Raw genomic sequence first — 114,064 nt, 5'->3', positions numbered from 1 at the left:
GACGGGGCGCTTGATGCATCGCGGCCCGGATTGGAATGGCTCATCGCCATCTGGCGCATTTCTGCCCAGTGAAGCAGTTCAAGTTTGCCGTTCATGTCTTCGACAAGGGCCGTGCAGCTTTCGACCCAGTCACCGTCGTTGCAATACAGAACATCCCCGATCATGCGTTTTTCAGCATGATGGATATGCCCGCATACCACGCCGTCGACCTTGCGTTTGGCAGCTTCGTGGGCAACAGCATTTTCAAAATTGCAGATGAACTGAACCGCGTTCTTGACCCGGTTCTTCAGATAGGCCGACAGTGACCAGTACCCATATCCGAGACGGCGGCGGATGCCGTTGTAATAGCGGTTCAGAACAATGGCGAGGTTGTAGGCCGTGTCCCCAAGATAGGCGAGCCATCTTGCATATTTGACAACACCGTCAAATTCGTCGCCATGAATGACCAGCAAACGTTTGCCGTCGGCCGTTTCATGGATATCGTTCATTTTGACATCGACATGCCCGAAGGTCATATCAACAAATTCGCGGGCAAATTCATCATGGTTTCCGGGGACAAAGATGACTTTGGCGCCATTTTTTGCCTTATCCATGATTGTCGTGATAACAGCGTGATGACTTTCCGGCCAATACCAGCTTTTCTTAAGCCGCCAGCCATCAATAATGTCACCGACCAGATAGTAGGTGTCTGCTGTTACTTCATTGAGGAAATCCAAAAGAAGATCTGCCTGACATCCACGTGTCCCCAGATGGACGTCTGAAATCCAGACCGTGCGGTAATGCGGTTGCAGCGTCATCGCTGTCATTGCCGCCCCTCCGTATCCTGCCAAAAGGATGGCTGGAACCCGGCATTTGAAGGTGCCGAATACTGTCCTCAACCAGTATCGGTTTAGAATAAAAAACGTGACAACATAACCCGTTCACAGAAATTTCGTCGTTCTGTAAAGCAACTGTTACATATTTTCTTTCATATGGTGTTTCGTATGTATGATTTATTTCGGTTTTATTTCGGAAGTATGTTCTGAATGGCTCATGCCGATGTAACTGTGATCTTTAATCCGCGTGCGGGCGGCAATAAACAGCGATTCCTGTCGAATATTTTGCAGCACGCGGGGATCAAGGTTGAATTGTTACAGACCACCCATCCGGGCCATGCACGCGAGCTGGCCCGCAAGGTGCGCGCCCATCAGCGGCTGTTTGTTGCGGGTGGCGACGGATCACTGAACGAAGCACTTAACGGCTTGCTTGACGCCCAGATCGAGGGACATGAAGTCCCGCCACTTGGGGTGATCCCGCTGGGGACCGCAAATGTTCTGGCCGTCGAGGTTGGTCTGGAGCGCAAGGCAAAGGCGATTGCCGACTATATCAACAATCCCGGTCAGGTCTGGATACGTCCGGGGCTGGTCAATGGACGGGCGTTCTTCCTGATGGTTGGCATGGGGGCAGACGCCGATACGGTTGCCAATGTATCGCTTAAGCTCAAACGCCTGATCGGCAAGGGGGCCTATGTCCTTGAAGGTCTGCGCAACATCATCTTTCCACATCACCGGGATTTTGAAGTCAATATCGGGCGGGAAAACTATCGCGTGGCCGGCGTGGTTGTTACCCATGCCCAACATTATGGTGGCGAGTTCATTATTTCCCCATCCGCCAAGCTGACCGATAACGGTTTTGACGTGGTGCTGATGCCTGGCAACGGTATTGGTGCGCTGTCGCGATACGGGCTGGCACTTACACTTAACCGGTTACACGAACAAAGTGATGTTTCGGTTGTGCGTACAGAACGGGTCACCATCACCAGTCATTGTGGGCCAGCGCCAATGCAAATTGATGGTGAAAGTGCCGGAAAGCTTCCTTGTGAAATCAGTTTGTCGCCTTATCCGGTGCGTCTGATGGTGCCGCAAGCCTATGCACGCGCTGCTGGTGGTATGGTCGATTCAGGCAATCAGCCCCTTCAACTGACCAAGGCTTAAGCCAACAAAGCGGGGACACAGAATTGACGCATCCCGGCCATTGATCGCCGGGATGCTTTTTTATTTGTTGTTCAGATCACCTTGCCGTTGTCAGGGGGTGACCAGGGCCAGACATTCCTCGAAATTGCCGAGGAACGTGTTGGCGTCATCAAGGTCAAAGGTGATTGGTGGCTTTATCTTGATGACATTGTCCATCGGGCCGTCGGTCGAAATCAGGATGTTGCGATCCTTCATCATATTGGCAATCTGCCCGGCCTTTTCGGTTGCCGGTTCCTTTGTTTCAAGGTTGTGTACCAGTTCGATCCCGATGAACAGACCGGCACCGCGAACTTCGCCGATCAACGGATTTCTTGCCGCAATTTCGCGCAATCTTGCCATCATATGATCGCCGACAATGCGTGCATTCGCCTGAAGACGTTCATCACGGATAACATGCAAAACTTCACGCCCGATGGCACATGACACCGGATTGCCGCCAAAGGTGTTGAAATATTCCATGCCGTTGTAAAACGCATTTGCGACCTCGCGGGTGGTAATCACCGCACCAAGCGGATGGCCATTGCCAATCGGTTTGCCCAGCGTGACGATATCGGGCACCACGTCTTGCAGTTCAAAGCCCCACATGTGGCTTCCGACGCGACCAAAACCGACCTGGACTTCATCGGCAATGCACAGACCGCCGGATGCACGAACGGCCGCGTAGATGTGTTTGAGATAACCGTCAGGCAAGAAGATCTGCCCGCCACATCCAAGAACAGATTCCGCGATGAAAGCAGCAGGCGGGCGGCCTTCGGCCTCAAACGCGCGAAGCTGATCAATCGCCAGATCGGCGTATTTCCTGCCGCATTCGGGATCATCGGAACGGATCGGTCCGCGGAACCCGTCGGGCATCGGACAGATTTTGACATGATCCGGGCATCCCTTGCCGCCCTTGCGATTGAACTTATAGGGGCTGAGATCAATGAGCGACGTCAGGTTACCGTGATAGGCATGATCAACAATCAGCATTTCGCGGCGACCGCTATAGGCCTGTGCAAGACGGAGGGCCAGATCATTGGCTTCACTGCCCGAATTGACAAAGAAACAGACCGAAAGCGGATCGGGGAAGGTTGCGACCAGTTCGTTTGCATAATTGACGATATTGTCATGCAGATAACGGGTGTTGGTATTGAGTTCGGCAGCCTGTCTGGCAGCAGCAGCGACCACACGCGGATGCGAATGGCCGATATGGCAGACGTTATTGACCATATCGAGGTATTTTTCCCCGGTATCGGTATAAAGATACTGGCCTGCACCACGGACCATCTTGAGTGGTTTTTTGTATGAAATACTAAGGTTCGGGCCAAGATGACGACTGCGTTCGGCGGTGATTTTTGCCGGTGCCCGTTCCACGATATCCTGGCAATCAATCGCCATGCCGAGCATCAGGTTCGGGTTGGGGCAGATGCTGCTCCAGACATTGGCCTCACTCGCGGCGGCGACCCCGCAGATATCTGCCCCCATACCGACCAGATCGACCATGATCTGGAAATGCAAATGTGGTGCCCAGTTTCCATTTTCCGGATAGGGCCCGACATAACCGACCAGTTCGCCTTTGCGCACGGTTTTGCCAACCGGACTGACGGGCAGTGACGTCCGGCTGAGATGGCCGTATTTGGTATAGAAAGTCAGCCCGCACGATGTCTTGTGTTCAAGAATGATGATCGGGCCATAGTCAAAATCGCGCGCGTTGTCGTTTGAAACGACAACCACACCGTCAAGCGGCGCAAAAAGCGGTGTCTGATCGGGAACAAACAGGTCAATGCCAAGATGCAGGCTGCGCCACTCGCCCCTGGTTGCGGTCTCGAAGAATGGCCCCTGATAGACTTTGCGGTTTTCAAGGTACTTGCCAACGCCCACCTCGGCATTGGCGGCATCCATCGCGGCAAAGATGGCATCGGTAACAATGTTGGCAGGGCGGAGTTTGCCGTCCGGATCGAGGGACAGTCCGTTCAGATCAACTATATGCAGGTTCGACGCATCCATGGATTGCGGGATAACCGGACCGATCTGATCGGCATTGACCGTCAACCAGTTCACCACCTTGCGTGATCCGGGGCAGGGTTCCCAGCCACAGGCATCGCGGAAGCGGTAATGGGCGATGGCCGGATTGAGTTTTGCCATCCTGGCCAGAAGGTCGTTCACACCGGCCTGACTGATCAGAAGATAGTCGTTGTCGGGTTCCTTGGCATATTGCTGGGCCGCCATGCAGGCACTTTGGGCCAAACGGCAGGCAATCAGATCATAAAGAATGGCGACTTCATCCTCGCCAAGCGGGTTTACCCGGTGATAGGCAGTGATAATGTCAACAGCACAGGCGAGCGGATCTGGCTGATCCATCATCGCATAGGCAAGTGCGACCGCCAGATTGCAAATGCGATGGGTTTCGATGAAGTCCCCGAAATCAATCAGGCCATTGATGGTCAGGTTTCCATCGACCAGCAGATTATAGTCATTGGCATCATTGTGAATGACCTGACGCGGTGTTTTGGCAAGTTTTTCGGCGATGCCGTGATCGAAGCGGTCGAGAATGTCTGTCACACATGCACGCACATCGTCATCGCCAATCAGATCAGAAAATTCGCGATGTTTTGATGTCTGGGCGATATCCCAAAGGAAATCGCGATGGGCTGCCGGATGATCGAATTCTTTCATGCAGGCATCCAGACGGCCAAGCAGGGTTCCGATCTGGGCAAAATCAAGGTCGTGGGATTCCCGTGCCTTGGCCCAGACAGTGCCGTCAATCCAGTTTAATGTCCTTATGAGACGCTGGTTGCCATCGTCATCGGTGATTGCGGTGGTGGTGCTACCTGCTTTGGATAGAAGTAATTGCGGCACCGGAAATCCGCCGATCCGGGCGATGTGATCAAGAACCTGATCCTGAGCCGCAAGCCAGTCCTGATCCGTGTTGGGGGCATAAATCTTGAAGATGAACTGTGTGCCGTCTTCGCAGGTCATATGAAAATTCAAATCCCGCTCGCCGGGCAGGCGAATGGCCGTGGCGGCAAGGTTGAAATGCTGAGCGAACAGGACACAGGCTTCTTGTACGGAATAGATGTGAAAATCAGGACGTGACATGATCTGGCATTCTCGCATTGTGGCGTTGGTTGTTGATGCCAGTCTAGTTTTGTCATTTGGCCAATACTTTCGCCATTATGGCCAAAATATTGTTTTAATGGCTAACTATGTTAAGTTTGGTTCCGTTCAACGCCGGGGGCCAAATGCGTCATCTTGATGATACCGACCAGAAGATATTGCAGGTTCTGCGGGCCAATGGCCGCGAAAGTCTTAAGGGGATTGCTGCCAAGACCGGTCTGGCGCGGTCCACAATCCGGTATCGGCTTGAAAAGCTTGAGTCGGAACGGGTGATTTCCGGCTATGAAGTCAAAATCAATCCCGGTTCGGAAGCCGGGTTGTCGGCATTTCTGTTTGTGCGTTTAAAACATACGCCGGCACATGAAGTTATACGCCATTTGTCCGGGTATTCCGAAGTTCGCGGGTGTTTCTCGCTGGCGGGGGATCCGGACCTGATTGTGGATGTCAGGGTCGATAATAGCGAACGGCTCAACGCGCTTCGTGATGCGCTGGCGTTGTTGCCAGCCTGTGCAGAGGTCAAGACATCAATTGTCCTTAAACAGGAAATCTGAACGGGCCAAGCCGACAGAGTTCATTCCAGGTATCTGTAAGGACAGGGAGTCGTAGCGCTTCAACAGGTTTATTCTACCTTTCCTTGTAATTTCCTCACTGCCACCAAACCTTTACTGTAATTGGTAATATTATAATTCCAATATGTGCGTAATGAACTCCCTATATGGGGATGAACGCAACGTTCAAGTGCAGATACCCTGATGTGCAAAGCGATCATGGTGTCCTGCCATGAACTCGGAGGGTATGATGGTGTCGCGAGTTTCTTCCGCATCGAATGGATCGTTTTTTGCGAATTTGGGTGTCAAAACCAAGATTCTTTCCGGCTTTTCAGCCGTCCTGATCATTCTGGTCTCGGCATTGGCCTTTGCCTATTACAGCTTTACCCGGGTTGCACATGATGTTGATGAATACGCCCTGCGCGTAGAAGAGGCAGGTCTTGTCGCCCAGATTGAAACCAGATTCCTGCGTTTTAAAAGTCATGCCCAGGAATTTGCCAATACAGCCAGGGCACAGGATGCAGAACAGGTTTTCCTGATCGCAGACGAAATTCGTCCGATCCTTGATCAGGCGTTGCAACGCTTTGATTCCGAAGAACATCGTGCGCGCATTTCCAACATCTCAACCGCGCTTGATCGCTATATGCATGACTTTGAAAAGGTCCGTGATCTCAGCGATGAATATCATGAGATGATTGTCGAACGTCTTGAGCCCGACGGGATCAAGGTCGTTTCGGATATTAATGCCCTGATTGCGCGGGCCGAAAACAACCAGAATATCGATACCCTGAAAAAAGCGGTGGCGGCGCGCGAGCATGCCCTGCTGGCGCGGCTTTATGCGAATATTCTGATTGGTCGACAGGATGACAGTTTTGGCGAAAAAGCAGCCAGTGAATTCGGATTACTCAAGACCGGCCTGCTGGAACTTGATCAGACCGTCCCGGATGCTGAAGACAAAAAGACCCTGTCCGAAGTCATGACACTGTTTGATGATTACCGCGAAGCCTTTGACAAGATCCGTTCCAACGAACTGATCATTATGGACACCGTTAACGGTGACATGGAGCAGGCATCCAATATTCTTCTGTCCGAAACAGCCGACCTGATGACGGAATTTACAACAAGCGAGCATACGATTTTTGAACGGGTCATTCATGAAATCGAACTGGCTGAAATTGAAATTCTGATCGCGTCTCTGGTGGGGATGGGGCTGGGAATTGCGATTGCGATGTTGATCGGGGATCGTCTTTCGAAACCGATTGTTGCGATCACGGCGCTCATGCGCAAACTGGCGGATCACGATCTGAGTGTGAATATCCCGTGGCAGGGACGTCGCGATGAAATCGGGCAAATGGCCGGTGCCGTACAGGTGTTCAAGGAAAACGCCATCCGTAATGACGAACTTGAAGCCAAGGCCATCGAAGACGAAAAGCGCGCCAAGGAAGCCCAGCGTCTTTTCATGAACCAGACGGCTGATACCTTTAATGCTGATGTCGGGCAGATCATTGAAACGGTTGCCGCAGCTGCTGTTGAGTTGCAGGCGACCGCAGACAGCATGTCGCGTCTGGCAAGTTCGGCCTCGGAACAGACCGTGGCCGTTGCGTCGGCAACCGAACAGGCAAGCGGTAATGTGCATTCGGTGGCGTCGGCGACCGAGGAGCTCAACACTTCGATCGAAGAGATCAACCGTCAGGTTGTTCATTCATCCGAAGTCGCCCGCAATGCGGTTGGCGAGGTCACGAAAACCAAGGCTGATCTCAAAGAACTGGTCGATGCGTCCGAGAATATTTCAAATGTGTTGAAACTGATTTCCGACATTGCGGATCAGACCAACATGCTTGCGCTTAATGCGACCATCGAGGCCGCGCGTGCGGGTGATGCCGGTCGCGGATTTGCCGTTGTCGCCAACGAGGTCAAAAACCTTTCGGACCAGACCGCAAAGGCGACCGAGGAAATCACCCGTTATGTCGCAAACCTTCAGACGCGCACCGGAAGTGCGGTCAGTCAGGTCGATGCGGTTGGCAAAACAGTCACGGACATGGAAGCCATTATCGCAACCATCTCCTCTGCTATTGAGGAACAGACTGCCGCGACGCGCGAAATCGCCTTTAACGTTGAACAGGCGGCAACGGGCACGACCGTTGTGAGTTCCAACATCGCAACCGTAAGCTCGGCCGTGAACGAGGCCGGAACGGCATCCGGTGATGTGTTGCGTGCGGTCGGCATGCTTTCGGAAAACTTCACGACGCTTAAGGGCGCAACGGATCATTTCGTCAGCACCATCAGGACTGCGTGATATCGGTTGCCCGCCGGGTATGTAAAATCGGCCATATGAAATGAAAGACGCCCGGTTTGATTTGAACCGGGCGTCTTTTAATTCGTCTGATGAGGCTATTGCGGTTACTGGCCGGCCAGCGTCAAGCCATCAATACGCAATGTCGGCGCGTTGGTACCATATTTGAAGGTCAGGTCATTGGCCGGAACGGCGGTCCTGAACATATCCTTGAGGTTCCCGGCGACAGTGATTTCCGATACCGGATAGGCAAGTTCGCCATTCTCGATCCAGAAGCCCGATGCGCCACGCGAATAATCGCCGGTGACACCGTTGATGCTGCTTCCGATCATGTCGGTGATATAGAGGCCCGACTTGATGTCCTTGATCATGTCCTCGGGCGAAATGGTGCCAGCTTCCATGTAAAGGTTCGTGGTCGAGGGACTGGGCAGGCTTCCCGCACCACGCGATGCATGACCGGTCGATTTCAGGCCCAACTGACGGGCCGAACGCAGATCCATGATCCAGGTTTTCAGAACGCCATTTTCAATCAGATACCGTTTCTGGTTGGCGACACCTTCGGCGTCAAACGGCTTTGACCGCAAGCCGCGCACCCGGTGCGGGTCATCAACGATGTTGATATGCGGGGCAAAGATTTCCTTGTCCATGGCGTCAAGCAGGAAGCTGGTACCGCGCGCAATGCCCGAACCGTTGATTGCACCGGACAGGTGCCCGACGATGGAGGACGAAACACGCGGGTCATAAATGACCGGGACCTGTGTGCTTTTGACTTTGCGCGGGTTCAGTCGACGCAAGGTTTTTTGAGCAGCTTTAAGGCCGATATCGGCCGGATCGCGCAAGTCGGTCGAAAAGACCGCGCTGTCATAATCATAATCGCGTTCCATCGCCGTGCCGGTTCCTGCCAGAACCGAAACCGAAATATGGCTTCCTGACCCGGCATAGGAATTGGCAAAGCCATTGGTCGCAGCAAGGGTGATCTGATGACGTCCCCAACCAGCGTCGGCACCTTCGGAATTGGTGATGCCTTCGACCGAACGTGCGGCTTCTTCACAGGCGGTAGCCCATTCGATCAGTTTTGCCTGATCGACTTCGCCCGGTTCACACAGTTCAAGGGCTTCTACATTAAAGGTCTCGGCAAGTTCGGACGGATCGGCAATCCCGCAATAGGGATCTTCGGGCGCGTTTTTCGCCATTGCTACAGCACGTTCGACAAGTTCGGCAAGTGCCGCATCACTTGTATCGGATGACGAGACAACAGCCTGTTGCTTGCCGATCAGAACGCGCAGGCCAAGATCGGCCCCTTCGGAGCGTTCAAGCTTTTCCATTTTGCCAAGACGCTGGGCAACTGAAAGCGACGTTCCTTCGACATAGACGGCATCTGCGTCATCGGCACCGGCTTTCTTGGCGCTTTTGAGCAGATCATTGATGCGATCAAGTGTCATGTCGGTCTTGGGCATGGAAGCTCCCTTATATCGGAATGTATCTATGGGCTAGTTATAGGGGGCAGGGACGCATTCGCAAAGAGCAGAAACAAAAAGAACGTGTCGCGTCTGTGCATCCTGACACCTCTGTTCAGAGGTGGCTTGAAACCGGCCACCGGGCAAGGGTGCGGTGGCTCTGTTTTCCGGGATTTATCTGCTATAGTGCGGAAAACAGATGATAATTGGCGGGTATGATCGCCAGACAAACGGGATCGGACACTGATGCGTAATATTTTGGTTGGCCTGATTGCAGGTGGCTTGTTCGTCGGGTTTGGTAATCCGTCATTCGCCGATGATCAGGATCAGACAAACGGGCCTGATGAAAACGGTGTCTGGGAACTCAATGCCGATGGCAAGGCGGATCCGGTATCAACAGCTCAGCTTTACGCCGAGATGCGCTTTCAGGGCGGGCAATATGCACGTAACTATCGTCATCAGATGCTGACAGGTGATTTTACCTGTGACGATGTGGTCGACCGGATTGCAGGATGGGTTGATCTTGATAGCCCCGAAGGTCCGAAATTTGCCATGCTGTTTGTGACCAACCATGGTGGCAAGGCGCAAAGCGAAATCCATTACCTGCCGTTTGAACAATCCGAACAGTTTGCGCTTTGTATCCATGATGAAACTGCCCCGCCCGTCATGAGCTGGCAGGAAAACAGCACAGAATTTATGGAAGAAGTCATCGGATCGAAAGACAGCTGCAACTTCGCCATCCGGGTTGACGATTTCATGTGCGATGCGCCGCAATTCTTCTATTCGGAGAAGCCCGCCGATAATGGCGATCACTGGTTCTTTTTCCGAAATTGAGGCGAATGAGAAAAGTTGATAGAACGTGCGCATGAAAGGTCGGTCAATGGCAGGCGTGAACGCAGCGGCACTTCGTAAGGCGACCAATATCAGCATTGATGTGGAATTGCTGGCAGAAGCCAAAAGCCTTGGAATTAATATCTCGCGGACGGCAGAGCAGGGGCTGCGTGAGGCGGTTGCCAAGAAGCGGGCCGAACAGTGGCGCGCGCAAAACAAGGCTGCACTTGAAGCCAGTAATGCCTTTGTTGAAGAACAGGGTATTCCGCTTTCCGCACATCGGAAATTCTGATGGCAAAGGGCGATATCTATCGGTTTGAGGCGGGATATGTCGTTGATGTGCAGTCTGATCTTTTATCAGACCTGAAAACCCGCGTCATTGTCCCTCTGCGGCTCAAATCCGAATATGCAATCCCGGCGGAACGGTTAAATCCGGTTATCAGGATTGAGAGCAATGAGTGGGTTTTACTGAAGCAATTTATTGCAACGGTCAGTCTCGCAGAGTTTGGCGAAAAGGTTGGTGAGTTTGAAGACAGCTTCGCCCTCACCAACGCATTGGATATGGTGTTTCACGGGATCTAGCGATTAGTCCCGCCAGATTTTCTTGCCCGATCCGGGAAGGCCATAGCGTTCCCATTTCTGATCCACCCGGTCGATAATCTCGTCATCCATATAGATTTTTTCACCCCATTCCCGGTTGGTTTCGCCCGGGAACTTGTTGGTGGCATCAAGGCCGAGCTTGCCGCCAAGGCCGCTGACCGGGGATGCGAAATCAAGATAATCAATCGGGGTGTCGGTCACCGTGGTGATATCACGTACCGGATCCATCCGGGTCGAGATTGCCCACATGACGTCTTTCCAGTCGCGCACATCAATGTCGTCATCCACGACAATGACGAACTTGGTGTACATGAACTGACGCAGGAATGACCAAACACCCATCATCACGCGCTTGGCGTGACCGGCATAGGCCTTTTTCATCGATACAACAGCAATGCGATAGCTGCATCCTTCGGGCGGCAGCCAAAAATCAACGATTTCGGGGAATTGCTGTTGCAGAAGCGGCACGAACACGTCGTTGAGTGCCTCGCCCAGAACTGACGGTTCATCTGGCGGACGACCGGTAAAGGTCGACAGATAGATCGGGTCCTTGCGCATGGTTATGGCGGTGATGGTAAAGACCGGGAAATCCTCGACCGAGTTATAATAACCGGTGTGATCGCCATAGGGGCCTTCGGGTGCATATTCGTCGAGCGAGACATAGCCTTCAAGCACGATTTCGGCCGTTGCCGGAACCTTGAGCGGGACGGTCTTGCAGTCAACCAGTTCGACCTTTTCGCCGCGCAGAAGACCGGCGAACTGATATTCCGAAAGGGTATCGGGAACCGGGGTCACAGCGGCAAGGATGGTGCCCGGATCAGCACCGAGAACAATCGCGGCTGGAAGTGGATCACGCTTTTCCTTTTTCCAGCGCGCATGATGCTGCGCCCCGCCGCGATGTTTCAGCCAGCGCATGATCGCCTTGTTCTTGCCAAGCACCTGCATGCGATAGATGCCAAGGTTAAAGACATCGCGCTTGTCACCACCTTTTTCCCCGGCGGTGGGGCCTTGGGTCACCACCAGCGGCCAGGTAATCAGCGGGGCGGGTTCGCCTGGCCAGCAGGACTGCACCGGAATTTTCGACAGATCAATGTCATCACCCTGAAGAACGACTTCCTGACACGGCGCCTTTGAAACCGTTTTGGGTTTCATCGCCATGACGGTCTTGGCGAGCGGCAGCATCGAAAATGCTTCGCGGATGCTTGCGGGTGGTTCGGGCTGTTTGAGGAAGGCCAGCGTTTCACCGACTTCGCGCAGTTCTTCGGGTTTGCGGTTCATGCCTGCCGCCACCCGGTCAACCGTGCCAAACAGATTGACCAGAACCGGCATGTCATATTTTTTGCCGTCATCTCCGACGACATTTTCAAACAGAACCGCCGGGCCACCTTCGGCAAGAAGACGGGTCTGGATTTCCGTCATTTCAAGATTGGGGGATACCGGTTCGGTGACACGGACAAGACGGCCGGTCTTTTCGAGCGCATCCATGAAGTCACGAAGGGATTGATAGGGCATGGCACCTGTCATCTGCAAAGCTTTGAAACCTGATTGTCTTCATACGCGTGGACGCGGGCTTGGACAACCTTGCTGTTGTCAAATACGCTATTTGTAAGTGGGCCGATCGCTTCCTACATGAAACCGGGATGCTGCGTTGCATAATTTTGCGGTTTTGGTTGACGCATCATTTGGTTATACATGGGCTAGAATTGAGTCGCGTGGCCCACAACGCGCGGCATGGCAACTCACCAAAAGCATGAAGGACGCACAGATGGCCAAATATTGGGTTATCGGGGGCACCTATCAGGATACCGGTTTCGACAAGCCGATTGGCGAAGAAACCAAAGTTGGTCCGTTTGGCAGCTTCGAAGACGCAGAACAGGAATGGTCCAAAATGGCATGGCAGTCGGTGGATGACGCGAATTCGCGTTACCGCATCGAACGCCTTGAGGAATACTGGGTCGTTGGCGGTGAATATGAAAGCACCGACTTCGAAAAGCCGGTTGGCGGTTCCGAAGAGCGCCATGGTCCGTTTGCCACCTTTGGCGATGCTGAAAAAGCATGGTCGAAACTGGCCTGGCAGCATGTTGATGACTGCAACTTCCGTTACCGTGTCGTTGAAGGCTAAGCCGGATCGACCGAACCATGTTTTCGATTTCTGACGCGCGGGTTGTTACAGACCCCGTATTACGCGAACAGATCGAACGGCATCCACGCGCGCAGGAACTCCTGCGCGCGTTTTTGTATCCCTATGCCGCACCCGATCATGACTTTCTGTTTGAGGGCGGGATAACCCGGCCTCTGACAGGAAACGAGGTCAGTGCGCAGATAGCCGGTCGCATACCCGTTCTGGCCGTCGGGTCAAACAGGGCGCCGGTGCAACTGGCGCGGAAATTCACCCACCAAAATCTTTCAGATGTCATTCCGGTAACGCTTGGCTGGATGAAACATCACGATATTGTCTATTCGACTCATATCACCGGTTACGGTGCCATTCCGGCAACTTTGGCCCCGTCACCGGGGACGTGTGTCCGTATTGCGGTTACCTGGCTTACCCCGGCGCAACTGAGCCACATGCATCTGACCGAGTCAGTTCCAGCCCATTATCAGTATCTGCAACTTCATGGTCGGGATATTGATCTTGATTGCGGATCAGGCCCTGAACATGTCGGTATATATCAGTCATCATCAGGGTATCTTTTCGGCGATGGTCGTGTTTTTGCCCTGTCGTCAATTCGTGCGACAGGTCGACGGTATCGGGCATCTAGCCAATGGGAAATGATGGAACATGCTGCGCAGTGTGCAGGCCAGGTTTTGCGCGCTGAATTCGTGCTCAGACTGATAGATGATCCCCGGTTCAGAACAGACATTCGCGACCGCTTTATCCCAAAACAGTCTTCACTCTGTAATCCTCACTAGTCTACCCCTATATATACTTCAGAAGCATGTTTTGACATTTGGAATTGTGTCAAAGTTGGGGATAACATCATAGAAATCAGATGCTTAAGTGAAACGTACAAAGCCGTCATCAGAACGGTGTATTCAACCGATAGATTTGAGAACGATCAGTTGGATTGAATCTTCGCACGGTATTGGAATTGCGAAGCGGTACCAGATTTTGGGTGAGATTGTTGGGAGAATTTCGGTGTTGTGTTGCGCGAGCGTGTTTTCACAGCTCGTGACCTAGGGAGACTGCATACATGTTCGGTTCGGGTTCGGGTGACAGCCATATTGTAAAGGCGATCAAACAATCGCAGGGTACGATCGAGTTTTCGCTTGATGGTCAAATAATCGATGCAAATCAGAACTTTCTGACATTGATGGGATATGAGCTTTCGGAAGTGCGTGGCAAACATCACAGCATGTTTGTTGATCCGGAATTCGCCCGAAGTGCCGAATATGCGCAATTTTGGGAACGGCTTAAAGGCGGTGAATCCTTTACAGCCGAGTTTCAGCGGTTTGGCAAAGGCGGCAAGGAAGTCTGGATTCAGGCGACCTACAATTCCGTGCTGGGGGGCAACGGCAAGCCCTATAAGGTTTTCAAAATCGCGAGTGACATTACTGAACGCAAGCTTAAGGCAGCCGACTATGCCGGACAAATTGCCGCGATCAGCAAATCACAGGCGGTTATCGAATTTGATCTGAATGGCAACATTCTTGATGCGAACGAGAACTTTCTGTCCACGATGGGCTATCAGCTTTCGGAAATTCAGGGCAAGCATCACCGGATATTTGTCGATAAGGACTACGCCGACAGTCAGGAATACCGCGATTTCTGGAAGCAGCTTGCGACAGGAAAGCACCTTGCAGCCGAATATCAGCGCTATGGCAAAGGTGGCAAGGAAGTCTGGATTCAGGCCAGCTACAATCCGATCCTTGATATGGCAGGGCGGCCTTTCAAGGTCGTCAAATACGCGACCGACATCACTGCCCAAAAGCTTCAGGCTGCGAATTTTGCCGGTCAGATAGAGGCAATCCATAAATCACAGGCTGTGATTTCATTTGAAATGGACGGAACCATTCGCAATGCGAACGCCAATTTCCTGGCTGCGATGGGATATAGCTTTGATGAAGTTATTGGCAAACATCACAGCATGTTCATTGATCCCGCAGAGGCGCAAAGTTCCGAATATAAGGAATTCTGGGATTCTCTTCGCCGGGGCGAACACAAGGTCGCCGAATTCCGCCGACTGGGCAAGGGCGGTCGCGAAGTCTGGATTCAGGCAAGCTACAACCCGGTTGTCGACATGAATGGCCGTCCGATCAAGGTGGTGAAATATGCCACGGATATTACCAAGCAAATTCTTGCCCGTCGCAAAGCCAAGCAACTGGCCGAAGGATCAAGCACCAGTGCCGAGGCCGTCGCCAGCGCATCCGAGGAAATGTTAGCCGCCATTCAGGAAATCAGTGAAAGCATGCATCGCTCGCAAATTGCGATGAACGATATTGTTGCAAAAACCGAAGAAGCCAACGAGGTTCGCGCCGATCTTGAAACAACGTCTGAATCAATGGCCGGTGTTGTGCAAATCATTCGTGACCTTGCCGAGCAGGTGAACCTTCTTGCACTCAATGCAACAATCGAGGCCGCGCGTGCCGGTGAAGCAGGCAAGGGCTTTGCGGTGGTTGCTGGCGAGGTGAAAAACCTTGCCAACCAGACAGCCAAGGCAACCGACGAAATCGAAACGCAGATCGAAGCAATGATGGACATTACCAAGCGGGTGGTGGCATCCACTGCGGGTATTTCAACATCTGCGGAATCAGTGAGTGGCTATGTCGATTCAATTGCATCCGCAGTTGAGGAACAGACAAGCGTCACACAGGATATTTCGAAAAACATTCAGTTTGTCTTTAACGGCATTTCCGAACTGAATGACTGCGTAAAAAGCATCGCAAGCTGATCACGCTTTAAGCCATATTTTCCCGGTCTGGCAGGAGCTGCCAGATCCGGGTGAATTTTGTATCAGTATCCTCGACCGCAACATCGACGGGCACGTCATAGGTTTCGAGTTCGTCGATATTATGGGTCGGGGCATAGGTTCGGCCCGGATCGGCAAGGATAACACGGGTGCCAAGGCGCGCTTCTGCCATCAGCCATTGCAGAACGGCATTGGCCATGTCCTGCTGATAACAGACGTCACCGGCAAAAATCACGTCCCAGCGCTTTTCTGGCGCACTGGTGCCCACGAAGTTCTCGGTCGTGGTCGGGAAGTCGACCCCGTTGCGCTTTGCATTGAGCCGGGTCGCGGTAATCGCGACCGGATCAATATCATTTGCCAGTATCTCGGCGGCCTCGGCCATCACACAGGCAATGGCCTGCATCCCGCCACCGCAGGCAAAATCCAGCACCCGTTTGCCGCGCACCAGTTCCGGGTGATCAAGGATATAGCGCGTGATTGCCTGACCGCCGGGCCATGCAAAAGCCCAGTAGGGGGGCGGAATATCAAGCACACCAAGAATATCCTCGGTGGCTTGCCAAAGCGGGGTGATATGGGTCGCCAGATACATCTCGATTTCCGGCGCCAGCGGCACGCGTGCCGGTACAGTAAAAGTCTCGATCAGATCGGCAAATTGCGGATCGTCGACTTCCGGAACCAGGGCGTCAGCAAAGATGTTTTCGGTCATGAATTGGCTACTTTGACGGTGATCATGTGCGGGAAGTACCGGCTTTGCTGCAATTGAGCAAGGTCGATTATCAAGCGGCCTCTGTTTCGGTCTTGCCAAGATACAAGATCACATCGCGCGATTTGGCTTTGGGGATATCCGGGCCGATAAACAGCTGATTGCCACGCACCATCGCCAGAATGGTCGGGGATTCGTCATGCAGGTCAGTGAATGCATCCCAGCCAAATTCATCGGTCAGTCTGGTTTGACGAACGGAAACCCCGTTACGATAGTCACGGCGGATATCGTCCGTGGTCAGGGGATTGGAAAACAACTGTAATCCGCCAAGCGTCTGGCTGGCTTTGTGGCGACTGCGATCATCCGGGCCGCGATGCAGTCCGGTCTGAAAGACCGAGCGTCGCCCGAATTCGGGGGCGAAATCGGTGCAGACCAGTGTGTTATAGGCATCATTGTCGGTTGCCGCGATCAGTTTACCCAATCCGGTCGTGTCAAGGTGATGCTCGAATACTTCAGACAGGACTTCTCCGTAAAATGTCGTCAATCCGGCCTCGCGGGCCGGGCGCAGTGCATGCCAGCGGGAATCGGTAATAACAACCGGGATTTCAAGTTCATGCAGCCGGGTTGCCAGATCAATCGTCCATTGATGGGCACCAACAATCAGGACACCGGGCGGACCTTTAAGGGCAAGGTCGAGGTGACGGGCAAGCGGCCGGATCGAAAAACCATGCAGAAGAACCGTGGAAAAGACCATTGCAAAGGCAAGCGGGATCAGGAGTTTGCCATCTTCATGTCCCAGATGGACAAGTTCGCGTCCAAACAGGCCTGAAACCGCGACGGCAACAATCCCGCGCGGCGCAATCCAGCTCACCAGCAAACGTTCGCGCCATGCAATCTTTGAAAAGCTGAGCGCACCCAGAATTGAAACCGGGCGCACAATGAACAGCATGGCAAGGACAAACAACCCGTGGCCCCAGGTCAGTTCCTCGATCATTGACCATTTCAGGATGGCGGTCAGAATGATGAAGACACTTGAAACCAGTATGACGGTCAGGGTTTCCTTGAAACGGCGAATTTCGTCAATCGCCATCAGATGGGCATTGCCGATAACAAGACCTAGAACAGTCACGGCAAGAAGCCCGGTTTCATCCTGAACGAAATTTGCCCCGGCAAATGACGTCAGCAACACGCCAAGAACCAGCGGGGCCTTGAGAAATTCGGGTATCCAGCCACGACGAAATACCTGCACGGTCATAAAACCGGCAGCAAGACCGATAACGATTGCAATCAGGATGGTAAAGGCCAGATGGCCAATGACACCGCCCAGTCCGTTGCCCCGTTCAACCGCGACAATCACCTCATAGGCCAAGACGGCAAACAGGGCGCCAATCGGGTCATTGACGATGCCTTCCCATTTCAAAAGCGTGCCGGGATGTTTTGATAACCGGGCGTGACGTAACAGGGGGGCTATGACAGTCGGGCCGGTAACAATCATGATCCCGCCAAACAGGGCTGCCACCGGCCAGCTCAGCCCGGCAAGATAATGGGCCGCTGTCGCACCAAGCAGCCATGCCAGAAGGGGAGCAAATGTTGTCAGACGTAAAATGCCGCTGACGCTTTGGCGCAATTCCCGGAAATCAAGCGCAAGCCCGCCTTCAAACAAAATGACGGCCACTGCAATCGAAATCAAAGGCGGCAAAAGCGGGCCAAAATCCGTTACCGGGTCAAGCAACCCGGTTCCCGGGCCCAGAACAAGGCCCAATACGGATAACACGACAATGGCGGGTATCCCGGCCCGCCAGGCGAACCATTGGGCACCAACCCCGGCAAGGATCAGACCGGCGATCATCAAGGCAAGCATTGCGGCCATAAATGTGCCCTTGTAATTGTCGTGATATCAGACAGATGGTGTGCGTATTCAAAAAACACAGCCCCGATCTGAAACTTGTCAGGCAAGCGCGATCAGATGCGACATGACAATGGCGCCAAGCACCAGCAATCCATAATCCCGGTTCGATTTAAAACGTCGCAGGCAATTGGCCGCGTCGTCAAGCTTGACGGTTGCGACTTGCCAGCCCAGATGAATGCCTGCAAGACCGAGTAACACGAAATAGGACCAGTGCAAATCGGCCAGCATGCCCGAAATGCCAAGCAGCAATGTGGTCAGGGTATAAAAGCCCATTGTCCATTTCGGGGTTGCGTCCCCCAGACGCAGGGCAAGGGATTTCAACCCGATCTTGGCATCATCATCCTTGTCCTGATGGGCATAGATGGTGTCATAGCCAAGCGTCCAGAAGAAGCCCGCCGCATACATGGCAATTGCCGCTGGTGCGACTGTTCCGGTGACGGCCGCCCATCCGACAAGCGCGCCCCAGTTAAAGGCAAGTCCAAGGACCGATTGCGGCCAATAGGTGAACCGCTTCATGAACGGATAAACAACAATGATCGGGATCGAACAGATACCGACAACGATCGCCTCAATCCGGAACTGCACCAGAATGGCCAGACCCAGAAGCATCATGCAGCCAAGGAACAGCAATGCCTGCCATACCTTGACCTGACCGCTGGGCAAGGGACGGGTGATGGTGCGTTCGACCTTGCCATCGAAATTACGATCGGCAAGGTCATTGATCACACATCCGGCCCCGCGCATGATCAGTGCCCCAACGCCAAACAGGGCCATCATGATGACGATTTGCTTGGCGGTAATACCGTCTGTAATGCCACCGGCCATCGCAGTTGACCACCAGCAAGGCAAAAGCAGCAACCATGTGCCAATAGGTCGATCAAGACGCAGTAGCTTCAAATACGGGCGAACGGGTTCAGGCACGTAACGGTCAATCCAGCCATCTGCCGGCATGTCGTTTTTGGTACTCTGTATTGGTTGGTTGACCTGTGTCATAATTGGCCTATCTAACAAAAAACTTTTTCAAGTCGCCGTAGAACGGCTTTGGGGACCTACATGACCGCAGATGCCACCCGCGCCCGTCAGCGCCTTTTCGTCCATGATCCTATCACGGCCGGTTGCGAGATCGAACTTGCTCCTGAACAGTCTCATTACCTTGAACATGTGATGCGTCTCAAGCCCGGAACGCCAGTTAAAGTTTTTAACGGGCGCGATGGCGAGTGGCTAGGCACGATCAGCGAGCTTCGCAAAAAGAAGGGGCGCATCACCGCCGGGACGCAATTGCGCGAACAGGGCACCGAGGCCGGACCGACTCTTGTTTTCGCGCCGATCAAAAAACAGCGCCTTGATTTCCTGATTGAAAAGGCGGTCGAACTTGGTGTTGGAAAACTTCAACCGGTCATTACCCAGCACGGTATCACCGACAAGGTGCGGCTGGATCGTTTGCAGGCACAGGTCATCGAGGCCGCCGAACAGTGCGAGCGCCTGACTGTGCCTGAAATTGCCGAGCCGGTACGTCTTCTCGACTGGGTCGCAAATGGTGCCGAAGATCACCATTTGCTGTTCTGTGACGAGACGGGATCGGGGTCACCAATTGGTGAAGTGTTAAGTCAGCTATTGGCAAAGGGCGCTGGCTCGGTTATCGACAATATCAATGTTGTTAACCATGCACTCGTGATTGGACCCGAAGGCGGCTTTAGCGCCGACGAACTTGAACGTATCCGCAAACAGCCTTTTGCAACGCCTGTCAGTCTCGGCCCACGTATCCTTCGGGCGGAGACAGCGGCAATTGCTGCATTGACGGTATTTCAGGATCGCATCGGCGATTGGTCACACCGACCAGTTGCGAGAGATTAGGGGAAGCCCTTTATGACTGTCAGCGCCTCCACTGGTGACAGCCCGGTTATTGAAAGCCGGCGTCAGCTTGTCGAATGGTTCGAGTCCGGTTCCAAACCGAAAAGTGACTGGGCCATCGGCACCGAACACGAAAAATTCGCCTTCACCCGCGATGACCTTCGCCCGATCCCCTATGAAGGGGAACGGGGTGTTAAAACCCTTTTGAATGCCCTTGCCGAACGCTATGACTGGGAGCCGATCATCGAGAACGGCAATGTCATCGCACTGACCAAGGACAAATGTTCTGTATCGCTTGAACCGGGCGGTCAGATCGAACTGTCGGGTGCCCCGCTTAAAAACATTCACCAGACCTGTGGTGAAGTGCATACCCATCTTCATGAACTGCGCGAAATTTGCGGTGATCTTGGCATTGATATGCTTGGTGTCGGTCATCAGCCGAAATGGGCGCGTGAAGACATTCCGTGGATGCCCAAGGGGCGTTACGGGATCATGCGCGAATATATGCCCAAGGTTGGCAATCTTGGCCTTGATATGATGCTTCGGACCTCGACCATCCAGGTCAATCTGGATTTCAGTTCCGAGGCCGACATGGTCAAGAAATTCAGGACCTCGCTTGCGCTTCAGCCGGTTGCGACTGCATTGTTTGCGGCATCACCGTTTGTTGACGGCAAGCCAAGCGGTTTCCTGTCATCACGGTCAAACGTCTGGACCGATACCGATCCGGATCGGTGCGGTATGTTGCCGTTCGTGTTCGAGGACAGTTTCGGCTTTGAACGCTATGTCGACTATATGCTTGATGTGCCGATGTATTTTGTTTATCGCGATGGCAAATACATCAATGCTGCGGGCAAGTCGTTCCGTGACTTCATGGATGGCAAGCTCGATGTGCTTCCGGGGGAACGCCCGACCATGAATGACTGGTCGGACCATATGACAACCGCCTTCCCCGAAGTGCGTCTTAAGAAGTTCCTTGAAATGCGCGGGGCTGACGGTGGTCCGTGGAAGCGCATCTGTGCGTTGCCGGCCCTTTGGGTCGGGTTGCTATATGATGATGCGGCCCTTGATGCAGCATGGGATCTGGTCAAGGATCTGTCGGTTGAGGAACGCGAAGCCCTTCGCAATGATGTTCCGCGTACGGCACTGGCCACCAAATTCAAGAATGGCACCGTTCAGGATCTGGCGAAGGACGTCCTTGCTGTTTCCAAACAGGGCCTTCATGCACGTGGTCGCATGGATGGCTATGGCGATGACGAAACCCATTTCCTCGAAAGCCTTGAAGATGTGGCGGAAAGTGGTCGTACGCTTGCCGAAGAGTTCCTTGATAAATATGAAACCGAATGGAACGGTTCGGTCGATCCGGTCTTTAAGGAATATGCCTATTAAGGCGTTACAGATATCGGCAATAAGGGCAGTGGTAACACTGCCCTTATTTGTTTGTGCATTCGAATGAAAGAAGGTTCCTGAATATGAGCGTTAAGGCCAATCATTGCGAAACCATGTCCGAGGTTCGTGCCAATGTGGACCGGATTGACCGGCTGCTTGTGGCGCTGATGGCTGAAAGGCTTAATTACATAGAACAGGCAGCACGCATCAAACCGTCACGCGATGCAGTCCGTGACGAGGACCGCATCGAGGACGTGATCACCAAGGTCAAAGCCCAATGCGAAATTGACGGCTTTGACAAGGATATGGCTGAACGGATGTGGCGGGCGATGATGGAAGATTTCATCGCCCACGAGTTCGTCAAATGGGACGGATTGCGTCAACCGGCCTGACGGGATGATTGTGCAGCCTGACCAAGCCGGGCTTGGGCGGCAAACCAGTGATGGACAGCATCGACCTGATCAGGCTGCATCCCGAGACCAAGCTTGGTTCTGCGCCACAGAACATCTTCTGCGTCACAGGCCCATTCATTGGCAATCAGGTAGTGCAGTTCAGCTTCATACAGGTTTGGGGCAACCTCTTGGCCCAATTGAGCCATTGACGTGGCGTGACCCAAAATTGTTCGGGTTGCCGTGCCATAGCAACGCGCCAGACGATCCAGCAATGCCGGCGTTACCCAGTCAAACCGGGTCTTGAGATCCGCAACAAAGCGATCGTAATCGCCGTCCGGCATATCGCCGCCCGGAAGTATGGCATTTGCCGTCCAGTCCGGTGATTTGTTGCCTAGAACGGGGCAAAGTTTCTGCATGGCATGTTCGGCAAGCCTGCGATAGGTCGTGATCTTGCCACCATAGATCGACAGGATCGCCGGGGCATTACCGGCAGAGCCGGTATCAAGATCAAACACGTAATCACGGGTCACTGCCGATGCATTGGCATTCTTGTCGTCATAAAGTGGACGAACACCGGAATAATCCCAAACCACGTCATCCCGACCAAGCGGCTTTGCCAGATAGCCATTGACCAGTTCGAGCAGGTAATCAATTTCCTGATCACTGATTTTGACTTCGGACGGATCGCCTTTATAGGGAACGTCCGTGGTGCCGATCAGGCTGTAATCACGCTGATAGGGAATGGCAAAGGCAATGCGCCCGTCGTCATTCTGGAAAATATAGCAGTGATCATGGTCATGGATGCGCGGCACGATGATGTGGCTGCCCTTGACCAGTCGAAGACCGGCGGCCTTGTCGCCAAGTCCGGCATTCTCGACCATCCGGGTGACCCATGGTCCGGCCGCATTGACAACCGCACGCGCCTTGACGGTGCGCGATGATCCGGCTGCGTCAATCAGTTCAGCGTCCCAGTAATCAATCTGGCGGACCAGATTGGCACACCGGGTCCGCGTGCAGATTTCAGCACCCCGTGTCTTGGCATCCTGCGCGTTCAAAACCACCAGACGGGCATCATCGACCCAGCAATCCGAATAGGAAAAGGCGCGTTTGAATTGTGCCTTTAACGGATTGCCTTCCGGTGTGCCCGCAAGGCTGAGCGCCTTTGACCCCGGCAGGCGTTTGCGTTTGGCCAGATGGTCATACAAAAACAGACCGGCACGCAGCATCCATTGCGGACGCAGGCCCTTGTGATGGGGCAGGACAAATGTCAGGGGCCAGATGATGTGTGGGGCTGCGGCAAGAAGAACTTCACGTTCCTGCAGGGCTTCACGCACCAGCCGGAATTCGTAATGTTCAAGATAGCGAAGGCCGCCATGGATCAGCTTGGTCGAAGAGGAAGAGGTGGCCGAGGCAAGGTCGCGCTGTTCGACCAGAAGAACAGAAAGTCCGCGACCGGCGGCATCACGGGCAATACCTGCGCCATTGATGCCGCCGCCTACGACCAGAAGGTCGTATGTCTTGTCCACGTCAGATCACCTTTTTACGCAGGTAAGCTGAGATGGCTTCGCCGATAATGACCAGGCCGATGATCGCCAGAAGGATGGTGGCAACCGTCTGCCAGGCAAAGGTATCAATCGCACCCTGAAGGATGATGCCGATACCGCCCGCACCGACCAGACCCAGAACCGTACTTTCGCGCAGATTGATATCCCAGCGCAAAATGGAAACGGCAAAGAAGGTCGGCATGACTTGCGGGATAACCCCGTAGACCAGAATCTTGAAACGCGATGCGCCAACAGATTCCAGTGCCTCGATCGGGGCACGGTCGATTTCCTCGATTGCCTCGCCCAGCAATTTGCCAAGGAAGCCAATCGAGCGGAAAATGATTGCCAGAATACCGGCAAGCACACCGGGTCCGAACACGGCCACAAAAAGCAATGCCCAGATGATGGTGTTCACCGAGCGCGATGACACCAGAATGAACCGGCCAAGCCACAGGGTAAAGCGGTTGGGCGTGGTGTTCTGGGCAGCGATCAGGGCAATTGGCAAGGACAGGAACACAGCAAAGAATGTCGCAATCGTTGCGATATTGACGGTTTCAAGCAGCGTCCAGGCAATGTCTTTCCAGCCTTCAAGTGACGGCGGGAACATACGGCCAAACAGATCACCCATCTGTTGCGGCGCATCCCAAAGCCACGGCCAGATGACGTTGATGGTCGAAAGTGACCAAACAACGGCAACTGCGACCAGTGCCATCAGGCCGTAACGACGCCAGCGTTCCTTGGAGGTATAGCGAGACCATTCGCGATGGGCGATTGCGTCCGGTCCGGTCGGTTGAGTGGTGGCTACCATAGGTTCCTCCTGATCCGGCCGCTGATGGCCTCACTGACAAGGATCACACCGATGATGCAAAGGGTGATGGCCAGTGCAAAGTCATAGTCGTAGCGCCCGAAGGCGTTCAGAAGCGTCGAGCCGATGCCGCCTGCACCCACAATGCCGACAATCGCCGACGCACGCAGGTTGCTATCAAGCTGATAGATCGAAAGACCGATCTGACGGGGCATGATTTGCGGAATGACGGCATAAAGCAGGGTGACAAAGGTCGGTGCGCCAGCCGCACGGACGGCTTCGACCTGACCCCAGTCGATTTCCTCGATTCGTTCGGCCAGCATTTTGGCAACGAAACCGATGGAATAGATCGTCAGGGTCAGAATGCCTGCCAGCGGACCAAAACCGACTGCTTTGACAAACAGGATGGCAACGATGACCGGGTGGAAGGAACGCGCCACAATGATGAAGCCGCGCCCGATGGTGTAAAGCCATTTGGGGGCGATGTTTGATGCGGATGCAAAGGCAATCGGAATGCTCAGTGCCAACCCGAGAAGGGTTGATACAATCGCGATCTTGATGCTTTCCATAAAGCCGTCAAACAGCAGCTCGCCGCGAATGAAACTTGGCGGGAAGGCGCCTTTGAAAATACGGATGGCGCGCGGAACGCCGTCCTGAATGCGTTCCCAGTCAAATGGAAGGCTGGTGACAGCCCACCATACATAGCCGACCACAGCAATCAGAAGACCCCAGCGCAACACGGGGTTGGCAATAAAGGGTGGCTTCTTCCATGTGCGGCCCGTTGTTTGAACGGTGCTGCTCATCTTGCTGCTACCTCGCGCAAATGCGTACTGCTTTCGGCGCCACCACGTTCTTCGGCGGGGACACCTGCATAAATTTCGTCCATGGCGTCATTGTTCAGATCGGTCGGTTCGCCATCGAAAATGATGCGACCAAACCGCATGCCGACGATGCGCTGGGTATATTCCTTGGCTTCATTCACGTTGTGAATATTGATCAGAACCGGCAGGTGCAACTCGGATGCGAGCGCGCGCAGCAGTTCCATGATCTGGCGCGATGTTTTCGGATCAAGTGACGCGGTCGGTTCATCGGCCAGCAGAATTTCCGGCTCCTGCATCAGGGCGCGCACAACGCCAACACGCTGGCGCTCGCCACCGGACAATTCATCGGCACGCTTGTTTGCGTAATGGGCAATACCAACGCGCTCCATCAGGTGGAAGGCGCGGTCGATATCTTCTTGCGGGTAATTGCGGGTCACAGCACGCCATGCCGGAAGATAACCGAGGCGGCCGGACTGAACGTTTTCCATGACCGTCAGGCGGTCAATCAGGTTGAAGCCCTGAAACACCATGCCGATACGGCGGCGCGCCAGACGCAGCGCCTTGCCTTCAAGCTTGGTCAGTTCAGTGCCATTAAGCTCGATAGAGCCCGATGACGGTTCAACAAGACGGTTGATACAGCGCAGAAGGGTACTTTTACCTGCTCCCGATGCGCCGATGATCGAAACAACACTTTCGCCAGGCACTTCAAGGTTCAGGTTCTTCAACACTGCCTTTTCTTCGCCATAGCGTTTTACAAGTTCTTTGATACGCAGCATTGCGTTACCCCGGTTTGAATGGGAGACGACACAGGGCCACGGCAAGCCGGGCCCTGTGATATCGACGTCGTTTGAGAAATGCGGATTACTTCAGGTTATCCGGGGTGTATTTGACACCGTTGGCAGCCTGGATTTCGCGAATGACTGCCCAGTCATTCTGGTAGGTGATCGGGATGAATTTCGAAACACCTTTGAATTCTTCACCAAGGGCGGTGCCCTTCATGTCGAAGGTAAAGAAGGCTTCCTTGATCTTTTCGACCAGTTCCGGCTTCAGGTTATAGGCATAGTTGAACGAAGTGGTCGGGAAGCGCTTGCTTTCGTAGATGATCTTCACTTCTTTCGGGTCGTAAAGATCGCGCTGGGCCATACGTTCGACAACTTCGGAGGCAACCGGAGCTGCATCATAGTCGCCGGCAACAACGCCAAGGATCGACTGGTCATGCGATCCGGAATAGACAACTTCGTAATCCTGTTCCGGAACGACGCCCTGACCCGGGAGAAGGGCACGCGGTGCAAGGTTGCCCGAATTCGAAGTCGGCGAGGTGTGCGCGACACGCTTGCCTTTCAGATCGGCCAGTTCGTTGATGCCACTGTCAACGCGGGTATAAAGCTGAAGCGTGTAACCGAAACGGCCGTCATCCCCACCCATCAGGGCAAACGGAACCGCACCGGCAAGGTTAACTGCAAACGGCGTCGGACCGGTCGAGAAACCTGCAACATGCAGACGACCCGAACGCATGGCTTCGACTTCGGCCGAGTTCGACTGAACGGCAAAGAAGTGAACGTCCTTGCCGGTTACTTTTTCAAGATGCTCAAGGAACGGCTCCCAGATGTCGGCATAAACAGCCGGGTCTTCGACCGGGGTATATGCAAAGACAAGAGTGTCCGGATCGACAAGCTGATCAGCAGCCGGTGCATCGGCCACCAGATCGCCATCCATGTCGCAATAAAGCTGGTCAAGATCGCCACGCGCGATGCAATCGTCAGCAGCAGCTGCCGGGGCAGCGGTGAAACCAAGCATACCAACCGCAGCAAGCAGTGTGGTGAGCTTCAGGCTATCAATTTTTTTCGGATATGAAAACACGGCTACTGAACCTTTCTTCCCTGTGAACGCTGGCTTTCAGCCATTTATGATGTGGTTTTGTTGGTTTTATTGTTGCTTTTATCAACATTATGAATTCGAAAAAGTTGAGAAATCAACATAAAACTGTAACAAAAGATTTCAGGAGAGGTTGATAGAATAGATAAATCATCATGGAAATAGCCAATCTTCAGGGGGATATGGCTTTGCGTTTGGGAAAAAAAGCAAGACAACAACGCATTCTGCATGAACTACAGGTTCATCCGCATGTGAGAGTTGCCACATTGGCAGAGCGATTCGATGTGGCAACGGAAACAATCCGCCGTGATCTTGACGCCATGAGCGAGGAAGGCCTGATCAAGCGTGAGTTTGGCGGGGCATCAGCGCGACCGATGGGCCATCAGCCCGATCTGGCGGAACGGCAATTATCTGCGGTGGCCGGGTTCGAACGCATCGGTATGCTGGCGGCTGATATGGTGCGATCCGGGGATGTTGCGATGATTGATGCCGGATCAACAGTGGCACAGATCGCGCCGTTTCTTGCCGCACGGCGCAGTGCGCTGCCACGTACCTTCCTGACCAACTGTTATGCGGTTGTGCATGGCATGGCTGATCTGGCGGATTATGATGACGTTCTGATGTGTCCGGGCCAGTTTGATCGTCGCGAAAATGCGGTTTATGGCAGTGACACGGTCGACTATCTGCGACGCTTCCACGCCAATATTGCCTTTATCGGTGCATCCGGTGTTTCGCGTCAGGGGTTTAGCGACGTGAACCGCCGGGCGGTTGCCGTTAAACGCGCGATGATGGAACGATCCGATGAAACATGGCTGATGGTTGATCACACCAAATTTGATCAGCGTTATCTTGAAAATGTCGCCCCGCTTGAGGACCTGACAGGGATCATCACTGATCGCCCGCCAACCCCGGAAATCACATCACAGCTCGAACGTGCCGGGATCAGGTTGCTGGCCTGGCAAGAGCGGTCGGAAAAAGTCGGCTAGGGCACCAAGGATTTGAATGCAAACAAATATTATTTGCATTTGCCTTCGTTCTTGATCCGACCCATATTTCCGGTCAACAGTTTGTAACCTGAACCAAGCAGCTGTTGCACCGGGTTTCCCGCCCCGGTCAGTTTGACGTCTGACACGGAGGATATCTATCGTGACCAATCAAGTGACCACCCGTACCGAACAAGACACCATGGGCACCGTCGAGGTTCCCGCCGACCGGTACTGGGGCGCACAAACCCAGCGTTCAAAGCAGAATTTCAAAATCGGTGGTGAACGGATGCCCGATGCGCTGATCAGGGCGTTCGGGATTCAGAAACTGGCCGCGGCGCGCGCAAATGCCGCTCTTGGCAATCTTGACGCCGACCTGGCCGATGCCATTGAGGCCGCGGCATGCGAAGTTGCCGATGGCAAGCTGCTTGATCATTTTCCACTGGTTGTCTGGCAGACCGGATCGGGCACCCAGACCAATATGAATGCCAACGAAGTCATCGCCAATCGGGCGTGCGAAATCCTGGGGAAACCGATGGGGATGCGTGATCCGGTTCATCCCAATGATCATGTCAATCGTGGACAGTCGTCCAATGACAGCTTCCCGGCAGCCATGCATATCGCCGCAGTGGTTGAGGTTGAAAAGTCCCTGAAACCGGCACTTGTCCATTTGCGCCGCGCGCTTGAGGTCAAGGTCAATGCCTTTGCCGATATCGTCAAAATTGGCCGTACCCATATGCAGGATGCGGTGCCTTTGACACTTGGTCAGGAATTTTCGGGCTATGCCGCGCAGATTGCCATTGGTCTTGAACGTATTGATGATGCGCTTAAACGTCTGCGCAAGCTGGCCCAGGGCGGTACCGCACTTGGCACCGGGCTGAACGCGCCCAAGGGATTTGACGTCGAATTCGCCAGACAGGTTTCCGAAATCACCGGAATTGCCTTTGCCACGGCAGAAAACAAGTTCGAGGCCCTTGCTGCCCATGATGCCTGCGTTGAAATGTCGGGCGTGATGAATGTGCTTGCAGCATCGCTGATGAAGATTGGCAATGATATTCGCCTGCTTGGTTCAGGGCCGCGTTGTGGTTTGGGCGAACTGGTCCTTCCGGCCAACGAACCCGGATCATCAATCATGCCGGGCAAGGTCAATCCGACACAGGCCGAAGCATTGACGATGGTGTGCGCGCAGGTCATGGGCAATCATGTTGCCGTGACGGTTGGCGGATCAAACGGACATCTGGACCTGAATGTATTCAAGCCGGTGATTATCTATAACCTGCTGCAATCTATTCGCCTGATTGCCGATGCGTCAGTCAGCTTTGCCGATAACTGTGTTGCCGGGCTCGAGGCCGATCAGGAAAAGATCGACCATTATGTCGAACAAAGTCTGATGCTGGTGACGGCTTTGGCACCGCATATTGGCTATGACAATGCCGCCGCTGTTGCGAAAAAAGCCCACAAGGATCGCAGCAGCCTGAAAGAAGCCTGCATTGCGCTGGGCTTCCTTGATGGTGTGAAATTCGACGAACTGGTTAAGGCACGCGACATGATCTGATGCGGCCTGACTGATGACCTGACGCCACCAATGGCCGGACAGACATTTCCCCGGTCACAGGTGAGCGTTTGTCGGGGCAGGCTGTCAGGGGCATCTTTGATCAATGTCATTGCGGGTAAGGATGAATTGGGGCATATCAGCCAGATGTTCTCAACCAAACGCCATAACCGCCAGTGTTGCGGTATATCTGTCAGCCGCGTCCTTCAGACTTGGCTGATGGCGTTTGTGATCCTGCTTGCAGGTATCACCCAGTCCGGCCTGATCCCGGCCCTGATCACTGGCCATGCCACCGGAATTTCGCAGGCCAATGCCGCGGATGCTGTTCCGGGTGGCAACGTTGTTCTGATCTGTACGCCAAATGGCATCGAGCCCGTCAATCTGGCGGATAAGGACGGGGATCAACACACCCGACCAGACAATCCGCCCCCAATGGCCGGTCATGCGTTTTGTTCGCTTTGTGCGACCCATCACGGGGCGGTTGTTGCCATTGAACTACCCGATATGGTGCCGGTTCCGGTTGTCCATCATCTGCGCTTTGCTGTGGCAAATGGCAAGGCGGATGGTCGCGAAGTTCTGCGTGTACATCATTCACGTGCACCGCCAGTCGCTATCTGATTTCCAAAACGAACTCTTGATGAAATCAGACCTGCCACGCGCAGGCAAAAGACGGATGAAACTCCATGAAAAAATTCTTTGCTGTCATTGCGACTTTGGCGTCGCTGTTTGTTGTTAGCAATGCCTTTGCGGCCGATATTGAAGTCAAGGATGCCTGGGCAAAGGCTTCTCTTGGTCAGGTGCGCAATGGTGCTGCGTTCTTTGTCGTTGTGAATAACGGCGATGCGGACCGGATTGTTGGCGTGCGCAGCGATCTTGCAGCCAAGACCGAACTCCACACCCACATCATGGACAACAATGTCATGAAAATGCGTCAGGTCGAAGGCGGTGTTGATGTTCCGATGCATGGCGAAGTCATGTTCAAGCCGGGCAGCTATCACGTCATGATGATGGGGCTGAAAAAGCCGCTCGAAGAAGGCGAGATGGTTCAGGTGATACTTGAATTTGAGAAGGCTGGCGATGTTCCGGTTATGATCAATGTCATGGATGCAATGGCCAAGGGCCCGGCGGGCATGGGGGCGATGAACCATGGTAATATGGATCATGGCGGAATGAACCGTAACGCAAACTGATTGCAGTTATGGCGTCGGTTTGATGGCCGATTTTCAGGGGGAAGGTTTGCGCCTTTCCCCTTTTTTCGTCATGATGGGGAAATAGTCGCCGTTGGTCAGAGGGAGCCCGCAATGTCAGAAAACATCACCATCGACGATCTGATTGCCAAGCTGGGGCTGCAACCCCATCCCGAAGGCGGATATTACGCCGAGACGTTCCGCGCCTTTGAAACATGCAATCCCGGTAACCGCTATCTTGGTGTACGCAGTACCGGAACGGCGATCTATTACCTGCTGACACCCGATACCTTTTCGGGGATGCATATTCTGACCAGTGACGAAATTTTCCATCATTATCTGGGCGATGCTGTCGAACAGCTTCAGCTGTTCGAGGACGGAACGCACAAGTGTGTCGAAATCGGCAAGGACCTTCTGGCCGGGCAGAAACCGCAAATGGTCGTGCCCAAAAATGTCTGGCAGGGCGCGCGTCTCAAGTCCGGCGGAAAGTTTGCCTTGCTGGGATGTACGGTCGCACCGGGATTTGATTTTGCCGACTTCTCTATGGGCAAACGTGCAACCCTGAGCGCGAAATGGCCCGCAGCATCCGATATGATTGCAGCATTGACGCGCGACTGATTTTAAGGCGAAATCGCTCTGTCACCAATCCGGGACGGGGCCAGTTCGGGCGCTGTTCCGAAATACAGGATATGCCCCATGCAGTTCGATACCTGGCTTTTATTTGCCGGGGCGGCAATCGCGTTGTCGATGGTTCCCGGCCCCAATAACCTTCTTGCGATGTTTAATGGTGCCCGCTACGGCGTCGTGTCGGCGGCGGTCGGTGGTGTCGGGCGTATCATGGCCTTTGCGCTGATGATCGTGATTGCCGCAACAGGGCTTGGCGTTATTCTGGCGGCCAGTGAAACGGCCTTTCTGATCATTAAATGGGTCGGGGCGGTCTATCTGGTTTGGCTTGGTGTCAAAAGCTGGCTTGCCAAGGTGCATGATGTTGACGCCGATACTGTTACCGGTTCGGGGCAGGTCGTGCTTATGGCCTATCCCGGTGCCTTTACTCTGGCACGCACAGAATTTCTGACGGCGATTGGCAATCCCAAGGCGATTTTGATTTTTACCGCCTTCTTCCCGCAATTTCTTGACCCTGCACAGGCCTATGGTGCGCAATTCACGGTCATGGGCTTGACGTTCCTTGCGATGGAAAGTTCGGTCTTGCTTGTTTATGGACTTCTGGGGGGACAGGTCAAAGGCCTGATCCGGTCGGCGCGTCATATGCGGATGCTTAATCGTGTATCGGGTGCGCTTCTGGTCGGGGCGGGGGTGCTATTGGCCTTTACCGAGCGGACCCGTTCATCGGCCTGACTTCCATTTGATGGAAAGACATTCCGAAATGCGCAGGGGCGCGCTGGTTAAAGCGCGCCCCCTTGCTCCCTTGTCTACCCGGACATCCGGGTGATCGCCTGTTCTCAGGCGATTTCCTCGACCCGGTGGCACGCCACTTCGCGGCCCTCGAAATTGCGCAGTTCCGGGCGAACCTTTGCGCATTCCTCGGTCGCAAACGGGCAGCGTTTATGGAACGCACAGCCCGATGGCGGGTTGATCGGTGAAGGCAATTCGCCGGTAAGCGGTTCTGCCTTTACACGATGTGCCGGATCGATCTTTGGTGCCGATGCCAGAAGCGCCCTTGTATAGGGATGCAACGGCTTGGCAAAAATCTCTTCGGTCGGTCCTTTTTCAGCGACGCGACCGAGATACATCACCATGACGTCATCTGCAATATGTCTGACGACAGAAAGATCGTGCGAGATGAAGACATAGGCGACATTCATCTCTTCCTGAAGATCCATCATCAGGTTGAGAACCTGCGCCTGGACCGACACATCAAGGGCAGAAACCGGTTCATCGGCAACGATGACTTTCGGTTCCAGAATAAGAGCACGCGCAATGGCGATACGCTGACGCTGCCCGCCCGAGAACATATGCGGATAGCGCTGGAAGAATTCCGGGCGCAGACCAACCTTGGCCATGGTTTCGCGAACACGTTCCTCGCGTTCCTTGCGACCAAGGTGATCCATGTTCAGCAACACCGGTTCGGCCAGAATCTGACCGACCTTCTTGCGCGGGTTAAGCGACCCGTAAGGGTTCTGGAAAATCATCTGAACTGTGCGGCGGAAAATTTTGGCATCCTTGTCAGAAAGGTTGCCGACCGCATGGCCATTAATCTTCAGCGCGCCCGCACTGGGTTTTTCAATCAGGGTCAGCTGACGACCAAGGGTCGATTTGCCGCAACCTGACTCGCCAACGACTGCCAGCGTCTTTTTGGCTTCAAGCGTGAAGGACACACCATCAAGCGCCTTGACCGTCGCGCCGGGTTTGCCGAAACCGCGATTAACATCATAGTGACGGACGAGGTCATCGGATTCCAGAAGCGGAACACCGGGTTTGGTATCCAGAAAACTCATTATACAGTCTCCCCGGTGGCCAGATCGGCAGTTAGGCCGGTCGGCTGGCCCTGATCATTAAGCGGATAGAAGCAGCGTACATCGCGTCCGTTGAAGTCAGTGACTTCCGGACGTGCGCTTATGCAGCTTTCATTGGCGTAGCGGCATCGCGGTGCCAGAAGACATCCCGTCGGGCGGTCATACTGGCCCGGAACCACGCCGGGGATAGTGCGCAGGCGATCATGGCCCTCGGAACGTTCCGGCAATGCTTCAAGCAGCGCCTGCGTATACGGATGACGCGGGGCGGCAAAGATGCTGTCGGCAGGACCGCTTTCAAACAGCTGGCCCGCATACATGACTTGAATGCGGTTGGCGGCCTCGGACACCAGTGCAAGGTCATGGGTAATCAACAAAAGCCCCATATCGCTGTCTTCCTGCAGTTTCAGCAGAAGATCAATGATCTGGGCTTGAATGGTGACATCAAGGGCCGTGGTCGGTTCATCGGCGATCAGAAGACGCGGCTTGCAGGCGATCGCCATCGCAATGACGATACGCTGGCTCATGCCACCCGAAAGCTGATGTGGATAGGCGGTCATACGTGACTTCGGATCGGGGATGCCGACCTGATTAAGAAGTTCGAGCGTACGTTCACGACGCTGCTTCTTGGTGCCGCCTTCATGGACCTTAAGGGCTTCCATGATCTGGGCTTCGACCGTGAAGCAGGGGTTAAGCGCAGACATCGGATCCTGGAAGATCATGGCGATGTCTTTGCCGGTGATTTCGCGACGACGTTTCGCAGGCATCCCCAACAGGTCCTGACCGTCAAAGGTCAGGGCGTCTGCTGTGACACGACCGGGAAAATCGATCAGGCCCATAACGGCAAGCGATGATACCGATTTACCGGAACCCGATTCACCGACGATGCCAAGAACTTCGCCGCGATCAACTGAATAGCTTACTGAATCAACAGCACGAAACGGCTTGTCTTCGGAGCCGAACTCGACTGTCAGGTTTTTTACTTCGAGAAGAGCCATGACTTACCGTTTCATCTTGGGATCAAGGGCATCGCGCAGACCATCACCCATCAGGTTGAAGGCAAGCACGGTGACAAGGATGCAAAGGCCGGGGAAGGTGATGACCCACCATGCCGAACCCACGAATTCACGGGCTTCGGACAGCATGGTACCCCATTCCGGCAGCGGCGGCTGTGCGCCAAGGCCAAGGAAGCCAAGGGCAGCAGCGTCAAGGATCGCACTCGAAATACCCAGTGTGCCCTGAACAATCAGCGGTGCCATGCAGTTCGGAAGAATGTTCACGAACATCTGGCGGACATGTCCGGCACCGGCAATCTGCGATGCAATGACATATTCCTTGTTCAGTTCGGACACCACCGATGCGCGGGTCAGACGCACATAATGCGGTAACTGGACAATCGCGATGGCGAGCATCGCATTTTCAAGTCCCGGGCCGAGGATCGCAACAATGGCAAGCGCCATGATCAGGCTGGGCAGGGCCAGCATGATATCCATCAGGCGCATGATAGCGACTTCGACCCAACCGCGGAAATATCCCGCAACCATGCCAAGAACGATACCGGAAATCATCGACAGGATGACAACAAACACGCCGATAGAAACCGACAGCTGCGCACCGTGGATCAGACGCGACAGGATATCGCGGCCCACCGCATCGGTGCCAAGGATGTAACGCGGATCGGCACCTTCCATCCAGACCGGTGGTTTAAGAAATGCGGTACGGTCCTGTGCAATCGGATCAAACGGCGCAATCCATTGTGCGGTCAGCGCAAGGAACAGAATGATCGCAATGACGATCAGGCCAGCCAATGCACCGCGGTTCTTTTTGAAGTAGTCCCAGGTCTCGCGTAGCGGGCTGGGCGGTGCGCCCATCGGTTCAACAGCGGCTTCCGCCAGAGTGTTCACCGGGGCTGCGGACGGGGTATTATTCTCGCTCATCTTTCGCAGTCCCCTTAGCGTTTATGACGGATACGAGGGTTTACTACCCCGTACAGAAGGTCGACGATCAGGTTCACGGCCATGACAAGGAAGGCAATCATCAGAATGCCACCCTGAATGGTCGGATAGTCGCGACGGTTCATGGCTTCGATGATCCATTTGCCAATCCCCGGCCAGGAAAAGATCGTCTCGGTCAGGATCGCACCGGCCAGCAAAACACCGACCTGAAGGCCGATGACCGTGATCACCGGGATCAGGGCGTTGCGAAGTGCGTGGACCATGATCACGCGGATCGGGGCAAGCCCCTTGGCACGGGCAACACGGATATATTCCTCGCCGAGAACTTCAAGCATTGAGGATCTGGTCATGCGCGCGATCACGGCCATTGGAATGGTGCCAAGCGCAATGGTTGGCAGGATCATGTGGCGCAGGGCGCTGATGAATGCGCCTTTCTCGTCGCTGAGAAGCGTGTCGATCAACATGAAGCCGGTGGTCGGCTCGATGTAATACATGACTGAAAGACGTCCGGAAACCGGCGTCCAGCCCAGCGTTGTCGAGAAGAACATGATCAGAAGCAGCGCCCACCAGAAAATCGGCATCGAATATCCGGTCAGGGAAATAGACATGGTCAGATGGTCGATCCACTTTCCACGATTGATGGCAGCAAGGACACCGAACGGTACGCCAAGGCAAACGGCAAACAATATACCCGTCAGGCCAAGCTCGACTGTTGCCGGGAAGAGGACAAGAAATTCATCCAGAACAGGTTTTTTGGTGACAAAAGATTTGCCAAGATCGCCCTGGAATACACCCATCAGGTAATCGAAATACTGGACGATAATAGGCTGGTCAAAGCCGTATTGTGCCTGAAGTTCTGCGTATCGTGCTGCGTCAACACCACGTTCTCCGGCCAACATCAATATTGGGTCGCCGGGAATGAGGCGGATCAGGAAGAATACCAGAAGGGTGACACCGAAGAAGGTCGGGATGATGTCTCCCAAACGGCGAAACAGGAATCCTAGCATGCCATCGGGCCTTTTTGTGCATCCACGCGCGGTCAGGATACGGGTGGACGTCTCTCTCTATTGCGGAATTGCAAAGAGGCCCGGAAGACCGGGCCTCTTCGACAAGGTTTTAGGTGGTCTTATTCTTTGATGTCGACGCCATAGAAGATGTGACCGCCAAACGGATCAATCTTGTAGTCGACAACTTCGTTACGAACCGGTTCGAAAACGATCGAGTGTGCGATGGTTGCCCACGGTGCTTCACGCTTGAAGACCAGCTGAGCTTCTTCGTACAGACGGGTACGCTCAAGAACGTCCGAGGTGGTTTTAGCCTGCTGAATCAGCTGTTCGAATTCGTCGTTGCAGAAACGAGCGCGGTTCGAACCGCCAACACCGTCACAGCCAAGCAGAACTGCAAGGAAGTTATCGGGGTCGCCGTTATCACCGGTCCAACCGAGCATGAAGGTACCCTGTTCACCTTTTTTGGTGCGATCAAGGTATTCGCCCCACTCGTAGGACACGATTTCAGCCTGAACACCGATTTTTGCCCAGTCAGCCTGAATCAGCTCGGCCATACGGCGTGCGTTCGGGTTGTACGGGCGCTGAACCGGCATGGCCCAGATATCGGTCTTGAAGCCTTCCGGGAAACCGGCTTCTGCCAGCATGGCTTTCGCCGCTTCCGGATCATAAGGATCATCAACGGTGTCGTTGTTGTAAGACCAGATGGTCGGCGGAATCGGGTTTTTGGCAGCAGCGCCCGCACCCTGATATACACCTTCGATGATGGCGTCTTTGTTGATCGCCATGTTCAGTGCTTTACGCACTTTCACATTGGTGAACGGCTCTTTCTCGGTGTTGTAACCAAGGTAACCGACGTTCAGACCTTCCTGGCTCAGCAGGTTGATGGAAGCATCTGCATCCATTTCGGTCAGGTCAGCCGGGTTCGGGTACGGCATGACATGGCATTCACCGGCTTTCAGCTTCTGATAACGAACAGTGCTGTCCGGGGTGATGGCAAAGATCAGGTTGTCGATTGCGGCTTTGCCTTCCCAATATTCCGGGAATGCTTTGTAACGGATAACCGCATCTTTCTGATACTGAACCAGCTGGAACGGACCGGTGCCGACCGGGTTAAGGTCAACCAGTTCCGGAGTGCCGGCTTCCATCATCTTGTCAGCATATTCAGCCGACAGAACAGATGCGAAGTCCATTGCCATGTTGGCGATGAACGGAGCTTCCGGACGGTTCAGAACGAATTTTACGGTGTAGTCGTCAACCTTGACGATGTCCTTGATCAGGTCCGGCATGGACATGCCGTTGAAGTACTCGTACGAGCCGCCTGAAACACCGTGATACGGATGGTTTTTATCAAACTGACGCATGAAGGTGAAGATCACGTCATCAGCATTGAAATCGCGGGTCGGGGCGAAGTCTTTGGTGGTGTGGAACTTCACGCCTTTGCGCAGGTTGAAGGTATATTCCTGACCATCAGCCGAAACGTCCCAGCTGGTCGCAAGACCCGGAACGATGGTGGTGGTGCCGCGCTTGAACTGTACCAGACGGTTGAAAACCTGACGCGAGGACGCATCGAACGTGGTACCTGCGGTGTAAAGCGACGGGTTGAAGCCTTCGGGGCTACCTTCCGAGCAATATACCAGAGTTTTTGCCGAAGCGGCGGTCGGAGCAGCAAGTGCAGTGGCAGCAAGCAGGCCTGCACCAATCGCCACTTTGACGAAATTCGCTTTCATTAAATGCCTCCCTCAAGGCTGGTCCGAACAAGTGACTGCTGCCTACATGATCTTGAACAGGTCATGTTTGACAACGCCATATTGGAACGGACGGGGTTTACCCGATCCAACAGATATTATGTTGGCAATCGACGAGGGAAAATAATCAGGGTTTCTAGGTATCGTCAACGTTTGCTGCGTGGTTATACGTAGAAAGCCCTTGGTCGTTGAATGATGAATTTATGTCAAGTGTTTGTTATTTTTATGAAATTCACTCCCCCATTTGCGTATAGGAGCTGTGCATTTTTTTCGGGGCTCGGACGTAATTAAGGAATATCACTTCATTCGGATGTGCATTTGAACGATTCATAATCCGTTGAAATTTAATGATTCGTTCGATTTGATACCTTGTCCGAGCCCCGGTTTCCTATCTCAGGGTAGTATGAAGTTCAGAGATTTGCGCGATATCGGTGTTCCATGCCGCAACGAACCGATAAACATCTGCACCAAGTGACGGCCATGCATGGAACATCAGTCCCGCATCGCGCAGCTTTGCAGCAAGCTCTGCGGGCAGTTTTACAAACAGCTCGTTGCCGTCTTTTGGATGGGCCAGGGTCGCGCCGCGTCCGATCAGAAGATCGGCAAGGGCGGACGCTGCCTGATTGGCATGTGCTGCATTCTTGAGCCAGACGTCATTTTTGACATAGGCCAGAAGCTGTGTGGCCAGATAGCGATGTTTGGAATGCAGATGGCCACTGCGTTTGCGCGCCTGTTCGATCCGGCCTTTCAGGCTGGTATCAAACAGAACAATGGCATCGACCGCCATCGCGCCGTTCTTGGTCGCGCCAAAGCTGATGGCATCAACGCCTGCTTTCCAGGTGATGTCGGCCGGATGGCAATCAAGATGAGCAACTGCATTGGCAAAGCGTGCACCATCCATAAAAAGACGCAGATCATGTTTCTTGCAGATGTCACCAATGGCGGTCACTTCCGCCGGGCTATATACGGTGCCCAGTTCCGTTGCCTGCGTGATCGCGACACATTCCGGGGCAACCGAATGGACCCCGCGATTGACCTGACCGGAAATAAAGGCATCAAGTGCCGTTGCTTCAAGTTTGGCCGTTGGCCCATCCATCGGAAGAAGCTTTGCCCCGCCGGTGAAAAAGGCAACACCGGTGCTTTCGTCTTCATTGATGTGGGCTTCGTGGTGACAGACAACGCCGCCATATGGTGTGACAAGGGCTGACAGGCTGATGCAGTTTGCCGCAGTCCCGGTTGCAACGGGAATAACCGCAACCTCCTTGTCAAACAGATCGGAAAATGTGCGATCAAGCTGCTGGCTGATTTCGTCGCTACCATAAGCCGGTGCATTGCTGCTGGCTTCAAGCGTCAATGCTTCGAGAACTTCCGGGCAAAACGGGGACACATTGTCGGAGGCAAAGTTCATATTCTATCTCGCAATATCTTGGTGGCATTCAGCGTTTGCAAAGCTGAGAATGATTTAACGTGGTTATCCCATGCAAATGCCGATGATGGCAAATCTGCGATGTCATCCAATCGACTGTGGCAGCGATTTGATCAGTTCAATCGGGCTGTTCCAGGCACACACAAAACGGTATGCGTCCGGGCCGATGGAAGCCCATGGGCGAAACACGATCCCCGCATCCCGCAGGCGTTGCGCCAGATCGTCATTCATATGAATGAAAAGTTCGTTGCCTTGCGGCGGGAACGCGGCTGTGGCGCCCATATTCTCAAGACTTTTCTGCAAGGCTTTGGCGGCCTCATTGGCGTGGCGCGCATTACGTAACCAAAGATCATCTTGGACATAGGCCAGAAGCTGGGCAGCAAGATAGCGGTGCTTTGAAAACAGATGACCGCCGCGCTTGCGGCTTTTTTCCGTGTGACGCCGCAACTTCGGATCAAACAGGATGATGGCATCAACGGCCAGGGCTCCGTTTTTGGTCGCCCCGAAGCTTAAAACATCGACACCCGCTTTCCAGGTGATATCAGCCGGATGACAGTCAAGGGCTGCAACCGCATTGGCAAAACGTGCGCCATCCATAAAAAGGCGCATGCCGTGTTTCTGGCAGACATTACCAATCGCCTGAACTTCCGCAACGTCATAGACGGTCCCGAACTCGGTGCTTTGGGTTATGGCAACGCATTCGGGGTCTACTGAGTGCATGCCATTTGAAATATGTGACCCCAGACAGCGATCAAGCGTATCTGCCTCTATCTTGGCAGATGGCCCGTCAATGCCAAGCAGTTTGGCACCACTGCCATAGAAAGCCACACCGGTTGATTCCGTCATATTGATGTGGGCGTGATGATGACAAACAACGCCGCCAAACGGTGACACCAGCCCCGAAAGCCCGACCAGATTTGCAGCCGTTCCTGTCGCCACCGGTATAACGCAAACGTCGGTTCCGAACAGGGCTGAGAAGGCCGCATCAAGTTGTCGGCTTTTGTCATCCGCGCCATAGGGAAGGGCGGCACTTTCGCTTTCCGCAGCGATAGCATTGAGAATTTCGGGGCAGATGGGCGAAACATTGTCAGATGAAAAGTTCATCGGGAACCTCGGTGACGCAATGGGGCGATTGGCAGTTCGACAAAAAGGCAGACTTCAGACGTCTAAAATCATCAGATAGCAGAGTGTTGGGATAAAGCTGATTTGGCAAGTATCGCTATTTGCTTGTCGCGATAAACACACCATCCCACTCGACCGGTGGCGGGGTTTCCCGGAATGTCACGATACGATCGGAATACATGTCATAAAGGGCTGCCAGTGCACCGACACCACGCGATGCCTGACGACACTGGTCAAGCAGTTCCTCTGCCTTGTCCCATTGTTGCGTACGATAGGCGTCCAGCATTGACTTGTGCAATATCTGACAGTTCCTGAATTCTTCTGTCTGGCAAAGTTTGGCACCGCCAAGCAGGGCAAAGATATGCACAGCTTCGCTTTTGCCTTTCACCGCAATCAGATCGAGTTCCAGTGTGGCAAAATCATTCTCGACACGTTTGGCAACATCTTCACCCAGAACGATGTCAACGCCGTAATTTTTCGACTGCCCTTCAAGACGGGAGGCCAGATTGACCGCATCGCCCAGAACAGAATAATCGAACCGCTGATCCGATCCCATATTGCCAACAAGGCAGTCACCGCAATTGATCCCGATGCCAATGTTAAGCGGCAGGAACTTTTCATTGTCACGCTTGGCTTCGCCCAGACGTTCGGCATTGAGGTGATCAAGCGCCTCACGCATGGCAAGTGCGCTATCACACGCATGATGGGCATGGTTTTCAACATCAAGTGGTGCATTCCAGAAGGCCATGATGCAATCGCCCATATATTTGTCGATTGTGCCTTCCCGATCGAGAATGCATTTGGTCAGTGGTGTCAGAAGCCGGTTGATCAGGCGCGTCAAACCCTGCGGGTTGGATTTGAACCCCTCGGAAATCGAGGTGAAACCGCGGACATCACAAAACATCAAGGTCATGTCTCGGGTTTCACCACCAAGCTTCAATTGTTCCGGGTGGCGTGACAATTGATTGACCAATGCCGGGGACAGATAGTTCCCGAAGGCAGAGCGGACCTGCCGCCGTTCGCCTTCGGTGCGTACAAAGCCGATGGAGCTGGTCGCCAGATAAACAGCCAGCAAGCTGACCAGCGGATAGACCGGATCAATCAACAGCAATTTGGCATCATATGCCCACCATGAAAATCCGGCGGCACCAAAGGCCAGTGTTCCGCCGATCACCGCAGGCCAGACGGCACCAAGTCGTGGAACGGCAAGAACAAAAAACAGGCCGATCAGCAAAAGAACAAAGCTTTCCGTTTCTGCGGCCCAATATGGGCGGGTCAGGAAATGGCCCAGCAACATCTGTTCAAGCATCTCTGCATGCACTTCTACCCCCGGCAAAACCCGATCAAGCGGTGTGGACCGCAAGTCAAGCAATCCTGCCGCACTGGTGCCGATCAGGACAATCGTGTCGCGAAGGCTTTCCGGTGGCAGAGTGTCATTCAAGACATCAAGCGCCGAGATATAACGCTGTTTCTCACGGCCGGTGAAATGAACCCACATATATCCGGCATGATCGGTGGGAATGGTAATGGCACCGACCCTGATGGCCTCGATACCCTCTGACCGGGTCCAGCGTGAACTGCCACTTGCCCCGGACATCCGCACATTCATGGTTTTCGGGGCATCCTGAAGAACGCGAAGCATTTCCATCGATAACGTCGGATAAACAGGCATGCCAATCACGGGCAGGTCGTAATCCAGTGCCGCCAGTAGCGGAACCCTGCGCACCACACCATCCTGTTCCGGTGACACATTCACCAGCGCATTGCCACTTGCCGCATTTTCTATGATATCGAGGTTTTTGGCCGCACCGGGCAGCACAGCAATAAAGTCGGAAAGTTTTCTTCCTGCTTCACCCGATGTACTGAAATTGCCGATTTGCCTTGGCGGGGTTTCCAGTTTCTTGTTGCTCAGCTGGATTGCCGTAACGACTTGTCCTGTACCCTGAATGAACTGGGCAAACAGTTTGTCATGATCTGGCAGTTTATCGGCAAGGGCGGTTATTTCGTCGCTTTCCGTGCCCTTGGGCCAGTCCTTCACCACGCGGGCCGGGGATGTTCTGTCGGGCTCGGCAAATACCACGTCAAACCCGACAACCCGCGCGCCGGCCGAACGCAAACGATAAACCAGCCCGGCCAGACGGGTACGTGGCCATGGCCACTGCCCCAGTTCTTCCAGACTTTTTTCATCAATGTCGATGATACGAACACCAACATCTTCATATTGGCGCGGCGCGATGCGCTGATAGGTGTCAAACACGCTCAGGCGCATCTTGTCCACAAATGGAACATCCTGCCACCGCAAAAAGATGCAGATCAGCAGGATGCCCAAAGGAAGCAAATAATGCAGTATGCGCAGCAGGCTGTTCTTGGTCAGACGCATGGTGCAAACAACTGCCCGTCAATCATCAATTCAACGTCGCGGAACCAGATGCACCGGCGCTGACTGCAGTTGTTGTAAGCTTGAAATCAACATTCTTCGCATCTGTAAAGGTTGCTGTGGCGTTGCATCCACCACTTGTGCAATTGCCGCCGCTATCAGGCGTAAAGTCGCTGCCGGAAAATTTTACTTCGCCGGTTGAACTGGAGAAGTCGACTGTGTTTGTCTTCATCTCGCCCTCTGACACAGCGGTTAGAAATGCACCGCCATCCTGAATATTCTGGAACGTGATCGACAATTGTCTCGTCGCGAAATTCACAGCAGTGACAAAGTTATAAGACAGGCTGCCGCTGCTTACAGCGATGGTCCCCGACGTAAAGGTGCCGGTTGATATCTGACGCATCCCGTCATAGGTGAAAGCGCTGCTTCCGCTGTTGCTGCTACTGCTATTGTTTGTGCTATCGACATTGCCGAGAATTGAAGTGATTTCACTTTGTGATTTAGATGCACTCGTGGCACCGACTTGTGCCAGGGCAACTTCAATGGTACCGGCCATTGCAGCACCGGTTTGCGCATTGGCCTGTTGCGCCTGTCCGGGCGTCACACTTGCCTGTTGGGATACACTTGGTGCGGTTTGGCGCGACCCTGAACCGGAAGTTCCATCCTGATTGTCGTTGTTTGAAGCGGTCCGGACAAGATTGGTTGAGAAATCAAAGGTTGCGGCTTCTGCGGGGAAGCGTGCGGGCTCTGTAACAACATTGGTGCCAACAAAGACACCGAAATTCTCGCCGGTAATGTTTTCGCTATTGCCGTTCATATCGGTTACGGCAAACGCGCCGGGGCGCGATGTGGTGTCATTGCGTTCAAGACCCGGCCCCTGGTTAACCGCCATAAACACCATCTGGTTGGCGTCATCCGGGTTTAAGGTATCAAACGAACCGGGGATGATTTCATTGGCCTGCTCGGTCGAGACTGATCGGATCAGCCCGATGGTGCCGCGAATACCGATTGATCCAACCGGAAGATTGATATCCATGCTTGCCGGGTTGTTGAGCGGTATCTTGCCCGTTACGAAACGCATGACACCGCGGGCCATGTCTGCGACGATGCGACCATCACCGGTTGCCGGATCGTAGACAAACTCGTCAATGGCGACGTCACTGTTCGGTCCGATGGTAAAGACTGTTTCGTCCAGTAAGAGGACTTGCATGCCCGAATTCGGCGACGTGATGATCCGGTCCCCAAGATAAACGGGCATCCCGCTTTCAACCAGAACACCGATTTCGCCCGTCACTTTGTTAAGCGTGACATCACCGGTTACGGCGGCGGATACGCCTGCCATCTCGACGGTGATTTCAGCTTTTGCCGGTGCGCCAAGCAGAATGGTCAGCGCCATTGGCATGCCGATGGCTACATTTCGTGCAAGGTGCGTAAATTTTCTCTGCAAACGGGCGGTCATTACGTTGTTCTGCATCACTAGAACTCCCATCGCCGGGTCAGGTAAAACTGTGCCCTGGCATTGTGATATTCATAGTTGGGAATGTTCGATTTGGTATTCAGATATTCGCCTGTGATCGACCAGTTAACCGGTGCGAGCAGGTCATAGATCTGATTTGCCGTTTTGCTATCCCCAAACAAGTCCGATGGCAGTATTTGTGAAAGTGGCGCGCCATAGGTCAATCTTGTCCGTGCACTGCGATCCATCCGGTGTTGTGGCGAATTGCCGGTCACCAGAAAGTCAGGATCACGATAACGGTCGATCCCATAACGGAAACTTCCACTTATGTAACTTCCCCCGCCAAACAGATAAGCATGGATCAACTCGCCGCTCAAGCTGTCATAGCTGTAATAATTGCGTGCCGCCTCTTTTTTGCCCGCAAAAAGATTAAAGGTGGTGCGGTTATTCGGCGTCCATGTGTAATTCGATCCCAGTCTGGTGCCATAGCGCTGACCGGAATGTAAACGCAGTGCGCTTGATTCACTGGTATTCTGATAGCGTTCATCGGCATAGCTGACATCACCGTTCAGGTTAAAGAACGGACGCGGGTTCCAGTCCAGACGCAGCCGCCCGGAACGTGACGTGAGGTATTTTTCCTTGCTAAGGGACTGCACGGTCTGGTTCAGCGTCGGTGTAAGCATCCAGTAACCACCGCGAATGCGGCTTCCGACATCGACCGAGAACGACCCAAGGTCAAGAGAGTCAAGCTGCACCTGATCACTGGCATAGCCCGTCACGGCGGCAAAGATTTCGTGACCTTCCTGATAACCAAGATCATAGCTGACGTCATAGCGAAGGGCGCCGACATAGGCGATGTCGTTCCTCGGTTTGTCAGCTGATGCCGTGATGTTGGTCAATGTGCCGGTGACCAGTTGCTGCTTGTCATTGGGGGCGGCGTTCCGGTTGCTGTCGACTTGGGACCCCAGAGTCAGTGTCACGGATTGATGCAACCGTGCGCGCCGCCGTTCGATGGCATTGATATATTTATCAATGTCAGCCGCGACCTCGGGCGAGACATCCATCTGGCGCAACCGGTCAAACTGCGTGCGCGCTTCATCAAGGCTATCAAGGCGATAAAGCACAATGGCGTAATAAAGCCGCACCGGTGCCAGTTCGGGATCAAGAACCAGAATGCGCTCAAGTGTGGCTGATGCGCCGCGTACCTCACCGCGGGCGAGCTGCGCCTTGGCCCAGCGGAAATTCAGAATAATGTCGTCGGGATTGGCAAGGATATCGGCATAGGTAATATCCCCGCCATCATCGGTGCGAAGCAAAAGGTTTGCACGTTCGGTGACGTCACGCAGTCTGTCAAAATCGTCGGAAAGTTGACGTGCTTCATCGGTTCGCACATCGACGCTCTGTTGTGCGTTGGCACCACCAGTCGCCCCCATCACCAGTGCAACGAGTACAGCTGAAACTGCCGTACCCTGCCGCCATCGGCTTGTATTCAAGTTTTCCCCCAAACTTTCTCGGATTTTCGCGGCATCAGTTTCGGTTCTGCACCGTCAGACCAGATGACTTGGCCGAGCTGCGGACCGCCAAAATCGGCATAATCTTCTTTTGACAGATTATGAACTATGGTGATCCGATGTAAGCCATTCGGGTGAAGGGTAGGGATAGTGTAGGTCGTATAGTTTTTATATACGTAAAGATCTCAGGGGTGCTGTGATCAGCACCCCGGAGATCTTTTAAGATGTGAGAACAAAACTATACTGCAGTGCCGCCGACGGTCAGACCATCAATGCGCAAGGTCGGTTGTCCGACACCGACCGGGACCCCCTGGCCATCCTTGCCACAGGTACCAATCCCGTTATCAAGTTCCATGTCATTGCCGATCATGGAAACCTTGGTCAGGCTGTCCGGACCATTGCCAATCAGGGTCGCGCCCTTGACCGGGGCACCGACTTTACCGTTTTCAATCAGATAGGCCTCGGATGCCGAGAAGACGAATTTACCCGACGTGATATCGACCTGCCCGCCGCCGAAATTAACCGCATAAATGCCGTTCTTGACCGAGGCTAGAACCTCTTCTGGTTCCTTGTCGCCCCCCAGCATATAGGTATTGGTCATGCGCGGCATCGGGGCATGGGCATAGGATTGGCGACGACCATTGCCGGTCGATTTGACACCGGTCAGGCGGGCATTGAGGCGATCCTGCATAAAGCCCTTAAGGATACCGTCTTCGATCAGAACGGTTTGCTGGGTCGGCGTTCCTTCATCATCAATCGAAAGCGAGCCACGGCGATCATGAATGGTGCCGTCATCAACAACCGTGACGCCCGGTGATGCGATGCGCTGTCCCAGAAGGCCGGCAAAGGCCGAAGTGCCCTTGCGGTTAAAGTCACCTTCAAGGCCATGGCCAATCGCTTCATGCAGCAAAATACCCGGCCAGCCCGGTCCAAGCACCACGGTCATTTCACCGGCCGGTGCGGCAACGGAATCAAGATTGACGATGGCCTGACGCAGGGACTCATCAACGGCCTTTTTCCAGGTTTTTTCGTCAAAGAAACCATCATATCCGATACGACCGCCTTCTCCGTGTGATCCGGTTTCCATACGGTCACCCTGTTTGACGACAACCGATACGTTAAACCTTACCAGCGGTCGGATATCGCCAATGCGCTGACCACCGGCACGCCAGATCTGGACAGCCTGCCAGTTACCGGAAATCGATGCCGATACCTGCACAACGCGCGGATCACGCGACCGGGCATAGGCATCAATCTGTGCCAGAAGATCAACCTTGGCTTCAAAGGTGGCTTCGCCCAGCGGGTTCACATCGGAATAAAGCGAGATATTGGTGCCGATTGATCCAAGATCGACCTTGCCCGAACGTCCGGACCCAACCGCCTTGACGGTTTCGGCGGCACGTGCAACCGCATCATTGGACAGTTCGTTGGAATGCGAAAAGGCGGTGGCTTCATCGGCAACAGCGCGAAGACCAAAACCCTGTGCTGTGTCAAAATTCGCACTGCGCAGACGCCCATCATCCCAGACCAGACTTTCGGACTGGCGATATTCAAGGAACAGTTCCCCGTCTTCTGCCGCGCCAAGCGCGTCATTGACCTGCGTTTCAAGCCGCTCGCGATCAAGATCACCTTTGGCGAAAAACAGATTATCAGTGGTGCGCAGATCGGTCATGGAACCTCCTTGAGGGCCGGAATTGTTCGGCCAGAGAAAATGATTTTCCCCAAAAGATAAAAGCACTTGTGACAGTATTTTCCCTGACGTTTTTGGGACTTTCTGTCACATTGAACTTTCGTCTATACAGGTACTGTCAGCGTTCGGTCAGAAACCGCCACTGAACGCTTTATATAGACCGCAATGGCCAATTATGAAAGCCCGTGGCAATGTTTGTCGAACATCCCCAGCGTGTCGCCCTTCATAACGAAATTCATGCCCGCCCGTTTGGCGGTGTCAGCAGCCCGACGCGATGTTCCTGCATTGCTTTTCACGCAGGCGAAGAGCTTGATGAAGACGTCCGGGACCATTTCATGACGTTCTGCAAGCGCTTCAGTCTGACGCCGCCCGCACCGGATCAGAAATATTACGAAGCTGCCTGTGACGGCTTTTCCGTCATTTGGGAACGTCACGCGGAATTCACGGTCTACGTGTTCAAGCGCATGGAGCCGTTCGATAACCCGTTCGAAGACCCGGTCATTAATCTGGTACCCCAGGACTGGCTGTCGGAAACGCCGGGCCAGTTGATGGTCGGACTTCATATCGTGGTTGAGAAAACAGACAGGACCGAAGAAGAGATTTCACGTCTGTTTGATCATAATGGCCTGACCGGAAGTCGGGTTCTGGGCGGTACGGCGCAAATCTGGACCGATTTTCGTCTGCATGGGGATGGCTTTGGTCGCATGCTGGTCAAGGATCTGGGCATGGAGCAGCTGCAGGCCGGGCGTCTGGTGCAGCGTCTCAAGGAAATTGAAGTTTATCGCATGATGGCGCTTCTTGCTTTTCCGATGGCCCATTGCGCAACGCCCAAGGTGTCCGAGATCGATACGCGCCTGTCGGAAATTACCGCTGAAATGGCCAGCAAGACCCAAACCAATGACGAGGAAACCTTGTCAAAGTTGACGGATCTTGCAGCCCAGACCGAAGAAATGGCCGCGTCGCTGAATTATCGTTTCAGTGCTGCGCGTGCCTATTACCGGATCGTACAGGCCCGCCTGAACGAGCTTCGTGAAGAACGTATCGAGGGTGTCCAGACCATTACCGAATTCATGGAACGTCGCCTGGCTCCGGCCATGCGCACCTGCCAGAATATCGGGGATCGGCTGGAAGTGCTGTCAAAACGTGTGGCGCGCGCCAATAACCTTTTGCGTACGCGCGTTGATATCCTGCTTGAGGCACAAAACCGCGATCTTCTGGCCAGCATGGATCGCCGTGTGAAATTGCAACTGCGTCTGCAACAAACTGTTGAAGGTCTGTCTGTTGCCGCGATTACCTATTATGCCGTCGGGCTTTTGGGGTATTTGTTCAAGGCGATCAAGGATACCGGTGTTCCGATCAATGACCGTGTGGCAACCGGGATTGCTGTGCCGGTTGTCCTTGCGATGATCTGGTTTGCCACCCATCGGGTGAAAAAGGCACTGCATCAGGCCGATAGTTAAGTTGAAGATTTTGGAATTAAAAAAGGGCAGCACCTGTCTGCCCTTTTTTGTTTTTGGGAAACGCGACCTTAAGCGACGTCGCGCAGCTTGTACGCGGCATAGGTTGCTGTTCCGACCAGTACCACCGCACCCGCCTGATGGGCAACGCCAAGCGGTAGCCAGATGACGCTGAGCAGGGTCGAGATGCCAAGGGCGACCTGAAGGCAGGCGGCGGCCAGAACAAGGTGCGTGGCAAAGCGCTGATCAGAAGTCAGGTTCCATTTTCCAGCCCTCCACCAGAACACGATCACCATCACAAAGGTCAGTTTCGCCAGCCAGCGATGATCCCACTGCACCGTCATGTGGTCTTCAAACGGGGCCAGCCAGGCCGGATCAAACACGAACAGGCCATCGGGGATAAGCTGCCCATCCATCAGCGGGAAGGTGTTAAAGGCATAACCGGCATCAAGCCCGGCAACAAAGCCGCCTGAAAGGGCCGTAAAGACGATCAGTCCCAAAAGCTGCCAACTGCGTTTGGAGGCATTTGTACCAATGGCGCGCGGTGCAAGCTGTTGCAGGCCGACCCATAAAAGAGCGATGAAAATCACCAGCGCCAGTCCGAAATGCGCGGTCAGGCGATACTGGCTGACATCGGGACGATCCACCAGACCGCTCATCACCATATACCAGCCCATCAGGCCCTGAAGACCGCCCAGAATGAAAAGGCCCCAAAGCTTCCACTTGGTGGCGCCATCAATCGACTTTTTGGCAAGGAACCAGACGAACGGGATAAAGAACACAACCCCGATCAACCGACCCCAAAGGCGATGGATGAATTCCAGCCAGAAGATCGATTTGAAATCTTCGACCGACATCCAGGCATTGATTTTCTGGAATTCCGGATATTGGCTGTATTGCTGATAAAGGGCGGTCCAGTCGGCTTCATTCAGTGGCGGGATGATGCCGGTAAACGGACGCCATTCAACGATTGAAAGTCCCGATTCTGTCAGGCGCGTCAGGCCGCCAATCACCACCATGATAAAGACCATTGCCGCACAGCCAAACAGCCAGATGGCGACATTGCGATGGGCAACGGGGGATATGGCCGGGTGATCGGTCAGGGCGGGGGCGGCACTGCTTGGCATCGGGACGCTCTCTTGATCGTTAGTCTGATCGGCATGGTTATGCCGGATTTTGGCCCAATATAAGGGCATTTTTGAAAAATTGCAGGAAAAGCTTTACGCGGGATACCCGGTCTTTGGATCAGATAATTCGCTTCAAATAAAACACTATTAATTGTGTTGTATAATTATAAAACACATAAAAAATGTATTGAATATTTTAATTTTCACACCCATAGTCATGGACAACAAACAGAAACTTCTTTTTAGAGGATCGACGATGTTTCCCATCAATCTGGACCTGACGCGACTTTCGGTCGCCTTGGTCGGGAACGGTCAGGCAACCCTGAACCGTTTGCGCCAGTTTGACGGTGATGGGGCAAAATACGTCACCGTTTACTCGGAAAGCCCGATACCCGAACTGGTCGATCAGGCCGGTGATCGCCTGCATCGCTATTTGCCGAATTCGGCAGATGTGAATGCGGCATCCATCATGTTCATTGTCGACCTTGGCGAAGAAAGGGCCGCCGAACTTGCCGCCATTGCCAAGGCGGTCGGCACCATCGCCAATGTCGAGGATGTTAAGGAATACTGTGATTTTTTTTCACCAGCGCGTGTTCAGCGCGGTGATCTGATGATCACGGTTTCGACCAATGGTCACAGTCCGCGTCTGGCCGGTCGTATCCGTCGGGCCATTGAAAACTGGCTTGTACCGACCTGGGACAGGCGGTTGCGTGAACTGTCTGATCAGAGAGAGAAATGGAAAGCAAGCGGCGCAGATATGCAGACCTTGCTTCAAAAGACCGACGAATATATCGATCGGCGGAGATGGTTGCCATGAATGTAATGCGTGAAGAAGATATTGTTTCGGGCGGCTCAATGTCGGTCGAGGAAGCAACTGATCGCGCTCGGCGCCTGCTGGACAAATATGGTCACTTGCAGGGCGTATCGCTGATCGAGCCGATGGTGCATGAGGAATTCAAGGGCCGAGTGACCATGACCTCGTCGTTTGGGACCGAGGCGGCGGCTTTGCTGGCACTGGTTGCCGAAGTCGATCGCAACTTGCCGGTCATTTTCCTTGATACCCGCAAGCTGTTTGGCGAAACCCACAAATATCGTGAACAGCTTGTTGATCAGCTGGGCCTGACCAACATCAGGATCATGCGCCCGGACGAGGAAAAGCTGAAAGCCGAAGACCCCAACGGCATGCTGTTTGCCTCGGACACCGCCAAATGCTGCTATTTGCGCAAGGTCGAGCCGCTTCAGCGTGCGCTTGAGGGCTATGACGCCTGGCTGACCGGTCGCAAAAGGTTCCATGGCGGTGAACGTGATGCGCTTCCGGTGGTTGAACCAGCCGGTTCGCGGATCAAGATCAACCCGCTTGCCGGTTACAAGCGCGAAGATATCGACGATATCTTTGAACATCGTGCGTTGCCGCGCCATCCGCTTCAGGCCGAGGGATTTCTGTCGATTGGCTGCATGCCGTGCACGGACCGTGTTGATCCGAATTCAAGCGATGTCCGTGCCGGTCGCTGGGCCGGTCAGGACAAGACCGAATGCGGTATTCACTACATCATCTAAGCGTATTGATGCCTTAACGAAAAACCCGGCCAGATGGCCGGGTTTTTTGATTAGATCGTGATGCCCTGAAGCTTTCGGAACAGGGTCACGGCATAGCGGTCCGTCATGCCCGAGATGTAATCCATCACCCGCATCAGGCGGCTGTAAAGATCGGGTGCCTCGGACAGTTTCCCGGCCAGAAGCTTGTCAATCCGGTCGGCCTGCGGCGGCAGGCGCTTGCCGTGATTTTTATGTTCATCAAGGTCAATGGCCGCACGCACAAAACTGTCGAGCAAACCGTTAATCACCTCGAACCCGGCCATCTCGATTGGCAGGACATGGGGGGCGTTATAAATCTTTTCGACCGCCAGTTTCTTGCAGGCCTTGGCATGCGGACCAAGCGGCGTGTTGGCCAGCAAATCACCTTCAAGCGTTCCGGATAAAAGCGCATCTTCATTGGCGATAAAGGCATCAACAGCGGCTTTCACCAGATTGCCAATCGCCTTGCCGCGCAGGAAGCCGATCCGGTCATTTTCCGATTTTTCGGCATACCATTCCTCGGAACGCAGGTCCTGCCAGCGTTGTTCGGCATCGCCGTCGTATTTTTCCGGGTGTCGGGCAATCGGGGCCAGTGCACGTTCGACTTCTTCAAAGCTCACACAGCCCAGTTCCCAGCCATCTTCAAGATCGACCACGGAATAGCAAATATCGTCGGCCGCCTCGACAAGATAGACCAGCGGATGACGCCGCCATGCCCCATCAAACCCGTCAAGCGGTGACAGCCCGCAAACCCGCGCAATGGCGAAGGCAATATCGCGTTCCGCCTGATAATAGCCGGGTTTTTTAAGGCCGGTATATTCGCGGCGCCGACTATCGGGGACCGAGGTACTGCGCGGATATTTGATAAAGCTGCCCAGCGTCCCGTAAGTCAGGTTAAGTCCGCCATCAAAGCGTTTCATTTCAAGCTGGCTGATGATGCGCAAGCCTTGCGCGTTGCCTTCGAAGTGACGCAGGTCTTCAAGTTCAGGCCCGGATAGTCGCGAGGTCAGCTCATCCTTCGCAAGGCGGGATGTTGTGAACCATTCATTGATGGCATCTTCGCCGGAATGGCCGAATGGCGGGTTGCCGATGTCATGGGCAAGGCAGGCTGCCTGAACCATATAGCCGATATCGGCCACGGTTGTTCCGGACCCTTCGGGAAGATTGGCAACGATATGCGCACCGGCCATCAGGCCAAGCGACTGCCCGACCGATCCGACTTCGATCGTGTGGGTCAGGCGGGTATGAACGTGGTCATTTTCCGAAAGCGGATGCACCTGTGTCTTGTTCTGAAGACGGCGGAACGAGGATGAAAAGATCACCCGGTCAACGTCGATCTGAAACGGGCTTCTGCCATCGGGGGTGGGATAGGGGGCGCCTTCGGGAAGACGAATCTTGCCATCCCGAAATTCCAGTCGATGTGAAGAAAGAAGGGTTTCCCAGCGCATTTTATCGCCAGACCCCTGCGCAGACGACGCCAATGTCATGGCGGTGCTACCCCTGTCCGTGTCATGTGTTCCAACTTGGCAATGACTTTAACGGCCCGGGGAGTCCGGTGCAATCGGGCAAAGTGACTTCTTGCCGATTGCACCGCCAATTCTGCCTGATCGGGCTATGGCTTAGCCAAAGAACCAGCTTCGCGGATCGTCAATCGGACGACCATTGAGCGCACGCAAAAGCCCGACAACATTACGCCCGATAAACCAGGCCGTGGTGTAAAGCCCCATCAACCCGACAACAGCCCAGCCCAAAAGCGGGATCCAGCCAATCACAAAGGTAAAGAAGCCCAGAATGATGGCGTAAAGGATGCTGATCCAGAATGTCCGGATCACGAATGTATAATGGCTGTTGGTCCAGTGATTGTCTTCTTCGCGCGCGATATAGGACACGATCAGCGCAATAAGCCCGGTGGCAAAGGCCGTAAACAGGGTTGCAATCATCAGCCCGTAACAGACAAGGGCCGTGTTCCCGCCGCGCTCGTCAACATAGCGCGGCGCATTGTCAAAAGACGCATCCTGACCGTGGATATGGTCGTTCATAGACGTATTCCTACAAAAGTTATCGCAATCCCCATCGCGTCTTTTCCATCATATAGCGTGAAAGTTTAAAAATGCTATGTCGGGTTGATGAAACTGTTGCCGGTTTTGGAACCTCACGGGCCTTCACATGAAATTTACGACGGCTTTGCTTGGTTTTGCCTCGACTTTGGGAATTATCGCCCTACATTTGGCGCCATGATGTCAATTGACCGAAAATAGGGATTTCCGCATGTCGGACTATGATTTTGATCTGTTTGTGATCGGTGCCGGGTCGGGCGGTGTTCGTGCCGCACGCGTGGCATCGGGATATGGCGCAAAGGTCGCCATCGCCGAAGAAAGCCAGGTCGGTGGCACCTGCGTCATCCGTGGCTGTGTGCCCAAAAAGCTTCTGGTCTATGGTGCGCACTTTGCCGAAGACTTCGAAGATGCGTCCGCTTATGGCTGGACCCTTCCGGGGGAGCCTACCTTTAGCTGGAAGACGCTGATCGCCAACAAGGATGCCGAAATTGATCGCCTGAACGGCATTTATAAACGGCTTCTGGCGGGCTCGAATGTCGAGCTGTTCGAACATCGCGCGACCTTCAAGGATGCCCATACCCTGATCGTTGGTGATCGTGAAGTTACCGCCGAGCGCATCCTGATTGCCGTGGGTGGTCATCCGACCAAGCCCGATCTTCCGGGGGGTGAACACGCCATCACCTCGAACGAGGCATTCTATCTTGAAGAATTGCCCAAGCGTGTTGTTGTTGTCGGTGGTGGTTATATCGCGGTCGAGTTCGCCGGTATCTTTGCCGGTTTGGGATCACAGGTGACCCAGCTTTATCGCAGCGAACAGATCCTGCGCGGCTTTGACAACGATATCCGCAACCATCTGGCCGAGGAAATCGTCAAAAAGGGCATCGATTTGCGGGTGAACACCAATGTCACGGCGATTGAAAAGCAGGCTGATGGCAGCCTGTCACTGACCTTGACCGATGGTTCGACGCTTGAAGCCGATCAGGTGATGTTTGCCACCGGTCGTGCGCCCAACACGGCGGGTCTTGGCCTTGAAAATGCCGGTGTCGAGGCTGACGAACGCGGTGCCGTCAAAATCAATCAGGGCCTTCAGACCACCACGGAAAACATCTATGCCGTTGGCGACGTGACTGACCGCGTGCAACTGACCCCGGTTGCGATCAAGGAAGGCATGGCCTTTGCCGATAGTGTCTATGGCGGCAAACCCTGGCATATGACCTATCAGGCGATCCCGACCGCCGTGTTCAGCCAGCCGCCTGTTGGCACTGTTGGCCTGTCCGAGGAAGAAGCGCGCGCAAAGGGCGGCGAGGTCGTGATTTTCAAATCCACCTTCAAACCGATGCGCCACACGCTTTCGGGCCGTGATGAAAAAACGCTGATGAAGCTGATTGTCGATAAGACCACCGACGTTGTGCTTGGGGCCCATATGGTCGGCCCCGATGCAGCCGAAATCATTCAGGGTATTGGTATCGCAGTCCGCATGGGCGCAACCAAGGCCCAGTTTGACCAGACCGTTGCGGTTCATCCGTCCGCGGCTGAGGAATTCGTCACCATGCGGTTCCCGGTCGAATAATCGGTAACTTTAACGCAGTTCATTAAAGGCGGCATCCCGGCAAGATGCCGCCTTTCTTGTCATCGGAAGGTTTGTCGTGTCAAAACGGCAACGGCGCGTTATCGACCACTTCCTTCATGACAAAGAATGTCCGGGTCTGGCGAACGCCGGGCAGGGCGATCAGTTGGTCGCCGTGCAGGTGATTGAAATCGGCCATATCGCGGACCCGAATTTTCAGGAAATAGTCGAAGTCGCCCGCCACCAGATGACAATCAAGGATGAACGGCATTTTGCGACAATTGGCTTCAAACTCGGCAAAGCTTTCCGGGGTGGAGCGATCAAGGACCACACCCACAATCACCAAGGCCCCCCGGTCGACCTTTTCCGGTGCGATCTGGGCGCGGATGTTTTTGACATAGCCTTCTTCAAACAGCTTTTGCGTTCGACGGTGGCAGGTTGCCGCACTGACATTGACTTGTTTGGCAATTTCGGCGTTGCCCATGCGGCCATCGCTCTGGAGCAGGCGCAAAATCTTGTAGTCGATCTTGTCTGGCTCAAAAGACATGAAAGAACCTTCCGTTATTTTCGCAATTTATGGAATGAAGTTCATTTTCAATAAATCTTGACGACGGGTGCTTCAAATATCAATCCAAACTTCGAGAGCACATTCCATCCACATGGCGCTAGCCTGATTGCGGTCTTCAATCCGTTGTCAGGGAGTGCCCGATGAATCTGAAAAAATTTGAAAAATACCCGCTAACCTTTGGTCCGACCCCGATTGAGTCGCTGCCGCGTTTATCCGAGCATCTTGGCGGGGATGTCGACCTTTATGCCAAACGCGAGGATTGCAATTCCGGTCTGGCATTTGGCGGCAACAAAGTCCGCAAGATGGAATATATCATCCCCGATGCGCTGAAATCCGGGGCGGATACACTTGTGACCATTGGCGGGGTGCAATCCAACCATACCCGCCAGGTTGCAGCCATTGCCGCCAAGATCGGAATGAAATGCCGGTTGGTGCAGGAAAGCTGGGTGCCGTTCAATGACGCGGTCTATGACCGGGTCGGAAACATATTGATGAGCCGTGTGATGGGCGCACAGATCGAACTGGTCGATGAAGGATTTGATATCGGCATTCGCGAAAGCTGGGAGGCCGCCCTTGAAGATGTAAAAGCCAAGGGTGGCGTGCCCTATGCCATTCCGGCCGGTGCATCGGTGCATAAATATGGCGGACTGGGCTTTGTCGGCTTTGCCGAGGAAGTCCGTGCCCAGGAAGCCGAACTTGGTTTCAAGTTTGACTATGTCGTTGTTTGTACCGTGACCGGATCAACCCATGCCGGAATGGTGGTCGGATTTGCCGCCGACGGTCGTGCGGACAAGGTTGTGGGTATTGATGCCTCCGCCACCCCCGATCAGACCCGTGCGCAGGTTCTGGATATCGCGCAGAAGACCGCCGATCTGGTCGAGCTTGAAGGCGGAATATCGGACAGGGACATCACATTGATCGAGGATTACGCCTATCCGCTGTACGGTGTGCCATCCGATGAAACAAACGAAGCCATCCGTCTTTGTGGCCGTCTGGAAGGCATGATGACGGACCCGGTATATGAAGGAAAATCGATGCAGGGCATGATCGATCTGGTGCGCAAAGGTTACTTCCCCAAGGGATCAAAGGTTCTATATGCCCATCTTGGTGGTGTTCCGGCGATCAACGCCTATAGCTATCTTTATCGCAACGGATAAGCAGTTTCGATTGTCACGGATTCCTGATGTCGCAATTGAAAGAAAAACAAAAGGCGGAGCCGTCTGGCTCCGCCTTTTGTCGTGTGGTGATAAATGTGATCAGCGTCCGGTGATACCGGGGAACATGATCAGGATTCCGACCGCGAGTATCTGAAGACAGATAAAGGGCAGAAGAGCCTTGAAAATATCGCCAAGCGTGATGTCCGGCGGCGCCACGGATTTAAGATAGAACGCCGCGGGGCCAAACGGAGGTGACAGGAAGCTGACCTGCATGTTCATGGCAAACAGCACCCCGAACCATACCGGATCAAAGCCAAGCTGTTTCACGATCGGTACAAAGATCGGCATGGTCAGAAGCGCGATGCCGACCCAATCGAGAAACATTCCCAGAATGAACAGGATCAACATCATGAACAGGATAATGGTGATCGGGTCATCGGAAATCCCGGTGATCAGTCCCGACACGAAATTGATCCCGCCCATCAGGTTAAACACACCAACAAGGGCTGATGCGCCAATCCCGATCCAGACAATCATGCCACAGGTCGAAAGGGTTTGAACCGCTGCTGCCTTCAACATGGCAATCGAGAATTCACCACGTACGACGGTTGAGGCAATCACACCGGCAACACCAACTGCGGACGCTTCTGTGACGGATGCAATCCCGCCGTAAATGGACCCCAGCACACAAAATACGACCATGATCGGAAGGAAGAGCCCTTTGAGCAGCCGCATTTTTTCGGCATGCGGGATCTTTTCGGTCTGGGGTGGCGGGGCGATATTTTTGCCCGTGTAGGACCGGAACAGGACATAGGCGACATAGAAGCCTGCCAGCATGAAGCCCGGAATAAAGGCTGATGTAAACAGATCACCGATCGATACGTTTGCGGTCAGACCGTAAATGATCAGAACGATGGATGGGGGCACCATGGTGCCCAGCGATCCGCCAGCACAAACCACACCAATTGCAAGGTTCTTGTCATAGCCCTGTCGCAGCATCTGGGGCAGCGCGATCAGGCCAAGCAGAACAATTTCGCCGCCGATAATGCCGCTCATGGCAGCCAGAATGACAGCAACGAAAATCGTCTGAACTGCAACACCGCCGCGCAAACGTCCGCCGAACAGGCGCATGGCGTCAAACAGGTCTCTTGCGACCCCTGATCGGTCCAGGATGGCAGCCATCAGGACGAACATCGGGACCGAGACAAAGACAAAGGATGAAACGAATGAATAAACCCGGCTGGTAATCAGTGGCACTGCCATCGGACCGAACCAGCCAAGGGTGAAGATCAGGGCAATCAAAAGTGTGACAAAGGCCAGCGGCATGCCGGTTATCAGGAAACCGAGCAGCAGGACGAACATGGCAAGCGTGCCGTATTCGATGCCCAGAGACTGTAAATCAAACATTTAAAGTTATCCTGTCGCGCCGGTCACATTCAGAAAATAATGGTCCGGCTGTCGGTGCATCAAAATGAAAGGGGCATCTATTTGGTCTGATCCGACCCGGTGACCGGCGTATTACGCATATAGTTGATGGCTTGCCAGAAGAACTGGACCATCAGAAGGATCAGGGTCAGAAGCAGGAATACTTTCAACAGGCCGGGATAAGGCGCGTTGAATGCGCTTCCGGTTGTTTCCAGATGAATGTCACCGGACGGCGTAATGGTGGCACGCTTGACCATGAGCCAGGCGGCCCATGCAAAAAAGCCCGACGCGATCATGCAGACAACCGAGATGCCGACATCAAGCGCTTTGCGCAGCTTTGGTCCGGCAAAGTCATAAAGCATCACGACACGGATATGTTTGTCGCGTGACGCGCAATAAAGCCCGCCAAAAACAAACCCGACAGCAGACAAAAACGTTGTTGTTTCATGCGCCCAAAGGGTCGGATCGTTAAACACATGACGCATGAAGATTTCAAAAATCAAAACCCCCATCGCCAGCAAAAATCCGAATGCAAAAATCGGACTTAACTTGTTTACGATGTGACCAAGTCGGCCTGAAACGGCGGGAACGTCATCGGTTGCCGCATCCTGATCAATCGCAGGAGGGATATCTTCATGAGGTGGATCTATGGGACTGGTAGCCATAGTCAGCAATCCTTGCAATGCGGAGAATACAATCCGGCACAGGGAGGTTTGCTTCCCGCTATCGTCTCTTATAACGGGGGCAGCCGGATTGTATTCAGGTGGTTACCGGCAGTGATGTTTGGGCATCACTGCCGGTGATCCATTTATGTCACCTGACTTAGATCATACCTTGTGCGGTAAGATATTTGACAAGGGTATCATAAACCCGCTGTGCGTTTTCGGAACGTGCAGCAACCTTTTCCCACTGGCTGGTGGCAATCTGGCGGAACTTGGCGCGTTCTTCAGCCGACCAGTTATGAATGGTGACGCCGCCATCTGAACGGGCCTTCGCAACTGCTTCCATGTCTTTCATGGCAAGACGTGCGTCCATGTCATGAGCAAGATCACGGACAGACATTTCCAGAATGGCCTTGATGTCGTCAGGCATGGAATCCCATTTTGCCTTGTTGATCGAAACTTCGAGCATCGGCATGGAATGGAAGCCCGGATAGACCGGATGTTTTGCAACATCATGCAGACCCATGGCCTGGTTGGTCGAGAACACGGTGGCGTCCGCTGCTTCGATCACTTTTTTATCAAGCGAGGTGAACACTTCAGACTGCGGAATGTTGACCGGGGCGGCACCGGCAGCGGCAAAGACCTGCTGTACCATGCCTTCCGGGGCACGCATTTTCAGGCCCTTGAGGTCTGCAACACCATCAAGCGGAACCGCAGAAACAAAGGCTTCGAGGCCCGGGGTCACTGCACCGATGAAATGAAGGCCATATGGCTCGACAAGGCTGTTCATCAGCTCTTTGCCGCCACCATATTCAACAAAGCGCAGCATTTCCGACGGGGCAGACCATGCGCCGACCGGGTTGGCAATCAGACCGAATGCAGGATCCTTACCGGTGAAATAGCTGGTATCGGTGATATGGCCGTCAATAATTCCGGCGCTGATCGCATCCTGAGTTTCGGCATGTTCGACGATCGAGTTGACTGGCAGCATTTCGATGACAACACGGCCACCTGTCATGTCGCTGACGCGCTTTGCCCATTCCTGTTCAAGAACGAAGTTTGGAACGCCAGCGGCGTCGCTGGACTGGAACTTAAGGCTGTAATCCTGTGCGTTGGCGGCCATCGGTGCCGCAGCAATCAGGCTGGCAATAAATGTTGCTCCTACGAGCGATTTCAGTGTCTTGGTCATCTGTCTTCTCCCTGGCATACCGGTTTTCCGGAGGTGTTTTCTTTGACAATGGAAGAACTGCCGTTTTCGCAGTTTGGCAGTTTGGAAATAACTGTCGAAACGACAGCGTCGATCGGGGCATCGACTAAGACAGTCACACAGTTCTCATCCGGCCCCGGCGGTTCGAGATCTGCAAGCTGACTGTCCAAGAGAGCGGAAGGCATGAAATGTCCGACGCGACGTTCCAGTCGTGTTTTGATCACGTCACGTGTGCCGTCCAGAAATACAAATGTTACCGGCTGCAAGTTCCGGCTCAGAACTTCGCGGTAACTGCGTTTAAGTGCCGAGCAGGCAATGAAGATAGTGCGTGATGCGCCAGCCTGTTCGTTTTGTTTTGCGGTCGCCCGTGCAGCGCTGCTAACCGCTTCAAGCCAGGGCCAGCGCATTTCGTCATTCAATGGCTGGCCGCGCCGCATATGTTCGACATTATTTGACGGATGATGGTCGTCTGCATCCAGCCACAGGTTATTGGTTTCCTCCGCAACACGGCGGGCGATTTCGGTCTTTCCCGAACCTGAAACTCCCATAACCACGACATACTGTGTCTGTCGATACACCAAGATATTTCCACCCGACTATTGTTATCAGGGCGGTCCTTTGATCGTGGTTTCGCCCTGTGATTTATAATGTTAGCGCTAACATAATGTTAGCGCTAACATTGAGTCAACAGCCTAATTTACAAGGCACTTGTCGATATCGAAAAGACGTAATAAATCTAATGCTATGAGAAAACGCAAAGGGGCCGGGCGGCCAACGATTGCTGATGTGGCCGACAAGGCGGGCGTCAGTACGATTACAGTTTCACGTGCATTGCGCGATCCATCAAAGGTGTCTGACTACCTGCGCCGGAAGATTAATAACGCCGTGAACAAGCTCAATTATGTGCCGCACAGCCATGCGAGTGCACTGGCATCGACTCGCTCCAACATTGTTGGCGTCATTGTCCCATCTCTGACCAACAACGTGTTTGCCGATACCCTGCGCGCCATATACGACGAACTTGAACAGGGCCCGTTTCAGGTCCAGTTGGGGAACTCGCGTTATGTGGCCGCCGATGAAGAACGCCTGATCCGGACTTTCCTCGGGCAGGGGCCTTCTGCGATGATTGTTGCAGGCAAGGATCAGACGGATGCCGCACGTGAACTTTTGCAGAATGCCGGATGTCCGGTGGTTCAGGTCATGGATATCGGTGATGATCCCATTGATATGATGGTGGGATTTTCGCATTTCGAAGGTGGTCGGGCAGCCGGTCGGCATCTGGTGCAAATGGGATACAAGCGTATCGGCTTCCTTGGGGCACGTATGGATCCCAGATCCCACAGTCGTCTCGAAGGGTTCAAGGATGCCCTTCAGTCGGGTGGCCTCTATGACCCTGATCTGATCATGACAACGACGGTGTCTTCCAGCGTATCGCTTGGTGCGGAGCTCATAGAACAATTGATTGCGCGTCGTTCCGATCTTGATGCCGTGTTCTGCAACAACGATGACATGGCGCTTGGCGCGCTGTTTGGCTGCCAGAAAGCTGGAATTTGTGTGCCGGACGACATGGGCATTATCGGTTTTAACGATCTGGAAATGATGGCGGCAAGTCATCCTTCGCTGACCTCGATCCACACCGATCGATACGCAATTGGCAAGCGCGCCGTCGAGATGATCAAGGCCGAACTGGATGGTGAAGCAACGGACCAAAAGATCGTTGATCTTGGTTTCGAGCTTCAGCAGCGCGAAAGCACATCACGCAATAAATAGGCGTTATTCTTCCGGCGGTAGCGGAAATTTCCCGGCAAGTTCAGCAAGCGTTTCGCGCGGGCCTGCAATTTTGATTCTGGTGCCCGTGGTATCGAACTGGCGATCTAGGATGGTAATACCATCCTGTGCGCAGGCTTGCTCCAATGTTCCGGCATCTGAAAATCCGGCAAAAATCTCAGCTTCGCCTTGCGGGATATATTCAATAATCTCGGCAACATCGCAGGCGGCATTCGCCGCCCCGCTATAGGCGCGCACCAACCCGCCCGTACCCAGCTTGGTGCCCCCGAAATAGCGTGTCACAATTACGGCCACATTGATCAGATCCCGCCCCTGAAGAACCTTAAGACACGGGATGCCAGATGTGCCGGATGGTTCGCCGTCATCCTTGCCATGTTCGATCAGTTGACCTTCGTCATTGAGATAGCGATAGGCATTGACGTGATGATTAGCCTTGGGGTGAAGGGCGCGCAATTCATTAATCCGCTTTGCCAGATCATCATAAAAGACGAGTTCTGCAAGAAAACGGGATTTCTTTTCTTCGGTTTCGGCAAAGGCGGGACGGGCGATGGTTTTCATGGACGGGTTGATATCAAACTCCGCCCCTGATCACCAGTCTTCAGCATGAAGGGATCAGGGCGAAGATTAGTTGTCGGCACTTAACGGGTGGCCGGGATCAGCAGGACACCCTCGGCAAACTGGGTTTTGATCATTGCGCGCCATACCGTATTCAGGTCAATGCCGAGTTCCTTGCTGGCTATGCTGAAATCCGGCTCCTGTGGTGATGGCGTGTTCCAGTCCATTGCCTGTGTATCAACGAAATCGAAAACCACATTCATCCGTGATCCGGATTCTTGCAGTATTGAGGCAACTGGCACGTAAAAGGCGTGTTCGTTCGGTTGCCCGATGAACTGTTTGATCTTGCGATGTCCAACCACCATGAAGAACAGCTTACCATCAAGGTTGAAACCCTTCATCATCGCCAGCATGTTTGAGGTCGATTCTGTCCGCTCTTGCGCGCGATGGACGAATTTCCAGTTGCTGTTGCCGATATAACGACCGTCAAGGGCGCTCGCACATGCCATCTCGAAAACGTCGTTTTCCCTTGTTGCACCGGCCAATGCCTTGGCCGACATGATGTTGCGATTTTCATCGCAGAACGTCAGCGTACTAAGGTGCATGATCCGCAAATTGGACGTGAAATTCTCAAAGGATTGCTTGTTCTGAGCATCTGCCGGATGCGGGGCAACAAGGAACAGGCAAAAACAAAGGGCGGCAAATGCCTTGGTCAGCGGGCGGATCATCGTTCCGGTTTCCATAAGGTCGTGATTTATAATAACTATCTCACGCATTTATAGGCGACGGAGTTTCGTCTGAATACAACTTTTCGGTGTTTTTCCTTGGGCCGCTTAGGTCGTGACAAACTTCCCGATCAGGATAACCCCGAAGATAATCAGCATGATCAGGACAACCTTGCGGAAGGTTTCTGCATCCAGGCGGTTGCGCACCGCTGCGCCAAGCTTGGTGCCGATATAGACCGGGACCAGTCCGGCAAGGGAAATCCAGACCGTTTCAAGTGTCATCATCCCCATGCGCCACAGACCAAACGCCATGACGATGCTTGAAAGACTGAACGAGATATTGATGGCCTGGATAAAGCGTTTGGGATCAAGCCGCATCGAAAGCAGAAAGGGCAGAACCGGCATCACCTGTGATCCGGTAATGCCATTGACCAGTCCGGTCGAAAAACCCGAAATCGGTGCCAGACGACGGGCAACCTTGTCCGAGATCGGTTTGCCATGGCGAAACAGCGTGATTGCCCCGTAATTCATCAAAACCAGCCCCAGAACCGCACCTGCAAGAATGCTGTCGACCATTTCAAGAACGGCAAGTCCAATCAGAAGGCCCGGAATGGTGGCCAGAAACATCGGCCAGAACCGGTTGACGGTTTCGCGAAAATGCCCCGCTTGCGCCATGACGATCGAGTTACTGACAAGGGACGGAATGATCACAAGCGGCATGCCGGCCTTAAGCCCCAAACCAAGGGCAAGGATCGGCAGGGCCGATGTTGAAAACCCGAGACCCGTAGCGCCCTTTACAAAGGCCGCAACAAAATAGGCGCAGGCAATAACGACAATTGTTTCAATGGTCATGGGGATCCGCAGACAGGTGGTGACGCGCGCGCAGTTTGCCCGCATTTGGCGAATTGCGCAAATGGTCTGACAATTGCGAAGAACCGGATTCGCCCCCACTTGTCTGGTATGATGATTTGGTAATCACCTGACTGCCTTTCATAATTAAGTGGTTATGAGTGGAATTTTGCGTGATTTTTGGGTGGCTTGGCAAAAAATTGCGGGTTTTTATCGTCCTTAAGTCTAGAAGGGGTGGAAATGCGTGTGCAAAACCCGTATCAAGTTTGACCCGGTTCAAGGACCGGGGCACAGGGCGGAAATCTGCCGGAAAACTGGATTTGTGTTATAATGGCGGCATGATGATGAACATGCCGGATTGAGAGGAAGCAAATGAGCAAGAGCTGGAGCATTGATAGCTGGCGCAACCTGCCGATCAAGCAGGTGCCGACTTATCCTGATGCACAGGCCCTCGAGGCCGTAGAGCAAGAGCTCGGCAGCTATCCTCCTTTGGTATTTGCTGGCGAGGCGCGCGCGCTTAAAGAGAAGCTTGGTGAAGTCGCAGAAGGCAATGCCTTCCTGCTGCAGGGCGGTGACTGTGCCGAAAGCTTCAAGGAATTTCACCCGAACAACATTCGCGACACCTTCAAGGTGATGCTGCAGATGGCAGTTGTCCTGACCTTTGGGGCATCCTGCCCGGTGGTCAAGGTCGGTCGCATGGCGGGCCAGTTTGCCAAGCCGCGTTCGGCTGATACCGAAACCATCAATGGTGTTGAACTGCCAAGCTATCGCGGTGACGTGGTCAATGGCATCGAATTCACCGAAGAAGCCCGTATTCCGGACCCGCAGCGTCAGATCCGCGCCTATAACCAGTCGGCGGCGACGCTCAACCTGCTGCGTGCCTTTGCCCAGGGCGGTTTTGCCGATCTGACCAAAATCCATCGCTGGAACCTGTCATTTGTTGATGGCAGCCCGGCAGGCGAGCGCTACAGCAAGCTGACCACGCAGATCGACGAGGCTGTTGCCTTCATGCAGGCCTGCGGCATCACGGCTGACAGTGCTCCGCAGCTGCGTGAAACCGATTTCTACACCTCGCACGAAGCCCTTCTTCTGGGCTATGAACAGGCCCTGACCCGTCAGGACAGCCTGACGGGCGAATATTATGATTGCTCGGCGCATATGCTGTGGATCGGGGATCGTACCCGTAACCTTGACGGTGCCCATGTTGAATTCATGCGCGGGGTCAAAAACCCGATCGGCATGAAATGTGGCCCGACCATGGATGAAGATGATCTGATCCGTCTGATCGACCGTCTGAACCCGCAGAACGAAGCCGGTCGTCTGACCCTGATTGCGCGTATGGGCGCTGACAAGGTCTTTGATAACCTGCCGCGTCTGGTCAAACGCGTTAAGGCCGAAGGCCGCAAGGTCGTCTGGTCCTGCGATCCGATGCATGGCAACACGGTCAAGGCAACCAACGGCTATAAAACCCGTCCGTTTGACTCGATCCTGTCCGAGGTTAAAAACTTCTTTGACGTTCACAAGGCCGAAGGCACCCATGCCGGTGGCGTTCATTTCGAAATGACCGGAACCGACGTAACCGAATGCATCGGTGGTGCACGCGAAGTGACCGAAGATGCGCTTTCGGATCGTTACCACACCCATTGTGACCCGCGCCTGAATGGCGGACAGGCTCTTGAGCTTGCCTTCCTGATCGCCGAGATGATCAAGAAAGAACGTGACACTGTTCGCGCAGAACAGCTGGCGGCTTCTGCCTGATTATCCTCTCGGGATTGGAAGGCTGCATTCTTGCAAACAAGGCGTCCGGGAAACCGGGCGCCTTGTTTTATTTCGGCGGAAAGCAGATCGACTGTTGAGAGGTAAAAACGTTACGGAGTGCGCGGAATATCAGAATTTCCTTACCTTGAAGGCTGCTTTGGGATGTTTTGTCTCGCAATCAAGGCGCACTGATGTAAAAAAAACCTCTACCAAAGGGGATGAAATATTCTTAAGTATAAACAATTACAGGGCATTCCTGCACAGGAATAGAATTCAAGAGGTCGCAACGCGTATGGTGGATGAAGCTGATTTCACCGAATGGCAGAAGAAAGTAGAGGGAACCAACATTTCCTCGACCACGCTATTGGCGACTGACTATCTCAACCATTTCAACGAGATCGTGATGCTTCTCGAAATGGTGCCCGACATGCCCGACATGATCGAGGACTGTAAGGAATGGGCCCCGAAAAGCTATCAGGACCATTTTCGTGACAGCGCATTTTCCGATCGTGAACTGGCGATTGAGGCCTATGACCATGTGCCGGCCCGATTCCGTCAACCGTTTGAAGAAACGATCAATCACCTTAATACGATTGTCCGCCACGCCATCACCCAGCTTGAAATGATCATTGCCGAGGGTAATGAGGAGCTCTTGCGTGAAACAGCCCATGCGATCACGGTATCGCTGCAAAAGTTCATGGATGTGGCCAGCGGGATCATCCATGGATCGGCCAAAACCATGAGTCAGGATGAAATCGACGCGGCACTTGCTCTGTAACGGGCGAAGCGGTCGGATTTTTACGTGAAAAATACTTGTGGAATGCAGCATTGCCCATTCCGCAATTGACAGCGCGTAAGGCGGCTCCTATTCCAACATCATGACAAAGAATCTTGCCATTGCGATTGCCCAACTGAACCCGATTGTCGGTGACGTCGCCGGAAACCGGGACAAGGTTGTGGCTGCCTGGGAAACTGCGGCCGACAGGGGCGCGGACATTGTCCTTTATTCCGAACTGGTCCTGTCGGGCTATCCGCCAGAAGATCTGGTGATGAAGCCCGCCTTCATGCGCCATCTGCATGAAGCAGTGACCAGCATTTGCGAAGAGACGGCCAAACGTGCTGATGGTCCGGCATTATTGCTGACCACGCCGTGGGAAATTGATGGCCTGCGCCATAACGCGGTGCTTCTGATTGATCAGGGCAAGATCGTTGATGTGCGCGCCAAGCAGGATTTGCCCAACTATGGCGTGTTTGATGAAAAGCGCGTCTTTAGTGCCGGACCGATGCCGGAACCGATTTCATTCCGCGGAGTGAAACTTGGTGTGCCGATCTGTGAAGATGTCTGGACGCCAAATGTTGTTACCCATCTTTCCCGCGCTGGCGCCGAGATTTTCCTTGTTCCCAACGGTTCACCGTTTGAGGCCGACAAGGGCGGGCTGCGTCGCAATCTGATCGAAGATCGCGTGTCTGAATCCAGGACCCCGATGATTTATTGCAACGAGGTTGGCGGTCAGGACGAGTTGGTCTTTGATGGCGGGTCGTTTGGGCTCAATGGTGACGGATCGCTTGCGGTGGCACTTCCGGCCTTTGCTGAAGATGTGGTTGTCACGAACTGGACCAAGGGTGACAACGGCAAGTGGCGCTGTGCCGATGACGCGCCCAAGGCCGAATACCCGACGGGTCTTGATGCGATTTATCAGGCCCTTGTTCTGGGCCTGCGCGACTATGTGAACAAGAACCATTTCCCCGGTGTCGTGATCGGCATGTCTGGCGGGATTGATAGTGCGCTTTCGGCTGCTGTGGCGGTGGATGCATTGGGGGCGGATCGTGTGCGTCTGGTGATGATGCCATCGCCCTATACGTCACGCGAAAGTCTTGAAGATGCCGAGATTTGCGCAGGCATGCTCAAAACCGGGATCGAAAGCATCAATATCGGTCCGGCAATGGCCGCGTTTGAACAGATGCTGGCGCCTACCTTTGAAGGTCGTGATGCCGATATTACCGAAGAAAACATTCAGGCCCGTTCACGCGGGATCATCCTGATGGGGATTTCAAACAAGTTTGGCCACATGGTGCTGACCACCGGCAACAAGTCGGAAATGTCGGTCGGCTATGCAACGCTTTATGGCGACATGTGTGGTGGCTATTCGGTTCTGAAAGACCTTTACAAGACGACCGTGTTTGCATTGTGCCACTGGCGCAATGAACACAAACCTTCTGGCGCGATGGGCCCCAATGGCATGGTGATCCCGGAACGGATCATTACCAAACCGCCATCGGCCGAGCTCCGCCCGGATCAAAAAGACGAAGATAGTCTGCCGCCTTATGACGTCCTTGATGATATTCTTCATCAGATGATTGAAGGTGAGCGGTCTGTTCGCGATATCGTGGATAGTGGTCACGACGAGGCAACAGTGCGCCGGGTTTGGCGTTTGCTGGATCGGGCCGAATACAAACGCCGTCAGGCGCCCCCGGGGGTCAAGATCACCCCGCGTGCCTTTGGCCGTGACCGTCGCTATCCGATTACCAATGGTTTCACGAACCTTGTTACGTGATTGAAAAGTTTGAAATGACAAAACCTGTACTGCGATTTGCCCCCAGCCCGACCGGGCTTCTTCACGTCGGTAACGCCCGTGTGGCACTGATGAACTGGCTCTATGCCCGGAAATCAGGTGGGAAATTCATCCTGCGCTTTGACGATACCGACCCGGAACGCTCGAAAGACGAATATGTCGATGCCATCCGCGAAGATCTTGAATGGCTTGGCCTTGACTGGGACCGTGAAGAGCGCCAGTCGCTCCGTCAGGACAAATATGACGCCGCCATTGCGGACCTTAAAAAGCGTGAATTGCTGTATCCGTGCTACGAGACCGAAGGTGAACTGAACTGGAAACGCAAGGCGGCCCGCCAGCGTCACCAGCCCTTCATCTATGACCGCAAGGCATTGACCCTTTCAGATGACGAAATCGCCGCACTTGAGGCCGAAGGCCGCAAACCGCACTGGCGCTTCCTTTTGACCGATGGTCTGGTCGAGTGGGATGATCTGACACGCGGCCTATGCTCGTTTGATACGGAACATGTATCGGACCCGGTTCTGATCCGTGAAGACGGCTCGCTGCTTTATATGTTGGGCTCGGTGGTTGATGACCTTGAAATGGGGGTGACCCATATCATCCGCGGCGAGGACCATGTGACCAACACCGTGTCACAGATTTTGCTGTATCTGGCGATGGGCGGTAAGCCCGGTGCGCTTGAATTTGCCCATATGCCGCTTTTGGCGGGACCGGGTGGCTCGCAGCTTTCCAAACGTCTGGGCAGCCTTTCGCTGCGCGAGTTGCGCAATGACGGGTTCGAGGTCGAAGCACTGGTTGGTCTGCTGACCGGTCTTGGTGCGTCGGATAAAATCGAACCGGCAAGCCTGGCCCAGGTTCTTGAGAAATTCGACCTGGATCATTATGGCCGTTCAACGCCGAAATTCGATCCGGCCGAGCTGGCAAGCCTGAATGAAAAAGTCATTCATGACATGTCATTTGAAACCGCCCGACCGAAACTGGTTGCTGCGGGTATGGCTGATGCCAATGAAATGTTCTGGAATGCGGTGCGTGGTAATTGCTGGCGCGTCGCCGAGGCGCTGGAATGGTGGGATGTCATCCATCAGACCGTGATCCCGGAAATCGATGCCGAGGATGTCGATTTCGTCAAACAGGCTGCAGAAATGCTGCCCGAAGGTGAACTTGATGCCACCAGCTGGAAATCCTGGACCACCGCATTGAAAGATGCGACCGGTCGCAAGGGCAAACAGCTTTTCATGCCGCTTCGCAAGGCGCTGACAGCCCGCGAACATGGCCCGGAAATGTCGGCAATGCTGGTTCTGATCGGGTCTGAAAAGGCGCGTGCGCGGTTGTGTGGGAAGGCGGTCTAAGCATCTGCTTTGATCGCCGGAAACTTGCCTGCACTTAACCGCAAACACAGCCAAACGGACAAAATGATAATGAACAAGACCCTTCGCATTTATGACACGCTCACCCGCGAAAAGCAGGTGTTTGAGCCGATCGATCCGGAACATGTCCGCCTTTATGTCTGCGGACCGACCGTTTATGACTATGCCCATGTCGGCAATGCGCGGCCTGTTGTGGTGTTTGATACGCTGGTGCGTGTTCTTCGCCACATCTATCCCAAAGTCACCTATGTCCGGAACGTCACCGACGTTGACGACAAGATCAATGCGCGAGCCAAGGAAAGCGGCGAGCCGATTTCCGAAATCACCAAGCGCACGCACAAGGCATATCTGGATGACATGGGTGCGCTCAATGCCGCCAAACCCGATATCGAGCCGCGCGCGACCGAACATATCGCCGAGATGATTGCGATGTGCGAAAGCCTGATCGCGCAGGGCTTTGCCTATGCCGCCGAAGGCCACGTTCTGTTTTCGGTCAGCAAGTTCGACGAATATGGCAAGCTGTCGCGTCGTGACCGCAAGGAAATGATCGCCGGTGCGCGCGTTGAAGTCGCCCCTTATAAACAGGACCCGGCGGACTTTGTTCTTTGGAAACCGTCAGATGACGATATCCCCGGCTGGGACAGCCCGTGGGGCCGTGGTCGTCCGGGCTGGCATATTGAATGCTCGGCCATGTCGACCCGTTATCTTGGCGAGAATTTCGACATTCATGGCGGTGGTTCGGATCTGGTGTTCCCGCATCATGAAAACGAACTGGCGCAAAGCTGCTGCGCGAACAAGGGGTCGAGCTACGCCAAATACTGGATGCATAACGGCCATCTGATGGTCGAAGGTGAAAAGATGTCCAAGTCGCTTGGCAACTTTGTCACCGTGCATGAGCTTTTGGAAAAATGGCCGGGCGAAGCGATCCGTTTGGCGATGATGGGAACGCATTACCATCAGCCGATCAACTGGACGGAAGAAAACCTGCGTCAGGCCAAAGAGGCGCTTGACCGGTTCTATACAGCCCTTCGTCAGAGTTCCGACGTGACCCCGGAAAATATGCCGGTGCCGCGCGCGGTACTTGAAGCACTGTGTGATGACCTGAACACGCCGCTTGCGATTTCTGAGTTCCATAACCTTGTGACCAAATTCAACAAGGCGGAAAAGAAATTCGAGCGTGCCGAGGCCAAAGGTGAAATCCTTGCTGCGGCCAAGCTTCTGGGCATTCTTGAAGCTGACCCCGAAGCCTGGTTTACCGGATCAGCCGATGAAGATGAGGCTGCCGAGATTGATGGCCTGATTGCCCAGCGCGCAGAAGCCAAGAAGAACAAGGATTTCGCAACCGCCGATAAGATCCGTGACGATCTTCTGGCGCGCGGCATCATCCTTGAAGACTTCAAGGAAGGTACTAGCTGGAAACGCGTTTAAGGCTTAATCCGCCTGTGAAATGATAAAAGGCCGCAGTTTTACTGCGGCCTTTTGCGTTGGCGGGGGGGGCAAAGTCAGGCGGCCGCGTCAAGTTCGGTAAACAGTTCCTTTGCCGCGTTCAGGCCATTGATCGCGGCGGGAAGCCCGCCATAAACCGCCATCTGCCAGATCGCCTCGATGATTTCGGTGCGCGATGCGCCTGCGGAAAGTGTATGGCGAATATTGACCTTAAGCTGTGGGGCGGTTTGCCCGCCCAATACGGTCAGGGCGGCAATCGTGCAGAGCTGCCGGGTTTTCAGATCAAGTCCCGGGCGAGCGTAATGACGGCCATAGGCCCATTCCACCAGTGTTTCGGCAAAATCAGGCACAAGTTCGTCATAGGCCTCGGCCAGTTGTCCTTCGAGCGGCGGGTTGAGCTTGGCCACTATGTCGCGACCGGCATCAAGGGCGGAGGTTTTGTCTGTCATTTCGGGGCTCCGTGAAGGGGGCGAACCATCGTGTCATAACCGGCGATTTTGGCATCGAGAACTTCAAGCGTTTCGGTCAGGCTGGCAACGCGAATGGCCAGTTCATCGCGATAGGTCTGAAGCAGGTTGCGGCGGGCCTCGATTGTGCTGTCTCCCTCGGCCCGGAGGCGGGCATATAAAACCCGGTCACGGATCGGCATGCCGAGATCCTTGAGCCGACCCAGAAATTCAAGCCAGCGCAAGACATCATCATCATAGGAACGTCGCCCACCCGGATCACGATGTGAGAGGGGTAGCAGGCCGATCTTTTCGTAATACCGCAGGGTGTGGACAGAAAAACCGCTTTTCTCTGCCACTTCGCCAATCATCATGACGGTCACCTTTGTGTTGAGGTCATTCAATCCTGAACAAGGCTAGGTGCTGGAGTGCATTCTAGGTCAAGCATTATTCTTTGACCGATTTTCATGAGGGGTGGGAAAACTGTGATCGGGTGCATATACCAAAGGTTGCGCATGGGCAGATTTCTGCCCAATTCATGTTGGATCATCAGTTCAAACGGGTTGGATGCAACAGCAAGGCAGTGTCTTCCATGTCTGAAATCGACCGTCGGAATTTTATCAAGGGTGCGGGTGCGCTTGGACTTGCAGGCATGTCTGCATCAATCGGGCAGACTGTCCCGAGGCTGGCGCGTGCGGCGTCGTCGGCAACGGTGCCCGACGTCATCCGTAAAACCGTTGCATCGACGGGTGAAAAAATACCTGCCGTCGGTCTGGGAAGCTGGATCACGTTCAATGTCGGCAATGACATGGTGTTGCGGGATCAGTGTGCGAGCGTGGTTTCGGCGTTTTTCAATGCAGGTGGCCGGATGATTGACAGTTCGCCGATGTATGGATCGGCTCAGGAAGTCATAGGGTATTGCCTTGATAAACTTGGGGCGCATGACCGGGTTTTTTCGACCGACAAGGTTTGGACGTCGGGGGATGGTGCCGGGCAGATCGCCGAGACGGCAGAACGCTGGCATACAAGGAATTTTGATCTTTTGCAGGTGCATAATCTGGTCGGGATCAATGAAAATCTGCCGCTTTTGTTCCGGATGAAGGATGAAGGCCGGTTGCGATATGTCGGTATTACGACCTCGCACGGGCGTCGTACCGATGACATGATTGCTTTGATGAAAAACGAGCGGCTTGATTTTGTTCAGGTGACCTATAATCCGGTAGACCGCAAGGTCGAGGAATATTTGCTGCCACTGGCCTATGATCGCGGGATTGCCGTGATTGTAAACCGGCCGTTCCGTGGTGGCAGCCTGACCCAGCAGCTGGAAGGCGAACCCTTGCCGGAATTTGCCGCCGACCTCAAAGCGGAAAGCTGGGCGCAGCTGATCTTGAAATATCTGATTGCTCATCCGTCGGTGACCTGTCCGATCCCGGCGACAACCAATCCGGCCCATGCTGCCGAAAACATGCGTGCAGCGACCGGCGTACTTCCCGATGACAAGATGCGCGAACAGATTGCCGCTGTCATTGGCGTTCTGGTTTAGGAAACGGATGTGGGGGTGGTGTCATGAGTGAATGGTGGGATTACGGACTGGCGGATTTTCTGCTGTTTTCTCCGCGGGTCTATTACCGGCTGTTTGAAACCATGAATAGTGTGTGGTGGATTGCCGTTCTTGCGGCCTTTGTTGCGGGCCTTGTTGCCGCCGGATTGGCCATGCGTCACGGGCATCGCGGCAACCGGGTGATCCTTGTGTTGCTGTCGCTGATCTGGGGTTGGGCCGGTTATGGCTTTCTTTGGCAATATTACCAGCCGATCAATTGGGCGGTGGCCTATATCCTGCCAGGCTTTGTGATCGAGGCGGTGCTACTTGCGGTTTTTGCCGCCCGTCCCCTGCCTTTGCGGTTTGGCTGGCGCGGTGATCTGACGTCCTGTGTCGGGGCCGGGTTGCTGGTGGTGGCCTTTGTGATCTATCCCTTCGTCGGTCTGATCGAGGGACGTGATTTGATACAGGCAGAGCTGTTTGGCAGTGCAGCCGATCCGACCGCACTTGGCACTTTGGGATTTGTGTTGATGGCGCGGGGCACATGGCGCTGGTTATTGTTGCCCGTGCCACTGATCTGGTGTGTGTTTGCCAGTGCGACCCTTTGGGTGATGGATCAGCAGGTGGCCTATGTGATGTTTGTTGCGGTTTGGCTGACCATCTTTTCAGGATGGCTTGATCTTAAGAACGGGGTGACAACCCGCCGCCTGACCGAGGCGGAGCGTGCCACCCCCGCATCGCTTAGCGATTAACCAGAAGCCGCAATCCGACGACCGCAAAGAACACACCAAGCACCCCGTTGATCCAGTTCGCAGCGCGCCGATAAATCGAGATCGCAGGTGCCGTCGAAAAGGCGGTGGCATAAAGCAGATGTACGCTGGTCGACAGGATGCCGCATCCGATCACGATGGCGGCACCGACCCAAAGCGGCGCCCCTTGATGAAAGCCGATCGAAATGATCGCAATCCAGGTCAGGATCGCTTTGGGATTGGTCAGATGCAGGGCAAGGCCACGAAAATAATAACCGCGTCCTGAAATCTGGCGCGACGGTGCGGTTTCCGCCTGATCTGTGGGGGCAGGTGCCTTGCGAAAGGCCGTCCGAAAGGCCCGATAGGACATCCACAACAGATATAATCCGCCAAAGATACGAATGGCCGTCATGGCATCGGCATAGGCGGCAAGGACGGCGGACAACCCGGTCAGGGTCAGAAGCCCGATGGAAAAGGATCCGGTTCCGATGCCAAGGGCAAAGCGTTGACCGGCATGGCGTCCCTGATCAAGCGACACGCCCATCAATCCCAAAAGAGCAGGGCCGGGGCTGATCAGACCGACAAGAAGTGCGGTATAGGACAATAAGATTCCCGGCAGATATTGCCCGAATTCAGCAAAGGATGGCATGGGGCGATTTCCTTTTTTGGTGGCGCGTAACTGTAAGTCGACAGGTGTCCGATGTCGAGCAACCAAAAAAGAACCCCTGCCAAAGACAGGGGTCGAGGTGGTTTGCAGTCGTTCCAGCCCCAAGTGGGGGAGTTAGAGGCATTGGAACAACAGGGAGTTATTTTTTCTGCAGCTTGGCCTGTTCGAGAGACCAGTATTCCATGTCAAACAGATCGGCCTCATTGATCGGCTGGAATGTGCCGACTTCTTCCGCTGCATTGATGATGCGGGCCGTCTGTTCGCCAAGGTCACCGGCAATGCGTGCGGCCTTGTCATTGGCACCAAGGCCGATCAGACCGGCACCCTTGATGAGAACCATGCGCGGCCAGGCATCCAGCATGACTTTCGGTTCGCTGGCATTCGGGGCATTACGTTCAAAATAGGCCGTATACCGGGTTTTGAAATCCGCCAGTGCTGCTGCGATGTCATCGGTATTTGCGTTGGCCGCAATGATCAGCGGAAACGGCTTGATACGGATGACGTGATCCGGGGTTGCCGTGCCACGCAATGCTATGGTTTCAAGTGCATCGTTTTCGAGATACCGACGGATCGACGGTGTGCTGCGGAAATCAAGGGCAAGTCCGCCAGCAAACGGTGAATTATCCGCGCGAAGGACGGTTTCAAGATTGGCTGCAAGTGCCGGGTCAATTTCCCGGTCCGAGCTTTCCGGGCCGGGAAGTGCAATGCCCTTGGCAGTCAGATAGTTTTCGGCATCGGTGACGAAATCAATCATGCGGTCATAGGACTGTTTGGCCGTATCACCAAAGGTGAAAAGCCCGTGGTTTTTAAGCCACAATCCTTCGCAATCGGGGAACTGGTCAAACAGATCGGCACCGGCAATCGACAGATCATAGCCCGGCATGACATAGGGAAGGAATGCCAGACGATCCCCGTAAATTTCCCGCATGATTTCTTCGGAATGGTCCTGGTTGGCGAGCGCGAGGACGGCCGTGGAATGGGTATGGTCGACGAAATCAAACGGAAGATAGGCATGCAGCAATGCTTCGACCGACGGGTTCGGGGCGGACGAGTCAAGCAGGTTGCTGCGCAACAGCGCAACCATTTCCGGGTCAGACAGCTTTTTGCCTTTGCGTGCGGCATGAAGCGGGGCGAGCTTCACCGCAGGCAGGCCTGGGGCCTCAATGGTTTCAAGATCCCAGCCACTGCCTTTGACATGCATGATGGCTTCGCCGTCCGCACCGGTGACTTTGACCGAGGTATTGCCACCGCCATGCAGGACCAGATCGGCGACCTGACCGATGATGCGCGAGGTGTAAACACGCAGACCAAGTGCTTCGGGCTGACCGGCTGCGCGTGCCTCGTTGGCATAACGGGCCGCGTCATTATCGTTCCAGAGATTCTCCATCGGGCAATATCCGTAATTCTATCAAAAAATTTCTAAACAAATCCGGGTACGGCAAACCCCCAGGATTGCCGTACCCGTGGTACCAAAGATCAGAAATCGAAGTTGTCGATATTGTCTTTGGTGAAGACGGTGCGGTTCGGCAGCAGGATGATGCCGTTACCGTCGGCTTCGTAGTCATAGCCCTGAACACTGTTCGGGGAGACTTCGACGGTACCAACACCCGGAATGTCGAGCTTGTCGCCAACATTCATCGGGCCGTTATCAAGAACATGGTTGGCAACAAAGACCGAAATCTTGCCCTGTTCGGTAACGTCCCAAAGACCGAAACGCTCAACAGTGCCGCGTTTGACATAGGGGCGCATGACATTCGGGGTCGAGAAACCGACAATGGTAACCTTGCCAGCGCGATCAAGGTTTTCAGCAGCCTGTGCAGAAGCCGGAAGAGCATTGGCATCCGGTGCGATGATGGCATCAAGATCCGGATAGGCTTTCAGGATGCTTTCGGCAGTCTGAAGGGATTTCTGGGCATCGTTATAACCGTACTGGGTGGTAACGATTTCCCATTCCGGATGTTCGGCTGCGATCTTTGCCTTGGCGGCGTTGGCCCATGCATTCTGATCGGTCACGGTCGGGCTTGAATAGAAGAAAGCGACTTTTGCCTTTTCCTTTTTGATGCCGTCATTTGCCATATCGACAAGAAGACCGCCAAGCTGTTCCGGGGTACCCTGGTTGATGTAGTAGCTGCGGCATTCCGGTTTCACGTCGCTGTCCCAGGTCATGACCAGAACGTCGCGCTTCATGGCGCGCTGCAAGGCCGGGCACAGGCCATCGGGGGAAACCGACGACAGAATGATCGAATTGTAACCCTGGTTCACGAAGTTGTTCACGAACTGGACCTGACCGGAAACGCTTGGTTCGGTCGGGCCGTCATAGGTGACATCGATGCCCAGTTCCTTACCGGCTGTGGTCGCGCCATTGCCGCCACTGGTAAAGAAGCCAACGCCGACAAGTTTCGGAATGAAGGCGATCTGGTTTTCGGCAAAAGCCGGTGCTGCTGCCAGAAGCGAGCCGGCAAAGGCTGCTGCGGTCATCAGTTTAAGCGTTCTTCCTGACATTTCTTTCCTCCTTATGATGCTGCGCGTTTTCGGTTCGTCGCCGTTATTCGCGCAGCGACAAAATCGGCCAGCACGGCGCTTCCATGGCGCAATGCGACCGCAACCACCAGCAACGCACCGGAGAGCGCGCTGGAAATCTGACTGGGGACACCGCTCATTTGCAGGCCTTGCTGCAAATAACCGATGACAAGGGTGGCAAGCAGGGTGCCGATGATCGACCCCTGGCCACCATAGATTGACGCACCACCAAGGACTGCTGCGGTAATTGCGGGCAACAGCGTTGCGGTGCCAAGGTCCACACGTGCCGATCCGAAATAGGATGACAGAACAAGGCCCGCGACCCCGGCAAAGACGCCGGTCATGACATAGGTGATGGTCTGAATGGTTTTGATCGGAAGGCCGCTATAGCGGGCGGCATGTTCGCTTAGTCCGCACATAAAGACCGAGCGGCCAAAGCGCGAATAATGCAGAACTACAAACAGGATGGCGGCTTCGATCAGCAGAACAAGGAACGGTGCCGGAAGCCCGCCCAGTTCAAAATAGGCAAAGGATGTAAAGGCATCGGGGAAATTGCCAATCCCCTCATAACCGCTGGCACCGACCACGCCCGAAAGCACGGTCGCAGCCCCGCCAAACAGATACAAACTGCCAAGGGTGACGACAAGCGGCTGAATGCGTGAGACATGAATGACCGTGGCATTGAAAAGGCCTGCCATGGCACCGGCGGCCAGGGATGCCAGCATCGATACCGGCAGAGGCATGCCAAAAAAGTTTGCGATGCCAAAGACAATGGCGCAAAGGCCAACCGCAGACGCAAAGGATACATCGATCCCGCCAGCGATAATGACAATGGTCAGTGGCAGGGCGACGATCCCGATCTGGGCAAAGTCACTGGTGCTGTAAAGCAGGTTCGAAAGATTAAGGAAGCGCGGATTGATCATGCCAAAGATCGCAAATTCGGCGACCAGCATGGCCAGAAGGGCCGTTTCCCAACGCAGAAGATAACGTTTCATTATTTGCCAGCCTCCTGAATGCGGGTTTTAGGCAGGACATCCGAACCCGGTGCAGCAGATTGATCGGAGTGATTGTGATGATGGACCGCATAGCGTTTGGCGCGGATGGCGCGATCAACAGCCATGCGAACACGGCCATCAAGCAGCAGCACCAGAAGCAACACGGCACCGGCAATGAAATCGTTCCAGAAGGCCGGGATTTTAAGGAACACCAGCGCACTGTCGATCGAGGTCAGGAAAATGACGCCAACGAAGATGCCCGGAACTGTTCCGCTTCCGCCCAAAAGGCTGACGCCACCCAGAACGTTTGCTGCAATCGCCTTGAGCTCAAGCCCGTTGCCAGCCTGATTGGGGATGAAGCCGATCTGCGCGGCAAAGATCATGCCCGCAACGGATGCCAACACACCGGCGGCAACAAAGGCTGCGATCTGAACAAGCTTGACCGGAATGCCAAGGTGACGGGCCGCTTCGCGGTTATCGCCCACGGCATAGAAATAGCGTCCAAAACGGGTTTGGCGAACAAACAGCCCGACCACGATCAGGGAAGCAATGACAATGACGGTCAGAACCGAGAATCCGACGGAGCCATTATCGGCCAAGGCCTTAAGCGACAGGGGAAGTTCCTCGATCCAGTTGCCGCCGGTCATGATCAGCATGACGCCGCGGAACAGGCCAAGTGTGCCAAGGGTCGCGATGATTGATGGCACATTGAGCATGGTGACAAGCAGGCCATTGATCAGCCCGGCAATGGCACCGGTCAAAAGGCAGGCGGCAATGGCAAGCCCAAGACTGTGCCCGTCATTAAGCATCATGCCAAGGACGACGGCGCTCAGCCCGAGAACAGAACCGCTTGAAACATCGATGTTGCGGGTCAGGATCACCAGCATGGTGCCCAGTGCAACCGACATCAGAACAAGGCTGTTGGACATGACAACCGATGCGGTCGACAGCGACAGATAACCCGGTGCCGCAGCCCCGATCAGAAGAAAGGCAAGAATGGTGACCGCGCACAGGGTCGCCACGCGATTGCGTGCGAAGAAATCAAGCATCGGTGTGGCTCCCGGACTCGAAGGCAAGATGGGCGATGGCATCAACCGTTACGGCGTCGTGTTCAAGTGCGCCGCATTGAAGGCCATGCGCCATGACGACAACCCGGTCGGCAAGTTGTTCGATCTCGTCAAAGTCAGACGAAATCAGAACAACGCCTAATCCCTTGGCAGCCAGTTCACGAATAAGACGGTAAATGTCGTTGCGGGCGGCAACGTCAACACCACGGGTAGGTTCATCAAGGATCAAAACCCGTGGGTCAGCGGCCAGACATTTCGCCAGCAGGACCTTTTGCTGGTTCCCGCCGGAAAGACGACCGGCCTGTTGTCCTTCGCCCTCGCATTTGATGCCAAGGCTTTGACGGAATGCGTCAAAGGCAGATGTCTCGTCCTTGCGTTTCGGGAAGAAACCCAGACGATGCATGGTGTAGCCAGACATGTTCCATGCAAGGGATGCCTCAAGGAACAGTCCGTTTTGCTGACGGTCCTCGGGCAGATAGACCAGACCGGCATCGACACAGTCACGCGGCGAACGTTTGGTCAGCGGGGTGCCCAGAAGATTGAGGTTGCCGCCGCGTGCCGGACGCAAACCAAACAGGGTTTCTGCAAGCTCAGACCGACCGGCACCGACAACACCGGCAAGGCCGACAATCTCGCCCGCCCGAACATTAAACGAAATGTCGCGGAAACCTTCGCCACTGAAGCGGTCAATTTCCAGAACCACATCGCGTGTGCCGAAATCAATATCGTTGGCCGCACGTGCAACCGGTTGGGCCGATTGCACGGTTTTGGTCATGGCTTCGACGATCTGATTGTCGTCATATTCGCTAAGCGGGCCGGATAGAACAATTGCACCATCGCGCAAAACGCTGATCACGCTGCAAATTTCGCGAATCTCGCGGAGCTTGTGCGAGATAAAGAAGATGCCAACACCCTGTGCTCTGAGCTGACGGACGCGGTCAAACAGGGCGTTTGCCTCGTGCGGGGTCAGGGCCGATGTCGGTTCATCAAGAATAAGGACACTGGCCTTGCGAATCAGGCCGCGCATGATTTCGACAATCTGGCGGTCGGCAATTTCAAGTGTTGCGGCCTGCGCATCAAGATCAAGCGAAACCGCAAGATCGCGCAGCAGGGCTTCTGCCTCGGCGCGCAGGGCGCGCGGTTTGGCCTTGAGACCAAGACAGATATTTTCCAGCACGGACTGGTTAGGAAGGATGTGAGCTTCCTGCGGGACAAGATAGAGACCAAGCGCCTGTGCGGCAGATGGAGATGCCTTGCCCAGAAGCTGTTCATTGATTTCGACCGTTCCCTGGTCAGCATCAACCAGACCGGCGATGGTTTTCATCAAGGTGGATTTACCCGCGCCGTTCCCGCCCAGAAGAGCGTGAACCTGCCCGGCTAGCAGTTCGATATTGATCCCCTTGAGAACCGGTGTTCCGCCATAGGATTTCCATATGTCGGCAACACGGACTGCGATCCGGGATGTTGTATTCTGTTCCATCCCTAGGAGCCTGTTCATTTGTTTTTATGAAAAACATTTGATCACATGATTCCAAATTCGTCAACAAGCATGATTTTTTGATGATTTCGCTGATATCCAAGGATATTGAGCGAAAATGTGCTGCGATGCGGAAAGTTTTTATGCAATTCCATGTCGTGCGCACAGCTGTTGACGTGATCATTTGTTTCATGAATAATCAAATGAACATCAAAACAGAATTTCAGGGACTGGAAATATGGCGTCGGACGGAAGCGACTGGAGTTATGCGGATGCGGAGGAGGAAACTCTAACCCGTATTGCGTGGTACTACTATAACGATGGCATGACCCAGGGCGAAATCGGCGACAAGCTTGGTCTTTCGCGTATCAAGGTTTCCCGTCTGCTCGAAAGCGGTCGACGAACCGGCATCATTCAGGTGCGGATCAATTCCCGGTATCAGGGCTGTCTTGAACATGAACAGCGTCTTTTGGATGCCTGGGGCCTTCGCGAAGTACGTGTTGTGCCGAATCTGGAAAACGGTGATCTGAACGAGCGTCTTGGTCAGGCGGCTGCGCAGTTTCTGATGCAGCGTCTGGGGAACGACGATCTTCTTGCTGTGGGTTGGGGGGCGACGGTCAGTCACACCATTCAGCGCATCGGGCATATGGCCAATGAACGCAATGTATCGCTGGTCAGTTTGACCGGCGGGGTTGCGACCTATGTTGACGGGATGCGCACCGCGAACTGGGGCAGCAGTGTCCATCTGTTACCGGCACCGCTTGTGGTTTCCGAGGATTCGGTCGCCCGGGCCCTGATGGGTGAGCCGGGCATTTCCAACGTTCTCGAGATGGCGATGAATGCTGCCTATCAGCTTGTCGGTATCGGCGAATTGAATAACGAGTCGACCGTGGTCCGCAGTGGCTATGTCACCCCGGCCGAGGTCGAGCCGCTGCGCCGCAAGGGTGCGGTGGGCGACATCCTGTGTCAGTTCTTTGATGATAATGGCGATGTGCTTGATCTGTCGCTGCATCAGCGTGTGATCGGGGCACGTCTTGAATCCCTGAATAAATCAAAGAACGTCATCGCTGCGGCGGGTGGCGATGGCAAGGTGCGCGCGATCCGTGCCGCCCTTAAAGGAAAATATGTCGACATCCTGATAACGGATGAAAAAACGGCAGAAAAATTGTTGGAGGAAGTCTAGGCAATGTCAGCAGGAGATTACCTGCTTGCGGTCGATGCCGGAACAGGCAGCGGTCGGGCAGTTGTGTTTAATCGCGATGGTCATCAGCTTGGCGCATGCCAGCGTGAGTGGTGGCATAAGGAAGACCCGCGTTTCCCCGGTTCAATGGATTTTGATGTTGAGGGCAACTGGAAACTGATTTGCGACTGCATTGCCGGTGCGCTGTCCGAAGCCGGTGTTTCAGGTGACGAAATTGCCGCCGTCAGTGCGACTTCCATGCGCGAGGCGATTGTTGCCTTTGATGCGGATGGCAAGGAAATCTGGGCGTGTGCCAATGTTGACGGTCGTGCCGTTGATCAGGTGCGCGAGCTTAAGGAAAGCTTCCCGGGTGTCGAGGAAGACCTTTACGGCAAGACCGGGCAGACCTTTGCGCTGGGCGCCTTGCCACGGCTTCTCTGGATCCGTCAGCAGATGCCAGACATCTATGAAAAGATTGATCGCATTGCGATGCTCTCGGACTGGGTGGTTGCCCGTCTTTCGGGGGTAATCGCATCTGATCCGTCCAATGCCGGGACTACCGGTATTTTCGGATTGAAGGAACGCAACTGGTTGCCCGAGGCCATGCGTGCGGTTGGTCTGCGTGATGATATCTTCCCGCAAGCATGTGAAACCGGAACGGCTGTTGGTCATGTCACTGCAAAGGCCGCCGCAGAAACCGGCTTGTCGACCAAAACCGCCGTTGTTGTCGGGGGTGGTGATTGCCAGTTGGGTACGGCTGGTCTTGGTGTCACCGGGATCGGGGATTGCGCGGTTCTGGGCGGAACGTTCTGGCAGCAGATCGTCAATGTCGATCAGAACCTGACCGACCCGTCGATGAATTTGCGCATCAATCCGCACGTGATCACCGGCCTTAATCAGGCCGAGGCGATCAGCTTCTTTGTCGGGGCTGTGATGCGCTGGTTCCGTGATGCCTTCGGGCAAGCAGAACTTGCGCAGGTCGATGATCCCGGCAAGGCCTATACCCTGCTGGAAAACCAGTCAAAGAATGTGCCGCTTGGCGCGCACGGGGTTATTCCGATTTTCTCCGATGTGATGCGCTATGGCAGCTGGTATCACGCCGCCCCGTCTTTCCTTAATCTCAGCATTGATCCGGAAAAATCCGGTAAGGCCGTCTTGTTCCGTGCCTTGCAGGAAAATGCCTGCATCGTGGCCGCGCGGAACCTGGAAGCGATCTTTGCGCTTAGTGGTAAACGTCCGGAGCAGATCGTGTTCGCTGCAGGTGCGGCAAAAAGCCCGCACTGGTCGCAAATGCTGGCCGATGTGACCGGTATTCCGGTTGCAACACCGGTGATCAAGGAAGCAACCGCACTTGGTTGTGCCGCAGCCGCGGCTGTTGGTGGCGGTTTGCATCATGATCTTGCCGCTCTTGGGCGTGAATGGGTGCGGTGGGAGAATACGTTCGAGCCCAACGACAAGGTCAAAGCCGATTACGACGCATTGGGTGAACGCTGGGCGCAGGCCTATGCCGCGCAGCGCCAATTGGTCGATCAGGGGGTTACGACCTCCATGTGGAAAGCGCCGGGCATCTGACCTGGCAAGAAAATTGATCGAAGTGAATTAATCAAAAAGGATAAATCATGCTCGTACAAATGGTGCATATTGAAGTCAAACCGGGACATGTCGATGAATTCATCGAGGCATTCCGGATCAACTATGAAGGAACGCGCAAAAACGAAGAGGGCAACCTGCGTTTTGATGTGCTGCGCGACCCGGAAAATGAACATAAGTTCATGATTTACGAAGTTTTCAGTTCCGAAGATGCTTTTCAGGCGCATCGCCAGACCGAACATTACAAGGAATGTGTGCGTCGCATCGACCCGATCATCACCGGCCCGCGCACGAAAACCTATTTCAACGCGGAAATGGCCGATTACCTTTCCTGAGGTAATCAGTCCGTCTTTCGGGCGGTCTGTCAGCGTCCGAAGATATAACAAAGCCCCGGTATAATGCCGGGGCTTTGCTTTATATTATATCTATAGATCCGGTTTGACCGGGTTGATCAGGCTTCGCTTTCGGCCTCGGCCAGAATTTCGTCACCCTGTCGGGCGATCTCGGAGAGGGCCTGTTCAAAGACCTCTGGTGGATGGCCGCCGGAAATGGCGAATTTGCCGTTAATGACATAGGTCGGAACCGAGCTGATGCCTGCTTCGCCGAATTCGTCTTCCTCGGCGCGGACTTCCCTGGCGAATTCATCGCTGGCAAGAATTTCCGCCGCACGTTCCGGCGACAGTCCGACGTCCTCGACCGCACGTGTGAGAACACCGTGATCAGACATATTGTCCCCACCCTGGAAATAGGCCGCAAACAGATTAAGCTTAAGCGCGGTTTGCTGGCCGTATGCGCCTTCCTTGCCAGCCCAATAGAGCAGGCGGTGGGCATCAAAGGTGTTGTAGATGCGGCTGTCCGAGCTGAAATGGATCGGGAAACCGACATTTTCGGCCATCATGGTAATGCGTGCGCGATTGTCCGCACTCTGGTCAGCAGTAAGACCGTATTTTTCCTTGAGGTGCTCGGCGAGGTCCTGACCTTCTGGCGGCATGTCACGGTTCAGTTCGAACGGATGCCAGCGCAGTTTAACATCGATCTCGCCATCAAGACGGCTGATGGCATCTTCAAGGTTCTTATACCCGATAATGCACCAGGGGCAGACAACGTCCGAAACGATGTCGATCTGCATGGGAATGGCGTTCGTCATTGGTAAGCCTTGCGTTATGTAATTCGATACTGCCCATCACATAATAGGTATGGGGCCAAACGCAAGAACAGATCGCAAAGCTTTATGCGAAAGAGGCTGGTGCACATCTTTACGAATGCCGGGCACAAGGCATCGGAAGGTCATATCGGAAATCGGAATGCGGAAAACGGGAGCCGGGTTTCAGCTTGGTCCATCTGTCGGACTGCGCCGGGCATTGTCGACCATATATTCTGCGAATGTTTCAAGGATCGGGCAAGACCAGTCAGCACGCATACGTTCGCCGTCACGTTCCCATTCGCCGTACCAGCGTTCGTCGATGTCGCGGAAAATGGTGTAATGGGCGAACCTGTCTGATGCCGTCCAGCAATTCTTGCCTGTGCGTTGCCAGGTCAGACCGGCAAGCATCATTATATCAACGCTGGAGGTGGCTTCATATGCCATCGTCGATGTCCCTAGACCGCGGAGGGTGTGCTTCAAACTGCGGCGCAGTATCCGCAGGCTTTACAATGTATGGTAGAGTTAAGCATTGAAAGGTGGGGGTTACAACCATTCAAGGGGACAGGTGAGCTATTCTTAAGGTGGGTGCAGGGTGGGATAGGGTGGAAAACGTCCCGAGCAGCCTGATTTGCGTAATGCTGTTGCGCTGAGGGGTGTTTTGCGGCAATTTGCCAGACCCGTTTACCGGAAAGAGCCGATCCGTAAGGGAAAGCAAGGCCACCCGGAAAGAGAATTCGATCAGTTGGAATGAATATGTCAGACAAGCGCGTCTATCTCTATGACAGTACCTTGCGCGACGGGCAGCAGACCCAGGGCGTGGATTTTTCGGCCGCGGACAAGACCGCGATTGCCAAGGCACTGGACGAATTGTCGATTGACTATATTGAAGGTGGTTGGCCGGGGGCAAATCCGACCGATGATGCATTCTTTGCCAATCCGCCCAAGCTTAAGAATTCCAAACTGACCGCTTTTGGCATGACGCGTCGTGCCGGCCGTTCGGCATCAAATGATCCGGGGCTGGCAAGCCTCGCGCAGAATGCGCCGATCGTTTGTATGGTGGGCAAAAGCTGGGACTTTCAGGTCACCGAGGCACTGGGGATCGAGCTTGATGAAAATCTGGCGATGATTTCGGAATCCATTGCCCATCTGAAATCACAAGTTTCCGAAGTCATGTTCGATGCCGAGCATTTCTTTGATGGCTATAAAGCCAACCGGGACTACGCGCTTTCGGCGATCAAGTCGGCCTATGAAGCCGGTGCGCGCTGGGTGGTTTTGTGTGACACCAATGGTGGCACGCTGCCGGACGAGATTTTTGACATCGTGACCGATGTTTGCTCAGTCATTCCGGGCGGCAACGTTGGCATTCATTGCCATAATGATACGGAAAACGCGGTCGCGAACTCGCTTGCGGCGGTGCGTGCGGGGGCGCGACAGGTGCAGGGCACGCTGAATGGTCTGGGCGAGCGTTGCGGCAATGCCAACCTGATTTCGATCATTCCGACCCTGATGCTCAAGATGGGATATGATGTTGGTATCTCGCATGAACAACTGACCCATTTGCGCCGGATTTCGCATGTTCTTGACGAGCGCCTGAACCGCGAACCGTTGCGTCAGGCAGCCTATGTCGGTGACAGTGCCTTTGCGCATAAGGGCGGGCTTCATGTATCTGCTGTGGAAAAGAACCCGGCTTGTTACGAGCATGTCGAACCGGAACTGGTCGGGAACCAGCGCCATATCCTTGTGTCCGATCAGGCGGGGCGTTCGAATATTCTGGCCCGTTTCCGTGAAATCGGTGTCGAGGTCGATCCAAAATCCGAAGCGATTGGCAAGCTGGTTGAAACCGTCAAGCAGCGCGAGTTTGACGGTTATGCCTATGACGGGGCCGAAGCCAGCTTTGAACTTCTGGCCCGCAAGGCGATGGGCGAGCTTGATCGTTATTTCCGTGTGACATCGTTCCGCGTGATTGACGAACGTCGCTGGGTTGATGAGCAGGACGAGCAGGTCATCACCATGTCCGAAGCCACCGTCAAGGTCGTGGTCGGCGAAGACCAGTTCATGTCGGTCGCCGAAGGTAACGGTCCGGTCAACGCCCTTGATGCCGCCTTGCGCAAGGTTCTGGTAACGGTGCCGGAATATCGCGAAGCGGTCGAGCAGATCGAACTGATCGATTATAAGGTCCGCATCATAACCCGTGGCGATGGCACGCGCGCGGTGACCCGCGTCATGATCGAAAGCCGCGACAAGGATGGCAATAGCTGGTCGACGGTTGGTGTTTCGACCAACATTATCGAGGCGTCCTATAACGCGCTTCGCGATTCCATTACCTATAAGCTGTTCAAATCCAGCGTACGCAGCCAGCACGGCTAAACCCGACGCCTTTGAACGCTGCATCATGCGACCGGGCAGTCTCTGCCCGGTCGTTTGTATTTGGGGCGGGGGATGGATGCCGTGGAGCAATGTGATCGCAACTTGCCGTCATCGAGACTGGCGCGAATGGTTGGCTTTTGCTAAGTAAGCGCCAATATTGACGGAAATATCCGTCACCAACCCGCATTTGACGACCGGAGATCTGACCCGATGAGCGACGCCGTAGGGAGTGCCAAACCCGAAACTGGGGGCATTGCCAATCCGCCCGTAATCATTCTGATTGAACCGCAGCTTGGCGACAATATCGGCAAGGCTGCGCGGGCGATGTTGAACTGTGGTCTGGTCGATCTGCGTCTGGTGCGACCGCGCGATGGCTGGCCCAATGAACGGGCGACGGCCAATGCATCGGGTGCCGATATCGTGATTGATAACACCCGGGTGTTCGAGCGCGAGGAAGATGCCCTTGCCGATCTCAACCGCGTTTATGTGACCACGGCCCGCACCCGTGATGCGATCAAACCGGTCTTTACCCCCAAGGGTCTGGCACCGGAAATGCGCACCGTGATCGGGCGTGGTGAAAAGGTTGGTGTGATGTTCGGTCCGGAACGGACCGGTGTGCGCAATGAACATATTGCGATGGGCGATGCGGTTGTGACCGTGCCGCTTAATCCCGGTTTCACGTCGCTTAATCTGGCGCAGGCGGTTCTGCTGATCGGGTATGAATGGTGGCAGGCTGGCGTCGATGTGCCCGATTATCAGATGATGATGAACGATACCTTCCCGGCGACCAAGGATGATATGGAACGCCTGTTTGTTCATCTTGAGACCGAGCTTGATGCATCGGGTTTCTTCCGGGTCGAGGAAAAGCGTCCGAACATGGAACGGAATATCCGCAACATCTTTAACCGTGCGAACCTGACCCATCAGGAAGTCCAGACATTGCGCGGCATGATCGTTGCGATGCGCGGCGGCAAGTTCAAAGCCAAGGATTGATCCTGCAAACCCGATATTGTCCAGTAGGTTGTCGGGGGATCGCCGCCGGGTTTGGCAAAGGGGCGGTTTGCTTTGACCGCTATCGCATCCGATGCGGCAGAAATGCAGGGCTTGCATGCATTGTCAGGCGGGCGATTAATGTTTGACTCTTGGTCAATCATCTCTATATTGCGCCTCACTTCCGAGAAAGCGGGTCGAAACAGGTGTTTTCGTCCCCGTTCCGTATGTCCGAATACCGGCACATGGAAACTATCGGGACAATAAAGTGATCTTTAAAAAAAGAGAGTTACAAAATGTCGAAACGTATTGCTGCAAAGCATAAGATTGACCGCCGCCTTGGTGTTAACCTTTGGGGTCGTGCAAAGTCGCCGCTGAACAAGCGCGAATACGCACCGGGTATGCATGGCGCAACCCGTCGTAAGAAGCCGACCGACTATGGTACCCAGCTGTTCGCTAAACAGCAGCTTAAAGGCTACTACGGTTCCATCTCCGAAAAACAGTTCCTGCGTTACTTCAAAGAAGCATCGCGTCGTCCGGGTGACACCTCGGAAACCCTCGTTGGTATCCTTGAGCAGCGCCTCGACGCGGTTATCTACCGCATGAAATTCGTTCCGACCGTGTTTGCTGCACGTCAGTTCGTTAACCACGGCCACATTCTTGTTAACGGCAAGAAAGTAACCATTCCGTCTTACCTTGTTAAAGAAGGTGACGTTGTCGAAGTGAAATCCGCTTCGCGCGAAATCCCGATGGTTATGGAAGCAGCCAACCTGGCAGAACGTGACGTTCCGGAATATCTCGACGTTGATGCGAAAGCCTTCAAAGGTACCTTCGTTCGCGTTCCGAAATTCGCAGAAATTCCGTACCCGGTTCAGATGCAGCCGAACCTGGTCGTCGAATTCTACTCGCGTTAATCCTTACGGATTTCGCGACGAAACGATACGAAGACGCCCGCTGGAAACAGCGGGCGTTTTTGTTTGGCTGTATCACGGGCGACCATCGGCCAGCTTTGCAATAATCCTGTCAGAAATTGCTCTGGCGGGATTGTTTTTTGCCTAAACGGCTTTGTTGACAGACAGAGATTTCAAACTTTGTCGCCCCCAAAGAGTTTCCTTGATTTTCCATGCTGCGGGCCGCATCTTGATGGTGGGAAAAATATAAAAAATGTCATACGAGCCCTTTGGGTGCGTTATGAAGCCAAGGAAACGTCGATGCATCTTGAAACCTGGCTTGCCTATGTTGCGGCCTATACCATGATCTGCCTGATCCCGGGGCCAAGCGTCCTGATGGTGCTGGGGCAATCTGTGTCCCGTGGGCGAGGTGCGGCGCTTTATTGCGTGATTGGGGATCTTGCCGGGGGTGTGTCGGTGATGACGGCATCCTATCTTGGTCTTGGTGCGGTTCTGGCCGCATCAAGCGAGATGTTCATGGTCGTGAAATGGGCGGGCGTGGCCTATATGGCGATCCTTGGTGTCCTGCAAATTCGTCAGGCCCGCCGTGAAGGCCGATTTGGCGGGCAGGCTGTTTCAGATGGCGGGGAAAATATGGTTTCCCATCCCGCCGAACAGGGGCTTTGGACCGGTTTGCGGGCGGGGTTCCTGACCGGCGTTCTGAACCCCAAGATCATTCTGTTTTACATGGCGTTTCTGTCGCAATTCATTGATCCGACCGGCAATCAGACGGCCCAGTTCCTGATCCTGATGGTGACGTCGCTTGTGATTGTTGCAGCTGTTCTGTGCAGTTATGTCTTTGCCGCGTCACGGGTGCAGACCCTGCTTAAGGGCAAAAAGGCCCGTCAGTATCTTGGTTATGGCGGTGGTGGATTGATGCTTGGTGGCAGTGCAATCATGGCAGCGTCACGCTAGAAACCCGATCACAGCCAAACGATCAAAGAAAACCCCCGATGCGATGTCGCATCGGGGGTTTTGTCTTTCAGGCCTGTCAGGATGCCAGCAACAGCTATGGCTTGTTAAGTTGCTCGGATGCCTGTTGGGCCGCGGCGGCAACGGCTTCCTGTTTTTGTTCCGGTGTGGCGTCGGCAGGGACATCGACCTTGACGTTGCGCGATGCCATCTGGATACCGTTTTCCTTGAACATCGCCAGAACGCTTTGATAGACGGTTTTGCGAATGGTGAATTGTTCACCGGGTTTGGAGGTATATTTCAACCCGATCACCATGTTGAATTCCTCCATCCGGCGCACACCCTGGGATTTCAGCGGTTCGATGAAGCTGTCGCCGATCAGCGGATCATTAAGAAGATCGGCAGAAAGCTTTTTGACCAGCTTTTTGATCTTGTTGACGTCGGTTTCAAACGGCACACGGAATTCCAGTTTGACGATGACCCAGTCGCGGCTGTGGTTGACGATGGATTTGATTTCGCCAAACGGCACGGTCTGAAGCGGACCGCGATGGTGACGCAACTGCATCGACCGGATCGAGATGTTTTCAACCCGCCCCCTGAGGTTGTCGACCTCGATATATTCGCCAAGGCGGAATGCATCATCAAGCAGGAAGAACACACCCGCGACAACGTCACGCACAAGTGCCTGACTGCCAAAGCCAAGCGCCAGACCAACCACGCCTGCACCGGCAATCAGCGGCCCGATATCAACGCCAAGCGATGACAGCGTGACCATGGCCACCATGATCACGATTACCGTCAGGGCAAAGTTCTTGAGCAGCGGCAGCAGGGTTTCAATGCGTGACAGCCCGGCACCACCACCTTCGTCACCGCCATGACCACTGTTTGACGCGCTCATGCGTTCATCAAGGAATGTCTTGATCAGCGACCAGATCAGATCGGCAATCAGAAGGATCATGATGATTTCGGTTGATGCATCAATGATCCGGGCAAAGATCCCGGCATCCTCTGCCATCGCCAGACGATCCAGACCCCAGATGCGCCACATGCCAGCCAGCACAAAGACCAGAGCCAGCAGGCGCACGCCGCGTTTCAAAACGGTGGTGAAGACCGGAAGCATGGGTTTGACCGGCTGGTATTCTTCGTCATGTTCAAGGGCATTTGCCTGTGCCGCAGCATTTCGCTCGGTTGCTTCCTGTTCGGCGGCTTTGACCTTGATGCGATGCTGGCCTTCGATGATGTTGCGGAAGATCACATCAAACAGACAGGCCAGACCGATCACCAGCAAGGCCTTGAGTGCGCGCTCCGCCCCGACAATTGCCGCCCCGCCGACAAGGATCAGCCAGGCCGAAACAATCGCAGGCCATAGACGGGCAATCGAGGTTGGCAGGGCGATCTTTTCGACTTCATTGGTTGCTGTGTGGCTGGCAAAGAACCGGCCAAGCCACCATGTCGCGACACAGAATGAAATGACTGCGATCAATACGGCAAGGTCAAACAGGATCACATCGCCCAGGACCATGGTTGGTGCGGCGCTGAATACACCGGCCAGCCCGAATGCAAACAGGGAAATCCCCGCCGCCCAGGTCAGGCTTTTGGTCAGGGCAGTGGCTGCAAGCGGATCAACATTGATCATGCGAAGACCATCGGCCTTGGGCGCAAACAGGAACTGCAAAATGATCATCAGGATGCGCAGCAGGAAGAACGATGTCAGCAACGACATCACCGCTGCTTTCATGATTGGCGGCCAGTCAAAGATCAGGAATGTGCCCACCGACCCGATGGCAAATACACCAAGTGACAGCAGTGAAAGCACACAAAGGGCGATGATCTGTTTGAGGCGGTCGGAGAATTTTTCGGGTGTCTGGGCCTCAAGATAGGCACACATGGATGCAGAAAACCGGCGATAGATGATCTCGGCAATGATTCCGACACCAACAAAAACAGCCGTGAAAATGGCAACCCACATCAGACCGGTCTTGCCGAAATCCGAAGACATCAGGGCCAGGGTGGCGTCAACTTCGTCGGGGAAGGCGGCAAAACCGCGAAGGGTTTCGTCAATATGGGCCTTGGTGCGGTTGATGCCATCATCAAGGAACGCGTAATAGCTGAAGGCCTCGGCTGCAACATCATCGGGCGCGCTGGCCGGGTTGGATGTGGCAGGGGCAGCATCATTTGATCCGGCCATGGCGGCAACGGCAGCCATTTGTGCAGATGCAGGTGTGTGCTGGGCGACAAAGCATGCAGAAACCAGCCAGATTGCCAGCCATGCCATTGTTTTGATTGCTCGTTTCATCCCTGGTCTTTTCCCCTGTTACGCGATGTTTCGCATCTCACAAAGATGGGGAACTTGGTCCCAAGCATCAAGAAATAGTTTTGCGACGTAGGGGTAATAAACGCCAAGGATGTATTTTGAACAGTCAAAGGCACAAAAAAACGCGCCGGGCATGGCCACAGCGCGTTTTAGCGTCGGGTGTGTTGCGCGCCTTAGGCCGCGACAGCAACGCCCTTGTCTTTAAGATGCTGGGCCAGTTCGCCCGAAGCAAACATTTCGCGTACAATGTCGCAACCACCAAGGAACTCGCCCTTGACGTAAAGCTGCGGAATGGTCGGCCAGTTCGAGAAGTCCTTGATACCCTGACGGATTGCCGGGTCTACCAGAACGTTGATGTCCTTGAACTGAACGCCAAGCTCGGCCATGACCTGAACCACGGCAGCAGAGAAGCCGCACTGCGGGAACATTGCGGTGCCCTTCATGAACAGAACGATGTCGTTATCGTTGATGTCCTTCTGGATGCGATCGAAAACCGGATTGTCGGTCATAATGATTGTCCTTGGCTTGAGCGGCGATCTTGTGTCCGCGGAAACGAGTTAAACTTTTATGGCCGAAGATATGGCTGGAACCTGAGGTTCTGTCAACTGTTGCGGCGGTTTTTACGGGCTGTGCGAAAGTTATCCCATGTAAAAATACCAAGTCCGAACCACACAAGACCATAGGTGACCATATGCGCGCTGGTAAAGGTTTCTCCAAATACCAGAACCGCGACAAAGAACTGCAGGGTCGGATTGAGATATTGCATCAAGCCCAGAACCGAGAATTTCATGTTCCGCGCGGCATAGGCAAACAGGACAAGCGGGACTGTGGTGCAAACACCCAGTCCGACCAAAAGCAGATCATTGGTCGTGCCGGTATGGCCAAATGCCATGCCGCCCTGTCCGCTTAGCCAGATCATATAGCCAAGGGCAATTGGCGTGATCAGCGCACATTCCACAAACAGTCCGGCAATCGGATCGGCTGGTACAAATTTGCGGATCACCCCGTAAAAGCCAAAAAGGGATGACAGGCTAAGCGCAATCCAGGGCAATTGTCCGTAAAAGACCAGAAGGTTTATGACCCCGATGGCACAGATGCCAACCGACAGGATCTGAATCCGGTTAAGTTTTTCGGCAAAGAAAATCCGCGCAAGGATCAGCATGATCAGCGGCATGATGTAGTAGCCAAGGCTTGCTTCAAGCGCGTTGCCGCTATTGACCGCCCAGATATAGATCACCCAGTTTCCCGCCACCAGCAAACTGCTCAGGAACAAAAGCCCCAGCGTCTTGGCCGAGGAAATCAGAACCCAAAGCTGTTTGCGACGGCCAAGTGCAAAGATCATCGCGAATGTCAAAACCGCTGACCAGATGATCCGGTGTGACAGGATTTCAAGCGGCACCGCAAAGGATACCATTTTGAAATACAGGCCAAAAATGCCCCAGATGGTAAAGGCACCAAGTCCGGCAAGTGGTCCGGCACCGATCAGAGCAGGCTTTTCCTGTGATGACATTTGATGAGCCGTGGTCAGTTAATGGGGCTGGTCAAACCGGATCGTGGGTGTGGCGGCGGGCGGTTCCGGTTTTAACGAAATCGGGCGCCGATAGGTGGTCGGCGCCCGAAAAAAAATCTTGCCTTTTGCCAAAATACCGACTGGCGTATGGCGCATGCAACTGGCGGGTTATTCCGGTGCTGACGTCTGAAGGGCAAGGGCATGCAGATCGCCGCCCATTTTGCCCTTGAGCGCGGAATAAACCATCTGGTGCTGAACCACGCGGGTTTTGCCGCGGAAGGATTCAGACACAACAATTGCAGCATAATGATCGCCATCACCGCGCAGATCCTCGATCCGGACATCGGCGTCAGGAAGGGCTTCCTTGATCATGTTTTCGATTTCATAGGCTTCCATGGCCATGGCGTTTATTCCTTATAATTGATCGGCGGCATGTGGCGGGCCCCGATTAAACCTCTTTTATCTGGTATATGTTGTTGTCACGGGGGCTGTCAATTTCTGCGCGCGGGGCAGGAACAAACATTGGTGAAAGATGCTGTGAAGCTTGTCTTGGAAGCGATATTACGCTAATTACCCAGCCTTGGGTTGCGCACACCCGCCGTCCGCAAGGTTATCCTTTGGTAAAGTGGCGCTTATGAATTAAACGGACCCGTTTCCCGATCAGGGTACGGCCCGGCAATGCGGACCCCCGGCCTCCTGTGTGGAGACGAAAATGACTTCAAACAGTCTGAATATCAGCCGTGCCGATATCGACACGGATGCGACTGAACAATTCAAGGCACAGGCAAAACGCCTGCGCAAAGCCTTGGCCGCGCGCGATGTATCAATCTCGCATGCCGGATCGCTGGAACTTTTGGCGCAAAGCCACGGTTTCCGGGACTGGAATACCGCGGTCGCCATGGCGCGACGGAACATCCCGACCAATGTTTCCGATCTTGGCATCGGCAAACGCTTTGCCGGATCGTACCTTGGCCATGCGGTCACCGGATTGATCCGCAGTGTGACGGCCACCCCGACACCGGGCGTTTTCCGGGTTGAGGTGCATCTTGATGAACCGGTGGATGTAGTGGAATCAAAGCGCTTTAGCGGCTATCGCCAGCGCATAGCGTCACGGATCAACGAACATTGCGAACCGGTGCTGGTCAATGGCATGGCCGGGCCGGGGCTTTCGATTGATCTGCTGTTGCGCGATCAAGACGGCCAGTGACACAGTTTATTGAAACGATAAATGACCAAACGCTCCGGCAGCTTCCCAAAGTTGCCGGGGCCTATGTGCTGGTGATCGAACTGGCAAATGATCTTGTCCTTCAGAACAAACGCTTCGCCGGAACCATTTTGCCCAAAGGCACCTACCTTTATTGTGGCTCGGCCAACGGCCCCGGCGGCATTGCTGCGCGCGTCAAACGCCACTGCAAACAGGATAAGAAACCCCATTGGCATGTCGATGAACTGACCTCAAACGGGGCAGGGCGGATTGTGTCTGTGCTGGTGGTGCCGGGCGGGAATGAGTGCGAACTCAGGGCCCGCTTGCAACGATATGCGCCCGATGTCCCGGTAACCGGTTTTGGCAGCAGCGATTGCACAGACTGTTCAGCACACTTGATGTCCGTGCCGGTAAATCAATCACGAAAATTTGGGAAAATCATAGCGGGGGCTGCTTAGCCCCCGGTCATGCTCATATGACGACCGACAGCCGGTTTCTGGCCTTTGCGGTCAATCACGAAGTCATGGCCTTTGGGTTTGAGGTCCATGGCGGCATCAAGCATCTGATCAAGGGCGCGTGGGTCGCCAGTACGCAGGGCGGCGCGCAAATCAACGTGGTCTTCCTGACCAAGGCACATGTAAAGCGTACCGGTGCAGGTCACACGCACGCGGTTGCAACCTTCGCAGAAATTATGGGTCAACGGGGTGATGAAGCCCAGACGCCCACCGGTTTCGGCCACGGTGGTATAGCGGGCCGGGCCGGGGGTGACGTGATCGGACGGGATCAGGGTGAATTCCTGTTCCAGACGTTCGCGGACCACCGTCAGTGGCAAGTACTGATCGGTGCGATCACCATCGATATCGCCAAGCGGCATGGTTTCGATTAGGCAAAGATCGAAACCTTCTTTCCCGCACCATGACACCAGACGCGACATTTCATCTTCGTTGAAGTTCCGAAGGGCAACCGTATTGATCTTGATGCTGATCCCGGCAGCCTTGGCGGCTTCAAGCCCTGCGAGAACCTGTTCAAGGCGGCCACGGCGGGTGATTTCGGTGAATTTCTGGGAATCAAGGCTATCAAGCGAGATGTTCAGGCGCTTGACGCCAAGGCGGGCCAGATCATCGGCATAGGTGGCAAGCTGGCTGCCATTGGTGGTCATGGTCAGTTCATCAAGCGCACCGGTTTTGAGATGACGCGACAGATCGGAAATCAGATCCATGATGCCACGGCGCACCAGCGGTTCGCCACCGGTCAGGCGCAATTTGCGCACACCGCGATTGATAAAGGCAGAGCAAAGCTGATCGAGTTCCTCGAGCGTCAGGACTTCGGATTTTGGCAGGAAGGTCATGTTTTCCGCCATGCAATAGGTGCAGCGGAAATCGCAGCGATCCGTTACAGAAACGCGCAGGTAGGAGACATGCCGGCCGTATTTGTCGATCAGTGGTTTGGTCATGGCGTTGGTTTGCAACATTAGCTCTGGTTTCGCGGGGCCTTGATATCAGACTGTGGCACAGCAGCCCCGGTGTTGACCAGCCCGTTTAGAATGTCTGTGATCACCTTTCCGTCAGGTGCAAACGAAAAAAGCCGCACAGGGTGCAGAATGATATCACCTGTGCGGCCTCTGTTATAGGTCACCGGCGGGTAACCGACGGGTAACTGTGCGTCGCTTTGGACGCGTCTGGCTTACGATGCCGAATGGCGGGCAATGTCGGCGTCAATCGACTTCATGACTTCGCGCAGGGTTGCGACATCTTCGCTGCCCATTTTGGCAACCAGTTCTGCGGAATGTTCGGGGACCCGAAGGATTTCACGAACATCGCCAAACAGGGCATCAAGCAGGCGAACGCAATGGGCCTCGGTGAAGTGCCAGTGGACTTCGCCAGACGGCAGGTTGTCATTGACCAGTTGCAGCAGCCATTTTTTGCGATGATCGTAATCGCGGAAATGAAGCGCCATGCGGGCAAAGACCAGATTGATGCGCAGCTTGACCGCCGGTTCCTTGGCCAGATGGTCCCAATATTCCGACGGATTGCGCAATTCGTCTTCGTCTTCGGCGTGGGCTTCGATGATTTCGTGAATTTCGCGGTCGATTTCCTGAAGCATGTCCATGCCGACCATCATGCGGATGACCTTGAAGAACGGCTGCAGGATGTCGCGTGACAATGCGCCTTCTTCAAGCGTGCCCGCAGCATCGCCTTCAAGCAGATGTTCAAAGCGTGACACCAGCAACCGCCCGAACGGGTCGTGCCGGACAGCAGCATGTTCACGGGCCTTGATCGATTCAAGGTCGCTTTCAAGAACCGCCCATGCCCCGTCAAACAGGTCTTCCTTTTCGCGAAGACCGTCAATTGCCTTGATGATTTGTTCTTCGGTAATCGCGCCGCCATGGTTGCGCGCGTGATGGATCAGCCCCTGGGCGAATTGTTCCAGTACCGTAAAGGCGGCAACATGGTGGCGCTGCTTAAAACTGTCGCGTGGTGGTTTATTGGCTGCAATCATGAAGTGTCCAGACCTTGATTATCACGGTGATACATGATCAGGCAGATCTATCTGTAAGGATAGAATCCAAGAGGCCCTGATCCTGCATACGCCGAATTTATTAATAAATTGGTGTCAGCAATTCGTGTGCCAAGGACAGCGCTTCGGGCCTTTGATCACGGGCCCGTAATTCGAAACCGGCGCGATCGCGCATGAAGGGCACTTTATTCGTAGCCGACAGCGGCCTCGACAATTTCGAGCACGACATGGCGGGGCCGGATGATCTGGCGGCCGGCCTCTTCGAAATTGACGGCGATTCTGTCGCCATCAACGGCCTGAATACGGCCGAGCCCCCAATCGGGCTGGTTCGGGTGGCGAACGATGGTGCCAGGAGTCAGCAAGAAATCCATTGGGTTCCCAGTCTGCAATGTGTCTGGGTTATATATAGTTGGGCCTTTGACATCCCGCAATTATTCAGTGCGGCGGGGACGTCGCGCTGTCATCCTGGCAACAGGCAGGCGGCAATATTTGCCGGGTTGGGCGGCTTAAATTTCGCCTCCGCTAAATAAGCTCTTAACATATCAGGGGGCAATCTGTGCCACCAGAGAGACCGGGCGTCATGTTTGGGGACGTGATGCTTTGAAGAACAAATAGAAATACCTTGGAGAACCCGAAAAATGGTTCAGGACCTCGCCCTTGAAATGACGCTGATCGAACTGATCAGTTCGCGCATTTGCCACGACCTTGTCGGCCCGGTTGGTGCTGTCAATGCCGGGGCGGAACTGATGGGCGAAGATGGCGTTGCCGATGACGAGGCACTTGCCCTGATGCGCAAAAGCGGCCTTGAAGCTGCACGGCGTCTGCAATTGTTCCGGCTGGCCTTTGGTCGGGCGGGCAACAGTGTCGATACCAAATCCATGCGCGATGCGGTGCGTCAGACCTATGATGCCGAGGGCAAGGTCAATCTTGATTGGCCTGATTTGCCGATTGATCCAGCTCATGGACGAGTCGTTCTCAATATGGTGATGCTCGCCCGTGAAGCTCTGCCTTTTGGCGGAAAGATTGCGGTTTCACACGAATCCGGTCGCACAACCGTCCTTGCAGAAGGCAAACGTGCGGCATTTCGTCCGGAAGTCATGGCAGTATTGGAGAAAGACGTCGCCGCAGACGGGCTTGATCCACGTACTGTACATGGATTTTTTGTGTTAAATCTGGCCAATCGGACGGGTGGGGAGCTTTCAGTCTTGCAACAGGAAGCAAATATTGCATTGATCTATGGATAAAAAATTGATCTGCGGGTCTGGTAATAACGTGTGGTAGCTTCTACGTAAGTAACCGATGTAACATACGTTTCTCGCCATGCGCGTTTAGAATGGGAGTTCCGGTTCCGGCAAACGTCCCTTTGCCGGAGATTTGGAGGGGGTATATGGACGATCTATTAAGTGAATTTCTGACCGAGACTTCGGAAAGTCTCTCGACGCTTGACGTTGAGTTGGTGAAGCTTGAGCAGAACCCGAATGATCCGGACATTTTGTCGAACATCTTCCGTTTGGTGCATACCATCAAGGGGACCTGTGGTTTCCTTGGTCTGCCGCGACTTGAAGCCGTCGCACATGCAGGCGAGAACGTTCTGGGCAAGATCCGCGACGGCGAGCTGGTTGTAACCGCCGAAGCCGTAACGCTGGTTCTTGAGTCCATCGATACAATTAAATACCTGCTTGGCGAGCTTGAGCAGAATGAAGCCGAACCGGATGGCGATGATGCCGATCTGATTGCCCGCCTGAACCATTTTGCCGACACCGGAACGATCCTGGGTGGTGCTGCACCGGCAGCCGCACCTGAGCCCGAACCGGTTGAGGACGAACCTCTGATCGTTGGCGAAAGTGCTGTCGCGGTTGATAGTGATGCGCTTCAGGCTGCTTTTGATGCCACCGAAGTTGATCCGGAATTCGCAACCTCGTCGGAACCGGAGGAACAGCCGGCTGCTCCTGCGGCACCGCCTGCGGCAGCGAAGTCACAGCAAGTTGCCCCGGCCAAGAAACCGGCCGCCGAGCAAAAAGCCGAACCGCCGCGCGGCGAGGCCAAGGAAAGCTCGGTCGCGGCTCAGACCATTCGTGTGAATGTCGAGCTGCTTGAAAACCTGATGACGCTGGTTTCCGAGCTTGTCCTGACCCGTAACCAGCTGTTGCAGATGGTTCGCGGCAAGGATGACAGTGAATTTACCGTTCCGTTGCAGCGCCTGTCACATATCACGACCGACCTTCAGGAAGGCGTGATGAAGACCCGTATGCAGCCGATTGGCAACGCTTGGGCAAAACTGCCGCGTATTGTTCGCGACCTTGCCCTTGAGATGAACAAGAAGATCGATCTGCAGATGATCGGTGCCGATACCGAGCTGGATCGTCAGGTTCTTGAACTGATCAAGGACCCGCTGACCCACATGGTGCGTAACTCTGCCGACCATGGTCTGGAAGATATTCCGGGACGTCGTGAAGCAGGCAAGCCTGAAACCGGCACCGTGACGCTGAATGCGTATCACGAAGGTGGACACATCATCATCGAGATTTCCGATGATGGTCGTGGTCTTAACCTTGATCGGATCAAGGCCAAAGCCATTGCCAACGGTCTGGCCACCGAAGGTGAACTTGAAGGCATGGGTGAACAGCAGATTCAGCAGTTCATCTTCAAGCCGGGCTTCTCGACTGCGGAAAAGGTTACTTCGGTTTCCGGTCGTGGTGTGGGTATGGACGTTGTGCGTACCAACATCGAAAAGATCGGTGGTACGGTTGAACTGAAATCGGTTGAAGGCCGTGGTTCGACCTTCATCATCAAAATCCCGCTGACTCTTGCGATTGTTTCGGCACTGATCGTCGAAAGTGGCGGCGAACGCTTTGCCATTCCGCAGATCAGCGTTCTGGAACTTGTTCGTGCATCGAACAATTCCGAACATTCGATCGAGCGTATTCACGACACCCCGGTCCTGCGGTTGCGTAACCGCCTGTTGCCGCTGGTGACGCTGAAGAAAATTCTGGGTCTCGATACCCAGGACCAGACCGACGAAAGTGTTGATGAAGAAGCATTCATCGTTGTCGCACAGGTCGGGACCTATTCGTTCGGTATCATCGTTGACCGCGTGTTTGACACCGAGGAAATCGTGGTCAAACCGGTTGCACCGATCCTGCGCGATCTGTCGCTGTTCTCGGGGAATACGATCCTTGGTGATGGCAGCGTGATCATGATCCTTGACCCGAACGGTATTGCGACCCGTACCGGCGAAATCACCGTTGGTGGTTCGCAAGGTGTTGAAGGCAAAGCCAAAACCGATTCGTCGGATCGCGAAACAACCTCGATGCTGGTCTTCCGGGCTGGTGGTAGCGAAGTGCGTGCGGTTCCGCTGGCACTTGTTGCCCGCCTTGAGGAAATCGATGTCGAGAATATCGAACATTCCAACGGACGTCCGCTGGTTCAGTATCGTGGCAAGCTGATGCCGCTGGTCTTTATTGACGGCAGCTATCAGATGAAGGCCGAAGGTCGCCAGCCGACCCTTGTCTTCCAGGATCGCGAACGGACCATGGGTCTTGTCGTCGACGAGATCGTCGATATCGTTGACGATGTTCTCAATGTTGAACTGACCGCAGATCAGGACGGACTTGTCGGTTCGGCTGTGATCGATGGCAAGGCAACCGATCTGATCGATGCCGGTTACTATCTTGAACTGGCCTTCAGCGACTGGTTCGGGACCGAGGACAATGGCGGCGAGAAGAAGCGTGTTCTTCTGATCGATGACAGCCCGTTCTTCCGGAACCTGTTGACGCCGATGCTGTCGGTTGCCGGTTTCCGGGTTACAGCGGTTGAAACTGCTGAGCAGGCCATGGAACTCAAGAACCGTGGTATCCTGTTTGATGCGATTATCAGCGATATCGAAATGCCGGGCATGAACGGCTTTGAATTCGCCGAAGCGCTTCAGGATGACGAGCTGTGGGGTGAAGTTCCGATCATTGCCCTGTCCTCGCATACCAGCGAAGAAGATTTCGAACGCGGTCGTCAGGTCGGTTTCAGCGACTATGTCGCGAAGTTTGATCGTGATGCCCTTGTCTCGACCCTGGTCCAGACATTGAGCAACGTGTAATCGGGAGAAAGTACAATGAGCGATAGCAACGCACTCGTCCCGAGCCATGAAAGAGGCGGCGCACTTGATCTTGGTGGTGACAGTCAGGATTTCGTCACGGCTTATATCGGCAAGCAGCTTTTTGGCATTCCGGTTCTGACGGTTCAGGATGTTCTTGGACCGCAGCGCATCACCCGCATTCCGCTGGCACCGCCAGAAGTCGCAGGGTCATTGAACCTGCGTGGTCGTATCGTTACGGCCATCGATGTTCGCAAGCGTCTTGGCTTGCGTGACAAGGACGATGATGATCCGGGCATGAGCATCGTTGTCGATCAGGGCGGCGAGCTTTACAGCCTGATGGTTGATCAGGTCGGAGAAGTTCTGAGCGTTCCCAAAAAGGCGTTTGAACAGAATCCGGCGACCCTTGATCCGCGCTGGCGGGAGTTTTCCGACGGTATTTTCCGTCTGGATAAAAAGCTTCTGGTTATTCTTGATGTTACGCGTCTGCTTGATTTTACCTCATCGATCAAGCAGGCTGGGTAACCTATTTTGATGTGTCGGACGCGCAATGCGTCCGATATTTTGCCGTTAGTGGCTTAACGACCTAAATAAACGAGAAGGAAGTCGATGAAGAGTTGTCTCGTCGTCGATGATTCGAAAGTCATCCGAATGGTGGCGCGCCGCATCCTCGAAGAATTGGGCTTTGCGGTCGTAGAGGCAGTGGACGGACAGGAGGCATTGGAAAAATGCCTCGAATCCATGCCTGAAGCAGTTCTGCTTGATTGGAACATGCCGGTCAAAAGCGGGATTGATTTCCTGCGTGACTTGCGCGCAACTCCGGGCGGGGATGAGCCAGTCGTCGTATTCTGCACCACGGAAAACGATCTGGAACATATCCAGGAAGCAATTACAGCCGGTGCGAACGAATACATCATGAAACCGTTCGACAGTGAGATCATTCAGGCGAAGTTTGAGCAGGTCGGCCTGATCTAGTCCGGTCGCCCCTGTTTCTGTCCTTTCCGGACTTCCGAGATTGATCTCCTGACTCACGCGGGGACGCTGCTACGTGGAAGACACGCCTATCCATTCGCCATACAAAGTTCTGATTGTGGACGATTCCGCCATTGTGCGCGGACTTGTGACACGCATGATGACCGAGGACGCCGAGATTGAAGTCGTCGGATCGGTCAATAATGGCGAAGAAGCATTGTCGGTAATGGAACAGGGTGGCGTCGAAGTCATTGTTCTTGATATCGAAATGCCGGTTATGGATGGGCTGACGGCCTTGCCCAAACTGTTGGAAATCGATCCGACAGTCCGGGTGATCATGGCATCGACCCTGACCAAGCGGAATGCCGATATCAGTTTCCAGGCGATGACCCTTGGTGCGGTGGATTATATCCCCAAACCAAGTTCATCAAAGGATCTGAATGTCGGGGCAGGTTTCCGGGCCGAGCTTCTGGACAAGGTAAAGGCATGGGCCGAACAGCGTCGCAAGATGCTCGAGGTCGAACATGCCCATATCGAACAGCAGGCCGAAGTTCGGCAGGAATTAGCCGATACTCCAGCACCCGAGGCAGGTCAGGCGTCCGAGCCGCTGGCGGCGCATCCGCCCGAACAAGATCATGAACATGATGACACAACAGGCCATCAGGACGGAAAGGCGACAGCCTTCCGGGCTGAAATGTCGGTTGAGTATCAGCAGCTTCATAAACAGGGCCGCATTCAGCGCAAAAGATTTACCGCCGAACTGCGCCCGCGCCCGATGCAACAGCATCCGCGTCCGCAAGCCATGCAAACGCGTCCGGCACCGGTACAGCCAAACCCGGCATCGCAGACCCCGACATCGGCACAACCGTTGTCCGGGGCCGACAAGGCTGCTTCTTCTGACGGTGTTTCAGCGACCCGCAGCGCTGCAGTTTCAAATGCGATCCCAACCCGTCCCCAGACACCTTCGCGGGATCCGGGGCGTCTGATCCGGGATGCCGCCGTCGCGGCTGGCGGAAGCGGACACAAGTCCGCGTCCACGCCGTCACGAACATCACCCACGGCATCAGCAGCGCGCACTGTCGCGGCACCCAAGCGCGCATCTGCGAATGTTGCTGATGGCGCAAAGGTCAGTCGTGCTGCGCGCGGTGGTGTTGCACCGGCACCTGTCCGTCGTCCGGCATCGCGTGGCGAAGTGAGGCTGTTGCCAGAAAAGCGCCTGACTGTCGAAGCGATTGCAATTGGCAGCTCAACCGGTGGTCCGCAGGCGCTGTTTGAAGTTTTGCGGGGGCTGAACGGTGTGCGTCAGCCGATTTTCATTACCCAGCACATGCCGGCAACCTTTACCACCATTCTGGCCGAACATATCACCCGTCTGACCGGTTTGAAGTGTCAGGAAGGCAAGAACAATATGCCGATTGCCGGTGGACAGGTTTACCTTGCGCCCGGCGATTACCACATGACAGTAGAGGGGCGCGGTGGTTCGCGCCATCTGATGTTGAACCAGAACCCGCCAGAAAACTTCTGCCGCCCGTCGGTGGATCCGATGTTGCGCAGTCTGGTCGCGAGTTATGGTGGAAATATTCTAACCGCGATACTGACCGGCATGGGGCAGGATGGTATGTTGGGGGGGCGCGACGTCGTCAACGCAGGGGGCATGGTTGTTGCGCAGGACGAACAAAGCAGTGTTGTATGGGGAATGCCAGGGGCAGCAGCACATGCGGGTATCTGTTCTGCTATCCTGCCGGTTGGCGGAATTGCGGCCTATATCAAAAAATTTGCGGGGGGGCGTTAACCCATAATGATGAAGCCGGAAGACTTCGATTTCGTAAGCAGACTGATAAAGTCCAAGTCCGGGCTCGTTCTGAGCGAGGACAAGACTTATCTGCTCGAAAGCCGGCTGATGCCTATTGCGCGCAAGCGCGGTCTTAAGGATCTGGGTGAACTGATCGGTACGCTGCGTGGCGGCGACCGCAATCTGGTTGAAGAAGTCGTCGATGCGATGACGACCAATGAAAGCTTCTTCTTCCGCGATACAAAACCCTTTGATCAGTTCCGCCACGTTGTCTTGCCGCACATGATCAAGGAACGTGCCGCCAAACGGCATTTGCGTATCTGGTGTGCGGCGGCGTCTTCGGGGCAGGAGCCTTATTCACTGGCGATGATCCTTGATGACTTCAAAGCCCAGCTTGCTGGTTGGCGGGTTGAGATCATCGGAACCGATATTTCGCGCGAAATTCTGGCCAAGGCCCGCGCCGGTCTGTATTCCCAGTTCGAGGTCCAAAGGGGCCTTCCGATTACGCTTCTGGTCAAGTATTTCCAAAAGAAGGAAGATCAGTGGCAGATTTCCGCCGATATCCGCTCGAAGGTGCAATACAAGGAATTCAACCTGCTTGAGGATTTCCGTCCGCTGGGGCAGTTTGACGTCGTTTATTGCCGTAACGTCCTGATCTATTTCGATCAACCGACCAAAAGTGATGTCCTTGCCCGTGTTTCGGCCCTGATGCCTGATGACGGTTTCCTGTTCCTTGGCGGTGCGGAGACGGTTCTGGGGATTTCCGACAAATTCAAACCGCTGGCCCGCCAGCGCGGGATTTATCAGTTGAACCGTCCGGGGGCACCAGAAGTCGATTTGACAGCCCTTGAAAAGGTGCAGGCGAGCGGTGCTGCGGCTGCCGCAGGCGGTGCTGCTGCGGGGGGCTTTGCATTCCCCAAACCCAAGCATATGCAAACCGGTGCCGGGACTGCAGGTACCGCGGGCAGTGCAACTGCGCCACGTCCTGCGAGCACCAGTACGACCGGTACAGCCGGTATTCGTCCTTCAACGACGGGCACAACCGGAACAACCGGCACCGCAACCCAGCGTCCGCTCGGTACGACGGGATCCACGATCCGTCCGGCTGGAACAACGGGAAGCACGTTCAGCAAACCGTCAGGTTCGACTGGTACTGGTTCAACGACCCGTCCGGGAACCACAGGAACGACCGGGACAACCGGTTCGACCTATCGCCGCCCGCTTGGTACTGGCACAAGTACCAGTGGAACGACGCCAAGGCCGACGACAGGCACAGGAAGCACAGGGAGTTCTTCGGGAACGACCCGCCCGTCAACGACTTTTGACCGATCACGTTTCGGCAAACCGGACGACAAGAAGTAGTCGGCAGGCGGTGTGTCCCGACTGTTTCCGTTAAACTGAAACGTCGGGATTTGATATGCTCCACCACTCAACCGGGACTGTATCGGCGCCGCGTCAGGCACTTTCACTATTGCAGCGACGTCGCAAGCTGGTGATTGCCGGACTTGCCATTCTTTTGCTTGGCACCCTGCCACTGGTCCAGTCGCTTGCCAAAGTTCAGATGTCGACCCATGAGCTGGTCGAAGTGATCGGGATTTGCCTGATTGTCCTTGCCATTTTGGGACGTGGCTGGTGCACGCTTTATATCGGTGGCCGAAAAGCCCGGCAACTGACCGACACCGGCCCATATTCCATCAGTCGTAACCCGCTCTATATTTTCAGCTTTATCGGTGCTGCCGGTATCGGCGCGCAGACAGGCAGCCTTGTGATTTCACTCGTTTTTGTTCTTGGTGCGATTGCCGTGTTTCTGCCGGTGATCTTGCGGGAAGAGCGCGCGCTTGCGCAATTGTTTGGCCCGAAGAAATTCGATGCCTACCGGGCGCGTGTTCCCCGGTTTGGCCCGCGCTTTTCCACTTGGAAAGATATGGACGCGCTTGAAGTTCGGCCCAAATTACTGTGGCGAACATTGCGTGACGGATTGGTGTTCTTTCTGGCTGTGCCGCTATTCGAGCTGTTTGACTGGCTACAGGTCAATGGCATCATTCACCCGTTTATTCATCTGCCTTAGGCATTCTGAATGCAAAAACGCCCCGGTGCAGACCGGGGCGTTTTTTGTAACGAGCACTGCTGTGACGTTTCCGGACTCTTTGGACAGGAACAGTCAGATGTCAGGCGGCAGCACTGTTGGTATCGGGATCGCGCAGCACATAGCCCCGGCCCCAAACCGTATGGATGTAATTGTCGCCTTTGGTTGCAGACTGGATTTTCTTGCGCAGTTTGCAGACAAAAACGTCAATGATCTTGAGTTCCGGCTCGTCCATACCGCCATAAAGGTGGTTCAGGAACATTTCCTTGGTCAATGTCGTGCCTTTGCGCAGCGACAACAATTCAAGGATACCATATTCCTTGCCGGTCAGATGCAGCGGTGATCCATCGACATCGACAGTCCGGGCATCAAGGTTCACATTCAGTTTTCCGGTCGAGATCATCGACTGGGCATGGCCACGCGAACGACGAACGATCGCCTGGATACGTGCCAGCAGCTCGACCTTGTCAAAAGGCTTGGTAAGATAGTCATCTGCGCCAAAGCCAAGGCCTTTGACCTTGTCTTCGGTTTCAGTCAGACCCGACAGGATCAGGACCGGCGTATCGACGCGTGCGTCGCGCAAACGTCTGAGAACCTCATAGCCGTCAATATCTGGCAGCATCAGGTCCAGAAGAATAATGTCATAATCGTAAAGCTTGCCGATCTCGAGACCATCTTCCCCAAGGTCGGTTGTGTCAATCACCATGCCTTCCGACTTCAGCATCAATTCGATGCTGTCAGCATAGGTGTTGTCATCCTCTACAAGCAGCACCCGCATGTCTCTGCTCCGTTACCGTGTTCCGCAATAAGTCCGTGTTGATCCGGTTATTTGACAAGCGCCCCAACGTTTGTCGGTGGGAAATTTTTTCCCATTCCGTTAACGATACGTTGCTTTGCGACTCGTGGCAAGCAGGCGAGTCGCATCTTGTTAACTTTTTTTGATCTCAAGAAGCGACTCGGGGGCGGAATACGAGATTTCCCAACGGTTTGCGGCGTTAACCTCGAAGGGGTGTGTAAACAAAAAAATTGTCTTTTTTTCGTCTACACAGCTTTTTAACGTCAATTATGTCAATATATCTGGTACGACGCGGCGCGATTTGCCAGTCCCCTTTGAATTTGGCGGGGAAATTTCCCGCGCCATGGAAATTGACATCAACCGCTGGCTGAAAAGGTCTGATGCGTGTTTCAGATTGGTCGCAACATCATCGCCGAACTCCGACGCATTCCCGACTATCGTGTGGTCGGACGCGTGACGGCTGTCTTGGGCCTTCTGGTCGAGATTGGCGGGGTTGAGGGGGCGCTTTCGGTCGGCGATCGCTGCAAGGTCAAACGTCGCGATGGCAAGGAAGTCATTTGCGAGGTCGTCGGTTTCCGTAATGAACGGGCCCTTTTGATGCCATTCGGTATTCTTGACGGTATCGGGATCGGTTGCGAGGTCGAACTGGGGGATGCCCAGCCACAAGTCTATCCGGATGAAAGCTGGCTTGGGCGTGTGGTCAATGCCTTTGGCGAACCGGTGGATGGCAAGGGACCATTGTCCGAGGGCAACAGGGCCTATCCGATCCGCAACATGCCGCCATCGGCCCATTCGCGTCAGCGCGTCGCAGGCAAGATCGATCTGGGCATCCGGGCGATGAATACGTTTCTGACCTGCTGTCGCGGGCAGCGTATGGGCATCTTTGCCGGGTCGGGTGTGGGTAAATCAAGTTTGCTGTCCATGATGACCCGCCATACAACATCGGATGTATCCGTCGTCGGCCTGATCGGCGAACGTGGTCGTGAAGCGCGCGAGTTCATCGAGGATGATCTGGGGGAAGAAGGCCTGCGCCGTTCTGTGGTCGTGGTGGCGACCTCGGATGAGCCGCCATTGATGCGCCGTCAGGCGGCCTACATGACCATGGCATTGTCGGAATATTTCCGTGATGTCGGGCGAGACGTTCTGTGCATGATGGACTCCGTTACCCGTTTTGCCATGGCACAGCGTGAAATCAGTCTGTCAGTCGGCGAGCCCCCCGCGTCAAAGGGGTATACGCCAACCGTGTTTGCCGAACTGCCACGTCTTCTTGAACGTGCGGGGCCGGGCGGGCCGGGGCAGGGATCCATTACCGGCCTGTTCACGGTGCTGGTTGACGGCGATGATCATAATGAGCCGATTTCCGATGCCGTGCGCGGCATTCTTGATGGTCATGTGGTTCTGGACCGCAGTATCGCCGAACAGGGACGCTATCCGGCGATCAATATCCTGCGTAGCGTGTCGCGTACGATGCCAGGCTGTAACAGCGAGGAAGAAAACCAGATCGTTGCCCGTGCCCGTCAGTTGCTTGCAACCTACGAAGATATGGCCGAGCTGATCCGGCTGGGCGCCTATCGTCAGGGAACAGATCACAAGGTCGATGAAGCCATCCACTATTTCCCGCTGATCGAGGAATTCCTCAAGCAGCGTAAAACCGAATGTACCCGGTTAAACGAAGGGTATCTTGAACTGGCGCGTCGACTTGACATGTTGCCACAGGAACCCGAAGACCCGCGCATTGCCAAAGGCAGACAGTCACAGCAAGCCCAGCAGGCGGCCCAAAATGCTCAAGCTGCACAAGGCATCCCTGACGAGATGCCGCCGCCACGGCCGGCACCACCGCCCTCGACTGGTCCAAAGATCAATCGCGGCCCCAAGGTCAATAGCCGATCAAAAGGCGACAATGAGCGCGACCTTAACGAAGCCAAGCGCGCACTTGGCCGGGACAGACAATAAAGGATAACCGTTCGTGATGATGGTTTTACCAATCGGTCCGGTACCGCTGCTGAGCGCGACGCGTGTCAGGACATAGGCCATGGCCAAGGATTTCAAAACACTGGTTCGAATGCGTAAATGGGCGCTTGATGACAAGCAACGCCAACTGGGCGAGATGCTTGGCGTTCTTGGTAATCTTGAGGCCGAAAAAGCTGCACTTGAACAGGCCGTGATCGCCGAGCAGAAAGTCGCTGCCGAAAATCCCGAACTTGCCGGTTTTGCCTATGGCGGCTTTGCCAATGCCGTGATCGCCGAACGTGAAGCGATCAGCAAAATGATTACCGCACAGGAAGAAAAGATCGACGCCTTTCGTGATGAGGTTGCCGATGCCTTCAAGGAACTGAAAACCGCCGAGATTGCCGAACGCAATCGCGCCGAAGCAGAACAGGCTGAAGCCGACAAGAAAGAACAGGACGAACTTGACGAGATCGGCACCCGTTCTGCCACCCGCGATGATGGCCTGATCTGACAGCCTTGTAATCAGGCCGAAATATTCACCCCGGTTTCAATGCCGGTGACATCACGCAATTCATCAGGTGTAAGCGAGAAAACCGTTTTGGGTGTGCCTGCGGCAAGCCAGATGGTGTCCTTGGCCAGCAACTTGGCATCAATCAGGGTTTCAACCGGTTTTGCATGGCCAAAGGGTGGCACACCACCAATTGCGTAGCCGGTATGTTCGCGGACTTCATTGGCATCGGCCTTGCGGATTGAAAGACCGATCAGGCTGGCGACCCGGTTAAGGTCTACCTGATCGGCACCATTCATGATGATCAGAACGGGTTTTGATTTTTCCGTCATGAAAACCAGTGACTTGCCAATGTCGCTGATGTCACATCCAATGGCGTTGGCAGCGTCTGCTGCCGAACGTGTCCCATCGGGGAACTCAAAGACCTCGACATGGTCAAGCTTGTTGGTTTCGAACGCATTTTGCAGGCATTGGGGCGGAGAAACTTTTTTCATTATCCGTTCTCTTGTGCGCGACGTTTGAGTTTGCGTTTACGGTTCAGAAGATTAAGCGTCTCGACCGAGAGGCTGAATGCCATGGCGAAATAGATATAGCCCTTGGGAACATGAATCTCGACGCCATCAAGCAACAACACAAACCCGACGAGTATCAGGAAAGACAGGGCAAGCATTTTGACAGAAGGATGCTTTTCGACAAATTCGCCAATGGTCTTGGCTGCGGCAAGCATCACCAGAACTGAAAGGATCACCGCAATCACCATGATGGAAATGTGATCGACAAGGCCGACGGCCGTAATGACGCTATCAAGGGAAAAGATCATATCAAGCAGCATGATCTGGACAATTGTCATGGCAAAGCCTGACATCAGTTTGCCCGGCCCGTGTTCCTCGGGTTCGTCGATCGTGTGATGGATTTCCTTGGATGCCTTTGCAATCAGGAACAAGCCGCCCACAATCAGGATCAGATCCCGTCCGCTGATTTCCTGGGAAAAGGCTGTGAATAGCGGGGCTGTGAGTTCCATCACCCAGGCAATCCCGGCCAGCAGGAAAAGTCGCATGCCCATCGCACCGATCAGGCCAATGCGTCTGGCTGCAGCCTGTTGCTTCTGGGGAAGTTTGGAAACAATGACCGACAGGAAAACGATATTGTCGATCCCCAGAACGATTTCCAGTGCGGTCAGGGTTGCCAGACCCATCCACATATGCGGATCGCTCATCCATTCAAACATGATCTTAATTCCAGTACAGGCTGTGCCGACAATCCTTTATCAACTGATAAAGTGTAAGGCACGACGTTCTAACGCAAGCGTGAATTGATTTTACTCATCGGGCGCTTAAAACAATGCCATCAATAAAATCAGACAGCTGCCTTCATCATCCCTTAGTGAAGTGGGCAATGTAAACAGGTCGTCAGGTAAAAAGGATTGTCCGACATGCGCTTAAGAATGCGTGCTTTTGTCTCTGCGCTGGCCCTTGCAACGGGCATTGCAACCGCATCGCTATCCATGTCGGCATATGCCGATCCCGCACCCGATGTCGGCAACTGGCAGTCGGTTCTTGATCAGGCACGTGGTCAGACCGTTTACTGGCACGCTTGGGGCGGAGAGCCGCGCATCAATGATTATATTGCCTGGGCAGGCAATCAGGTTCTTGAACGGTACGGGGTCAAGGTCATTCAGGTCAAGCTGACCGATACCGCTGATGCCGTGACCAAGGTTCTGTCGGAAAAAACCGCCGGTGTGAATGATGGCGGGGCAGTTGATATGATCTGGATTAACGGTGAAAACTTTGCTGCGATGAAACGCAATGATTTGCTGTTTGGTCCGTGGGTCGAGGACACGCCGAATTTCGACTATGTCGATGTCGAAGGCAAACCGACGGTGGTGAATGATTTTACGGTCCCGACCGACGGTCTGGAAGCCCCGTGGGGGATGGCACAGGTCAGTTTCTATTACGATACCGCCAAGCTCGATAGCGTGCCGAAATCGGCACAGACGCTACTGGAATGGCTTGTGAAACATCCGGGGCGCTTTACCTATCCGCAACCACCAAACTATATGGGGTCGACCTTCCTCAAACAAATTCTGACCGAATTGGTCAAGGACCCGAAAGTCTTGCAGCAGCCCGCAGACGAGGTGGATGCACAGGCGGTTCTTGCGCCGCTTTGGGGCTATCTTGAAGATTTGCAGCCGCTTTTGTGGCGCAACGGGCAGGCCTATCCGCAAAATGGTGCGGCGATGCGGACCTTGCTTGGCGATAACGAGGTCGATATCGCGTTTTCATTCAGTTCGGGCGAGGTATCATCGGCTATCGAAGCCATGGAGCTTCCCGATACCGTGCGGTCCTATGTGTTTGATAGCGGGACCTTGGGGAACACCAATTTTGTTGCCATTCCGTATAATGCCTCGGCCAAGGCCGGTGCGGTTGTTCTGGCCGATTTCCTGATGTCGCCCGAAGCACAGCTGCGCAAACAGGATCCGCAATATTGGGGGGCGGATACCGTTCTTGCGATGGATAAACTGCCCAAGGATATGCAAGACGCCTTTGCCAATCTTGATCTTGGCATCGCATCCCTGTCACCGGCCGAACGCGGCACGGTTTTACCCGAGCCCCATCCGAGCTGGATGGAACTGGTCGAAACCGAATGGCAGAAACATTACGGCGTGGTGCAATAATCGCGCATGTTGCGATTTGTCCCCATTATAACGATCGCCTTTATGATCGGCCCGGTTTCCGCCGGGCTGATTGGCACTTTGTTACCTGCCTTCGGGATATTGCCAGCTCTTGGCGGAACCGGGCCCGGGCTTGACCCGTGGGTGACGTTGTTTGAACAACCCGGTCTTTGGCATTCGGTGCGTCTGTCGCTGGTCAATGGCCTGATCGCAAGCTTTGTCTCGGTTGCGATTGTCGTGCTGTTCTGTGCAGCATGGCAGGGCACGCGTATCTTTCGGGTCATGCAGCGCATATTGTCACCGATTCTTTCGGTACCCCATGCTGCGGCGGCATTTGGTCTGGCATTCCTGATTGCACCTTCGGGCTGGATTGCCCGACTTGTGGCCCAGTTTTCCGGATGGGACCGGCCCCCTGATCTGGCGATCATTCATGACCCATTGGGGCTTGCCATGATTGCCGGACTGGTTGCCAAGGAAATCCCGTTTCTGTTCCTCATGACGCTGGCCGCCTTGCCGCAGGCCGATACGGAACGCACCGCCCGGATAACCGCCACATTGGGTTATGGCAGGATTGCCGGATGGTTCAAGGCGACATTGCCGCGCATTTATCCCCAGATACGCTTGCCGGTTCTGGCCGTGCTTGCCTATTCGACATCGGTTGTCGATGTTGCGATCATTCTGGGTCCGACAACGCCAGCGCCGCTTGCGGTGCGTATATTGGGATGGTTGTCCGATCCTGATCTCGCCTTGCGGTTCATGGCGTCAAGTGCTGCAATCCTGCAATTGATCATTGTCCTGATGGCCATGGTCATCTGGATGACCGGGGAAAAAATCATCGGGGTGATAGGGCGTCATTGGGCCGAGAACGGGCAACGCTTCAAACGGGACCAAGGCGCGCGGCATGGTTCGGCAGTGCTGGCGATCCTTGCCACAGGAGCAATCATTCTGGGTCTTGTTATTCTGTTGATCTGGAGTGTCGCAGGGTTCTGGGGTTTTCCCGAAATTTTACCGCGCAGTTTCAGCTTGCGTCTGTGGCAACGCGAATATGACGCGATTGGCAGCAGCCTTGGCACCACCTTGCTGATTGCCGTCCCGACAGTCATTATAGCGGTCGCACTGGTTCTGGGGTGTCTTGAAAACGAAGTGCGTCAGGCACACAAACCCGGTCGTGGTGTGATGTGGCTGATTTATTTGCCCCTACTGGTCCCCCAGATCAGCTTCATGTTCGGTTTGCAGGTATTCTTTACCCTGATCGGGCTGGAGCGCACCTTGATATCGGTGGTGCTTGCTCATCTGGTGTTTGTTCTGCCCTATGTGTTTCTGTCATTATCCGATCCATTCCGGGCGCTTGATCCCAGATATGGCCAGACGGCACTGTGTCTTGGCGCATCGCCAAGCGGGGTGTTCTGGAAGGTTCGGTTGCCCCTTTTGACCCGTGCTATCCTGACTGCCATGGCGGTTGGACTGGCGGTAACCGTCGGACAATATTTGCCAACCCTTCTGATCGGTGCGGGACGTTTTGCAACAGTTACGACCGAGGCGGTGGCACTTGCATCTGGCGGGGATCGGCGGATGATCGGGATTTACGGCTTGTTGCAGATGGTCTTGCCATTTGCCGGATTTGCCTGTGCATTACTGATACCGGCCATTTTGTTCCGCCATCGGCGGGGCATGAGTGCGCATAA

General features: G+C 54.4%; 105 protein-coding genes (2 of these 105 running past the window's edge). 51 read left to right on the top strand and 54 right to left on the bottom strand.

What is annotated here, in order from left to right; genetic code table 11:
- Window positions 1-806 carry the 5' portion of a UDP-2,3-diacylglucosamine diphosphatase gene (locus tag ACTU44_RS18945; protein ID WP_336082309.1) on the bottom strand. It extends 112 nt beyond the left edge of the window, so the window shows 806 of its 918 coding nt (coding positions 1-806); the start codon lies at window positions 804-806; its stop codon lies beyond the left edge, outside the window.
- Window positions 807-1,025: 219 nt separating this feature from the next.
- Here ACTU44_RS18945 and ACTU44_RS18940 point away from each other — a divergent pair, with 219 nt between their 5' ends.
- A complete protein-coding gene (locus ACTU44_RS18940) occupies window positions 1,026-1,973 on the top strand; it encodes a diacylglycerol/lipid kinase family protein (protein WP_114098933.1) in 948 nt (315 codons plus the stop codon).
- Between the two features lie 90 nt (window positions 1,974-2,063).
- Here the strand turns inward: ACTU44_RS18940 and ACTU44_RS18935 are convergent, their stop codons facing one another.
- Entirely contained in the window at window positions 2,064-5,090 is a 3,027-nt protein-coding gene (locus ACTU44_RS18935; RefSeq protein WP_462096107.1) for an aminotransferase class III-fold pyridoxal phosphate-dependent enzyme, read from the bottom strand.
- A gap of 143 nt (window positions 5,091-5,233) precedes the next feature.
- Between ACTU44_RS18935 and ACTU44_RS18930 the strand changes: the two genes are divergently transcribed.
- Both ACTU44_RS18930 and ACTU44_RS18925 read left to right on the top strand, forming a co-directional pair.
- Entirely contained in the window at window positions 5,234-5,659 is a 426-nt protein-coding gene (locus tag ACTU44_RS18930; RefSeq protein ID WP_181850320.1) for an Lrp/AsnC family transcriptional regulator, read from the top strand.
- Window positions 5,660-5,888: 229 nt separating this feature from the next.
- The gene (locus tag ACTU44_RS18925; RefSeq protein WP_462096106.1) at window positions 5,889-7,952 is read left to right on the top strand and encodes a HAMP domain-containing methyl-accepting chemotaxis protein; all 2,064 of its coding nucleotides are present in this window, start codon (window positions 5,889-5,891) and stop codon (window positions 7,950-7,952) included.
- 104 nt (window positions 7,953-8,056) lie between these two features.
- Here ACTU44_RS18925 and ACTU44_RS18920 read toward each other — a convergent pair whose 3' ends face one another.
- Entirely contained in the window at window positions 8,057-9,406 is a 1,350-nt protein-coding gene (locus ACTU44_RS18920) for a TldD/PmbA family protein (protein WP_462096105.1), read from the bottom strand.
- Window positions 9,407-9,652: 246 nt separating this feature from the next.
- Between ACTU44_RS18920 and ACTU44_RS18915 the strand changes: the two genes are divergently transcribed.
- The 3 genes from ACTU44_RS18915 to ACTU44_RS18905 are packed head-to-tail and all read left to right on the top strand — an operon-like array spanning window position 9,653 to window position 10,819.
- Entirely contained in the window at window positions 9,653-10,240 is a 588-nt protein-coding gene (locus ACTU44_RS18915) for a hypothetical protein (protein WP_462096104.1), read from the top strand.
- A gap of 31 nt (window positions 10,241-10,271) precedes the next feature.
- Complete coding sequence (locus ACTU44_RS18910) at window positions 10,272-10,529, top strand: type II toxin-antitoxin system CcdA family antitoxin (RefSeq protein ID WP_462096103.1); 258 nt, start codon at window positions 10,272-10,274, stop codon at window positions 10,527-10,529.
- Window positions 10,529-10,819 (top strand): CcdB family protein, encoded by a 291-nt coding sequence (locus ACTU44_RS18905; protein WP_462096102.1) that lies wholly within the window; start codon window positions 10,529-10,531, stop codon window positions 10,817-10,819. Before ACTU44_RS18910 ends, ACTU44_RS18905 begins: the two co-directional genes overlap by 1 nt.
- Before the next feature lie 3 nt (window positions 10,820-10,822).
- Here the strand turns inward: ACTU44_RS18905 and ACTU44_RS18900 are convergent, their stop codons facing one another.
- Complete coding sequence (locus tag ACTU44_RS18900) at window positions 10,823-12,349, bottom strand: UbiD family decarboxylase (protein WP_114099043.1); 1,527 nt, start codon at window positions 12,347-12,349, stop codon at window positions 10,823-10,825.
- 253 nt (window positions 12,350-12,602) lie between these two features.
- Between ACTU44_RS18900 and ACTU44_RS18895 the strand changes: the two genes are divergently transcribed.
- The 3 genes from ACTU44_RS18895 (at window position 12,603) to ACTU44_RS18885 (ending at window position 15,729) form a co-directional block, all read left to right on the top strand.
- Window positions 12,603-12,959 (top strand): DUF4170 domain-containing protein, encoded by a 357-nt coding sequence (locus ACTU44_RS18895; RefSeq protein WP_114099044.1) that lies wholly within the window; start codon window positions 12,603-12,605, stop codon window positions 12,957-12,959.
- A 17-nt stretch (window positions 12,960-12,976) separates the two neighbouring features.
- Complete coding sequence (locus ACTU44_RS18890) at window positions 12,977-13,750, top strand: hypothetical protein (RefSeq protein WP_462096101.1); 774 nt, start codon at window positions 12,977-12,979, stop codon at window positions 13,748-13,750.
- A 281-nt stretch (window positions 13,751-14,031) separates the two neighbouring features.
- Window positions 14,032-15,729 carry a methyl-accepting chemotaxis protein gene (locus ACTU44_RS18885; RefSeq protein ID WP_462096100.1) on the top strand — a complete coding sequence of 566 codons (1,698 nt, stop codon included), beginning with the start codon at window positions 14,032-14,034 and terminating at the stop codon, window positions 15,727-15,729.
- A 7-nt stretch (window positions 15,730-15,736) separates the two neighbouring features.
- On the opposite strand, the gene ACTU44_RS18880 is transcribed toward ACTU44_RS18885, so the two are convergent.
- From ACTU44_RS18880 to ubiA, 3 genes are all read right to left on the bottom strand, one after another.
- Window positions 15,737-16,453: a class I SAM-dependent methyltransferase gene (locus ACTU44_RS18880; protein WP_336082286.1), complete on the bottom strand. Its 717-nt coding sequence runs from the start codon at window positions 16,451-16,453 to the stop codon at window positions 15,737-15,739.
- Window positions 16,454-16,523: 70 nt separating this feature from the next.
- Complete coding sequence (locus tag ACTU44_RS18875) at window positions 16,524-18,320, bottom strand: cation:proton antiporter (RefSeq protein ID WP_114098942.1); 1,797 nt, start codon at window positions 18,318-18,320, stop codon at window positions 16,524-16,526.
- A gap of 78 nt (window positions 18,321-18,398) precedes the next feature.
- Window positions 18,399-19,352: a 4-hydroxybenzoate octaprenyltransferase gene (gene ubiA, locus ACTU44_RS18870; protein WP_462096099.1), complete on the bottom strand. Its 954-nt coding sequence runs from the start codon at window positions 19,350-19,352 to the stop codon at window positions 18,399-18,401.
- A gap of 60 nt (window positions 19,353-19,412) precedes the next feature.
- On the opposite strand from ubiA, the gene ACTU44_RS18865 reads away from it, so the two are divergent.
- The 3 genes from ACTU44_RS18865 to ACTU44_RS18855 all read left to right on the top strand — a co-directional run bounded on the left by ACTU44_RS18865 (window position 19,413) and on the right by ACTU44_RS18855 (window position 21,988).
- Window positions 19,413-20,213: a 16S rRNA (uracil(1498)-N(3))-methyltransferase gene (locus tag ACTU44_RS18865; protein ID WP_336082279.1), complete on the top strand. Its 801-nt coding sequence runs from the start codon at window positions 19,413-19,415 to the stop codon at window positions 20,211-20,213.
- 12 nt (window positions 20,214-20,225) lie between these two features.
- Complete coding sequence (locus tag ACTU44_RS18860) at window positions 20,226-21,596, top strand: glutamate--cysteine ligase (protein WP_462096098.1); 1,371 nt, start codon at window positions 20,226-20,228, stop codon at window positions 21,594-21,596.
- 83 nt (window positions 21,597-21,679) lie between these two features.
- Window positions 21,680-21,988: a chorismate mutase gene (locus tag ACTU44_RS18855; protein ID WP_114098946.1), complete on the top strand. Its 309-nt coding sequence runs from the start codon at window positions 21,680-21,682 to the stop codon at window positions 21,986-21,988.
- Here the strand turns inward: ACTU44_RS18855 and glpD are convergent.
- The 5 genes from glpD to phnD form a co-directional block, all read right to left on the bottom strand.
- The gene (glpD, locus tag ACTU44_RS18850) at window positions 21,976-23,514 is read right to left on the bottom strand and encodes a glycerol-3-phosphate dehydrogenase (RefSeq protein ID WP_462096097.1); all 1,539 of its coding nucleotides are present in this window, start codon (window positions 23,512-23,514) and stop codon (window positions 21,976-21,978) included. The two genes, ACTU44_RS18855 and glpD, sit on opposite strands and share 13 nt — an antisense overlap.
- Window position 23,515: 1 nt before the next feature.
- Complete coding sequence (gene phnE, locus ACTU44_RS18845) at window positions 23,516-24,340, bottom strand: phosphonate ABC transporter, permease protein PhnE (protein ID WP_462096096.1); 825 nt, start codon at window positions 24,338-24,340, stop codon at window positions 23,516-23,518.
- Window positions 24,334-25,140, bottom strand: a complete 807-nt coding sequence (gene phnE, locus ACTU44_RS18840; protein ID WP_114098949.1) for a phosphonate ABC transporter, permease protein PhnE — start codon at window positions 25,138-25,140, stop codon at window positions 24,334-24,336. The genes phnE (ACTU44_RS18845) and phnE (ACTU44_RS18840) overlap by 7 nt, the downstream gene beginning before the upstream one ends.
- On the bottom strand, window positions 25,137-25,934 hold the full coding sequence (phnC, locus tag ACTU44_RS18835) for a phosphonate ABC transporter ATP-binding protein (RefSeq protein ID WP_114098950.1): 798 nt from the start codon (window positions 25,932-25,934) through the stop codon (window positions 25,137-25,139). The genes phnE (ACTU44_RS18840) and phnC overlap by 4 nt, the downstream gene beginning before the upstream one ends.
- An 85-nt stretch (window positions 25,935-26,019) precedes the next feature.
- Window positions 26,020-27,018: a phosphate/phosphite/phosphonate ABC transporter substrate-binding protein gene (phnD, locus tag ACTU44_RS18830; protein WP_336082270.1), complete on the bottom strand. Its 999-nt coding sequence runs from the start codon at window positions 27,016-27,018 to the stop codon at window positions 26,020-26,022.
- A 170-nt stretch (window positions 27,019-27,188) separates the two neighbouring features.
- Here phnD and ACTU44_RS18825 point away from each other — a divergent pair, with 170 nt between their 5' ends.
- The 6 genes from ACTU44_RS18825 to ACTU44_RS18800 all read left to right on the top strand — a co-directional run bounded on the left by ACTU44_RS18825 (window position 27,189) and on the right by ACTU44_RS18800 (window position 32,111).
- Window positions 27,189-28,019, top strand: a complete 831-nt coding sequence (locus ACTU44_RS18825; protein WP_258548745.1) for a DeoR/GlpR family DNA-binding transcription regulator — start codon at window positions 27,189-27,191, stop codon at window positions 28,017-28,019.
- Window positions 28,020-28,179: 160 nt separating this feature from the next.
- On the top strand, window positions 28,180-29,571 hold the full coding sequence (fumC, locus tag ACTU44_RS18820) for a class II fumarate hydratase (protein WP_462096095.1): 1,392 nt from the start codon (window positions 28,180-28,182) through the stop codon (window positions 29,569-29,571).
- Between the two features lie 96 nt (window positions 29,572-29,667).
- Window positions 29,668-30,186, top strand: coding sequence for a DUF2946 family protein (locus tag ACTU44_RS18815; protein WP_462096094.1), 519 nt, complete (start codon window positions 29,668-29,670; stop codon window positions 30,184-30,186).
- Window positions 30,187-30,251: 65 nt separating this feature from the next.
- Window positions 30,252-30,758, top strand: a complete 507-nt coding sequence (locus ACTU44_RS18810; protein ID WP_114098953.1) for a copper chaperone PCu(A)C — start codon at window positions 30,252-30,254, stop codon at window positions 30,756-30,758.
- Window positions 30,759-30,869: 111 nt separating this feature from the next.
- On the top strand, window positions 30,870-31,373 hold the full coding sequence (locus ACTU44_RS18805) for a cupin domain-containing protein (protein WP_114098954.1): 504 nt from the start codon (window positions 30,870-30,872) through the stop codon (window positions 31,371-31,373).
- Window positions 31,374-31,451: 78 nt separating this feature from the next.
- Window positions 31,452-32,111, top strand: a complete 660-nt coding sequence (locus ACTU44_RS18800) for a LysE family translocator (protein WP_114098955.1) — start codon at window positions 31,452-31,454, stop codon at window positions 32,109-32,111.
- 104 nt (window positions 32,112-32,215) lie between these two features.
- On the opposite strand, the gene ACTU44_RS18795 is transcribed toward ACTU44_RS18800, so the two are convergent.
- The 11 genes from ACTU44_RS18795 to tldD all read right to left on the bottom strand — a co-directional run bounded on the left by ACTU44_RS18795 (window position 32,216) and on the right by tldD (window position 47,497).
- Window positions 32,216-33,211: a dipeptide ABC transporter ATP-binding protein gene (locus ACTU44_RS18795; RefSeq protein ID WP_114098956.1), complete on the bottom strand. Its 996-nt coding sequence runs from the start codon at window positions 33,209-33,211 to the stop codon at window positions 32,216-32,218.
- On the bottom strand, window positions 33,211-34,224 hold the full coding sequence (gene dppD / locus ACTU44_RS18790) for a dipeptide ABC transporter ATP-binding protein (protein ID WP_114098957.1): 1,014 nt from the start codon (window positions 34,222-34,224) through the stop codon (window positions 33,211-33,213). Before dppD ends, ACTU44_RS18795 begins: the two co-directional genes overlap by 1 nt.
- 3 nt (window positions 34,225-34,227) lie before the next feature.
- Window positions 34,228-35,163 (bottom strand): ABC transporter permease subunit, encoded by a 936-nt coding sequence (locus ACTU44_RS18785; RefSeq protein ID WP_181850325.1) that lies wholly within the window; start codon window positions 35,161-35,163, stop codon window positions 34,228-34,230.
- Between the two features lie 14 nt (window positions 35,164-35,177).
- Window positions 35,178-36,188 (bottom strand): ABC transporter permease subunit, encoded by a 1,011-nt coding sequence (locus tag ACTU44_RS18780; protein ID WP_114098958.1) that lies wholly within the window; start codon window positions 36,186-36,188, stop codon window positions 35,178-35,180.
- Window positions 36,189-36,307: 119 nt separating this feature from the next.
- Window positions 36,308-37,915: an ABC transporter substrate-binding protein gene (locus ACTU44_RS18775; RefSeq protein ID WP_114098959.1), complete on the bottom strand. Its 1,608-nt coding sequence runs from the start codon at window positions 37,913-37,915 to the stop codon at window positions 36,308-36,310.
- A 406-nt stretch (window positions 37,916-38,321) separates the two neighbouring features.
- The gene (locus tag ACTU44_RS18770) at window positions 38,322-39,341 is read right to left on the bottom strand and encodes a threonine aldolase family protein (RefSeq protein ID WP_114098960.1); all 1,020 of its coding nucleotides are present in this window, start codon (window positions 39,339-39,341) and stop codon (window positions 38,322-38,324) included.
- Between the two features lie 102 nt (window positions 39,342-39,443).
- Entirely contained in the window at window positions 39,444-40,463 is a 1,020-nt protein-coding gene (locus ACTU44_RS18765) for a threonine aldolase family protein (RefSeq protein ID WP_114098961.1), read from the bottom strand.
- Between the two features lie 115 nt (window positions 40,464-40,578).
- Window positions 40,579-42,861: a CHASE2 domain-containing protein gene (locus ACTU44_RS18760; protein ID WP_462096093.1), complete on the bottom strand. Its 2,283-nt coding sequence runs from the start codon at window positions 42,859-42,861 to the stop codon at window positions 40,579-40,581.
- A 25-nt stretch (window positions 42,862-42,886) separates the two neighbouring features.
- Complete coding sequence (locus ACTU44_RS18755) at window positions 42,887-44,332, bottom strand: FecR family protein (RefSeq protein WP_258548746.1); 1,446 nt, start codon at window positions 44,330-44,332, stop codon at window positions 42,887-42,889.
- A gap of 2 nt (window positions 44,333-44,334) precedes the next feature.
- Entirely contained in the window at window positions 44,335-45,807 is a 1,473-nt protein-coding gene (locus ACTU44_RS18750) for a tetratricopeptide repeat protein (RefSeq protein WP_114098963.1), read from the bottom strand.
- 256 nt (window positions 45,808-46,063) lie between these two features.
- Window positions 46,064-47,497 (bottom strand): metalloprotease TldD, encoded by a 1,434-nt coding sequence (tldD, locus tag ACTU44_RS18745; protein WP_114098964.1) that lies wholly within the window; start codon window positions 47,495-47,497, stop codon window positions 46,064-46,066.
- 209 nt (window positions 47,498-47,706) lie between these two features.
- Here tldD and ACTU44_RS18740 point away from each other — a divergent pair, with 209 nt between their 5' ends.
- The gene (locus ACTU44_RS18740; RefSeq protein WP_114098965.1) at window positions 47,707-48,975 is read left to right on the top strand and encodes a DUF3422 family protein; all 1,269 of its coding nucleotides are present in this window, start codon (window positions 47,707-47,709) and stop codon (window positions 48,973-48,975) included.
- Between the two features lie 68 nt (window positions 48,976-49,043).
- On the opposite strand, the gene ACTU44_RS18735 is transcribed toward ACTU44_RS18740, so the two are convergent.
- Window positions 49,044-50,099: a COX15/CtaA family protein gene (locus ACTU44_RS18735; RefSeq protein WP_114099049.1), complete on the bottom strand. Its 1,056-nt coding sequence runs from the start codon at window positions 50,097-50,099 to the stop codon at window positions 49,044-49,046.
- A gap of 256 nt (window positions 50,100-50,355) precedes the next feature.
- On the opposite strand from ACTU44_RS18735, the gene ACTU44_RS18730 reads away from it, so the two are divergent.
- Both ACTU44_RS18730 and ACTU44_RS18725 read left to right on the top strand, forming a co-directional pair.
- Window positions 50,356-50,916 carry a precorrin-2 dehydrogenase/sirohydrochlorin ferrochelatase family protein gene (locus ACTU44_RS18730; protein WP_114099051.1) on the top strand — a complete coding sequence of 187 codons (561 nt, stop codon included), beginning with the start codon at window positions 50,356-50,358 and terminating at the stop codon, window positions 50,914-50,916.
- Window positions 50,913-51,656 carry a phosphoadenylyl-sulfate reductase gene (locus ACTU44_RS18725; RefSeq protein WP_114099050.1) on the top strand — a complete coding sequence of 248 codons (744 nt, stop codon included), beginning with the start codon at window positions 50,913-50,915 and terminating at the stop codon, window positions 51,654-51,656. The genes ACTU44_RS18730 and ACTU44_RS18725 overlap by 4 nt, the downstream gene beginning before the upstream one ends.
- Before the next feature lie 50 nt (window positions 51,657-51,706).
- Here the strand turns inward: ACTU44_RS18725 and ACTU44_RS18720 are convergent, their stop codons facing one another.
- Entirely contained in the window at window positions 51,707-53,161 is a 1,455-nt protein-coding gene (locus ACTU44_RS18720) for a deoxyguanosinetriphosphate triphosphohydrolase (RefSeq protein ID WP_258548747.1), read from the bottom strand.
- A gap of 132 nt (window positions 53,162-53,293) precedes the next feature.
- Complete coding sequence (locus tag ACTU44_RS18715; protein WP_114098966.1) at window positions 53,294-53,713, bottom strand: DUF4870 family protein; 420 nt, start codon at window positions 53,711-53,713, stop codon at window positions 53,294-53,296.
- A 229-nt stretch (window positions 53,714-53,942) separates the two neighbouring features.
- Here ACTU44_RS18715 and gor point away from each other — a divergent pair, with 229 nt between their 5' ends.
- Window positions 53,943-55,301 (top strand): glutathione-disulfide reductase, encoded by a 1,359-nt coding sequence (gene gor, locus ACTU44_RS18710; RefSeq protein WP_462096092.1) that lies wholly within the window; start codon window positions 53,943-53,945, stop codon window positions 55,299-55,301.
- A 79-nt stretch (window positions 55,302-55,380) separates the two neighbouring features.
- On the opposite strand, the gene ACTU44_RS18705 is transcribed toward gor, so the two are convergent.
- Window positions 55,381-55,845 (bottom strand): Lrp/AsnC family transcriptional regulator, encoded by a 465-nt coding sequence (locus ACTU44_RS18705; protein ID WP_114098968.1) that lies wholly within the window; start codon window positions 55,843-55,845, stop codon window positions 55,381-55,383.
- A 161-nt stretch (window positions 55,846-56,006) separates the two neighbouring features.
- On the opposite strand from ACTU44_RS18705, the gene ACTU44_RS18700 reads away from it, so the two are divergent.
- Complete coding sequence (locus ACTU44_RS18700; RefSeq protein ID WP_114098969.1) at window positions 56,007-57,023, top strand: 1-aminocyclopropane-1-carboxylate deaminase; 1,017 nt, start codon at window positions 56,007-56,009, stop codon at window positions 57,021-57,023.
- Window positions 57,024-57,122: 99 nt separating this feature from the next.
- Here ACTU44_RS18700 and ACTU44_RS18695 read toward each other — a convergent pair whose 3' ends face one another.
- From ACTU44_RS18695 to ACTU44_RS18680, 4 genes are all read right to left on the bottom strand, one after another.
- Window positions 57,123-58,430, bottom strand: coding sequence for a TRAP transporter large permease (locus ACTU44_RS18695; protein ID WP_114098970.1), 1,308 nt, complete (start codon window positions 58,428-58,430; stop codon window positions 57,123-57,125).
- Window positions 58,431-58,507: 77 nt separating this feature from the next.
- Window positions 58,508-59,113, bottom strand: coding sequence for a TRAP transporter small permease subunit (locus ACTU44_RS18690; RefSeq protein WP_114098971.1), 606 nt, complete (start codon window positions 59,111-59,113; stop codon window positions 58,508-58,510).
- Window positions 59,114-59,270: 157 nt separating this feature from the next.
- Complete coding sequence (locus ACTU44_RS18685) at window positions 59,271-60,299, bottom strand: TRAP transporter substrate-binding protein (RefSeq protein ID WP_181850327.1); 1,029 nt, start codon at window positions 60,297-60,299, stop codon at window positions 59,271-59,273.
- Window positions 60,296-60,895: a gluconokinase gene (locus tag ACTU44_RS18680; RefSeq protein ID WP_114098972.1), complete on the bottom strand. Its 600-nt coding sequence runs from the start codon at window positions 60,893-60,895 to the stop codon at window positions 60,296-60,298. The genes ACTU44_RS18685 and ACTU44_RS18680 overlap by 4 nt, the downstream gene beginning before the upstream one ends.
- A 166-nt stretch (window positions 60,896-61,061) precedes the next feature.
- Here ACTU44_RS18680 and gntR point away from each other — a divergent pair, with 166 nt between their 5' ends.
- On the top strand, window positions 61,062-62,087 hold the full coding sequence (gene gntR / locus ACTU44_RS18675; RefSeq protein ID WP_114098973.1) for an HTH-type transcriptional regulator GntR: 1,026 nt from the start codon (window positions 61,062-61,064) through the stop codon (window positions 62,085-62,087).
- 3 nt (window positions 62,088-62,090) lie between these two features.
- Here gntR and ACTU44_RS18670 read toward each other — a convergent pair whose 3' ends face one another.
- The 3 genes from ACTU44_RS18670 to ACTU44_RS18660 all read right to left on the bottom strand — a co-directional run bounded on the left by ACTU44_RS18670 (window position 62,091) and on the right by ACTU44_RS18660 (window position 64,237).
- Window positions 62,091-62,663 (bottom strand): IMPACT family protein, encoded by a 573-nt coding sequence (locus tag ACTU44_RS18670; RefSeq protein WP_114098974.1) that lies wholly within the window; start codon window positions 62,661-62,663, stop codon window positions 62,091-62,093.
- A gap of 80 nt (window positions 62,664-62,743) precedes the next feature.
- Complete coding sequence (locus ACTU44_RS18665; RefSeq protein WP_147252018.1) at window positions 62,744-63,388, bottom strand: hypothetical protein; 645 nt, start codon at window positions 63,386-63,388, stop codon at window positions 62,744-62,746.
- A gap of 105 nt (window positions 63,389-63,493) precedes the next feature.
- On the bottom strand, window positions 63,494-64,237 hold the full coding sequence (locus tag ACTU44_RS18660) for a sulfite exporter TauE/SafE family protein (protein WP_114099054.1): 744 nt from the start codon (window positions 64,235-64,237) through the stop codon (window positions 63,494-63,496).
- Window positions 64,238-64,606: 369 nt separating this feature from the next.
- Between ACTU44_RS18660 and ACTU44_RS18655 the strand changes: the two genes are divergently transcribed.
- The 5 genes from ACTU44_RS18655 to cysS all read left to right on the top strand — a co-directional run bounded on the left by ACTU44_RS18655 (window position 64,607) and on the right by cysS (window position 71,360).
- Window positions 64,607-65,992 carry a class II 3-deoxy-7-phosphoheptulonate synthase gene (locus ACTU44_RS18655; RefSeq protein WP_114098976.1) on the top strand — a complete coding sequence of 462 codons (1,386 nt, stop codon included), beginning with the start codon at window positions 64,607-64,609 and terminating at the stop codon, window positions 65,990-65,992.
- A gap of 292 nt (window positions 65,993-66,284) precedes the next feature.
- Window positions 66,285-66,770, top strand: a complete 486-nt coding sequence (locus tag ACTU44_RS18650; protein WP_114098977.1) for a hypothetical protein — start codon at window positions 66,285-66,287, stop codon at window positions 66,768-66,770.
- Window positions 66,771-66,870: 100 nt separating this feature from the next.
- The gene (locus ACTU44_RS18645; protein WP_114098978.1) at window positions 66,871-68,547 is read left to right on the top strand and encodes an NAD+ synthase; all 1,677 of its coding nucleotides are present in this window, start codon (window positions 66,871-66,873) and stop codon (window positions 68,545-68,547) included.
- A 14-nt stretch (window positions 68,548-68,561) separates the two neighbouring features.
- Entirely contained in the window at window positions 68,562-69,914 is a 1,353-nt protein-coding gene (gene gltX, locus ACTU44_RS18640; protein WP_114099055.1) for a glutamate--tRNA ligase, read from the top strand.
- Between the two features lie 69 nt (window positions 69,915-69,983).
- Window positions 69,984-71,360, top strand: a complete 1,377-nt coding sequence (gene cysS, locus ACTU44_RS18635) for a cysteine--tRNA ligase (RefSeq protein ID WP_114098979.1) — start codon at window positions 69,984-69,986, stop codon at window positions 71,358-71,360.
- A gap of 74 nt (window positions 71,361-71,434) precedes the next feature.
- Here the strand turns inward: cysS and ACTU44_RS18630 are convergent, their stop codons facing one another.
- On the bottom strand, window positions 71,435-71,827 hold the full coding sequence (locus tag ACTU44_RS18630; RefSeq protein ID WP_114098980.1) for a carboxymuconolactone decarboxylase family protein: 393 nt from the start codon (window positions 71,825-71,827) through the stop codon (window positions 71,435-71,437).
- A complete protein-coding gene (locus ACTU44_RS18625) occupies window positions 71,824-72,198 on the bottom strand; it encodes a MerR family transcriptional regulator (RefSeq protein WP_114098981.1) in 375 nt (124 codons plus the stop codon). Before ACTU44_RS18625 ends, ACTU44_RS18630 begins: the two co-directional genes overlap by 4 nt.
- 218 nt (window positions 72,199-72,416) lie before the next feature.
- On the opposite strand from ACTU44_RS18625, the gene ACTU44_RS18620 reads away from it, so the two are divergent.
- Both ACTU44_RS18620 and ACTU44_RS18615 read left to right on the top strand, forming a co-directional pair.
- Window positions 72,417-73,367 carry an aldo/keto reductase gene (locus ACTU44_RS18620; protein ID WP_114099056.1) on the top strand — a complete coding sequence of 317 codons (951 nt, stop codon included), beginning with the start codon at window positions 72,417-72,419 and terminating at the stop codon, window positions 73,365-73,367.
- Window positions 73,368-73,390: 23 nt separating this feature from the next.
- The gene (locus ACTU44_RS18615) at window positions 73,391-74,116 is read left to right on the top strand and encodes a DUF6064 family protein (RefSeq protein ID WP_114098982.1); all 726 of its coding nucleotides are present in this window, start codon (window positions 73,391-73,393) and stop codon (window positions 74,114-74,116) included.
- Here ACTU44_RS18615 and ACTU44_RS18610 read toward each other — a convergent pair.
- The 6 genes from ACTU44_RS18610 to lsrA form a co-directional block, all read right to left on the bottom strand.
- Window positions 74,106-74,762 (bottom strand): LysE family translocator, encoded by a 657-nt coding sequence (locus ACTU44_RS18610; protein ID WP_336082204.1) that lies wholly within the window; start codon window positions 74,760-74,762, stop codon window positions 74,106-74,108. The genes ACTU44_RS18615 and ACTU44_RS18610 overlap by 11 nt on opposite strands.
- A gap of 157 nt (window positions 74,763-74,919) precedes the next feature.
- Complete coding sequence (locus ACTU44_RS18605) at window positions 74,920-76,167, bottom strand: class II aldolase/adducin family protein (protein WP_114098984.1); 1,248 nt, start codon at window positions 76,165-76,167, stop codon at window positions 74,920-74,922.
- A gap of 89 nt (window positions 76,168-76,256) precedes the next feature.
- The gene (gene lsrB / locus ACTU44_RS18600) at window positions 76,257-77,282 is read right to left on the bottom strand and encodes an autoinducer 2 ABC transporter substrate-binding protein LsrB (protein WP_114098985.1); all 1,026 of its coding nucleotides are present in this window, start codon (window positions 77,280-77,282) and stop codon (window positions 76,257-76,259) included.
- A gap of 11 nt (window positions 77,283-77,293) precedes the next feature.
- Entirely contained in the window at window positions 77,294-78,295 is a 1,002-nt protein-coding gene (locus ACTU44_RS18595; RefSeq protein WP_114098986.1) for an ABC transporter permease subunit, read from the bottom strand.
- On the bottom strand, window positions 78,295-79,344 hold the full coding sequence (gene lsrC, locus ACTU44_RS18590; protein ID WP_114098987.1) for an autoinducer 2 ABC transporter permease LsrC: 1,050 nt from the start codon (window positions 79,342-79,344) through the stop codon (window positions 78,295-78,297). The genes ACTU44_RS18595 and lsrC overlap by 1 nt, the downstream gene beginning before the upstream one ends.
- Window positions 79,337-80,842: an autoinducer 2 ABC transporter ATP-binding protein LsrA gene (lsrA, locus tag ACTU44_RS18585; protein WP_114098988.1), complete on the bottom strand. Its 1,506-nt coding sequence runs from the start codon at window positions 80,840-80,842 to the stop codon at window positions 79,337-79,339. Before lsrA ends, lsrC begins: the two co-directional genes overlap by 8 nt.
- A gap of 235 nt (window positions 80,843-81,077) precedes the next feature.
- Here lsrA and ACTU44_RS18580 point away from each other — a divergent pair, with 235 nt between their 5' ends.
- The 3 genes from ACTU44_RS18580 to ACTU44_RS18570 are packed head-to-tail and all read left to right on the top strand — an operon-like array spanning window position 81,078 to window position 83,944.
- Window positions 81,078-82,022, top strand: coding sequence for a sugar-binding transcriptional regulator (locus ACTU44_RS18580; protein WP_114098990.1), 945 nt, complete (start codon window positions 81,078-81,080; stop codon window positions 82,020-82,022).
- A 3-nt stretch (window positions 82,023-82,025) separates the two neighbouring features.
- A complete protein-coding gene (lsrK, locus tag ACTU44_RS18575) occupies window positions 82,026-83,591 on the top strand; it encodes an autoinducer-2 kinase (protein ID WP_114098991.1) in 1,566 nt (521 codons plus the stop codon).
- Between the two features lie 47 nt (window positions 83,592-83,638).
- Window positions 83,639-83,944 (top strand): antibiotic biosynthesis monooxygenase, encoded by a 306-nt coding sequence (locus ACTU44_RS18570; protein WP_114098992.1) that lies wholly within the window; start codon window positions 83,639-83,641, stop codon window positions 83,942-83,944.
- Window positions 83,945-84,060: 116 nt separating this feature from the next.
- On the opposite strand, the gene ACTU44_RS18565 is transcribed toward ACTU44_RS18570, so the two are convergent.
- Both ACTU44_RS18565 and ACTU44_RS18560 read right to left on the bottom strand, forming a co-directional pair.
- Window positions 84,061-84,756 (bottom strand): DsbA family oxidoreductase, encoded by a 696-nt coding sequence (locus ACTU44_RS18565; RefSeq protein ID WP_114098993.1) that lies wholly within the window; start codon window positions 84,754-84,756, stop codon window positions 84,061-84,063.
- Between the two features lie 180 nt (window positions 84,757-84,936).
- Window positions 84,937-85,197: a hypothetical protein gene (locus ACTU44_RS18560; RefSeq protein WP_114098994.1), complete on the bottom strand. Its 261-nt coding sequence runs from the start codon at window positions 85,195-85,197 to the stop codon at window positions 84,937-84,939.
- A gap of 309 nt (window positions 85,198-85,506) precedes the next feature.
- On the opposite strand from ACTU44_RS18560, the gene cimA reads away from it, so the two are divergent.
- From cimA to ACTU44_RS18540, 4 genes are all read left to right on the top strand, one after another.
- Window positions 85,507-87,120 (top strand): citramalate synthase, encoded by a 1,614-nt coding sequence (gene cimA / locus ACTU44_RS18555; protein WP_462096091.1) that lies wholly within the window; start codon window positions 85,507-85,509, stop codon window positions 87,118-87,120.
- Window positions 87,121-87,330: 210 nt separating this feature from the next.
- A complete protein-coding gene (locus ACTU44_RS18550) occupies window positions 87,331-88,113 on the top strand; it encodes an RNA methyltransferase (RefSeq protein ID WP_114098996.1) in 783 nt (260 codons plus the stop codon).
- Window positions 88,114-88,406: 293 nt separating this feature from the next.
- On the top strand, window positions 88,407-89,024 hold the full coding sequence (gene rpsD, locus ACTU44_RS18545) for a 30S ribosomal protein S4 (protein ID WP_114098997.1): 618 nt from the start codon (window positions 88,407-88,409) through the stop codon (window positions 89,022-89,024).
- 297 nt (window positions 89,025-89,321) lie between these two features.
- Window positions 89,322-89,975 carry a LysE family translocator gene (locus ACTU44_RS18540; RefSeq protein WP_147252020.1) on the top strand — a complete coding sequence of 218 codons (654 nt, stop codon included), beginning with the start codon at window positions 89,322-89,324 and terminating at the stop codon, window positions 89,973-89,975.
- A gap of 94 nt (window positions 89,976-90,069) precedes the next feature.
- Here ACTU44_RS18540 and ACTU44_RS18535 read toward each other — a convergent pair whose 3' ends face one another.
- From ACTU44_RS18535 to ACTU44_RS18520, 4 genes are all read right to left on the bottom strand, one after another.
- Entirely contained in the window at window positions 90,070-92,268 is a 2,199-nt protein-coding gene (locus ACTU44_RS18535) for a mechanosensitive ion channel family protein (RefSeq protein WP_114098999.1), read from the bottom strand.
- A gap of 191 nt (window positions 92,269-92,459) precedes the next feature.
- Window positions 92,460-92,795, bottom strand: a complete 336-nt coding sequence (gene grxD, locus ACTU44_RS18530) for a Grx4 family monothiol glutaredoxin (protein ID WP_114099000.1) — start codon at window positions 92,793-92,795, stop codon at window positions 92,460-92,462.
- Window positions 92,796-92,887: 92 nt separating this feature from the next.
- A complete protein-coding gene (gene rarD / locus ACTU44_RS18525) occupies window positions 92,888-93,796 on the bottom strand; it encodes an EamA family transporter RarD (RefSeq protein ID WP_114099001.1) in 909 nt (302 codons plus the stop codon).
- A gap of 168 nt (window positions 93,797-93,964) precedes the next feature.
- Window positions 93,965-94,198, bottom strand: a complete 234-nt coding sequence (locus ACTU44_RS18520; RefSeq protein ID WP_114099002.1) for a BolA family protein — start codon at window positions 94,196-94,198, stop codon at window positions 93,965-93,967.
- Between the two features lie 310 nt (window positions 94,199-94,508).
- On the opposite strand from ACTU44_RS18520, the gene ACTU44_RS18515 reads away from it, so the two are divergent.
- Both ACTU44_RS18515 and ACTU44_RS18510 read left to right on the top strand, forming a co-directional pair.
- The gene (locus ACTU44_RS18515) at window positions 94,509-95,003 is read left to right on the top strand and encodes a glyoxalase superfamily protein (RefSeq protein WP_114099003.1); all 495 of its coding nucleotides are present in this window, start codon (window positions 94,509-94,511) and stop codon (window positions 95,001-95,003) included.
- Window positions 95,000-95,458 (top strand): GIY-YIG nuclease family protein, encoded by a 459-nt coding sequence (locus tag ACTU44_RS18510; RefSeq protein ID WP_258548748.1) that lies wholly within the window; start codon window positions 95,000-95,002, stop codon window positions 95,456-95,458. The genes ACTU44_RS18515 and ACTU44_RS18510 overlap by 4 nt, the downstream gene beginning before the upstream one ends.
- On the opposite strand, the gene moaA is transcribed toward ACTU44_RS18510, so the two are convergent.
- The 3 genes from moaA to ACTU44_RS18495 all read right to left on the bottom strand — a co-directional run bounded on the left by moaA (window position 95,455) and on the right by ACTU44_RS18495 (window position 97,888).
- A complete protein-coding gene (moaA, locus tag ACTU44_RS18505) occupies window positions 95,455-96,453 on the bottom strand; it encodes a GTP 3',8-cyclase MoaA (protein ID WP_114099058.1) in 999 nt (332 codons plus the stop codon). The two genes, ACTU44_RS18510 and moaA, sit on opposite strands and share 4 nt — an antisense overlap.
- Window positions 96,454-96,683: 230 nt before the next feature.
- Window positions 96,684-97,499 carry a hypothetical protein gene (locus tag ACTU44_RS18500; protein ID WP_114099004.1) on the bottom strand — a complete coding sequence of 272 codons (816 nt, stop codon included), beginning with the start codon at window positions 97,497-97,499 and terminating at the stop codon, window positions 96,684-96,686.
- Window positions 97,500-97,702: 203 nt separating this feature from the next.
- Complete coding sequence (locus tag ACTU44_RS18495; protein WP_068517193.1) at window positions 97,703-97,888, bottom strand: DUF3553 domain-containing protein; 186 nt, start codon at window positions 97,886-97,888, stop codon at window positions 97,703-97,705.
- Window positions 97,889-98,155: 267 nt separating this feature from the next.
- Here ACTU44_RS18495 and ACTU44_RS18490 point away from each other — a divergent pair, with 267 nt between their 5' ends.
- The 7 genes from ACTU44_RS18490 to ACTU44_RS18460 all read left to right on the top strand — a co-directional run bounded on the left by ACTU44_RS18490 (window position 98,156) and on the right by ACTU44_RS18460 (window position 106,436).
- The gene (locus ACTU44_RS18490) at window positions 98,156-98,761 is read left to right on the top strand and encodes a histidine phosphotransferase family protein (protein ID WP_114099005.1); all 606 of its coding nucleotides are present in this window, start codon (window positions 98,156-98,158) and stop codon (window positions 98,759-98,761) included.
- Between the two features lie 143 nt (window positions 98,762-98,904).
- The gene (locus ACTU44_RS18485; protein ID WP_114099006.1) at window positions 98,905-101,607 is read left to right on the top strand and encodes a hybrid sensor histidine kinase/response regulator; all 2,703 of its coding nucleotides are present in this window, start codon (window positions 98,905-98,907) and stop codon (window positions 101,605-101,607) included.
- 15 nt (window positions 101,608-101,622) lie between these two features.
- On the top strand, window positions 101,623-102,129 hold the full coding sequence (locus ACTU44_RS18480) for a chemotaxis protein CheW (RefSeq protein ID WP_114099007.1): 507 nt from the start codon (window positions 101,623-101,625) through the stop codon (window positions 102,127-102,129).
- Window positions 102,130-102,213: 84 nt separating this feature from the next.
- Window positions 102,214-102,579 carry a response regulator gene (locus tag ACTU44_RS18475; RefSeq protein WP_114099008.1) on the top strand — a complete coding sequence of 122 codons (366 nt, stop codon included), beginning with the start codon at window positions 102,214-102,216 and terminating at the stop codon, window positions 102,577-102,579.
- A gap of 73 nt (window positions 102,580-102,652) precedes the next feature.
- Window positions 102,653-104,368, top strand: coding sequence for a chemotaxis protein CheB (locus ACTU44_RS18470; protein ID WP_114099009.1), 1,716 nt, complete (start codon window positions 102,653-102,655; stop codon window positions 104,366-104,368).
- A 6-nt stretch (window positions 104,369-104,374) separates the two neighbouring features.
- The gene (locus ACTU44_RS18465) at window positions 104,375-105,730 is read left to right on the top strand and encodes a CheR family methyltransferase (RefSeq protein WP_114099010.1); all 1,356 of its coding nucleotides are present in this window, start codon (window positions 104,375-104,377) and stop codon (window positions 105,728-105,730) included.
- Window positions 105,731-105,785: 55 nt separating this feature from the next.
- The gene (locus ACTU44_RS18460; RefSeq protein ID WP_114099011.1) at window positions 105,786-106,436 is read left to right on the top strand and encodes a methyltransferase family protein; all 651 of its coding nucleotides are present in this window, start codon (window positions 105,786-105,788) and stop codon (window positions 106,434-106,436) included.
- A gap of 100 nt (window positions 106,437-106,536) precedes the next feature.
- Here the strand turns inward: ACTU44_RS18460 and ctrA are convergent, their stop codons facing one another.
- Complete coding sequence (gene ctrA, locus ACTU44_RS18455) at window positions 106,537-107,232, bottom strand: response regulator transcription factor CtrA (protein WP_068518026.1); 696 nt, start codon at window positions 107,230-107,232, stop codon at window positions 106,537-106,539.
- A 402-nt stretch (window positions 107,233-107,634) separates the two neighbouring features.
- Between ctrA and fliI the strand changes: the two genes are divergently transcribed.
- On the top strand, window positions 107,635-109,203 hold the full coding sequence (fliI, locus tag ACTU44_RS18450) for a flagellar protein export ATPase FliI (RefSeq protein WP_114099012.1): 1,569 nt from the start codon (window positions 107,635-107,637) through the stop codon (window positions 109,201-109,203).
- A 79-nt stretch (window positions 109,204-109,282) separates the two neighbouring features.
- Window positions 109,283-109,711, top strand: coding sequence for a flagellar export protein FliJ (locus ACTU44_RS18445; protein ID WP_114099013.1), 429 nt, complete (start codon window positions 109,283-109,285; stop codon window positions 109,709-109,711).
- An 11-nt stretch (window positions 109,712-109,722) separates the two neighbouring features.
- On the opposite strand, the gene ACTU44_RS18440 is transcribed toward ACTU44_RS18445, so the two are convergent.
- Window positions 109,723-110,202 carry a YbaK/EbsC family protein gene (locus ACTU44_RS18440; protein ID WP_114099014.1) on the bottom strand — a complete coding sequence of 160 codons (480 nt, stop codon included), beginning with the start codon at window positions 110,200-110,202 and terminating at the stop codon, window positions 109,723-109,725.
- A complete protein-coding gene (locus tag ACTU44_RS18435) occupies window positions 110,202-110,936 on the bottom strand; it encodes a TerC family protein (RefSeq protein ID WP_114099015.1) in 735 nt (244 codons plus the stop codon). The genes ACTU44_RS18440 and ACTU44_RS18435 overlap by 1 nt, the downstream gene beginning before the upstream one ends.
- 204 nt (window positions 110,937-111,140) lie before the next feature.
- Between ACTU44_RS18435 and ACTU44_RS18430 the strand changes: the two genes are divergently transcribed.
- Both ACTU44_RS18430 and ACTU44_RS18425 read left to right on the top strand, forming a co-directional pair.
- A complete protein-coding gene (locus ACTU44_RS18430) occupies window positions 111,141-112,382 on the top strand; it encodes an ABC transporter substrate-binding protein (RefSeq protein ID WP_114099016.1) in 1,242 nt (413 codons plus the stop codon).
- A gap of 42 nt (window positions 112,383-112,424) precedes the next feature.
- Window positions 112,425-114,064: the 5' portion of an ABC transporter permease gene (locus ACTU44_RS18425; protein ID WP_258548749.1), read on the top strand. Its footprint extends 10 nt past the window's final position; 1,640 of the gene's 1,650 nt are visible here — the first part of the coding sequence; the start codon lies at window positions 112,425-112,427; its stop codon lies off the right edge, out of view.

Source organism: Thalassospira sp. SM2505, from assembly GCF_054901115.1.
The sequence above is the reverse complement of the archived record's forward strand: the minus strand, read 5'-3'. Positions and strand labels throughout refer to the sequence as shown.

What these genes read in the sequence shown, in the direction of transcription:
- ACTU44_RS18940 (WP_114098933.1), top strand. Translation starts at nt 1,026, where the DNA reads ATGGCTCATGCCGATGTAACTGTGATCTTTAATCCGCGTGCGGGCGGC.
- ACTU44_RS18935 (WP_462096107.1), bottom strand. Translation starts at nt 5,090, where the DNA reads ATGTCACGTCCTGATTTTCACATCTATTCCGTACAAGAAGCCTGTGTC.
- ACTU44_RS18930 (WP_181850320.1), top strand. Translation starts at nt 5,234, where the DNA reads ATGCGTCATCTTGATGATACCGACCAGAAGATATTGCAGGTTCTGCGG.
- ACTU44_RS18925 (WP_462096106.1), top strand. Translation starts at nt 5,889, where the DNA reads ATGAACTCGGAGGGTATGATGGTGTCGCGAGTTTCTTCCGCATCGAAT.
- ACTU44_RS18920 (WP_462096105.1), bottom strand. Translation starts at nt 9,406, where the DNA reads ATGCCCAAGACCGACATGACACTTGATCGCATCAATGATCTGCTCAAA.
- ACTU44_RS18915 (WP_462096104.1), top strand. Translation starts at nt 9,653, where the DNA reads ATGCGTAATATTTTGGTTGGCCTGATTGCAGGTGGCTTGTTCGTCGGG.
- ACTU44_RS18910 (WP_462096103.1), top strand. Translation starts at nt 10,272, where the DNA reads ATGAAAGGTCGGTCAATGGCAGGCGTGAACGCAGCGGCACTTCGTAAG.
- ACTU44_RS18905 (WP_462096102.1), top strand. Translation starts at nt 10,529, where the DNA reads ATGGCAAAGGGCGATATCTATCGGTTTGAGGCGGGATATGTCGTTGAT.
- ACTU44_RS18900 (WP_114099043.1), bottom strand. Translation starts at nt 12,349, where the DNA reads ATGCCCTATCAATCCCTTCGTGACTTCATGGATGCGCTCGAAAAGACC.
- ACTU44_RS18895 (WP_114099044.1), top strand. Translation starts at nt 12,603, where the DNA reads ATGGCCAAATATTGGGTTATCGGGGGCACCTATCAGGATACCGGTTTC.
- ACTU44_RS18890 (WP_462096101.1), top strand. Translation starts at nt 12,977, where the DNA reads ATGTTTTCGATTTCTGACGCGCGGGTTGTTACAGACCCCGTATTACGC.
- ACTU44_RS18885 (WP_462096100.1), top strand. Translation starts at nt 14,032, where the DNA reads ATGTTCGGTTCGGGTTCGGGTGACAGCCATATTGTAAAGGCGATCAAA.
- ACTU44_RS18880 (WP_336082286.1), bottom strand. Translation starts at nt 16,453, where the DNA reads ATGACCGAAAACATCTTTGCTGACGCCCTGGTTCCGGAAGTCGACGAT.
- ACTU44_RS18875 (WP_114098942.1), bottom strand. Translation starts at nt 18,320, where the DNA reads ATGGCCGCAATGCTTGCCTTGATGATCGCCGGTCTGATCCTTGCCGGG.
- ubiA (WP_462096099.1), bottom strand. Translation starts at nt 19,352, where the DNA reads ATGACACAGGTCAACCAACCAATACAGAGTACCAAAAACGACATGCCG.
- ACTU44_RS18865 (WP_336082279.1), top strand. Translation starts at nt 19,413, where the DNA reads ATGACCGCAGATGCCACCCGCGCCCGTCAGCGCCTTTTCGTCCATGAT.
- ACTU44_RS18860 (WP_462096098.1), top strand. Translation starts at nt 20,226, where the DNA reads ATGACTGTCAGCGCCTCCACTGGTGACAGCCCGGTTATTGAAAGCCGG.
- ACTU44_RS18855 (WP_114098946.1), top strand. Translation starts at nt 21,680, where the DNA reads ATGAGCGTTAAGGCCAATCATTGCGAAACCATGTCCGAGGTTCGTGCC.
- phnE (WP_462096096.1), bottom strand. Translation starts at nt 24,340, where the DNA reads ATGGTAGCCACCACTCAACCGACCGGACCGGACGCAATCGCCCATCGC.
- phnE (WP_114098949.1), bottom strand. Translation starts at nt 25,140, where the DNA reads ATGAGCAGCACCGTTCAAACAACGGGCCGCACATGGAAGAAGCCACCC.
- phnC (WP_114098950.1), bottom strand. Translation starts at nt 25,934, where the DNA reads ATGCTGCGTATCAAAGAACTTGTAAAACGCTATGGCGAAGAAAAGGCA.
- ACTU44_RS18825 (WP_258548745.1), top strand. Translation starts at nt 27,189, where the DNA reads ATGGAAATAGCCAATCTTCAGGGGGATATGGCTTTGCGTTTGGGAAAA.
- ACTU44_RS18810 (WP_114098953.1), top strand. Translation starts at nt 30,252, where the DNA reads ATGAAAAAATTCTTTGCTGTCATTGCGACTTTGGCGTCGCTGTTTGTT.
- ACTU44_RS18805 (WP_114098954.1), top strand. Translation starts at nt 30,870, where the DNA reads ATGTCAGAAAACATCACCATCGACGATCTGATTGCCAAGCTGGGGCTG.
- ACTU44_RS18800 (WP_114098955.1), top strand. Translation starts at nt 31,452, where the DNA reads ATGCAGTTCGATACCTGGCTTTTATTTGCCGGGGCGGCAATCGCGTTG.
- ACTU44_RS18795 (WP_114098956.1), bottom strand. Translation starts at nt 33,211, where the DNA reads ATGAGTTTTCTGGATACCAAACCCGGTGTTCCGCTTCTGGAATCCGAT.
- dppD (WP_114098957.1), bottom strand. Translation starts at nt 34,224, where the DNA reads ATGGCTCTTCTCGAAGTAAAAAACCTGACAGTCGAGTTCGGCTCCGAA.
- ACTU44_RS18785 (WP_181850325.1), bottom strand. Translation starts at nt 35,163, where the DNA reads ATGAGCGAGAATAATACCCCGTCCGCAGCCCCGGTGAACACTCTGGCG.
- ACTU44_RS18780 (WP_114098958.1), bottom strand. Translation starts at nt 36,188, where the DNA reads ATGCTAGGATTCCTGTTTCGCCGTTTGGGAGACATCATCCCGACCTTC.
- ACTU44_RS18775 (WP_114098959.1), bottom strand. Translation starts at nt 37,915, where the DNA reads ATGAAAGCGAATTTCGTCAAAGTGGCGATTGGTGCAGGCCTGCTTGCT.
- ACTU44_RS18770 (WP_114098960.1), bottom strand. Translation starts at nt 39,341, where the DNA reads ATGAACTTTGCCTCCGACAATGTGTCCCCGTTTTGCCCGGAAGTTCTC.
- ACTU44_RS18765 (WP_114098961.1), bottom strand. Translation starts at nt 40,463, where the DNA reads ATGAACTTTTCATCTGACAATGTTTCGCCCATCTGCCCCGAAATTCTC.
- ACTU44_RS18760 (WP_462096093.1), bottom strand. Translation starts at nt 42,861, where the DNA reads ATGCGTCTGACCAAGAACAGCCTGCTGCGCATACTGCATTATTTGCTT.
- ACTU44_RS18755 (WP_258548746.1), bottom strand. Translation starts at nt 44,332, where the DNA reads ATGCAGAACAACGTAATGACCGCCCGTTTGCAGAGAAAATTTACGCAC.
- tldD (WP_114098964.1), bottom strand. Translation starts at nt 47,497, where the DNA reads ATGACCGATCTGCGCACCACTGATAATCTGTTTTTCGCCAAAGGTGAT.
- ACTU44_RS18740 (WP_114098965.1), top strand. Translation starts at nt 47,707, where the DNA reads ATGTTTGTCGAACATCCCCAGCGTGTCGCCCTTCATAACGAAATTCAT.
- ACTU44_RS18735 (WP_114099049.1), bottom strand. Translation starts at nt 50,099, where the DNA reads ATGCCAAGCAGTGCCGCCCCCGCCCTGACCGATCACCCGGCCATATCC.
- ACTU44_RS18730 (WP_114099051.1), top strand. Translation starts at nt 50,356, where the DNA reads ATGTTTCCCATCAATCTGGACCTGACGCGACTTTCGGTCGCCTTGGTC.
- ACTU44_RS18725 (WP_114099050.1), top strand. Translation starts at nt 50,913, where the DNA reads ATGAATGTAATGCGTGAAGAAGATATTGTTTCGGGCGGCTCAATGTCG.
- ACTU44_RS18720 (WP_258548747.1), bottom strand. Translation starts at nt 53,161, where the DNA reads ATGACATTGGCGTCGTCTGCGCAGGGGTCTGGCGATAAAATGCGCTGG.
- ACTU44_RS18715 (WP_114098966.1), bottom strand. Translation starts at nt 53,713, where the DNA reads ATGAACGACCATATCCACGGTCAGGATGCGTCTTTTGACAATGCGCCG.
- gor (WP_462096092.1), top strand. Translation starts at nt 53,943, where the DNA reads ATGTCGGACTATGATTTTGATCTGTTTGTGATCGGTGCCGGGTCGGGC.
- ACTU44_RS18705 (WP_114098968.1), bottom strand. Translation starts at nt 55,845, where the DNA reads ATGTCTTTTGAGCCAGACAAGATCGACTACAAGATTTTGCGCCTGCTC.
- ACTU44_RS18700 (WP_114098969.1), top strand. Translation starts at nt 56,007, where the DNA reads ATGAATCTGAAAAAATTTGAAAAATACCCGCTAACCTTTGGTCCGACC.
- ACTU44_RS18695 (WP_114098970.1), bottom strand. Translation starts at nt 58,430, where the DNA reads ATGTTTGATTTACAGTCTCTGGGCATCGAATACGGCACGCTTGCCATG.
- ACTU44_RS18690 (WP_114098971.1), bottom strand. Translation starts at nt 59,113, where the DNA reads ATGGCTACCAGTCCCATAGATCCACCTCATGAAGATATCCCTCCTGCG.
- ACTU44_RS18685 (WP_181850327.1), bottom strand. Translation starts at nt 60,299, where the DNA reads ATGACCAAGACACTGAAATCGCTCGTAGGAGCAACATTTATTGCCAGC.
- gntR (WP_114098973.1), top strand. Translation starts at nt 61,062, where the DNA reads ATGAGAAAACGCAAAGGGGCCGGGCGGCCAACGATTGCTGATGTGGCC.
- ACTU44_RS18670 (WP_114098974.1), bottom strand. Translation starts at nt 62,663, where the DNA reads ATGAAAACCATCGCCCGTCCCGCCTTTGCCGAAACCGAAGAAAAGAAA.
- ACTU44_RS18665 (WP_147252018.1), bottom strand. Translation starts at nt 63,388, where the DNA reads ATGATCCGCCCGCTGACCAAGGCATTTGCCGCCCTTTGTTTTTGCCTG.
- ACTU44_RS18660 (WP_114099054.1), bottom strand. Translation starts at nt 64,237, where the DNA reads ATGACCATTGAAACAATTGTCGTTATTGCCTGCGCCTATTTTGTTGCG.
- ACTU44_RS18655 (WP_114098976.1), top strand. Translation starts at nt 64,607, where the DNA reads ATGAGCAAGAGCTGGAGCATTGATAGCTGGCGCAACCTGCCGATCAAG.
- ACTU44_RS18650 (WP_114098977.1), top strand. Translation starts at nt 66,285, where the DNA reads ATGGTGGATGAAGCTGATTTCACCGAATGGCAGAAGAAAGTAGAGGGA.
- ACTU44_RS18645 (WP_114098978.1), top strand. Translation starts at nt 66,871, where the DNA reads ATGACAAAGAATCTTGCCATTGCGATTGCCCAACTGAACCCGATTGTC.
- gltX (WP_114099055.1), top strand. Translation starts at nt 68,562, where the DNA reads ATGACAAAACCTGTACTGCGATTTGCCCCCAGCCCGACCGGGCTTCTT.
- cysS (WP_114098979.1), top strand. Translation starts at nt 69,984, where the DNA reads ATGAACAAGACCCTTCGCATTTATGACACGCTCACCCGCGAAAAGCAG.
- ACTU44_RS18630 (WP_114098980.1), bottom strand. Translation starts at nt 71,827, where the DNA reads ATGACAGACAAAACCTCCGCCCTTGATGCCGGTCGCGACATAGTGGCC.
- ACTU44_RS18625 (WP_114098981.1), bottom strand. Translation starts at nt 72,198, where the DNA reads ATGATGATTGGCGAAGTGGCAGAGAAAAGCGGTTTTTCTGTCCACACC.
- ACTU44_RS18620 (WP_114099056.1), top strand. Translation starts at nt 72,417, where the DNA reads ATGTCTGAAATCGACCGTCGGAATTTTATCAAGGGTGCGGGTGCGCTT.
- ACTU44_RS18615 (WP_114098982.1), top strand. Translation starts at nt 73,391, where the DNA reads ATGAGTGAATGGTGGGATTACGGACTGGCGGATTTTCTGCTGTTTTCT.
- ACTU44_RS18610 (WP_336082204.1), bottom strand. Translation starts at nt 74,762, where the DNA reads ATGCCATCCTTTGCTGAATTCGGGCAATATCTGCCGGGAATCTTATTG.
- ACTU44_RS18605 (WP_114098984.1), bottom strand. Translation starts at nt 76,167, where the DNA reads ATGGAGAATCTCTGGAACGATAATGACGCGGCCCGTTATGCCAACGAG.
- lsrB (WP_114098985.1), bottom strand. Translation starts at nt 77,282, where the DNA reads ATGTCAGGAAGAACGCTTAAACTGATGACCGCAGCAGCCTTTGCCGGC.
- ACTU44_RS18595 (WP_114098986.1), bottom strand. Translation starts at nt 78,295, where the DNA reads ATGAAACGTTATCTTCTGCGTTGGGAAACGGCCCTTCTGGCCATGCTG.
- lsrC (WP_114098987.1), bottom strand. Translation starts at nt 79,344, where the DNA reads ATGCTTGATTTCTTCGCACGCAATCGCGTGGCGACCCTGTGCGCGGTC.
- lsrA (WP_114098988.1), bottom strand. Translation starts at nt 80,842, where the DNA reads ATGGAACAGAATACAACATCCCGGATCGCAGTCCGTGTTGCCGACATA.
- ACTU44_RS18580 (WP_114098990.1), top strand. Translation starts at nt 81,078, where the DNA reads ATGGCGTCGGACGGAAGCGACTGGAGTTATGCGGATGCGGAGGAGGAA.
- lsrK (WP_114098991.1), top strand. Translation starts at nt 82,026, where the DNA reads ATGTCAGCAGGAGATTACCTGCTTGCGGTCGATGCCGGAACAGGCAGC.
- ACTU44_RS18570 (WP_114098992.1), top strand. Translation starts at nt 83,639, where the DNA reads ATGCTCGTACAAATGGTGCATATTGAAGTCAAACCGGGACATGTCGAT.
- ACTU44_RS18565 (WP_114098993.1), bottom strand. Translation starts at nt 84,756, where the DNA reads ATGACGAACGCCATTCCCATGCAGATCGACATCGTTTCGGACGTTGTC.
- ACTU44_RS18560 (WP_114098994.1), bottom strand. Translation starts at nt 85,197, where the DNA reads ATGGCATATGAAGCCACCTCCAGCGTTGATATAATGATGCTTGCCGGT.
- cimA (WP_462096091.1), top strand. Translation starts at nt 85,507, where the DNA reads ATGTCAGACAAGCGCGTCTATCTCTATGACAGTACCTTGCGCGACGGG.
- ACTU44_RS18550 (WP_114098996.1), top strand. Translation starts at nt 87,331, where the DNA reads ATGAGCGACGCCGTAGGGAGTGCCAAACCCGAAACTGGGGGCATTGCC.
- rpsD (WP_114098997.1), top strand. Translation starts at nt 88,407, where the DNA reads ATGTCGAAACGTATTGCTGCAAAGCATAAGATTGACCGCCGCCTTGGT.
- ACTU44_RS18540 (WP_147252020.1), top strand. Translation starts at nt 89,322, where the DNA reads ATGCATCTTGAAACCTGGCTTGCCTATGTTGCGGCCTATACCATGATC.
- ACTU44_RS18535 (WP_114098999.1), bottom strand. Translation starts at nt 92,268, where the DNA reads ATGAAACGAGCAATCAAAACAATGGCATGGCTGGCAATCTGGCTGGTT.
- grxD (WP_114099000.1), bottom strand. Translation starts at nt 92,795, where the DNA reads ATGACCGACAATCCGGTTTTCGATCGCATCCAGAAGGACATCAACGAT.
- rarD (WP_114099001.1), bottom strand. Translation starts at nt 93,796, where the DNA reads ATGTCATCACAGGAAAAGCCTGCTCTGATCGGTGCCGGACCACTTGCC.
- ACTU44_RS18520 (WP_114099002.1), bottom strand. Translation starts at nt 94,198, where the DNA reads ATGGCCATGGAAGCCTATGAAATCGAAAACATGATCAAGGAAGCCCTT.
- ACTU44_RS18515 (WP_114099003.1), top strand. Translation starts at nt 94,509, where the DNA reads ATGACTTCAAACAGTCTGAATATCAGCCGTGCCGATATCGACACGGAT.
- moaA (WP_114099058.1), bottom strand. Translation starts at nt 96,453, where the DNA reads ATGACCAAACCACTGATCGACAAATACGGCCGGCATGTCTCCTACCTG.
- ACTU44_RS18500 (WP_114099004.1), bottom strand. Translation starts at nt 97,499, where the DNA reads ATGATTGCAGCCAATAAACCACCACGCGACAGTTTTAAGCAGCGCCAC.
- ACTU44_RS18495 (WP_068517193.1), bottom strand. Translation starts at nt 97,888, where the DNA reads ATGGATTTCTTGCTGACTCCTGGCACCATCGTTCGCCACCCGAACCAG.
- ACTU44_RS18490 (WP_114099005.1), top strand. Translation starts at nt 98,156, where the DNA reads ATGGTTCAGGACCTCGCCCTTGAAATGACGCTGATCGAACTGATCAGT.
- ACTU44_RS18485 (WP_114099006.1), top strand. Translation starts at nt 98,905, where the DNA reads ATGGACGATCTATTAAGTGAATTTCTGACCGAGACTTCGGAAAGTCTC.
- ACTU44_RS18480 (WP_114099007.1), top strand. Translation starts at nt 101,623, where the DNA reads ATGAGCGATAGCAACGCACTCGTCCCGAGCCATGAAAGAGGCGGCGCA.
- ACTU44_RS18475 (WP_114099008.1), top strand. Translation starts at nt 102,214, where the DNA reads ATGAAGAGTTGTCTCGTCGTCGATGATTCGAAAGTCATCCGAATGGTG.
- ACTU44_RS18465 (WP_114099010.1), top strand. Translation starts at nt 104,375, where the DNA reads ATGATGAAGCCGGAAGACTTCGATTTCGTAAGCAGACTGATAAAGTCC.
- ACTU44_RS18460 (WP_114099011.1), top strand. Translation starts at nt 105,786, where the DNA reads ATGCTCCACCACTCAACCGGGACTGTATCGGCGCCGCGTCAGGCACTT.
- ctrA (WP_068518026.1), bottom strand. Translation starts at nt 107,232, where the DNA reads ATGCGGGTGCTGCTTGTAGAGGATGACAACACCTATGCTGACAGCATC.
- ACTU44_RS18445 (WP_114099013.1), top strand. Translation starts at nt 109,283, where the DNA reads ATGGCCAAGGATTTCAAAACACTGGTTCGAATGCGTAAATGGGCGCTT.
- ACTU44_RS18440 (WP_114099014.1), bottom strand. Translation starts at nt 110,202, where the DNA reads ATGAAAAAAGTTTCTCCGCCCCAATGCCTGCAAAATGCGTTCGAAACC.
- ACTU44_RS18435 (WP_114099015.1), bottom strand. Translation starts at nt 110,936, where the DNA reads ATGTTTGAATGGATGAGCGATCCGCATATGTGGATGGGTCTGGCAACC.
- ACTU44_RS18430 (WP_114099016.1), top strand. Translation starts at nt 111,141, where the DNA reads ATGCGCTTAAGAATGCGTGCTTTTGTCTCTGCGCTGGCCCTTGCAACG.